Genomic DNA, 115,343 nt, shown 5'->3' with positions numbered 1-115,343 from the left:
TTGAACATACTTTATATCATCAATCTCATAAGTACTTTCAGATTCATTTGCATTATCTTCTTCACTATTTTTAGGTGCACTGAAATAAACCCTTTCCCCTTTAGGAAGAGTCATACAAATCATTTCTCCATTAGTAGCACTTTCGCTACTAAGTTCTTCTTTATCATTATTTTGATCAGAAGTATTTTCATCATCAGTCTTTTCTGAAAAATCAATTAATTCAAGTTCTTCTTTATTTTCATCCACATACATTTTTTCAATTGCATATGAATAATTATCGCTCCAACCTTCACTTAAATGATTCTTTATTGTTTTTGTATCATCATTTTCATCAAAAACAAATTTTTCATTCAAATTATCATTAGAATTATAATATCTTTCATAAGTTAAACTTTCCTTACCTAATAATTCTAAATCCTTATAATCATACGTAAAAGAACCTGTTAACAAATCAACTGGATCAGCTGCTTTAGGTTTAGGCAAACTGTCATAATCAATACCAGCATAATCACATGCAGATACAACATCTGATTTTGAAATTTCAACGTCAGCTGGAATATCACTTGAAAATCCATCATATATTGTAAATATTAAGCGTAACAATTCATATTTTAATTGTTCTTCAGTATATGCACTTTTAAATTTAGTTCTAAATGTTAATGATACAGAACCATATGAAGATAGACTTTTTACAAATACATCATCTTCACCTTTTTCTAATTCTGTAAGATAATCAGCTGATACCTGCATTCTTGAAGAATTATACAATGTGAAATTTCTCAATTTTCTTCCACTTTGATTTCTAACTCTTAATTCAACCTTGTATTCTTCATCAGAATAAGCATACTTATCACACTTAACTTCAAACTTAAAATCCTTAACATTAACAATATGAATATCCTTTTTAATATGAGCATAACTGCTAAATGGCTGTGGTTCATTTCCATCAGAGCAAAAATCACCATATGTCTCTACACCAATCTCAGCATCTCCTTCATTTTCTCCACGTAAATACCACGATGTAACGGCAACTTCACCTGGTTTTACATCATCAACTTTCTTAACATCAAAATTTTGATTTTCACTTTCTTCATCCATGGCCGCATATGTTACTTTGTCATTAAAATCTATTTTTGCATATGCATTCTTAATTGTATCTGTTTTGGAATTATTAATTGTTAATAGTTTAACTTCAAATATTTCTTTTTCCCACTTAAAACCACTATCATAAATCAATACATGATCCGGATCTAATTCAACAGCTTCTATTTCTTTTGCTTTTTTCCCATTTACTTCCCATTTTTGAGCTGAATGGTTGTAATAAACAATATACTCTAAATCTTCTCTTTTTCTATTATTCTTATCAGAATCATATTCATATTCAGTATCAAAATCCAATTCTATCTTAAAACCAGCAAAACTTACATTCCCGATATTATTTACATCTATTCCAGCTTCAACCATCTCATCGTATGTCAAATCATGTAATTCAATTTTACTTTCAGCTGCAGTCTTACTATTAATAGGCATAGAGATATCCGTACTGTCTGAAACAATAAAGTTTTTCATTCTTGTAGGATACATACTATTACTAGCCTTTAAACTATACTTTCCAGGCTTAAGAGCAATGTTCAATTTTCCATTTACATCTGTTTTCTGCGCTTTAGCATAAACCTGATTTCCATTTTCATCGTATATATATACATTTAAATCCTTTACGCCACCAAGTGATTGTGAATCATAAAAATATAAATTCACACTACTTTCACCATTTCTAACTCCAGATACTTTTAATTTTGTTGATGCAACACTTTTCTGTCCCTTACTATCTGTAATTATCAAATTAACGGTATATGTTCCAGCTTTTTGGTATCTATGATTAACAATTTTACCTGATTCCTGCTCACTTCCATCTCCAAAATCCCATGTGAATGAAACAATACCCTCATCATCAGAACTATCTCCAGCATTAAAGCAAATGTTTTCATTAATTTTTGATTCCTTACCATTCTTAGAATCTAATACATCTCCTTGCTGTTGCTCATCTTCTTGTGTTTCTGTTCCAGTATTTTGATTATTTTCCTCTTCATCATCATCTTCATCATCTGAATCTTCATTGTCATCATTAATAAAACCTCTGATTACAGCGGTAGGACTATAATCTCTATTAGCAATTATCACTTCTAGATTTTTATCATTATCTAATAAATCAAAAAATACATCTTTTGTATCACCACTACTGTATTCGCTTGGTGTTCCAACAGTTACCAATCTATATTTACCCGCACCAAAACCAGATAATAATACTTCACCATTATTATCTGTTGATTCTGTTCTATTTAATTTTGTACTTTTACACGATTTAACTTCGCCATTATCATCATATTCAATGGATTTTACCAAATATAATTCAAAACTAACGCCTTTTACTGCCTCTCCTTTTTTATTTTTAGCTTTAATTTTTATTTTTTTAACATCACTTGATAATTCAATTTTTCCATCTCTATATTCTAAATATGCACTATCTGGAATTCTTTCATCATCGACATATATAATTTTTTTTGATAAAACATCATATCCTAATTCTTCTTTATTTGAACCATCTATATATGCAACTGTTTTAGGTAGAGACATTCCTAAATTATTACTATACTTTACCCTAATAGGATTTATCTCATTATGATACTGAAGATTATCTTTGATTTTCAAAATTGAAGAATCTTTTTCAAGAACAATAGTATCATTAATCTCTGCATCTCTTCCAAGGATAAAATTACCATTATCCCTAATTTTTATTGTGCCAAATTCATTTCCTCTATCATTATGAATATATACATCATCGCATACAATAGTACCATTATTTCTTATTGTTTCATCATCTGCTTGATGTCCAATCTCATTTCTATCACACTCTACTGAACCAAAAACAGAATCATATCTTCCTTTGTTTCTAAAAGTCAAAGTTGCGTCTTTGTTTTCAAGATCAATTGCTCCAACAGAAAATTTTCCTAAATTATCAAAAAATTTTACTCCAAAGAGATCTACAGTTCCACTACCAAGAATTCTAAGTCCACCATAATAAGTATACGAATTATTATTTGCGATCCTTGTATTAATAAGTTCAGAATCATTTTTACTATCAATAGTAATTCCTCCACCTTCATTATAAGATGAATTACTATTTTTATATACTGTAACACCCTTTGTATACAAAGAATCTTTTGCATATATTCCACCAGCTTCTGATCCCTTATTACCAAACACATTTGTATCTTCTAAATAAATTGGTCCCTCTGCATATATACCGCCTGCTTTTCCACCATTGTTATTGTCAATACTTCCATCTTTAATTCTACTAGTACCCTCACCATGAATACATCCATATCCATCAAATACATTTCCACTAATACCACTTATTTTATCCATGTTAATGGAAGAATCCTTCATATTTATTATAGATTTATTACTCATAAAATCCATAATAGTTGAATTATAAAGATTTATATATGATTTATTAGCTTCAATCACATCTCCATACATCTTATTATTTTTATCTAAACCTTTTCCACATATAGATACACTATCAAATTCAACTTTTGATCCATCCATTTCAAAAATAGGATAATCCTTTTTTTCATCTTCATTTGTAATATTATATTTTATTTTTGTATGTCCACCTTCACCGTCTTCATCTAATGCACTTTCCACACCTTTTATAATATACTCTTTATTTTTTAACTTAATACAATCAGAAACTTCTACATCTCCATATAAACAAATAGTAACAGAGGTTAATGCTGAATCATTAGCCTCTGTTACCGCTTCTTCAAATGTATCAAAAAAATTACCATTAAAAGATACTAAACCTTCTGGTTTTTCACTAGCAGCAGCAACATCAATATTTGTTGATATAAGCGATGCTACTAATGTTAAGGATATAGCTCTTTTTAATGCTTTTTTTACATACTTATTCATTTTTACAATTCTTCCTTTTCTATTTCTCATTTTCTCCACTTTCTTAAATAATATCTATATCGTATCAATAATAATATCATCAAATGTATGCTTTTGAGCAACCTTAATTTTACCACTCTTTATAAGTTCTAAAACAGCGAGAAAAGTAACGATAATCTCCTGCTTACTTTCACTCTTTTCAAGAAGCTGTCTAAAACTAAATTTCTTTTTAGTACCTGCATACTTTCTTACGTAAGAAATCTTATCTGGAAGAGAAATCTCTTCCTTTTCGATTTTACCAAACTTACTTCTAACTGGGTCAATCTTATCTTCTCTTCTCTTGATTACACTATCAAATACTTCCTGAAGTTTTTGCATATCAATACCAGAAAGTAATTTATCCAAATCCACTGGTGCTTCGTACTTAGCAACTTCTTTTGGAATATGTGCTTCTCGATATATTGATTTACCAGCATAAAGCTGCATATCTTTAAGTTCTAAAGACATATATTTATAAGTCTTATATTCAATAAGTTTTTCAACAAGTTCGGCTCTTGGGTCAATTTCTTCATCATTCTCATCAACTTCTTTAGGAAGTAGCATCTTACATTTAATATCTAAAAGTGTTGCTGCCATAACAAGGAACTCACTTACTACATTTAAATCCTCATTCTGCATAGCATTTACATATTCTAGATATTGATCTGTAATTGTAACAATAGGAATATCATAAATATCCACTTTATTTTTTTCTATCAAATGAAGCAAGAGGTCTAACGGACCTTCAAATGCTTCAAGCTTAACTTCAATCGCCATTTTATAATCCTTATCTAATAAAATTTCTTTTTATAATAATCATTCTTTAAAACTACTATTAATTGTAAATACGACAATCTCTGGTCTGTTGTTAAACCTGAAATTTATAGTATGACTACCAAGCCCTGCCGATAGTATCATTTTAGTACTATCCTTAGTAAAAACTCCTCTATCATATCTATCAAATATCTTATACTGTGGACTTATAACTCCGCCTATAAACGGTAATCTAACTATTCCACCATGATTATGTCCAGATAAAACCAAGTCAGCGCCCCAGTTTTTATATGTTTCAAAATACTCTGGGCTATGCGCAATTAAAATATTATACTTGCTTCTATCTCTTTTCTTTATTCTTTTAATAATATACCTTCTTTTCATTTCAGGTAATTTAAACTTTGAAAAGAATCTATTATGAGCAACGAATCCTGTTACTCTAACTTTATCATTTATATCATAAGAATAATTATTTAAAATATGAATACTCTTATCAAAACTTCTTATAAATTTTCGATACTTAGTACCATATATATGTCTATTTTCGCGCATACGCTGTTCATGATTACCATTTGCATAGAATACTTCATATTTCTTTGCAATCGTATTTATAAAATGCAAAGCGATGTCTGTATCATATTTTGTACTTCCAACCACTAGATCACCAGCGACCATAATATAATCTGGATTAACTTCATCTATAGCCTTAAAAAGTTTTTCATTATTCTTACCATATTCGCAATTATGAAGATCAGAAATAAGCATAATCTTCTTTCCATCCAAATCGCCTATATCTTTATTAGTATCAATTTGATACTTAGTGATTTTAAAATTTCTTACTTCCCACATTCCTTTACCAATAACAATAAAAGGAAGGGCAGCCATTGCGCAAAACAATCTTTCCATATTTATTTTCCTATGTACAAATAAGCTTTTGTAGTAAATAAAACATGAGTATTGGAGTTTTGTTGTGAAACATAGAATTTATCAAGCATCTCAACATCTGGATCATATACCCTAAGTGTACTACTATCCACAAACTCTGTTTTCATAACTTCATCTTCTTTATAAACCTTACTATACTTAGTAAAGTTATGTCCATTAACTTCTAAATAACCATCTTCTATCTTATGTACACCGGTGATGTAAATATCCCTTATACCCATCTTCATATCGGTTCTTTCATAAGGATTCACACCATCATAACATAATTTATCACCATATAATATGTCATACTCAAGTGTTTTAAGACCATCAAGATAATCTTCATTATTTTTACATGTCTGATGATACTCATTAATGGCTCCATCAGAAATATGTAACTGTTCTAAAATTTTTGAAGACATCTGATATAACTCTAAATCTTCAGATTTATAATTTATATTTTTACTAAGAGCATTAAAATTTGTCCAAATAACATATTCTGTCTGCATCTTATTGCAACCTTCAAAATCATCATCATCAAAACCTAATGATGGTAAATGATCTCCATACATAACCAAGATAACATCTTCATCAAATGCTGATAATGCTTCTATAAGTTCACCAACAAATTCGTCATCCTCATGTATTTGCTGACTATAATATGCAAGTTCATTTGCATGTTCTTCACTTATTTCATGATCCTCATCTGCACCTGTAACTGTATAATCTGTTGGATATTCACCCGATGTAGGATATTTACCATGTGCCTGAACAGATATTGTATAAATGTAATCAGGATTATCAGGTGTAACCTTAAGTGTATTTATAATTTCTTCAGTTAAGAACTTATCCTTTGGCCAATCTATAGGTGTCCATTCATCAACATCCATAAATTCTACAGATGTAAATGTATCAAATCCCAAGTTAGGTAATACTTCATTACGACCATAGAATGTACCTGTATTATTATGAATAGTATGTGTCTTATATCCATAATCTTTTAATGAATAACATATACTATCACATGTAGTTTCTGTAAGTATAGTTTTATATGGATATTCACCTGGACCAAAATCATCAAGATTCATACCTGTGATAGATTCAAATTCAGTATTAACTGTACCAGCTCCGACTACTGGAACTGTAACATATCCAGATGTATATCTCTTTCTTAACGAATTATAAATAGGAATTGGATCCTTATTTAACTTTATATTTTTAGCCCTTGAAATATCAAAGAATGATTCAAGTTGAACAAATACAATATTAGGAGTAAATGCAGCTTTCTTAACATCTACTTTTTCATCCATGTTCTTTTTAATCTCAAGAACCTTTTTTTCTGAATAACCGCTTGGTTTTCTAATACCTCTGTTAACTACACTATTAGAAAAACAATAAACAAAACCATAATCCTTATAAGCATCAGCTAAATTACCAAAGTTAAGTGCTAAAACCTTAGCATCTATAGCCAGCTTAAGCGATGTTGATGTTACAAGAACTATTAATGCAACTAATAAACCGTTTCTAATATAATTAATTCTATGATTTAACTTTGGCATTTTAAACCAGCATATAATCAAGAATATAATTGCCACAATTACCAAAACAACAAGCAATACTTCACCTGCGAAATTCATATACTTGTTCATAATATCCATGGCACTATCAATTAATAATAAATCTGTATATGAAAACGGTGTTACTCTAAAATTAAGTAAAATACAATTAGATATACCAAATCCAAGCCATGCAACAAGCATCACCGCAATCAAAAAATATCTTCTTCTAAACATCAATGTAATCGAGAAAACCATAAGTAAAATCAACGTATTAACAAGGAATACATATGGCTGTCTAACCATGTGATATATTCCCTTAATAGGTGACTTTCTACCAAGCATCTCTATTATCAAATTTAAAACAATAGATAATGTAACATATGTAATCATAGTTTGCTTGTTATATCCGTTTTCAAGAAACATTGCAAATCTATCTATTTTGTTTTTCCCTTTTATAAATAATTCTTTTATTACTCTCACGTAGTACCTCTCAAATGTCTATATATAACTTACCTATGCGCCTACCATTTCTGATAAGCGCATAAATTTATCAATCTGAATTTTCATGTTCAACAAGATTAAGAATACTATATTTCTCTCTAAGTTTTGGTTTTTCAATCTTACCAGTTGGATTTCTTGGTACATCAGCAAATATAATCTTTCTTGGTCTCTTATATCTAGGAAGTCCAAGACAAAATTCATTAATCTCATCCTCTGTACATTCATAACCATCTTTAATTGAAATAATTGCTCCTGCAATTTCTCCAAGTCTTTTATCTGGAAGACCAATTACAGCAACATCCTTAATCTTATCATATCTTCTAAGAAAATCTTCAATCTGTACAGGATAAAGGTTTTCACCACCTGATACAATAACATCCTTAATTCTATCTACGAGGAAGTAGAAACCATCCTCATCTCTTTTCGCTACATCACCAGTATAAAGCCATCCATCCTTTAATACCGCTTCTGTTGCCTTTTTATCTTTGTAATAACACTCCATAACACCAGGACCTTTAACACATAATTCACCTGGTCTATCATCTGTTATTAATTCATCATTTTCATCAACAATCTTACATTCCCAACCATAACCCGGAATACCAATTGCACCAACTTTATGAACGTTTTCAACACCAAGATGTACACAACCTGGTCCAATTGACTCACTTAGTCCATAGTTAGTATCATAATCGTGATTAGGGAAGTATTCTTTCCATCTCTTGATTAATGATGGTGGTACAGGCTGTGCACCTATATGCATGAGTCTCCACTGTGATAGTTCATAGTCCTCAAGCTTTATTGCACCACTTTCAATACTATCAAGAATATCCTGTGCCCAAGGAACAAGAAGCCATACAATAGTACAATGTTCCTTTGAAACTGCATCAAATATATACTGTGATTTTGTTCCAGTTAAAAGCACTGCTTTTGAGCCAGAAATAAGACTTCCAAACCAATGCATCTTAGCACCTGTATGATAAAGAGGTGGGATACAAAGGAATGTATCCTCTCTGCTTGTACTATGATGATTCTGTTCAACTCTAGCTGAATGAATCAAACTTCTATGTTTATGCAAAATAGCCTTAGGAAATCCTGTTGTTCCAGATGAAAAATAAATAGCAGCATAATCATCTTCCGTAAGTTCAATATTTGGATCCTTACTCGAATAATTACTTGCTAAATCTCTATAACTTTCAGCAAATTCTGGACAATTATCACCAACATACATTAACGCTGTACTCTTTTCAAGCTGATCAACAATATCATCAATTCTAGTAATAAATGTTGGACCAAATAATAAAAGGTCAATATCAGCAAGTTGAGAACAATATAAAATTTCATCAGAAGAATATCTAAAATTAAGAGGAACTGCAATACAACCAGCCTTTAAAATACCAAAATAAATTGGTAACCACTCAAGACAGTTCATAAGAAGGATACCTACTTTATCCCCCTTCTTAGCTCCCTTACTTAAGAGCATATTTGCCATTCTGTTAGCTTTTTCATTAAAAACGTCCCATGTAAGACTTCTTCTGTATCCTATACTTTCAGTATTTTCAATTAATTCTGATTCTTTCCATGTAAATTTCTTACCATCTTCCTTTTCAGGATTGATTTCTACTAAAGCTTCTTCACTTCCGTATAAATCACTGTTCTTTTCCAATAAATCAATTATAGTCATCATGTTACTCCAATACTTATATTTTTTCCTATTCATGGGGCTTATAAAAAGCCCCACGTAAATATCTTATACTAACTCATCATCTGAGAAATATTTAAGATTAAGTGGTTCTAAAGCCTTAATTGTAGCATCAATATCAGATGTCTTAATGGCGATTGTTGCACCTTCATCTGTAATTGATAAACCATATAAATATGATACATTAATGTTATTCTTATCAATTGCATTAAGCACTTCTGCAAGACTACCTACAGCATTAGGTACAACAATTGCAATAACATCTGTAACCTTTGCAATGATATTATGAGCTTTTAATACTTCAATTGCTTTATCTGTATCACTAACAAGTAATCTTAAAATACCAAAATCACTTGAGTCAGCAAGTGAAGCTGATACTACATTAATACCATTGTCTTTTAAAATGTTAAGACATTCAAATAAACGTCCCGATCTATTCTCTAAAAAAATTGATATCTGTTTTACCTTCATACAGCTACCCCCTAGTATAGTTTTCTGTTATCAACAACGTGCTTTGTCTTTCCTTCACTATGAACAAGTGTATTAGGCTCTACAAGTTTAATCTTAGCATTAAGACCAATTGCCGTTCTTAATGTCTGTTTAATCTTAGCTGATAAAGCTTCAAGAGCACTCATTTCATCTGAGAAGAATCTTTCTTCTACTTCTACCTGTACTTCAAGTGTATCCTCATTATCAACTCTGTCTACAACCATGAAGTAATGTGGAGTTGTACCATCAATAGTAAGTAAAGCTGCTTCAACCTGTGATGGGAATACGTTAACACCTCTAATAATAAGCATATCATCAGTACGACCTTTAAATCTCTGAATTCTTGCCATTGTTCTACCACATTCACAAGTATCTTTTTCAATTGTTGTAAGATCCTTAGTTCTATATCTAATAAGTGGCATACCTTCCTTTGTAAGAGTTGTAATTACTAACTCTCCACATTCACCACTATTTAACGGATTACCTGTTGCTGGATCAATAATTTCTGGTAAGAAATGATCCTCCCATATATGAAGGCCCTTATGATGTTCACAGTCAGCTGCAACACCAGGACCACATATTTCTGTAAGACCATAAATATCGTGAGCTTTTATATTAAGCTTCTTTTCAATTTGATCTCTCATTTCATTTGTCCAAGGTTCTGCACCACAAATTGCATATTTTAGATTAATCTTATCAAGTAAGTTTTCTTTTTCTAATGTTTCACCAACATGTAATAAGTATGATGGTGTACATGCAATAGCTGTAGCCTGTAAATCAATCATCATTGTTACAAGTTTCTGTGTATTACCTGTTGACATTGGTACAACTAAAGCCCCAAGTTTTTCAGCACCATAATGCGCACCTAATCCACCAGTAAATAATCCGTAACCATATCCTACTTGTAATACATCATCTCTTGTAATGCCAATCATTGATAAACATCTTGCAACGCATTCTGCCCAAATATCAATATCTCTTCTAGTATAAGCAGCAACCTTTGGTTTTCCTGTTGTACCAGATGAAGCATGAACTCTTACTAGTTCTGACTTTGGAACCGCAGCCAGACCAAATGGATATGTTTTATTTAAATCTTCATAAGTTGTAAATGGTAACTTACTAATATCCTCTATGCCTTTAATATCGCCAGGTTCTATTCCAACTTCCTGCATTTTTTCTCTATAATAAGGCACATTATGATATACCCTACTAACCTGTTTAACTAATCTTGCACTCTGAAGATTTTCAATTTCATCTCTAGACATGCACTCTTTTGGTTTGTTCCAAATCATTTCAACCACCAACATTATCCTTTTCTTTTTTTATATAATTTGATTTACGTATCAAAAACTTTTGTGCTTTATTCAGCTTCCTCATATCCGCGTAAGAAAGCTTTCTGATTAATTTCAATTGTCTTAGGTGGAACTTTTTCCTCAATTGTCTTAAGCCATTCTTCCTTCTTAAAGTTCATGTGCTTAGCAGCCATACCAAGTACAACATTATTAAATACTCTTGAATTACCAAGTTCAAGTGCTACAGCACTTGCATCGATAGAATAAACTTTATAATCCTTCTTTAAATTCTCAATAATGTTATCAGGATATGTAGCTGCACCAATAACAACTGGCATTGGATCAATTCTTGTATCATTTACAATTAAAACACCATCTTTCTTTAAGAAATTAGCATATCTTAATGCTTCCAATTTTTCAAAAGCGATTAAAACATCTGCCTGTCCTTCTTCAACAATTGGTTCATAAACCTTTTCACCATATCTAACAAAAGTAACAACGCTACCACCACGCTGTGCCATACCGTGTACTTCTGATAATTTTACTTCATATCCTGCAGATGTCATAATACCACCTAAAATTCTACTTGTAAGGAGAGTACCCTGACCACCTACGCCTACAATCATAATATTCTTTGTATCCATAATGTCCTCCTTACTTTTCAACTCTTTCAAGTGCATCGAACTTACATACACTACTACATAAGCCACATCCGTTACACATTGATGCATCAATCTTAACTGTTCCATCTTCATTCTTTGTAATTGCAGGACAACCTGGTTTTAAGCACATACCACACTTCTTACACTTATCAGACTTAACCTCAATTCTATATGGGAATGTCTGACCCTTAAGTAAAGCACATGGAGCATATGCAATAATTACAGATAATTCATCTCTTGCTGTTTCTTCTTTAACTACTCTTTCAAGTTCAGCAATATCAAATGCATTTACTTCAACTATATTCTTTACATTCATAGCTTCTACTACTTTGTAAATTGAGATTGCTGGAACTTCCTCACCCATTAATGTCTTACCTGTAGCTGCATGATCCTGATGACCTGTCATACCTGTTGTAGAGTTATCCATAATGATAACCGTACCTGTTGAGCCATTATAAGCCATATTTTCAAGTGAATTAATACCTGTATGTAAAAATGTTGAATCACCAATAACTGCTACCCAGTCCTTGATAAATTCCTTACCTTTAGCTTTTTCCATACCATGAAGCATTGCAAGTGAAGCACCCATACATACTGTTGTATCAATAACACTAAGTGGTGCAACAGCTCCAAGTGTATAACATCCAATATCACCTGTAGCATGCTTCTTTAACTTGTTAAGTACGAAGAATGTTGATCTATGTGGACAACCTGGACATAAAATAGGTGGTCTACCTACAACCTGAGCAGCATCCTTAACATCTAATTCATTCTTAACTGCTTTTCTTAAAAGATTTGCACTGTATTCACCCTGTATTGTAAAGATTTCTTTACCAATACATTCGATACCCATTGCACGTACCTGTTCTTCAATTACAGGCTCTAATTCTTCAAAGATATATAATTTATCAACCTTGCTTGCAAAATCCTTAATTAAATCCTTTGGAAGTGGATTTACAAGACCAAGTTTTAATACGCTTGCATTAGGGAATACTTCCTTAACATACTGATATTCAATACCCTGTGTAATGAAACCAATACTTGTATCACCCATTTCAATCTTGTTAAGTTTTGATGTGCTACCAAACTTAGCAATGTCTTTATTTCTCTGTTCTACAACTAAGTGTCTAGCCTTTGCATTACCAGGCATCATAACATTCTTAGTTGCATTTCTAGTATATTCTTTATCTTCAACTTCCACTCTGTCATTAAGTACAACTTCTGTCTGTGAGTGTGCAAGTCTTGTTGTAGTTCTATAAATAACTGGTGTATCAAATTCTTCACTAAGTTCATAAGCAAGCTTAATGAAATCCTTAGCTTCCTGTGAATCTGATGGAATAACAACAGGTACATTAGCAGCACGTGCAATCATTCTTGTATCCTGTTCGTTCTGTGAACTATAAAGTCCTGGATCGTCAGCAACAACAATAACAAGACCACCGTTAACTCCTATATATGAAATTGAGTATAATGGATCTGATGCAACATTAAGACCAACATGCTTCATTGAAGCAAGAGCTCTAACACCACTGATTGATGCACCAATTGCTGTCTCAAGTGCAACTGCTTCATTAGGTGCCCATTCAGAATAAATCTCCTTATACTTTACAATATTTTCACTAATCTCTGTACTTGGTGTACCAGGGTAAGCAGAACTTACCTTAACGCCTGCCTCATACGCTCCTCTTGCAATGGCAGCATTACCAAGCATAATTTCCTTATCGCTCATCTTCTGTTCCTTCCTTTATTAAATTTTGGGCATACTTTCCCAATATCCGTAACTATTATAATACCATATTTTACCACTTAAAAACAACCCTTAATCTATGTCGTAAATAAACACAAAAGGAATCTCACTAATAATATGAGATTCCACAAAACGTATTTTATAAATCATTTATTAAACATATATATACCCATCTTTTATTAATAAGCTTTATTTATAACTACAGTTTAAATCCAACGCCTATAAACTGTAAAACATCTCTTCCTGTATCATCAACCACATCCACATTAACAATTGTCGATGTTCTTCCATTCTTTTTCAATTTCGCTGTTGCTATTAATTTTTTCCCTTTAGGTGCACTTAGATAATTAACACTTACCTGCTGAGCAACTGTTGGTTTATGTATGTTGTTAACAAGTGCAGCAAATGCAAAGTCAGCTAAAGTAAAAAGTGCACCACCCATAACACCTCCATTGGCATTTGCTAATTTATCTGTAACATCAACACTACATACACTATATTCTTCCGTTAAATCATCGATAACCATTCCACTTCCAGTAGCGAATTTATCACCTTTAAAATATTCTCTTGCTTCATCTAAACTATTAAATACTGCCATACGTCCTCCTAAAAAATTTAATTCAAATATTATTATATACTACAATCACCGAAACCGCTACGCTTGTTTCGGGATTGTATGCAGTCGTCAAATACATTCAAGCAAGCTTGATGTACTTGACTCGTTGCTAACCAAATAAAAGAGATGCAACCACCGAAGTGATTACATCTCTTAAATATTTATATAATTGAATTATTTATATAATTCAACAAGTTTTTCTAAGTGTTCGTAACGAGCCTTAGCAGCTTCTTCTGAAGCCTTGAAGAGTTTTTCAGCTCTTTCTGGGAATGGCTTAATAAGTCTTGTATAACGAGCTTCGTTATTTAAGAAGTCCTGATATGAACCATCACCAGCTTTTGAAGTAAGAGTAAATGGATTCTTACCTTCAGCCTTAAGCTGTGGATTAAATGAGAAGAGGTTCCAGTAACCTGCCTTAACAGCTGCTTTCATTTCATCCTGACAGTGGTTCATGCCACCCTTAGCAATACCGTGAAGTTCACATGGAGCGTAACCGATGATAAGTGATGGTCCGTTGTATGCTTCAGCTTCAGCGATAGCCTTAACAGCCTGTGCTGGGTTTGCACCAAGTGCGATCTGAGCAACATATACATAACCATAGCTCATAGCGATTTCAGCAAGTGACTTCTTGCCAACTTCCTTACCAGCTGCAGCGAACTGACAAACTTCACCGATGTTTGAAGCCTTTGATGCCTGTCCACCTGTATTTGAGTACATTTCTGTATCGAATACCATAACGTTTACGTTTTCACCTGATGCTAATACATGGTCAAGACCTCCGAATCCGATGTCGTATGCCCATCCATCACCACCTAAGATCCAAACTGACTTCTTAGCAAGGTAATCTTTCTTAGCTAATACTTCTTTTGACTTTTCACAACCAGCTGCAGCTGCTTTTTCAAGTTCAGCAACTAAAGCTTCTGTTGCAGGTGTGTTAGCCTTTGTATCATCCTTTGTTTCAAGGAATTTATCTGTAGCTGCCTTAAACTCAGCTGTAGCCTTGTCTGATGCAGCGATTTCTTTAACAAGTTCAATAGCCTGATCACGGAGATACTTCTGACCTAAGTACATACCTAAACCATGTTCAGCGTTATCTTCGAATAATGAGTTTGACCAAGCTGGACCCTTCTTAGAATCCTTGTTAACTGTGTATGGACTTGTTGCAGCTGGGTTACCCCAAATTGATGAACATCCTGTAGCATTTGAAATGTACATCTGTTCACCGAAGAGCTGTGTAATAAGTCTTGCATAAGATGTTTCAGCACATCCTGCACAGCTTCCTGAGAATTCGAGAAGTGGCTGATTATACTGTGAACCAATTGGTGTATTATCAGCAAATTTTGTTTCTTTCTTTGATACGTTAGCAACAACATAATCAAATACTGGCTGCTGAGCAGCTTCTTCTTCCTGTGGTACCATAACAAGAGCACCCTTAGCAGCTGCTGGACAAACTGTAACACATTCTCCACATCCCATACAGTCAAGTGGTGAAAGTGACATTGTATACTTCATACCAGCTGCATGCTTAGAATCAGCAAGTCTGATTTCTGATGGAGCTGCACTAACTTCAGCATCATCTAAGATGAATGGACGAAGTGTAGCATGTGAACATACAAATGCACAGCTGTTACACTGTAAACAAGCTTCTGGATTCCACTTAGGAACCATAACTGCTGTACCACGTTTTTCGTATGCAGATGCACCTGTTTCAAACTGTCCGTCTGGGTTATTAATGAAAGCAGAAACTGGAAGTGAATCACCATCCATTAATGAAACTGGCTCTAAGATGTCAGTAACAAGTTTAACAACTTCTGGACGTCCTTCTAAGTCTTTAGCTTTCTTTTCAACTACTGCGTTAGCCCAATCAGCAGGAACTTCTACTTTATGGATAGCATCAACGCCGGCATCAATTGCCTTGTAGTTCATTTCTACTACAGCATCACCCTTCTTGCTGTATGATTTCTTAGCAGCTTCTTTCATGAACTTAACAGCGTCATCGATTGGCATAACGTCTGCAAGTTTGAAGAATGCTGACTGAAGAATTGTATTTGTACGCTTACCCATACCAATTTCAATAGCTTTATCAATAGCATTGATTGTGTATAACTGAATATTGTTTTCAGCGATATATTTCTTTGATTCAGCAGGAATATGTGTATTTAATTCCTCATCTGTCCACTGGCAGTTAATCATAAATACTCCGCCTGGCTTAACATCCTGAACCATCTTGAATCCCTTAATGATGTATGATGGATTATGACAAGCAACGAAGTCTGCCTGGTTGATGTAATATGGACTCTTGATTGGGTTATCACCAAATCTTAAGTGAGAAATAGTTACACCACCTGTTTTCTTTGAGTCATACTGGAAATAAGCCTGAACGAATTTGTCAGTATGATCACCGATAATCTTGATTGAGTTCTTGTTAGCACCTACAGTACCATCACCACCGAGACCCCAGAACTTACATTCCTTAGTACCCTTAGCTGATGTGATAGGAGCTGGCTTAACCTCTGGTAATGAAAGGTTAGTAACGTCATCAACGATACCGATTGTAAATCTAGCCTTTGGAGCATCCTTTTCAAGTTCTTTATATACAGCAAATACTGATGAAGGTGGAGTATCCTTTGAACCTAAACCATATCTACCGCCTGTAAGAACGATATCATTAAGTCCTGCTTCACGAAGTGTTGCAGCAACATCTAAGTATAATGGATCACCAAGTGAACCTGGCTCTTTTGTTCTGTCAAGAACAGCAATCTTCTTAGCTGTCTTAGGAATAACCTTAAGTAAAGCTTCTGAAGACCAAGGACGATATAAACGAACCTTGATAAGACCAACTTTTTCACCTGCAGCTGTTAAGTAATCAACTACTTCTTCAGCTACGTCATTGATTGAACCCATAGCAACGATAACTCTTTCAGCATCTTCTGCACCATAGTAATTAAATAATGCATAATCTGTACCGATCTTTTCGTTAACTTTGTTCATGTATTTTTCAACTACAGCTGGAAGATTATTGTAAACTGTGTTACAAGCTTCTCTATGCTGGAAGAAAATATCTCCGTTTTCGTGTGAACCACGAGCTGTTGGATGCTCTGGATTTAAAGCATGCTTTCTGAATTCTTCAACAGCATCCATTGGACACATATCTTTAAGATCTTCATAATCCCATTTTTCAATTTTCTGAATTTCGTGAGATGTTCTGAAACCATCAAAGAAGTTAATGAATGGAACTTTACCTTCTAATGCTGCAAGATGAGCAACTGGTGATAAGTCCATAACTTCCTGTGGGTTAGTTTCTGCAAGCATTGCGAAACCTGTCTGACGACATGCATATACATCACTGTGATCACCAAAGATGTTAAGTGCATGTGTAGAAACTGTACGAGCAGATACGTGGAATACTGATGGAAGCATTTCACCTGCGATTTTATACATATTAGGGATCATAAGTAAAAGACCCTGTGATGCTGTAAATGTAGTAGTAAGTGCACCTGTTGCAAGAGAACCGTGAACTGTACCAGCGGCACCAGCTTCTGATTCCATTTCTACAACTTTTACAGTACTACCAAAAATGTTTTTAAGTCCTGCAGCTGACCACTGATCAACAGAGTCTGCCATTGGGCTTGATGGTGTAATTGGATAAATACCAGCTACTTCTGTAAAGGCATATGCCACGTGTGCTGCAGCTGTATTACCATCCATTGACTGTTTAGCTCTAGCCATTAAAATTTCCTCCTATTTTCGAATTGATTAATTTTAAGAAAAATCTTATTGATAAAATTATAACATTAAGACTTTTTTTATTCAAGCAAGTTTTTATATTAATTAATATAAAATACCTATAACTACAAGGTTCTATAGTATTATGTATTATCATTCCAAGAAATGCTTGTAAATATAATAAAAATCACACAATTCATATAAGACAAATATATTATATAAATCATCAATATCTCAACATAAAAATAAATACACAAATAATAATTGACATTATTTATGCATTTATTTTTTTATCTATCTGACTTTTTTTATCATATTTTTCAAGCAAAAAACAACACTCACATATTATTAGTTTTCAAAATATTAATTGTTTAACTTAAATCATCTTTTCAAATGCCTTAATTGCTGTTCTTATTGCCACATCCGTATCTAAATTATCTTCTTCATATAAACCAGCCGCTTTTCTCTCCTGATTCCAGATAACCGCAAGAATACAACCACACTTAACACCTATTGATGCCGCAACTGTATAAAGTGCTGCTGTTTCCATCTCACTTGAAAGAACACCTAATCTCTTCCATGATTCCCATTTATTTAATAATTCATACGAAACTGGACTTTTCTCAGGAGAATGTTGACCATAAAATGAATCTTTACTTTGTACTACACCAAAGTGAGCATTTGCTCCTATATCTTTAACTGCTTCCTTTATAGCAAATACAATATCCATGTTTGCACTTGCTGGATATTCAAGCGGAGCATACTCTCTACTCGTCCCTTCTTGCCTTATACAACTTGTCGCAACAACTAAATCTCCTGATTTAACATCCATGTTAATACCACCACAAGTTCCAACACGAATAAAATACTTAACACCAACTTTCGCTAATTCTTCAATTGCAATTGCAGCTGAAGGTCCACCAATTCCTGTAGATGTAACGCATACATCTACTCCTTTAATTTTTCCTTTATAAGTTGTAAACTCTCGATTACTTGTAACAAATGCCGCTTCATCGAAATATGATGCTACTTTTTCACATCTACCAGGATCACCAACAAGTATACAATACTCTCCCACATCTCCTTCTTTTAAATTGATATGATACATTACTTCTCCCATATTTACCTCCAAATCAATATAAATCTTATTATTCAGCTCAACATAATCTTATAATAAAATATCGATATTTTATTATTGTTTCCATTCTTTTATAGTATACATCACTACTAATTTTCAATCAATTTATAATTAAAAATAATTTAGCACTTTAAAGTATTGATTTTTTTTAGAACTTATATTATAATAACTGACATTGTACGATTTATGTGGATTATTATATTCTTATCAAGTATAATAATTTACAATATGTTTTATGATAAAAAAGAATTATTATGGAGGTTTAAAAATGAGTTTCGAATTCAAGAAAAAATTACCAATTCCTATGGAAGTTAAAGATTTATATCCACTTTCTCAGAAGCTTGTTGATAACAAAGAAGCTAAAGACATGGAAATAAAGAAAATCTTTACAGGTGAATCAGATAAATTTTTATTAATCATCGGACCTTGCTCAGCTGATAATGAAGAAGCTGTATGTGATTACACACAAAGACTTGCAAGAGTTCAGGAGAAAGTTGCAGATAAGATTTTTATCATTCCTAGAGTTTATACAAACAAACCACGAACAACTGGTAAGGGATACAAGGGTATGCTTCATCAGCCAGACCCAGAAAAAGCTCCTGACTTATATCAGGGTCTTATCGCAATAAGAAAAATGTTTACAAGAATTATAGAAGAAACTGGCTTTCCTATTGCAGATGAGATGCTTTATCCTGAAAATGACAGATATTTTTCAGATATTTTATCTTACGTTGCAGTTGGTGCTCGTTCAGTCGAAGATCAGCAGCATAGATTAACTGTTTCAGGTATGGATATTCCTGCAGGTCTTAAGAATCCTACAGGTGGCGATATTTCAATTATGTTAAATTCAATCGAAGCTGCTCAAAGTGGACACGACTTTATATACAGAGGTTGGGATGTTTCTACAACAGGTAATCCTCTTGCTCATGCTATTTTAAGAGGTGCAGTCAACCAGTACGGACAGTGCATTCCAAACTACCATTATGAAGATATCATTGGTTTATACGAAGCATATATGGCTAAGGGATTTGCTAATCCTGCTTGTATCATTGATACAAACCATTCAAATTCAAATAAGAAATATAAAGAACAGATTAGAATTGCCAAAGAAATAATTCATAACCGAAATCATAATGATGACATTAAGAACTTTGTTAAAGGTCTTATGATTGAGAGTTATATTGAAGAAGGATGCCAGAAGATTTCAGAGCATGTTTATGGTAAATCTATTACTGATCCATGTCTTGGATGGGAAGATACTGAACAACTTATTTACGATATTGCAGAAAGATTAAAATAAATAAAAAGCGAATCGATTTATTTCGATTCGCTTTTTATACTAAAACAAGCAAGCCAAATTGGCTTGCTTGTTTTGCGTTACATTTAATTTTTTTCGTTTAGAATCTAGGATGTGCTTTTTCATACACATCATGAATTTTTCTATTTGCTAAATTCAAATAAATCTGTGTTGTAGAAATATCTGAATGTCCTAACATATCCTTAACTGATGAGATATCTGCACCATTTTCGACTAGATGTGCAGCAAATGAATGTCTTAATGTATGAGGAGTAATTTCCTTTTCAATTCCTGCTCTCTGTCCATAATACTTAATGAGCTTCCAGAATCCCTGACGACTCATCTGCTTTCCTGAACAATTAGTAAAGAGGTAATCACTATCCTCTATATCAGCTATTAAAACTGGTCTTCCATTCTTTAAATAACTAAGAATAGCCTTCTTAGCTTCATTGCCAAATGGAACGCTTCTTTCAGTTTTTCTTGTAATACATCTTATTTCACAAAGCTGTAAATCAAGATTTTCCATCTTTAACCCAATAAGTTCCGAAACTCTTAAACCTGTTGCATACATAAGTTCAAGCATTGCTTTATCTCTAAGTTCCTTAGGGGTCTTCTTAGATGGCTGTCTAAGAAGATTATCAACTTCCTCAATAGAAAGAATATCTGGAATCTTCTTTTCAATCTTTGGAGCCTTAAGTTTTGCGGCTACATTATTTGAAATAATTCCTCTTCCAACCAGATATTCAAAGAATGCTTTCATTGAAGCAATACTTCTTGAGATTGTTGTTGCTGCTCTATTCATATCATGTAAACTCTTAATAAAGTTTTCACATGCAAGTTCGCCTACATCTTCTATGTTGTATATACCTTTACTATTCAAGTATTCAACCATATGCATAAGATCACTTCTATATGACATCTCAGTATTTTTAGATGATCCTTTAACCTCATGCATGTTCATTATAAATTCTTCAATTAGTTTTTCCATATAATGTCCATACCTTCTCAAATTATCATTTTGCCAAACCTTAATAGATTTATCATCATCTACCATATTTAATTTTCAATTTACGTAAATACTCACATCAATTTATGTTTGACCTCTATAAAAAAATTGACATACTTATGTAATCTAATCCGGTTGACCAGACCGCATTTTTTAACATAAAAAATATTTACATAAAACAATTGTTTTTTGACCTCTATACCCTACTTACTATGAGTGGGCAAGATAAATTATATCTTGAAATTAACATAAAATCAAACACTTTTTTCACTCTAAAAGTACACTATTTTAGGTTACATAAAAAAATGCACAACATCTCGTCATCATTTGTTGATAGACACAAGATATTGTGCAATTTCTCTTAAAATTTTTTTAATAATTTTTTAAAGTTTTTTTAATTATTTTCACATTTTTCCGCTAAAATATTATAAAAAATCATTACGTATATGACTTTATTTAAACTTATCATAACAAGCATCACTAGCCTTAATTACTGCATTTCTAAATCCATATTCTTCTAAAGCTGCAACACCACAAATTGTTGCACCACCAGGTGAGCAAACCATATCCTTAAGTTCACCTGGATGCTTTCCTGTTTCAAGAACCATTTTAGCGCTACCCATAACAGTCTGAGCTGCAAACTTATATGCATCAGTTCTACTCATGCCAAGTTTAACTGCACCATCAGCCATGCTTTCAATAAACATATATACAAAAGCTGGTGAACAGCCACTCACACTTGTAACTGCTCCGATTAATTTTTCATCAACCTTTGCCATAACACCAAATGATTTAAAAAATGTGTTAATAGTGTTAACCTCATCAACATATAATTCTTTTTCATCATAACATACGCCAGTCATGCCTTCGCCAATTAGCGCTGGTGTATTAGGCATTGCTCTAACAACCTTAGGCTTAAACATAAGTTTTTCCTTAATGAAATCAATTGTCTTACCTGGAGCAATTGAAATAATAACTTTTTCTTCTGTTACAACATTCTCTATATTCTTTAAAACACCATCAAAGAACTGTGGTTTAATAGCAAGAACAATGTATTTTGCTTTATTAGCACATTCAGCGTTAGATGTAGCAACATCAACACCTGTTTCCTTACTAACTTCTTCCACTCTTTCCTTGTTAACATCTGCAATAATAATATCATCACTAGAAACCTGGTTAAGTAAGCCTTTTAAAATAGCATATCCCATGTTTCCCATACCTATAAATCCAAACTGATACATATTATCCTCCATATTGTATATTAATTTATTATGTAAAATGTACACATTCATCTATCACTTTAACTTTTACATAACACATATAATTCTAGCACTTTTTTACATATTTTCAAGCATAAGAAAACCCCTTGGGATAATCCCAAGGGGTAGATGTCTCTATTTTGCATAATCTGTAACTCGTGATTCCCTGATAACATTAACTTTAATCTGTCCAGGGTACTCAAGTTCTGATTCAATCTGCTTAGATATATCTCTGGCTAGTAATACCATATCTGAATCTGAAATCTTTTCTGGTACTACCATAACTCGAATTTCTCTACCTGCCTGAATAGCAAATGATTTCTCAACTCCCTCAAATGAGTCTGAAATATCTTCTAACTGTTTTAATCTGTTTGTATAAGTCTCTAATGCTTCTCTTCTTGCACCAGGTCTTGAAGCTGAAATAGCATCAGCAGCCTGAACAATGCAAGCAACTAAAGACTGAGGTTCCACATCGCCATGGTGTGCTTCTACAGCGTTAATTACTGTAGCTGACTCCTTATACTTCTTACAAAGCATCACACCGAGCTGAACGTGTGTACCTTCCATATCATGGTCTACTGCTTTACCAATATCATGTAATAAACCTGCTCTCTTAGCAACTCTTGTATCAAGTCCTAATTCTGCAGCAAGTAATCCTGAAATCTGTGCGACTTCAATAGAATGCTTAAGTACATTCTGTCCGAAACTTGATCTATATTTTAACTTACCAAGAAGTCTAATAAGTTCTGGATGAATACCATGTACACCAATTTCAAGTGCGGCTGTTTCACCTTCTTCTTTGATAATTGTTTCAACTTCTTTTTTGGCTTTTTCAACCATTTCTTCTATACGAGCCGGATGAATACGTCCGTCTACAATAAGTTTTTCAAGAGCGATTCTAGCAATTTCTCTCTTCATCTGATCAAAACCAGATAAGATAACTGCTTCCGGTGTATCGTCAATAATAAGATCGATACCTGTCATAGTTTCTAATGTTCTGATATTTCTACCTTCACGACCAATGATACGACCCTTCATTTCATCATTAGGTAACTGAACTACTGAAATAGTAGCCTCAGCAACATGATCAACTGCGCATCTTTGGATTGCGTTAACAACTAATTCCTTAGCCTTTTTATCAGATTCTTCTTTAGCTCTTGCTTCTGCTTCTTTAATTAATTTAGCAGTTTCAATTTTAACTTCATCTTCAACAGTTTTTAATAACAGTTCTTTTGCTTGTTCAGAGGTTAATCCGGAAATTCTTTCCAGTTCCTGTAATCTTTGCTCATTTAATTTAGCAACTTCAGCTTTTTGCTTTTTGAGTTCTTCTTCTCTAACAACAAGATTAGCTTCTTTCTTATCATACTGAGCAATCTTCTTGTCAGCAGCTTCTTCTTTAGAGAGAACTCTTTTTTCATACTTTTGAAGTTCACTTCTTCGTTCTCTGGTTTCTTTTTCAAGTTCATTCTTAGTTTTTAGAGACTCTTCTTTAACTTCAAGTAAAGCCTCACGCTTCTTATTCTCAGCCGTCTTTACAGCCTCGTCGATTATCTCACGAGCCTTAACTTCGGCGCTACCAATTTTCTTTTCGGCAACATTTTTTCTATAACCTGTACAAATTAACCAGGTGATCGGAGCGACTACAATTAAAGTAATAATTACGGCGATAACAACCATTACTGGTGATACCGAACCCGTTGCTAATACAACATTAGTCACAGGAGCACCTCCTTATTTAATTTTCATTGTACACAATACAACAGATTTATTTTACAGAAAATTCCATGTTATGTCAAGTAATAATTGTGGTTTTAACAAATATTAACCACAATATATATTGAAAATCATATAATCTAGCAAGGTTATATCTGGATATCCTTTACCTGTTTCACTTAGTTAATAATATGGATAACTGAAATAGATACTTTAATCAATTTTACCGATAAAACGGTAATAGATTTCCACTTCCTGCTCCCTTGTCCCGTCCTCATGCTTTACTGCCTCATGGACAGCGATTTTCTCAATCAGGGCATTCAGAAGTGGTGCTGTGAGTTCTGTCGGCTCTGCGTATTCCTTGATTAGTGCAATCCATTTCTCGGCATCGCTCTCATTCTGTCTGACCGCATCCATTTTCTTTTTTAATTCTGCAATCTTATCCTCAAGCTCTGCCTGTTCATTCTGATACTTGACCGACATCATCTGAAAGTTGTACTCCGTGATACGCTCCGAAACAAAATCCTCATACATTCTCGTGAATAATGAATCAATTTCTGCCTTTCGTTTTTCTGCTTTCTTCAATTCGTTTGTCTGTTTCTTCTTGATTGTTCCGGTTTCCTTATCACTCGCACTCAGTAATCTTTTTAATAGTTTTTCTTCATTTGTCTGAGCCTCTTTCGACCAATACTGTATCCTTGACAATACATAGGCATAGAGTACATCATAGCGGATATAGTGCATGGAACACTGTTCCTTCCCAAGCTGTCCGTATCTACTGCAATGATAGTGGCTGTATGGTGTTTTATTCTGCCTGTTTGTTCCAAAACCAAGCGACCACCCGCAATCTGCACATTTGACCAATCCTGCAAAAATCTGTGTCGTGGCTGTTTTGGACATTCTTCGTCTGGATGCAATCTGATCCTGCACCTTTTCAAAATCTTCCTTTGAGATGATCGGCTCATGGGTATTCTCTACTCTAAGCCATTCGCTCCTGTCCTTGCGTATACGGTGCTTGTTCTTATAGGATACATTCGTTTCCCTGTAATGGACAGAATTTCCTATATATGTTTCATCCTTTAAGATACTTTTTACCTGTGCAATCGTCCAGGCATAAGACTTTTCTTCCGGTGCGTCAGCGTAGATATTGGCAAAAGTACCATACCGCTTATAATTCAGATAGCCGGGTGTCGGAATCTTCTCTGCAATCAGAAGTTTTGTGACCTTTGCCGCCCCGTTCCCAAGAAGTGCAAGGGCATAAATCTTCTCCACTATCCACTTTGTTTCTTCATCCACTGCCAGCTTGTTCTTGATGTCCGGGTGCTTTTTGTAACCGATCGGGGCATAGGCACAAGTCCTTTCCCCTGCACGAAACTTCGCATTCATGGAAGTCTTGATCTTCCGGCTCGTATCCTTTGCGAACCACTCATTAAAGAGGTTCTTGAACGGAACGAAGTCACTTAATCCCTTATCCGTATCCTCTCCATCCGAAACAGCGATATAACGGACTTTCTTATCCACGAAATAGAACTCCAGATAATAGTCCATCATCACATGCTCCCTGCCGAATCTCGACAAGTCTTTCGTGATCACGCAATTCACTTTGCCGGATTCTATGTCAGCGATCATCCTCTGAAATGCCGGTCTTTCAAAATTCGTCCCAGACCATCCGTCATCCACATATTCATCCACCACATGGAATCCATTTTCCTTCACGAACTGCCTTAAAATGGTACGCTGTGTTTCAATGCTGATGCTGTCCCCGTAATTTTCATCATCCCGACTCAGTCTCAAATATAAAGCTGTATTGTTAATCTGTTGTTTCACCATAGTTAAAATCTCCCTTCTGTATTTGTGAAACAACCCACGCTTACAATACATTGCTTGATTTCAGTATAACATAAAACGGGCTGTTTCGGTAGACAAACTTCAAATTTTCCGGCATAGATTTTCGTCAGATATGCCAGAAATCCGGCTTTTCAGATTTTGCCGAATATCCTACTGTACATTCTCTGTACGGAATCTTCCATCACGCAGGACAGCATCCTCCACGATTTTCTGCATGGTATTTCCATTCTCTGAAAAATGCTCCGATATGATGATTTTTACATTCCCATATTCAAAATAATCCTTCTTCTTTTGGCATCCATTTTCTAATGCAATAACTTGATTTTCCCCCAAAACAAAAGTCCTCCTGCCTCAAAGTCTACATATACCAAATGCTCCAAAGATACATCTCTTATCGTTTCTGCCCCTGTTCCCTTGCTTCATTGCTCCTTGTTCGGATTTCTCGCTCCATTTCTATCTCAAACCGTTTTTTCGTTGCCTCTGCCAGATCCTTAAAATCATCTTCGGTCAGCTTTCCTATCTTCTCTGCTGTATTTTTCACGATTTCCCTCGTCTGCCTGTCCTTTATGACCGGGAGTATATCTGTCAGCATAGAGAGTGTCCCTTTTCTTCCCCCATATTTGAATTGGTGCAGCATCTTGATTTCCTCCGGTGTGAATTCCACATGTTCCTTTCCATGCTCCGACCGTCTGATTGCACTTAAAAGCTGTATGTCTGTCCCGTCTGCCAAGTAATCATCCCATGCTTTTACCCTGCCATCCTTATCTGTCAAACGTACCTGCACTCTGTCTTTACTTTTCCAATCAACCACGAGCCAGCCGGATTGATCTGCTGCGATATACACGAACTGGTCGCTCCTGCTGTACTTTTCGCTCCACTGAAAATCGTTTAATCTGCTGTAATATCCTGCTATGATCTCTGTTCTGTGTCTGATGTCCATGTTGACCTCCTTTACTTGTGCTATTAAATCACCTGTAAAAATACCCCTTCAAGGGATAGACGCTGAGAATGGCATTTTGTCAACCCTTCAAGAATTTTTTTGAAAATACCCCCTCAAGGGATAGACGCCGGGAAAGGCATTTAGGCAACCACATTGAAAAAAATTTTTTTCTGCTTTACGAAAAAGAACCTCTTTCCATTGCATAGACGCTGGGAGAAGGCAAAAGTCAACCCCCATGAAGAAATTTTGCAAATAATCCTCTCCCATGTACAGATGCCGGGAAAGGGCAAAAGTCAGCATTGTAAAATTTTTCTTTATCTTCTCATTTCTGCCTCTATTTACTAGACAGTGGGAACACAAAAAAACAACCCCTTGAAGAATTTTTCAAAAAATACAGGGAAAAAGAAACGGAAAGATTATTTCATACCGAATGAACCCTACCGCAATAGGACACTTTATCATGGAACGACAAAAAGACCGGCTGATGTACCGGTCACATTCTTCCTGATGCTGAAAAGTGATGATGCAAATGGTATCAAACCGAACAGTCTGTCGGCAGTTTCAAGCAAATCTGATACTATTTTTTCTATGGGTAAAGTGATACCAATATAGATGAAATTTGGTAGCACTTTGCCTTTTATGACACCAAAAATAATCCGGCATGAAGAATGCCGGGCAGATTTTGGACTATATTGTATGTGGGGTTCAAGGGCAAGTCTCCGCTCCACTTCGGTCGGTGCTGAGCAGAGGTCCCCCGGATAATGTCATTAAGTTAAGTTGAATAAATGATAATATTTGTAAAATCAAATCGGGGAGAGGATAAATATTTTATAATAATGAATTTTTTACACAACAAAAAGACAGATTTGTATCCGCCTGAAAAAGATGTATTATGATTGTGTTGGGTTAACGGTATAGGAAAGTCGTTTTTTCTCGGATTTTAACTTTGCGAGGGTTAGTTCTTCCGAGACGAATTGGCAACATGTATTTCTGTATTATATTCTCAACATCAGGTGGATCGATACCACTTTTACAGGAAAAGAAGTATTTGCACTCCTTAATTGCTCTGGAGAAATTTATCTGGTAAGAATGCTTTTTCTTTTGTACTTTGTGAGCTACATGCATAGTTATTGTTGAACAGAAGTTATACATTATTACTTTTGCAAATATCTCCTGATGGATATGATCCACCTTTTTTGAATGAAATTTGTTAAGAGCCAAAGTATGTTTAAGTTCACGAAAGGATGTTTCTATGCCCCAGCGCATACTATATAATTGTTTTATTTCATCAGGTGGAAATATATCTCTGTCAAGATTAGTTATAATGGCTTCGTATTTGTCATCAGATATAGGGAATCGAACTACCCGGAAGGTCAAGGGGAATACACCCTCTTCGCCTTGTTTTATATAATCAAATGTTACATTTGTTGCCATTACACGATATGATTTAGGATTAGACTTGTCTATACACCGTTTTTGTCTTGTGAGATTGATGTTTATATCACAATCCATATCGCCAATGTCGTTGTCAAAATGAAAGGTGTGCAGTATACCGTTGCTGGTAATATCCTTTGCACGGATCAGAAATTTCAAATCCTGTTTTTGAGCTGTGGCAAAAATGTTCCAACATTCATAGTTGCGATCAGCGATAAAGATTATATTATCATGATCAGAATAGTGCCTCATAAAGTTAATTAATGCACGTTGTTCATTCTGGTCATGACGCCCGTCAATATTTATCATTTGATAGGTGCGGTTACACAGATCATAAAGTGCATCAATGTGTAATTCGTTAAAACCTTTTTCGGAGCCGGGGTTTCGATAATAAGTACTTTTATCATTGGGATTATGAAAAATATTTGCATCCGAACCATCGCATGCAAGCAGTTTATACCCTTTATAGGTTTTATTTCCAGGGAAATGAGAGTTGAAATCATTCAATAATCGTGGGAAGAGATTTTCTCTCAACTTATCACGCTGTTGAATAAGTGCTGACAAAGAAGGTGTATGTTCATGGTGGTCAAAAAAAGATAATAATTCATCTTGAGTTGACAGATTTGATAAAGAGAGAAGAAAACAAATGGTCTTTTCAAACCCAAGTTTTCGATTTCTGGAAAAGTCGATACCAGGGTGTTTCACAAATGAATCGATATCGGTTGAGAGATTATGGATAATCTCAAACAATGTGGATTTTACATGTGTAGAAAATTTCATAAAAACAACCTCCTGAAAAATATATAATCAAGAGGCTGCGCCACATATTTTCGGCGATTTGTCAAGTGTTTTTTGAAATTTTTTTATTTAATTTTTATATTATTGCCAGAAAAAAAGATAGTTTTGCTTAACTTAATGACATTATCCCCCGGACCTCTTGCACCCCTTGACAGATGTAAAACGCAATGCGTTTTACGAATCTGGCAAAAAGTGTACGCAACGTTTCGGGAAGTGTGCCGGAAATATGTCCTCAATGTCAAAGATATGGATATAGAAATCTAATCCTAATGACGAATAAGAAAAAAATTGTAAAGTAGTGCATTTCCTATGATATTCCTATAACACACCTATTATATGCACAAAGAGATGAGTATAATACACCTATACTATTCCTATAACATCCTCATATGTTCAAAAATCCTATAACATTCCTATGACATTCCTATACAGGAACAATAAAATTCCTATAACAGTCCTATATCATTCCTATAACACTTTCAGATAACGAACCCAAAATCCTATAACATTCCTATGACGCTCCTATGCAGGAATTGCAATTTCCTATAGCATTCCTATATCACTCCTATGCAGGAATCGCAATCTCCTATAACACTCCTATGACACTCCTATATAGGAATGCTATTTTCTGACAAAATCTCTCATTTCCAGCCCGAATCTGTACCCTAAGAGGCTCCAAAATAAGATTTTTGACTTTGCCAGATACGCATTTTGTGTCACAAAATGCTATCCGGTCAGGGGAAAATCTCCCCTGAAACCCCTTTCTTCCCAAGCCTATATAGGCTGACATAGGCTTCTGCTGTTTCCTATATAGGCTGATATAGGCTTCGCCATTTCCTATATAGGCTTGATATAGGCTTTTCTGCCATCCTATATAGGCTGATATAGGCTTGATATAGGCTTGATGTAGGCTTCCTGCCATTTCCTATACAGGCTGATATAGGCTTGATATAGGCTTGCCACCATTTCCTATATAGGCTGATATAGGCTTATCATCATTTCTTTTATAGGCTTGATAATTTTATTTGTTTTGAACATTAAGAGAAATATCTTGTAAACATATTGACATTTTTCTATATGTGTGTTATCATCAGACACATAGAAAAAAATCTATGTAAGGAGGCTTGCTACATGGAACCGATTTATAAGGAAACGTCTAAGATACTAAAAGCAATATCTGATGCAAAAAGGCTACGCATAGTTGATATGCTTTCTTGCGGAGAATTATGTGCCTGTAAGATTTTGGAGAGTTTTGACATCACTCAGCCTACCCTTTCCCATGATATGAAGGTTTTGGTTGAGGCTGGCATTGTAAATGATCGCAGAGACGGGAAGAATATCTATTATTCCTTAAATATGGAAAAGTTAGAAGGACTTCTTTCAAAGCTGAATGTCATGTTTTATGAGAAAGAAGATTGTATTTGTAACATAAAAAAAGGATCATCATAGAATGTAGGAAATAGCTTTTTTCTTCTTTTATTTTTTGAACAATACATAGACATATTTCTATATTTATATGAATGGAGGGCTAAGATCATGAAAAAACAGGTAACAGGAATCAGTTTTTTTCAAAAGTATCTTTCCGTTTGGGTACTTTTGTGTATGATAGTTGGAGTTGGTATCGGATATTATTTTCCGGAAATACCTAAGTTTATGGATGGAATGAATCTTTCGGGAATATCAATTCCTATAGCAGTATTGATATGGGTAATGATTTATCCGATGATGATGAAAGTTGATTTCCAGAGTGTAAAAGAAATCGGGAAAAATCCAAAGGGCTTATTTGTCACATGGATCATAAACTGGCTCATAAAACCATTTACTATGTATGCATTTGCTTATTTGTTTTTCTTTATTGTTTTCAAAACATGGATTGTTCCGGAACTTGCAACGGAGTACCTTGCCGGCGCTGTTTTATTGGGAGCTGCACCATGTACGGCAATGGTTTTTGTCTGGAGTACACTGACAAAGGGGAATCCGGCATATACTGTTGTTCAAGTAGCCACCAATGACCTAATTATTTTAGTAGCTTTTGTACCGATTGTGAAATTTCTTCTTGGTGTTGGAAAAGTAAGTGTTCCATACAGTACGCTCTTTATAAGCATTATGCTTTTTGTCGTTATTCCATTAGTCGGAGGTGTACTGACAAGAATGATTGTAATACGGTCTAAGGGAAAGGCATATTTTGAGAATTTCTTTCTCCATAAATTCGATCATGCGACCACCATTGGATTACTTCTTACTCTGGTACTTATATTTGCATCACAGACAAAGGTGATACTTGCCAATCCGTTACACATTATACTGATTGCCATACCATTGACGATACAAACATTTTTAATTTTCTTTCTTGCTTTTGGAATTTGCAGATTACTCAAACTTCCTTTTGATATAGCAGCTCCTGCAGGAATGATTGGTGCATCTAATTTTTTTGAACTTGCAGTAGCTGTTGCGATTGCCCTTTTCGGAACAACAAGCCCGGCAGCCCTTGCAACAACGGTTGGAGTACTGACGGAAGTACCGGTTATGCTGACATTGGTTAAATTGGCAAACAGTAAGAAGGATAAGTTTGTCAACCGCTGAAAAATATTTATGGAAATCTTTTATATGCTGATAAGGGAGGACTTAGCTATGTGGGATTTTATTCAGAATGAAGTATTGGGGATGAAATGGTTGAACCGTTTGATTGACAGCATCCTAAATACTTTGGGACTTGATATTACTTCAAAGATTGGTGGAAGTATCAGTTTTTTCCTGTATGATGTAATCAAGATTACAGTTCTTCTCTGTATTCTGATTTTTGGTATATCTTATATACAGAGTTTTTTTCCACCGGAACGAAGTAGAAGGATCATGGGGAGATTTCATGGCATTGTTGCCAATGTGATCGGTGCTTTGCTTGGTACAGTGACACCATTCTGTTCCTGTTCCTCTATTCCGATTTTCATGGGATTTACAAGTGCAGGACTTCCATTAGGCGTAACTTTTTCCTTTTTGATTTCTTCGCCTATGGTTGACCTTGGAAGTCTTGTTCTTCTTATCAGTATTTTCGGAATGAAGATTGCTACCTGTTATGTTCTTCTCGGATTAGTGATTGCAGTAGCTGGTGGAACATTGATCGAAAAAATGCACATGGAAGATCAGGTCGCAGATTTTATACGGAACCATAAAGACAGTATAGATATTGATTCTCCAGAACTGACAAGACACGATCGTATTATCTTTGCAAGGGAACAGGTCATAGAAACATTCAAAAAAGTGTTTCCATACATTCTTTTGGGTGTTGGGATTGGTGCAGTGATACACAACTGGATACCGGAAGATTTCATTCAAACGGTTCTCGGCAGTAAAAATCCTTTTGGTGTCATTGTGGCAACATTGATAGGAGTTCCCATGTATGCGGATATTTTTGGCACGATTCCGGTAGCGGAAGCATTGCTTGGAAAGGGTGCAATGCTTGGAAAGGGTGCAATGCTTGGAACGATTCTGAGCTTTATGATGGCGGTCACTACATTAAGCCTTCCATCACTTATCATGTTAAAACAGGCAATCAAGCCAAAATTGATGGGAGCTTTTGTAATCGTCTGTATTGTCGGAATTATTCTGGTGGGATATGGATTTAATATATTTCAGTATTTGTTTATTTAGTAATTGGTTTTCGGGCATTGATATGCCATAAAACAAATAAAAGAATGGAGGATTTTATAATGAACATTAAAATTTTAGGATCGGGCTGTAAAAGCTGTAAAGCACTTTATGAAGAAACAAAAAAGGCTGTTTCAGAAAGAAACATTTCAGCAGAGGTAGAGTACATTACAGATATGGAAAAGGTAATGTCCTATGGTGTAATGAGTATGCCTGCATTAGTGGTAGACGAAAAGGTTGTTTCCACAGGGAAAGTACTTAAAAGTAAAGATATACAGAATTTGTTGGAATAAACTCCCCTTTTTATTTTTATAAGGCAGATGATTTCTGAATGAAAAAATCATCTGCCTTTGTTTTTACAATTTATTCGCAATCCATCCAGCTCTGCATACTTCCCTCTAAGTACATTGTCGCATATTCCAAAGGATTATCTATCGCCAAAGCATCCAATATTCCTTCATGCCCTGGTGTGATCTTTAGTCCTTCCTCTGCTTTGTTGCAATCAATGCGGATTATGTAACCCTCGTAATGGTTGATGTCTATGCTATTGTATTTTGGATTGTATTCTGCGTGTACCATGTTCATAATACCATGCCTTCTTTCTTATTCGCAGTTTAAGCATGTTTATGTAAGCGTGGGCTGTGAGTAATATCATTAACTATGTGAAACTCCCGTCTCCAATTTAGATACTGTTTTATCACTCACACCTAACTTAGTAACAAATTGCATCTGTGTTAAATCATTCTTCTCACACAGCTTTTTAATTACTGCTCCTGTTACATATTGGTCCATATCTTTCACCTCCATGAACAGATTATAATTTAATCTATTTATTTATGGTACCTACTTAACGTAGAGTTCTTTTTACTCTATTTCCAAGGCCTTTCTTTACCAATCCATCCATTTGCCTTCCAATACTTAAAATCAGTATATTCTGGATTATCTTTACCTAAGCTTGTTTGCAACATACGAACTATATAAAACTTCATTTTTGTACTTAGATTTGTATTTGCTGGTTTTAAATAATTGATTGAATTCATCTTCTTAGCAAATGCTTTCAATTTCTTTGTAAATTCTTCACGTTTCTTTTCAGGAATTTTATCCCAATGAATTTCACTCATTAATTTAAATGAACATATCTTTATATATGATATGCCCCACCATGAAAGACTATCCTTTATATCCTTAGCAGTAGATTTTCCACCAGAGCCAAGACACTGTGTAATAATCACCGCACGTTTCCCAAACATTTCTTTAGCTGGACGATGCGGCATCCAGCGATATCCAAAGTGATCAAGCATGGATTTCATTGCTCCAGTTGTATGGAAAACATAGGCTGGTGAAGTAAACACTAATAAATCTGCTTCAAGAAGAGATTTTTCAATCTTTTGAACATATTGAGCATCCTTGCATTCATCTTCTCTACACATAAAACACTTCGTACATCCAACACAAAAACCTGGACAATCCTTAGGAAGATAATACTCTGTGATTTCTGCACTATCTTTAAACTCCTCAAGAAATATCTCCTTCATTTTGTATGTTACACCATGTTTTTCTGTTCCATTAATTACTGTAATTTTCATAATCTCCCTCCATTATCTCTTTTTACTTATTATTCTTCACTTTTCTTGAATACAACTTGTTAAACTGTCTTATATGTTCTTTAAGTATTTTTAATGACTCCTCTTCTCTACTTGGCTCCCTATCACAAATTGTGAGCAACATATAAATTGGAGCATAAAAATGTAATGTCATAATTTCTACATTATCTGTCTGTAACACACCTGATGATACAATCATACCAAGAAGCATCCCTTGATATGATAACGGCTCATCCACATACTGCTTCATATATACATCTGCTAACTGTTTATCATGAAACTGTTCAATAGTAAGCATCTTACGAAAACGTCTCGTATAATCATCATGTAAGAAATACAAAAACAACTTAGTACCAAGTTCAATCAATTGTTCTTCAGATATATTTTTATATATTTCAGCATCTATTGAAGCATCCTCTCCATTAATCTGAAGTGAACCCGCCTGCTCTAAAAATCTTTTTTTCATACCATCAATAATCGCATCAAAAATTGCTTGCTTATTTTTATAATGCTTATAAAGCGACGGAGCCTTAATTCCTACTCTCTCTGCAATATCTGCAACATAAACATTTGCATATCCCTTTTCAGAAAACAAAGTCAAAGCTTCATCTATTATTCTTTCTTTTGTATTCATAATTTGTCCTCTTTCTATTTAGCTAATTCTGATTAGCTTAATTATAGGCTAATTTAAATTAGCTGTCAAGCACAAAAAAAATAAATGCTATCCTACTAAGAAAACTTCCAAGTAAGATAGCATTTTATTATTCTGCATAAAAATCAACTATATTATCAAGTTTACTGCTCATATTTACAAACATAGCATCAAGGATTGTAATTGCTGCCATACATTCCACAACAACCACAGCTCTTGGAACTATGATTGGATCATGACGACCTGCAATTTCTATGTCGATGTTTTCACCATTCTTATTAACAGTAGACTGTTTTGAATAAATAGATGGTGTTGGTTTAAATGAAGCCTTAATAATTATATCACTACCATCACTGATACCACCTAAGATACCACCTGCGTTGTTTCTTGTCTTTTTAATAGTTCCATCTTCATTTATAAAACCATCATTAGAATCAACGCCTGTCATCTTTGAAGCATCTACACCAGCGCCAATCTCAACAGCCTTAACAGCTCCAACTGACATAATACCCTTAGCAAGATTTGCATCAAGTTTATCAAAAACCGGATCACCAATTCCTGCCGGAACGCCACTAATTACACACTCTACAGTTCCACCTGAAGAATTACCATTATTCATAAGTTCTTCAAGGTATTTAGATGCTTTATCAGCAGCCTTAGCATCAGGCATATAAAGTTTATTATTATTTATTTCTTCCTTAGCAAATGTTTCTATTTCAATATCTCCAATTGACTTAGTGTATGCTAAGATTTCTATTCCCATCTGTTTTAATATCTTACTAGCAATGGCACCTGCACATACTCTTCCAATAGTTTCTCTACCTGACGATCTTCCACCACCACGATAATCTCTAAATCCATATTTAGCATCGAAGGTAAAATCAGCATGCCCAGGTCTGTACACTTGCGCAATATTACTATAATCTTTTGAAATTTGACTTTCATTTCTAACGATTAAAGAAATAGGAGTTCCTGTAGTCTTTCCTTCAAATACACCTGAAAGAATTTCTACTTTATCTCCTTCACTTCTCTTTGTTGTAAATTTAGACTGACCTGGTTTTCTTCTATCAAGAAAGACTTGAATATCTTCCTCACATAGTTCTAAACCACTTGGGCATCCATCAACTACAACTCCAAGTGCTTTGCCATGGGACTCACCCCATGTAGATATTTTAAATATAGTTCCAATACTTGAACCTGCCATATTAACCTCCGTATAATTACACTTCAAGGTGTATGTAACTACATACACCTTGAACAATATTCATTATAAAATATTCAAATATAAAATATAAAATCTAAAATACTAATACTATATAAAACTAGTATTATAAAACTCTTAGTATCAATTTACTACTATCTTAGTATAATGGATACTTATCTGTAAGAGTCTTAACAATTTCCATAGCCTTAGCTTTATTAGCATCAACATCTTTAACAAGAAGTGAAATAGCTTCAGCGATAGCATCCATATCTTCTGTCTTCATACCACGTGTTGTGATTGCAGGAGTACCAATTCTGATACCACTTGTAACAAATGGACTCTTAGGATCGTTAGGAATTGCATTCTTGTTACATGTGATATTTGCTGCATCAAGAAGTTTTTCACAATCCTTACCAGTAACACCCATGTTCTGAAGGTCAACTAACATAAGGTGATTATCTGTACCACCTGATACTAAGTTAAATCCTCTATCCATAAGTCCCTTAGCAAGTGCCTGAGCATTATCAACAACGTTCTTACCATATTCTTTGAATGAATCATCTAATGCTTCTTTTAAACATACAGCCTTAGCTGCGATAACATGCATAAGTGGACCACCCTGCATACCTGGAAATACTGCCTTATTGAAGTTAAACTGTTCAGCAGCTTCCTGGTTACAAAGAATCATACCACCTCTTGGTCCTCTAAGTGTCTTATGTGTTGTTGTTGTAACAACATCAGCATAAGGAATTGGGCTCATATGAACACCTGCAGCAACTAAACCTGCAATGTGAGCCATATCTACGAAAAGATATGCATCTACTTCATCTGCAATCTTTCTGAATTTCTTAAAGTCAATTGCTCTTGGATAAGCTGAAGCACCAGCAATGATAAGCTTTGGCTTGCACTTCTTAGCAATCTTTAATACTTCATCGTAATCAATGTATCCATTATCGTCCGTACCATATGGAACAACATTGAAATACTTACCTGACATATTAACAGGTGAACCATGTGTTAAATGTCCACCATGTGCAAGACTCATACCCATAATAGTATCGCCTGGCTCAATCATAGCAAATAAAACTGCCATGTTAGCCTGTGCACCTGAATGTGGCTGAATATTTACATAGTCACAATTGAATAACTTCTTAGCTCTTTCAATTGCAAGTGTTTCAACAACGTCAACATACTCACATCCACCATAATATCTCTTACCTGGGTAACCTTCTGCATACTTGTTTGTAAGATGACTACCCATAGCAGCCATAACTGCTTCACTTACAATGTTCTCTGATGCAATAAGTTCGATGTGATCTCTCTGTCTCTGAAGTTCATCATCCATTGCAGCAGCAAGTTCTGGATCAAAGTTTTTAACATAATCAAATGAAAACATAAATTCCTCGTATGATTAAATAATCATACTCTCCTTTCTTAGTTTATCTATAAGTACATTTTTAAATTCAATTTTACAATACGCATAAACAACTTATGCACTAGCCTTCTTTTCATTTACAAGTTTTTCATCTCCACCTTCAAAGAACACTTTATGCCATACAAGGAAAGATAAAACAACCCAAATCTTTGAAACTTTAAATCTCTTTCCAGCTCTATGATCTTCAAGTAGTTCAACAAGCTTATCAGTATTAAAGTATTTATTAGCTGTTTCACTTGTAAAATATTCCTTAACTAAATTATAATACTTTTCTTCCTTAAGCCAATCAGGAATAGGTGTTGGGAATGCTAGCTTCTTTCTATTAGCTGAAATCTCATTCATTTCCCTATTAGCAGCACTTCTTAGTGCAAGCTTTGTATTCTTTAAACTAACTTTATAATTAGCTGGAAGTGTATTAGAAAGAGCAAATATCTCCTTATCAAGGAATGGTACTCTAAGTTCAAGCGAATTAGCCATACTCATCTTATCAGCCTTAAGTAAAATTTCCTGAACCATCCATCCATGAATATCTAAATACTGCATCTTTGTAATATCATCATAATCTTTAGCTTCATCATAAAACTTCTTTGTAAACCATGTAGGTGGCTGTGATTTGTATTTCTTCTTTAAATACTTATCTCTCTCACCAACTTTAAATACATTAGAGTTACCAATGTATCTTTCTTCTACAGTCTTACTTCCTCTTATAAAGAAGTTTCTACCCTTAAAATCAGGCATTGGCTTAACAACACCTGCAATCATCTTTCTAACAAATTTAGGAACTTTCTTCTGATATGATTCAAGTGATAATGGTTCTTTATAAACGTTATATCCACCGAACATTTCATCAGCTCCCTCACCAGATAGAACAACCTTTACATCTCTTGACGCAAATTCAGATAAATAATAAAGGTTATTAGCACTTGTATTACCAAGTGGTTCATCTAAGTGATACTGCACTGCCTGAATACTATTAAAGTAATCATCAGCATCTATTAAAATTCTATTATTTTCAACATGAATTTCATCAGCTAAAAACTTAGCATCATCAGCTTCGCTATATTTTAAATTAGCAAATCCAATTGTATAAGTTCTAACTTTCTGAAGTTTTGATACTTCACAAGCCACATAACTTGAATCAACACCTGATGATAAGAAACTTCCAACTTCTACATCAGCAATCATATGAGTTTTAACTGATTCCTTAAATGTTTCTGAAATTTCATCAACAAACTGATCATATGATTTTTCATAATCAAAGTTAAATGTAGGCTGCCAATATCTTGTAATTGTCATCTTACCATCCTGCCATTCATAATAATGAGCTGGTGGTAATTTATGTACATTCTTAAACATAGTGTCATATCCTGGGATACAACCAAATGTTAAATAATCAGGTAATAATTCCTCATTAACTTCTCTCTTAAAGTTTGGATGAGGTAAAAATCCTTTTATTTCACTACCAAAGAAAAATGTGCCATTCATATTTGCATAATAATATGGTTTAATTCCAAAGAAGTCTCTAGCTCCAAAAAGCTTTTTCTTCTTCTTATCCCAAATAGTAAATGCAAACATACCCCTAAGTTTATTTAAAAGTTCAGGACCATATTCTTCATAACCATGAAGCAAAACTTCTGAATCACTTCTTGTTTTGAAAACATGCCCTTTTTCTATTAATTCTTCCCTAATCCCTTGGAAGTTATAGATTTCGCCATTGAAAACAAGAACCATTGAACCATCCTCATTCTCCATAGGCTGTCTACCACCTTCAAGGTCGATGATACTTAGTCTAGCAAATCCTAAAACAACGTCATCATCAATGTAACTATCCTGCCAGTCTGGTCCTCTATGATGAATACGATTTAACATCTCATCAATCACACTCTGTTTATCAGCGAGAGGCCCAGTAAAACCTACAAAACCGCACATGATATATCCTCCATCTTGTAGTCTTTTATGATAGAGTTTTCATTATATCCTAGAAAAAACTATCACTATAAATAATACCACAACAAATTGTGCTTAGCAATTCATTTTACAAGGTTTTTATCTAAATATTGATTTTTTTTTGAGATATTATATAATATGTTATGTAATTCAATAAAAATAAGAAATAATTAAAGACATAATATCTTTCTATGTTTCTTCGGAAAGGATTCTATTATGAAATTTGAAAGTAAGGATTTTATTCCTGTTCTTTTTGGTGGCGATATAAATACATATAGTGTTGCCAGAGCATTTTACGAAAAATATAAGGTTAAATCTTACGTATTTGGTAAGTATAATAACGGTCCAAGTTGCAACAGTAAGATTACAATTTACAGTGCTAATCCTCGTATTGAAGAGGATGATTTTTTTATGAAGACCGTTAAATCCATGGCAACAGCATTTGCTAATAAGAAGATTATCCTTGTAGGTTGTGGAGATAGCTACGTTGCTCTTATAAGTAGACACTTATCAGAACTTCCTGAAAACTGCATTGCTCCATACATTAGTTATGATTTAATGTATCAGCTTCAGAAGAAGGATTTATTCTATGAACTTTGCGATAAGCATGGACTTGATTATCCAAAGACATTTGTTCATAAGGAAGACATGGGATTTGATTTCGAACTCGATTTCCACTTCCCTGTTATCTTAAAGCCATCTAATGGTATTCTTTATTGGGAATGTCCTTTTAAAACTCAGAACAAGGTATATAAGATAGATACAAAGGAAGAATTAATTAAGACCATGAAGGAGATTTATGCTTCAGGTTATACTGATTCTTTGATTATTCAGGATATGATTCCTGGCAATGATGAAAACATGCATGTTATGACTTGCTACAGTGATCAAAATAGTGAAGTTAAACTTGTATGTTTAGGTCACGTTTTATTAGAGGAACACACACCTCACGGTCAGGGTAATCATGCTGTTATTATTACAGAATATAACGAAGAATTAACTTCAAAAGTTACTGCTCTTTTAAAGGATTTAAATTATGTCGGTTTTTCAAACTTCGACATTAAGTACGATTCAAGAGATGGCAAGTACAAATTCTTCGAAATCAATACAAGACAGGGACGTAGTAATTTCTATGTTACTGGTTCAGGCTTTAACATTGCTGAATGCATCGTTGAAGAATATGTAAATCACAACATTTTACAGTTAAAAGTTGCTAAGCAGCCTCACTTATGGTTGGTTGTTCCAAAGAAGGTAGCATATACATATGTAAAAGATCCTAAGAATATTGAAATGCTTAATACTCTCTTCCAGAAAAAGGAAGTTGTTAATCCAGTATTCCTTAAGGGTGATTTCATTTTCAAGAGATGGATTCGTATGGTAAAACAGCACTTCTCTCACTATGGAAAGTACAAAAAGTATTACCATCCAGAAGAATATAACGAAGTTAAATTACCTGAAGAGAATATTGAAATAAACTAAAATATAAAGAATACTTTAATGCAAATTATGCATTGAATTAATATAAGGTTAAATATGAAAAAATATACATTAAAAGATTTTTATAATTTATTAAATGAAAAAGAACAGGTTGTTGAATCTGCATTTGTTGAAGAAGCGGTTGTTGATTTTACAACTTATAATTCAAAGGAAGTTGTTGCTAATACTCTTTTCATCTGTAAGGGCGCTACTTTTAAGGAAGATTACCTTAAAGATGCCATAAGCAAAGGCGCAACTTGCTATGTTAGTGAGAAAAAATACGATGTTGATTGTTCATACATTATTGTTAAAAACATTAGAGAGTGCATGCCTTTAATAGCAAATCTCTATTATGATGCACCTTTTAAAAAGTTACATATGACGGGGATAACTGGTACAAAGGGTAAGTCAACTACTGCTTATTACATTAAATCAATTATTGATGAATATATGAAAAACTCAGGTGGTAAAGAAAGTGCTGTTATTTCATCTATTGATGTTTATGATGGCGTAATTAATAAAGAATCACATATCACTACTCCTGAGTCAATGGAATTATTTATGCATTTTAATAATGCAGTTAATTCAGGTATTACTTATCTTGAAATGGAAGTTTCATCACAAGCTCTTAAATATAACAGAGTTGATGAGATTGTATTTGATTGTGGTATCTTTTTAAATATTTCAGAAGATCACATAAGCGATATTGAACACAAGGATTTTAATGATTACTTCCACAGCAAGTTAAGAATCTTCAAGCAGACTAAAACAGCTTTTATTTGTGCTAATTCTGATAATTTTGATGAAATAAAAACTGCCGCTTCTGCTTCTGAAAATGTAATTATTTTTGGTCATGAAGATAATTTAAAAATTGATATAAATGAATGTGATATTTATGGATATAACATTAAAAAGACTTCTGATGGAATTAGTTTTAATGTTAAAACCAAAGCCTTTGATGAAGAATTTCTTCTAACTATGCCAGGTCTTTTCAATGTTGAAAATGCACTTGCTGCTATTGCAGTTGCACTTGAATATAACATTCCAATTAAATATATTAAAAAAGGTATTTCACTTGCTCGTTCAAGCGGAAGAATGGAACTTTATGAAAATAGCGACAAGAGTATAATTGCTGTTGTTGATTATGCTCACAACAAGTTAAGTTTTGATACTCTCTACTCTTCTACTAAAAAGGAATATCCTGAATATGATATCTATGCAATCTTTGGTTGTCCTGGATACAAGGCTCAGATCAGGCGTAGAGATTTAGGTCTTATAGCTGGTGAATATTCAAAGAAAGTTTATATTTGTGCAGAGGATCCTGGTGATGAACCAGTTATTGAAATATCAAATGAAATTGCTTCTTATGTTTCAAAAGGAAACTGTCCATACGAACTTATCGAGGATCGTGGTGAAGCAATCAAAAAAGCTATCGAAGATGCCAAAGCATCTAATCATAAAACAATTATTCTAATCACAGGCAAAGGCAACGAAACGCGCCAAAAGTACGGTCACGAATACCTCGATTGCCCATCAGATGTAGAATACGTAAAAAGATACTTACAATAGTAAGTATCTTTTTTCTTTAAAGTTAATTACCACGTGAATTTATATTATCTATCCCGGACTCAGCTCGCGCACGGTGCGGGCTGCCCCTAGCCACATTAAGTTCGAAAGTTATTGTTTTTTATATGATTTATTCATTTCATCCGTATAATACAAGTATTACATAATGAGCAAGTAAAGTAATGCATTTAAGTGCAAGCACTTATGCACCACTTCACTTACTCATCACATAACACTTCACGTTATGCAGCTAAATAAACTTCTTAACAAAATACATCTTTCTCACTAAGTGTAGAGACCCGCAACGGTCCGTTCTAGAGAATATAGAATTCACTTTGGTTATTAACTTAAAATATTAAGTGTAACTATAAAGTTCTTTGTATATTCCGTTTTTAGCTAATAATTCTTCATGAGTTCCAGTTTCTTCAATTCCATTTTCTGTTAAGACTATGATTTTATCAGCATTTTTAATTGTTGATAAGCGGTGAGCTATTACAAGTGTTGTTCTATTCTTTGCAAGTTTTTCGAGTGATTCTTTTACAATGCTTTCACTTTCATTATCAAGTGCACTTGTTGCTTCATCAAATATTAAGATAGGTGGGTTCTTTAAGAATACTCTGGCTATTGATAATCTTTGTTTCTGTCCACCTGATAATTTAACACCTCGCTGACCTATATCTGTATTATATCCATCTGGTAAACTCATAATAAAATCGTGAGCATTTGCATTTTTAGCTGCTTCTACTACTTCTTCATAAGTTGCATCTGGCTTACCATACTTAATATTATCAAATATTGTTCCACTAAATAGATATACATCCTGCTGAACAAGACCAATATTATCTCTAAGACTTTGTAGAGTCACATCTCTTACATCTTTACCATCTATTTTTATATTGCCTTTAGTCACTTCGTAAAATCTTGGTATTAAGCTACAAAGAGTAGTTTTACCACCACCTGATGAACCTACAATTGCAAGGTATTGACCCTGTGGTATTTTTAAATCAATATGTCTTAATACTCTATGTGCATTATCATTATATTTAAACGAAACATCATTAAACTCAATATCACCTTTTACATTTTCAAGTTCAACGGCACCTTCCTTATCCTGAATATCAGGTTCAATGTTAAGAATTTCCATAAATCTTTCAAATCCTGAATAACCATTTTGGAACTGTTCTGTAAAATCAATAAGTGTTTTTATAGGATCAGTAAATACATTAATATATAATAAAAATGCAACAAAATCTGCAACTGCAAGTTTATGATTACTCATAAGCACTCCACCTACAACAATAACACAAATATTTATAAGCATTGTAAATGCTGTAAGTCCTGAGTGATACAAGCCCATATATTTATAGCTTTCTTTTTTAGCTCTTAAAAATCCGTCATTACCAATCTTAAACTTTTCATTTTCAATATCTTCATTTGCATAGGATTTAACCACACGAATTCCAGATAAATTGTCTTCTATTCTAGCATTTACTTCCGCAATTTCAACTCTGTTCTTTTTAAATGCTCTCTTCATTTTCTTATTTAAAATAAATGCATAAATAAACATAATTGGAACAAGAACAAATGCTGCTATAGTTAGTTTCAAACTGATACTTGTAAGTATTATAAATGCACCAATTATCTTAATAAATGATATTGCTATATTCTCTGGTCCATGATGCAAAAGTTCCGTAATATCAAATAAATCATTTGTTATTCTACTCATAAGCTGACCAATCTTTTGATCATCATAAAATGAAAAGGATAATTTCTGATAATGATTAAATATTTCTGCTCTCATATCATATTCAATCTTTGCACCCATTACATGTCCAAAATTTGAAATATAATAATTAGCAAATAACTGAATAAAAACGAGCACTACTAAAATAGCACCGATCATATAAATCTTCTCTGCATTCATGCTCTTATTGCCCTTAGATAAATCACTTGTAATACTTCTAACTGTAAGAGGAATCACAAGTGCAATTCCTGATGCAACAAAAGCAAAAAACATATCAAGCATGAACGTTCCCATATATGGCTTATAAAAGGAAGCCATTTTCTTCAAATTTTCTTTCATAACTAATCTCCAAAATTTAAACCTTTAACTATATATAAAAGACGACCGTAAATATTCACGGTCATCTTTATATTTTTAATAACTATATATTATTCTTTTTCTTCAACATATGTACTAGCCAAGCATAACTCTTCCATCTGCTTTTCATCAACAACATTAGGAGCATCTGTCATAAGACAACTTGCATCCTTAACCTTAGGGAATGCAATTACTTCTCTAATGTTATCTCTCTTAGCCATAAGCATTATAAGTCTATCAAGACCAAATGCAAGTCCTGCATGAGGTGGTACTCCATACTTAAATGCATCAAGTAAGAAACCAAATCTCTCATGAGCATCTTCCTTTGTAAATCCAAGTTTTTCAAACATCTTCTCCTGAATATCACCCTGGTGAATTCTTACTGAACCACCACCAAGTTCATATCCATTAAGAACGATATCATAAGCCTTTGAACGAACTGCGCCAAGATCACTATCAAGTAAATCAAGGTCTTCTTCCATAGGCATTGTAAATGGATGATGCATTGAAACAAATCTTTCCTGCTCTTCTGAGTATTCAAAAAGTGGGAATTCTGTAACCCAAAGGAAATTAAATTTATCTTCATCAATAATTCCCATCTGGTCTGCAAGTTCAAGACGAAGTGCACCAAGACAATCAAATACTAACTTAGTCTTATCAGCTGCGAATAATAATAAATCACCATTCTTACCATCCATAGCCTTAATAAGTGCATCCATCTCTTCATCCTTCATAAACTTAGCAAATGAAGACTTTATGCTGCCATCATCAGCAATCTGTATGTAAGCAAGTCCCTTAAGACCAATACCCTTAACGAACTCAACTAATTTATCAATTTTCTTTCTTGGCATATTACCCTGGCCAGTAGCGTTAATACCTCTAACAGTACCACCATCCTTAATAGCATTAGCAAATACACCAAATTCACAATCCTTAACCACATCACTTACATTAACAAGTTCCATGCCAAATCTAGTATCAGGCTTATCTGAACCATATCTTTCCATAGCTTCTTTGTAAGTCATACGCTTAATTGGAAGTTCAATATCAACATCTAAAACTTCTTTAAATAAACTCTTAAGTAATCTTTCATTAACATCAATAACATCATCAATATCAACAAATGACAATTCCATATCCACCTGTGTAAATTCAGGCTGTCTATCAGCTCTTAAGTCTTCATCTCTAAAGCACTTAACAATCTGTAAATATCTATCATATCCTGAGCACATAAGTAACTGCTTAAATAACTGCGGTGACTGTGGAAGTGCGTAGAAGTTACCTGGATGAACTCTACTTGGAACAAGATAATCTCTAGCACCTTCCGGTGTAGACTTTGTAAGCATTGGAGTTTCAATTTCTATGAAACCTTCGTTCTCTAAGAACTTACGCATAAAAGTTGTTACCTTACTTCTAAGTATCAAGTTTCTCTGCATATCAGGTCTTCTTAAATCAAGATATCTATATTTAAGTCTTAATTCTTCCTTTGTATTGCTATTTTCCTCAATTGGGAACGGTGGAGTTTCTGACTCTGATAAAATTCTTAATGTCTTAACATCAATTTCAATATCACCAGTCTTTAAATCATTATTAACTGCTCCATCTCTTTTTCTAACAATACCTGTGGCAGCAATAACATATTCGCTTCTAAGTTCATTCGCCTTTTTAAGAACCTCTGCATCACTTGTACTATCATCAAATACCAACTGTAAAATACCGCTACGATCTCGTAAATCGATAAAGATTAAGCTACCAAGATTTCTTCTCTTTTGAACCCAACCCATAACGGTTACTTCTTGTCCAATATTTTCATTAGATACTTCTGTACATCTGTGACTTCTGTGAAGTCCTTTCATTGATTCTGCCATTGTTTCACCTCATTAATCAAATTTATTTCTCAAAATAATATAATTACAATATATTAAACTTATCTTTTTTATTTGTCAATAACTAATTAATATCAAACAACAAAACTAATTAATCAACAAATACACATATTTTTATATTCTTATTTTAGTAAACTTCCAATTTCATCAATTGCTACTTCTGTATTTTCACCAGTTTCCATGTTTTTAACATTAACTTTACCAGCTTCTAATTCATTATCACCGATAATAACTGTATACTTACAAGGAAGTTTATTAGCATACTTCATCTGAGCCTTAACTGAACGATCCATATAATCTGTTTCAATAATAAATCCTTCCTCACGAAGTTTTTTTACAATTTCATACGACTTACTTCTAGCGCTATCACCCATAACACCAACATATAAGTCTACAATATCTTCTTTTTCAAGCTCCACGCCTTCTTTTTCCATGAAGTATAGAATTCTTTCAATACCCATACCAAATCCAGCTGAAGGTATATCCTGTTTTTCATCTATTTCACTAATAAGGCCATCATATCTTCCGCCACCTGAAAGAGTAAATCCTTCACTATCAACGAATTCAAATACAGTCTTTGTATAGTAATCAAGTCCACGTACAATTCCTGTATCAATTGTATATTCAATATTTAAGCTATCAAGCATGCTCTTTAATGTTTCAAAGTGTTCCTTACACTCATCATCAAGATAATCAATTGTTCTTGGAGCATCCTTAACAATTTCCTTACAACTTGGAACCTTACAGTCTATAACTCTAAGAGGATTCTTTTGCATACGCTCTCTACAAGTTTCGCATAATTCACCCTCATGTTCCTTTAAGTATTTCAGTAATGCATCATTATATGTCTTTCTACAATTAGCACAACCTATACTATTGATGTGTAAGTGTGCATCCTTAAGGCCTAATCTCTTTATAAGCTCAGATATGAATGTAATAATTTCAACTTCAACCATTGGACTTTTTGAACCTACAATTTCAACACCAAACTGATGATGCTGACGAAGACGACCACTCTGTGGTTTTTCATATCTAAATGCAGGTGTTACATAAAAAAGCTTCTTTGGAGCTGGCTCAGCATATAAATTATGCTCAAGATAAGCTCTAATAGCTCCGGCTGTTCCTTCTGGTTTTAATGTAATGCTTCTATCACCCTTATCTGTAAATGTATACATTTCCTTTTGAACAACATCAGTAGTTTCTCCAACACCTCTTTGAAATAATACAGTATGTTCAAATACTGGTGTTATAATTTCTTTCATGTTGTAAACCTTTGCAAGATCACGACAGATTTTTTCAATCTGAGTTCTCTTGTGCATGTTTTCTCCATACCAATCCTGTGTTCCTCTAGGTGCTTGTGTTATCATATCTAACCTCTTTCTATATTATTATATTCTTCACATTTTAATTGTTAGTATCAAAATACAACTAACTCTTAATCCATATCATCTGCCTGATACTGTAGCAAATGCCTTACTTTTTCCCTTACTTCTTCTCTATTAATCATACGCTGAAATGCAAGGAATATATGCATATCAAAATGCTTAACCTCATTTATTAAAAGATTTAAAGCACTATCAATATCAAATGCATCTCTATAAGATCTTCTTGAAACAAGTGCAGCAAATACATCACATACTCTAATGATTCTTGCTCCAAGTGGAATATCTTCACCCTCTAAATTCCTAGGAAATCCTGTTCCATCATAGTTTTCATGATGATATAAAACTGATTCCTTTACAAGGGCTGAAAAATCCATATCCTTGATTATATCATAACTTAAACTTGAATGCATCCTGATGTGTCGCATTTTTTCAATGGATAATGAATCTCTATCCTTACCATACAAGTATTCTGCAAGTCTTAGTTTCCCTATATCATGCAAAACACCTGCAACAGCTAAATCATAACATTTATCGTCAGCAAGTCCTATTTCCTTACCAAGCATTCTTGCTAGATTACTTACTAAAATACCATGATGAATGTTATCAATCATGTCTGATTCTAGCTTATCCTTATCAATACTATAAGTATTATAATTTTCTTTTATAAACTCTCTCTTACGTTCAATCATTTCTTCAATTCTATCGATATAATTATCTAAATCCTTTACATCACAAACTCTAAACACTTCAGGATTATGCTCACCTTCATAATCTTCTTCATCATGATAAATAACAAATTTACTATCAGAGCCTGCACCAGCAGCAATGATATTATGTTTTTCTTCCATGATTAAAATATTATAAAGACACTCATATCCATATTTAGAGTAACCTACATTTTCAAGATTTCCCGCAATATTCTTCTGTCTATATAAATAATAAGGATTCATACCAAGTTCACGAGCGTATTTGCTCGCAAGATTCATCATCTCTTCATTATTCTTAAAAGTTAAATCCTTATATTCTTCGCTATCAGTCTGAAGTTTAGCACCTCTCTTTATGGCAAGTGAATGTATTGTAATACTTTCCGGTTTAAGTGTCAAAACCTGTTCCATCGTATTTCTAACATCCTCTATTGTTTCTTCTGGAAGTCCTAATATAAAATCCATATTTATATTATTAAATCCATATTCCCTTGCTAGAGCAAATGCTTCATAAACATCCTTAACTGTATGATTTCTTCCAATAAGTTTTAATGTCTTATCATTCATAGTCTGCGGATTAATTGAAATCCTGCTTACTCCATACTTTTTCATAACATTAAGTTTATCTTCGTCAATCGTATCAGGTCTTCCGGCTTCAACCGTAAACTCTCTTAAGTACGTTAAATTAAATGTTCTTGTTATAAATTTAAGCAACTCATCTAACTGTAATGCATTAAGAGCTGTTGGTGTACCACCACCAACATATATTGTATAAAGTTTAAGTTCATTACATGCATTTGCTATATAGGATAATTCCTTTTTCAATGCTTCTAAATAATCCTCAACTTTATCACCCTTTTCTTCTATGTCATTTGAAGCAAATGAACAATATATACATCTTTTTGGACAAAATGGAATTCCAACGTAAAGACTGTATCCATCCTTATATTCAAATTCAGATAAAACTTCAGCTTCTCTTTTAGCAATCTTAAGAGCAAGTTTTGATTTTTCCTCAGATGCTAAATACTCTTCTTCCATAAAATCAAGCACATCTTCTTCATCCATGCCATCTTCTAATTTTGAAAGCGCAAGTTTAATTGGTCTAATGCCTGTAAGCGTTCCCCAAGGAAGAACTTTTTCCGTTTCATCTACTAACATAGAATACAGAAGCCTCTTTAGACGATTCTTTGTATCTGCTCTATCATCAAAATCTGCTTCTGTGCTTCTCTCACTATCATTTAATTTTATGTTTATTTTATTTTCAGCAAATGTAACATCAATTATCACCTTTTTATCTTCATCAATATCAACTTCCTTGTTAACAAAGAATCTCTCTCCCGGATAAAAAGCTCTACTTAATGTTTCAATATCATATTTAAAATCCAAAGGATTAATGTTTATAATTACCATTGATAATAAAACCTTTCAATCCCAATAACTGTCTGATCGCCATGTCCAGGAAAGACAACAACTTCATCAGATAGTTTTAATAATTTTTCAATTGATTTAGCCATTCTTACAGGATCACCAGTCGGCAAATCACATCTACCACACGTACCTGCAAACATAGTATCTCCGCTAAACATAATTTTTTCACTTTCCATGTAATAGCAACAACTTCCAGCAGTATGACCTGGAGTATAAAAAACTTTAAATGTCATACCTCCAACTTCCACTTCTTCTTTATCCTTAACAAATATATCCGGATAAACTTTAGTTGAGCAATCATTCTCTGCTGACAAATTTAAATTACTATTCTTAAGCAAAGTCTTCTCTCTGTTATGTGCTACAATTGGAATATGATAATAATTTTTCAAAAAATTTGCTGCCAAAATATGATCATAATGACCATGTGTTAAAAAGATTGCAACCGGTTTAACATCCAGTTTTTTTATAGCATTCATTATTCTTCCTGGTTCATCAGCAGGATCAATTATTACAGCTTCTTTTTTCTCATTATCATAAACAATATATAGATTTGTATCAATTACACCAAGAATCATCTTCTTGATTTTAATTTCGCTCATACGCACACCCTTTAACTGTAATTTACATTCCCGTTGTTCTTTCTATATCTATAACACCATCTATCATTCTTATTTTACCTGTAATCTTCTCAAGTTCAGCTACATTTTTAATATTAAAACTAACATTAATTGTGGCTATACCTTGTTTATTAGGTCTAACATTAAGAGAAATAATATTCTTATCACTTTCTGCAAGAACTTTAGTTACGCTATTAAGCATACCCGTTCTATCATTTGCATAAACAGTAATTTCTGTTGCATATTCCTCATTTTTAATAATATCCTGTCCTTGCCAAGTCGCTTCAATAAGTCTGTTTCTTTCAAAATCAGGTAGATTAAGAATATTAATACAATCCGTTCTATGGATTGAAACGCCCCTTCCTCTAGTAACAAAACCTATAATTTCATCACCTGGAACAGGACTACAACATCGTGAAAATCTAACAGCAACGTCATGAATTCCTTCAACAACAATGCCGCCTTTAGATACTCTCTCCTTAGTTTTAGTAGCTGCTTCACTATTATTAATGCTATCGATAATGTCCTGATCACTTAGTACTTTATCTTTAGCTTTTATCTTTTCATATTCTTCAAGTAATCGGTTTGCAACCTGTCCTTCCTTAAGTCCACCATGACCAATAGCCGCAACAATTGCATCCCACTCTTTATATCCATACTTACGTACACAAACATCTGTATACTCTGGTTTTAATACATCGGATGGATTATATCCCTTACTCTTTAAATACTTTTCAAGAAGATCCTTACCACGTAGAAAATTATCTTCTTTATTTACACTCTTAAACCATTGATTAATCTTACTTTTAGCCTGTGGGCTTTTAACAATCTTAAGCCAATCAAGACTTGGTCCCTGAGAATTTTGAGATGTAACAATCTCAATTCTATCACCATTCTGTAATTTATAATCAACATTTACCATTCTTCCATTAACTCTTGCACCAATCATTCTATTACCAACGGCACTATGAATCATATATGCAAAATCAACAGGTGTTGAACCTGCAGGAAGTGTTTTAACATCACCATTAGGTGTAAAACAATATACGTGTTCTGAGAAAAGATTAAGATTATCCTTAAGAAGAGACATAAATTCCTTATTATCTTCAAAGTCTCTCTGCCACTCAAGAATCTGTCTTAACCAGCTAAGTTTCTCTTCTTCGTTATCTCCACCACCTGATATGTTCTCTTTATATTTCCAATGAGCAGCGATACCATACTCAGCAACTCTATGCATCTCATGAGTTCTAATCTGAATCTCAAAAGGCTGACCAACCTTACTAATTAAAGTTGTATGCAACGACTGATACATATTAGGTTTTGGCATTGCAATATAATCTTTAAATCTACCAGGAACTGGCGTATACTTCTCATGGATAATACCAAGAGCTGCATAACAGTCTCTAAGATTATCAACTATAATACGAACAGCAAATATATCATAAATCTGATCTAATGTCTTATCCTGAGTAATCATCTTTTTATAAATACTAAAATAATGTTTAACTCTACCATTAATTTCAGCCTTAATACCTGCTTCTTCAATATATGTTCTAACTTCATTCATAAGTTCATTAATGAAGTCTTCTTTATATTCAACTCTTCTACTTACATCTTCTGTTAAAGTATTATAAATATCTGGTTCTAAATACTTAAGTGATAAGTCATCAAGTTCTGTTTTAATTTTTGAAATACCGAGACGATTAGCAATAGGAGAATAAATATCCATAGTCTCCCTTGCTTTTTCTTTCTGCTTCTCCGGTTTCATGAACTGTAAAGTTCTCATGTTATGAAGTCTATCAGCAAGTTTAATTAATATAACTCTGATATCCTTTGCCATAGCAAGAAACATCTTACGTAAGTTTTCAGCCTGTTCCTCAACCTTATCAGTATCATATGATAACTGAGTAAGTTTTGTAACACCATCAACTAGCTGAGCAACGTCATCACCAAATATCTCTGTAACCTCTTCTTTTGTCATTGTTGTATCTTCGATGACATCATGAAGAAGGCCAGCCACAATTGTTTCCTTATCAAGTTCTAATTCTGCAAGAATAATAGCTGTTGATAATGGATGAATAATATATGGTTCGCCAGATTTTCTTTTTTGTTCACCATGACATTCTTTTGCAACATTATATGCTTTTTCAATCATAGAAATATCATCAGATGGATGATACATTTTTATAATCTTAATAAGGTTATCATATAATTGTTCAGGTGATAGATTAGAAGAAATATCATTACTATCACTAAACTCCTTATGCTCTATAATGTTTTGCATAATGTTTTCATTATCCATAAAGTTCTCCGTTAATTTATATTGTGTTACCCCAACATTATTTTCCTTCATAAGCAATTGAAGATGTTACATTATATCCCTTAAGCTTATCCCTACCATTAAGCCCTTTTAGTTCCATAACGAATGAGATTCCTACAACCTCACCACCAAGTTCTTCAACCATTTTTATAATTGCCTCGATTGTTCCACCTGTAGCAATCAAGTCATCTATAATAACAACCTTATCACCAGGTTTTATGGCATCCTTATGCATCTCAATAATAGCACTACCATATTCAAGGTCATACTCTCTACTAATAACTTCTCTAGGAAGTTTTCCCTGCTTTCTTACTGGAACAAATGCTTTACCTAAATTATAAGCAACAGGCATACCAAATATAAAACCTCTTGATTCAGGTCCAATTACTATATCAAAATCCAAATCTTTAACATTATCTACCAAACTATCAATTGCAAGTTTAAGACCATCCTTATCACTTATAATTGATGTTACATCTCTAAATATAATTCCTGCTTTTGGAAAATCAGGAATACTTACTACATAATCTTCAAGTTTTTTCATATCTAACCTCTCACTATATATTTCATAAAAGTAAACAATTAAAATGCACCATTTAAAAAACTAGATTCGTTATATTTACCTGTATGCTCTTTACATCCCTAAATTCATTAATCATCGGATAATACAATATGTTAATTCTAACATTATTATCCTTACCAGCAAGTGCCTTATTAACTTCATTCTTACCATATTTTTCTTCTAATAAGGCAACTTTAGCAAATGCATCTGTAAACATAACTGCACTTACTATTTTACCACTATCTGTGATTAAATCAAACCTTAAAACGTTATTATTTGCACCAAAAATCTGAATTTTTTTGACTTTTATGTTACTAAGACCAAATATTGCCTTATTATTGTCTTTACCGAAAGGTTCAAGTACTGATAAATCATCAATAAGCTTATAAGAAATATAGTCAAGTGGCATCTTACAATCAATGTAAATTGTCTCAATCAAATCCTCTTCACTTAATATATTCTCACTATTAATTCTAGTCCTAAATTCTTTTAAATCATCGTATTTAATCGAAAGACCAGCAGCCATCTTATGACCACCAAACTTAACTGTTAAATCTTTTACCTTTGTAATACCATCAAATATATTAAAAGAATCAATTGAACGAGCTGATCCTTTTATTATGCCATCACTAGCCTTACCTGCAAATACTATTACTGGCTTATAATAAACTTCTTTAACTCTTCCTGCTACAATACCAGCTATGCTTTCATGACAATCCTCTAAATACAAAACTAAAATGTTGTTAGTATCATTTGCTGCCATATCAACTGCAATTTTTGTATTCTTTTCAGTCATGTCTTTGCGTTCATTATTAAGTTCAGCAAGTTCACTAGCTATCTTTTTCGCTCTTTGTTCATCACTTGTTTTAAATAATTCAAGAGACAGATTAGCAGTATCTAATCGTCCAGATGAATTCACACACGGACCTAGAATAAACCCTAAGTGATATGAACTAATACTATCCTTCTTAATCCCCGTAGCTTCAATAAGACTTTTAAGACCAAGATTTTTAGTATTTTTCATAAGTTTTAGGCCAGCGCTTACCATATCTCTATTTTCATCTGTAAGACTAACAATATCACATACCGTAGCAAGCGCAACAAACTGAATATATTCATCAAACTTAGAATCAAAACTTGTATCAAGAGATAACTTAATATATTCATTAATTGCAAGAATTAATTTATAAGCCACTCCAGTTCCGCACATATCTTTAAATGGATATTTACAATCTGGAACTTTATGATTAATTATATAATCAGCTTCTGGATATATGTACTTACTATCACCATTTTCATCAATTACTTTTGGTACCTCATGATGATCAGTAACAATAACATCTAAACCCTTTTCCTTAGCATAAGAAACCGCCTCAATTGCAGCTATCCCATTATCAGTTGTGATAATTAAAGAAGCCCCATCATTAAAAGCAATATCTATATGATTTTTATTAATTCCATATCCATCCTTAATTCTATCTGGAATAATATTAACTACTTCTCCACCAATCAAACATAAATAATCTGATAATATAAAACCTGAACATACACCATCAACATCATAATCAGATACAACATATATTTTCTTTTTTGAAAGAACATGTTTTATTATAAGTTCAACAGTTTCCTTCATGTTTTCAAACAAATATGGATCATGTATATTATCAAGCGATGGTTTTATATAGTTCTCTATCTTATCTTCAGTAACACCTCTGTTAGTTAACACCTTTATAACAACAGGATCTATATTGTATTTATCTCCAAGTCCTCTAAAATCTGCTTTCTTAGCATATACTTTATAACGCTTTTCTCCCATGTGCTTCCTCACATATGTTTTCTAAAAACAACAAGCTCCGTATTTGCGGAGCTTGTTATTTATTTAAATCTTATATTAGCAATATTATGCTTCCTTAACTACTTCCTTAGTTGTTTCTTTTTTTGTAGTAACTTTTTTTGGATCATCTTTCTTGCCACCAGTTTTCATCATATACCATAATGAACCTGTAATACAAACAGATGAATAAGCACCACAGATAATACCAACCATCATTGGAAGAGCAAATTCTCTAATTGAATTTACACCCATTACATAAATCATAGCGATTGTAACAAATGTTGTGAGTGAAGTATAAATACTTCTTGTAAGAGTCTGTGTAATACTCTTATTAACAATTGCTTTATAATCGATATTCTTTTCAGTATTAAGAGTAAGATTTTCTCTAATTCTATCGAAAATAACGATTGTAGCATTAATTGAATAACCTACGATTGTAAGTATACATGCTATAAATGTTGTACCAACAATTGTTCTTGAAATTGCATAGAATGCAATAACAACTAAAACGTCGTGTACTAAAGCTGTAACAGCTGATAAAGCAAACTTTAAATCCTTAAATCTGAACCAGATATAGATAAGCATACAAATTGTTGCAAGAACTGTTGCAACAACAGCATCCTTTCTCATTTCATCACCAACTGTAGCTGAAATAAATGTATCATCGAAATTATCATCTGAATCAATTGCACCAAACTCATCTTTAAGAGTCTTTTTCATAGCATCAAACTTTTCGTCTGTTAATTCTGATGTTTTAATAACATAACTATTTGAATTTACTTCTTTCTGTCCCTGAACATCATCGCTACCTATTGCTTTTGCAACTGCAGGTTTAATCTTATCATTAAATTCATCTACTGTATAATCTTTATTAAATTCAACAGTAGTAGACTGACCACCCTTAAACTCAATACTGAAGTAGAATGGACCTTCACCTTTGTTTGCATTAATAGCCATAAATGCAACACCAACACCAACAACAATCACTGAAAGAGCAATACAAATTCCTCTCTTACTTACAAAATCAAATACTTTTCTTGTTTTTTCCTTACCATATAAACCTGGAGCCTTTAATCCCAAGTTATATAATGCCTTAACTAAAATTCTAGCAACAACAAGTGATGTAAACATTGAAAGAGCAATACCAATTGCAAGAGTCTGAGCGAATCCTTTAATTGTACCTGAACCCTTCCACATAAGAACAAATGCAGCAATAATTGTTGTAATATTACCATCTAAAATAGCTGAAGCAGCTTTCTTGAAACCTAACTCAATTGAAGCTCCAACATCTCTACCCGCAGCAATTTCTTCTCTTATTCGGGCATATATAATAACATTAGCATCAACCGCCATACCAATTGATAAGATAATACCAGCAATACCTGAAAGTGATAATGTTAAGTTATATGCATTAAGTACTAATAAAATTAATGCAGTATAAGCTGTTAAACAAAGGCCTGCAACTAAACCAGGTAATCTATATACAAAAAGCATGAATATAATTACAATTGCAATACCAATTGCACCAGCTTTCATTGACTTAGCTAATGCATCACTACCAAGTTTAGCACTTACTACTCTATGTGACATTTCTTTAAGTTCAAGTGAAAGTGAACCAATTCTAATTGTTGAAGCAAGATGTTCTGCTTCATCAAGTGATTCCTGTCCTTCGATAACAGCGCTTCCTTCTGTAATAACACTGTTAACAGTTGGATTACTAACTAATTCATCATCATATAAAATACCAATAGGTTTATTTAAATTTTCTCTTGTAGCATCAGCGAATTTCTTTGTACCTTCTTTTGTCATTTCAAGGTTAACTACATATTCTTTTTTCTGAGTATCCTTGTCTGCCTGAACATTACCTTTCGCATCCGCAATATCATTACCATCAAGCCAAATTCTATAAATAGTTTCCTTACCATCACTACCTTTAACTTTATGAACCTCATAATCTGATTCACCTTCTTTGTACTCAGATGTAACATCAGTTACAAAATATAAAGAACCCGGCTTACCTAAATCATCAAGGACTGTTTTAGCATCTGTTTGACCTGGAACATCAACACAAATTCTATTATCGCCTTCTTTATATACTAAAGATTCTGTACTAAATGCATCTACACGCATTTGAAGTTTTCTAATAGTATCATTAAATTCTTTCTTTGTAAACTCATCATTCTTAATCTCAAATGTGATACTAACACCACCCTTAAGATCAAGACCCTGCTGAATATTCTTAGCGCTACCTGAATGTCTCTTACCAATACCAATTGCAGCAACTACACAACTTCCTGCAATGATACATAAAGTAAGAAGCAACACTAAAGCGCTTTTTAACTTACTGTTTTTCATTTTACTAACCTTCCTTTAGTTCTTTATAACTTAATTTTTATAAATTTATTCACTAAATGCTTCATCTGCCTTAAGCATAATTGAGCATTCTACTCTTTTTCTTTGCATTTTACAACCTATCTCATAGGTACTATTGATATCCCCTGTAAAATTAAAGGAATTCGCAGCACATCCACCCGAACAATAGAATTTAGCAAAACAATCCTTACATTCACTTCTTGAATATACATTGCACTTCTTAAACTTAGAAACTAAATCAGTACGCTTAATACCTTCATCAACGTTCCCAAGTAAAAAGTCAGTATTACCAACAAATTGATGGCAAGGATATAAATCACCCCAAGGAGTAACAGCTAAATATTCACTACCGGCTCCACATCCTGACATTCTCTTATATATACAAGGACCTTGATCTAAATCAATCATAAAGTGGAAGAAATTAAAACCTTTACCCTCTTTTCTTCTCTTTATGAATTCTTTAGCAAGATTATCATATTCATCTAAAATCTTATTTACATCTTCTTCCCTAATGGCATAATCAGCTTCCTTAGGAGCAACAACTGGCTCTATTGAAATCTGTTTAAAACCAAGGTCTGCAAAATGTTTAACGTCTTCTGAAAAATCAAGATTATATCTAGTAAAAGTACCTCTAATATAATAATCTGTCTGATTACGACTTTCTGCAAGTTTCTGGAATTTTGGAACTATAACATCGTAACTTCCCTGACCACCTCTTCTAGGTCTCATTCTGTCATTGACTTCTTTTCTACCATCAAGACTAATTACGACGTTAGACATCTCCTTATTAAGGAATTCCATAACTTCATCATTAAGTAGCATACCATTAGTAGTTAGAGTAAATCTAAAATTCTTATTAGCTTCTTTTTCTCTTTGTCTACCATATTTTACAAGTTCTTTTACAACTTCCCAGTTCATTAAAGGTTCACCACCGAAAAAGTCAACTTCAAGATTCTTTCTACTACCTGAATTCTCAATAATAAAGTCTAAAGCCTTTTTACCTACTTCAAGACTCATAAGTCCTCTTTCGCCATGATATTCACCCTCTTCTGCGAAACAATATTTACATGCTAAATTGCAATCATGTGTTACATGTAAACATAAAGCCTTAACTACTGTCTGCATACTTGGAAGATTCTCAACAATACCTTCGTAAAGGTCTTTTGAAAAAAGTGTCTCATCATCAATAAGATTATATATTTCTCCAATCGCTTCACAAAGATCATCATGAGAGTATTTATCTTTTAGATTATTCTTGATTTCATCGGAAAACTTTTCTTTATACGAATCAGTAAAATCCCCCTTGATTATTTCTTTGAATTCTTCATTCTCATCAAGCACCTTCACCGCATCATATAATATATCATCAACGACATGTACAGCACCACTATTTATGTCCATAATGATGTCATACCCGTTATTTTTATACTGATGAATCAAAACATATCTCCTTATAATCTACTATATTCTTTTTTTATAATAAAACGCACTATAACAGAGTCAACCAAAAAGTCGGCTCTGTTATAGAATAATAATCTTTATTAATGACTATTTATTATTCTCACACTTCTGATTGCCAACTGTGCAAGATGTCTTGCATGCTGACTGGCATGATGTCTGGCATTCACCACATCCGCCTTTTTTCATAGTATCTTTAAATGTTTTTTCGTTTAATGTTTTAACGTGTTTCATGACGTTCCTCCTAATTTTTCGCATATTTATGCAATCTTTGAACATTATACCATATATATTAAATATTTCAAAGTATTTTTTATTCTAATTATATTAGCAAATAACTCATTTATTATGTATTTGCTACCTTTTAGCTTCACTAATTGCTTTATTTAAAAAATTTAAAACTCTCTTTTTATCCATACTCCATAATGGTGCAATTAAATCCTTTTTAGCTCCATCACCTGTCATTCTATGTATCACCATATCTTCAGGTAGTACTTTTAATGCTGAACAAATTATATCAATATATTCATCCATTTCAAGGCATTTAAATTTTCCCTCTTCATAATCACCCGCTAAATCCGTACCCTTGAGCACGTGAAGTAATTGAAGTTTTATTCCCTTAGCACCACTCTCACCAACATACTTAACAGTTTCAAGCATATCTTCTTTAGTTTCACCTGGTAGACCTAATATAACATGAGTAATTACTTCTATGCCCTCATTACAAAGAAGTTTTACTGCTTCATCATAAACAGATAAATCATATCCTCGTCTAATGTAGTTTGCACTTTTCTCATGAATGGTCTGAAGTCCAAGCTCTACCCATACTGGTTTAATCTTATTAATTTCTGATAATAGACTTACCACCTCTTCATTAATACAATCCGGTCTGGTTGCAATTGAGAGAATTGCAATATCAAGATTTTCATATGCTTCCCTGTATTTATCCCTTAATACTTCAACGCTTGCATATGTATTGGTATATGCCTGAAAATAAGCAATGAAATTCGCTTCATTCTCATTTATGTTCTTTGGCATTTTACCAATAATCCTTTGTTTGCCCGATTGTATTTGCTGAGTGATTGAACATATCCTATCTTCAGCAAAATCTCCTGATCCCTTTCCAGAGCAAAATATGCATCCTTTTGTATCAATTAAACCATCCCTATTAGGGCAGGTAAATCCAGCATCAATGCTAATCTTATACAATTTTCTACCGTATGTATCTTTAAGATACTTATTAAGTGAATAATATTCCATAATTACAAATTAAGTTTAAATTTCTTATATCCAAATGAATTAATTACAAAGTAAGCTACAATAACATATAAAATTGTAAATCCAATCATAATCGGACAGAACAATAATGAACTAATCTTTTTATCATAAATAAGATAACATGCCATATATGTCAAACTTGTACATAAGGTATATGTCACGCTTTTATTTTCCATTTTTTCATTATAAGGCTGCAATACATAATATAAAAATATATAATGCACTGAGAAAAAAATACCCATAGCCAATATTGAAATTGGAGTAATGATATAGAATAAAGTTTTCTCTCCCGATGCAATAAAATACAACACATCTACTCCAATTGCAATAATAATTGTAGGAATCATATTATATTTTATTATGGATTTAAGCCTAATCATAAATAAGTTAATAACTGTCTCCTTCTTTCTGTAAAAATTATATGTAAGCATCGAACAATCGCAGTTATAAAAATATGCCTTGGTATATGCTTCACCTCTATTTACAATATATAAAACAAACAAAAATCCACATACATGTTCTTCAACAAGTAATCGCATTAAACGAAACAGACGATCTTGTTGAATGATAATTCCAACAACGGAAAATATCGCAAATATCGCAAATATAATTAAAGAACATATTAAACAATGCTTATAATATATACTTCTATGTCTCCTAATAAAGATATCATTAAAATAATCATATCCTTTTTTATTGCTTATTGATGCACCATTTTTTATATCATCACCAATATTTGCATCAAGCATTTTACTATAGTTTTGAATTTCTGTTTTATTTGCTACACTTTTCTCATCACTAAATTCACTATCAAATAATAACTTTTTATATAGATATTTATAATCGTTAAATTCAAACAGTTTTTTCCATGAAACAACCATAAAAGGAGTCGCAAGAATAGTTACAAGAATCAAAATATATGCCGGTGGATTTAAAAATAACCCCCCAACAAATGCAATCAAAATACAAACCGCAGTTACGCCAAATGTTATCAAACTAGAAAAACCGACAAGATTATCTCTATTAATATTTTTCCTTTGTATTCCTATAACTTCCGATGCAAAAATAACCTTAATCATGATTGTATATAATGGATAAACTATAACCATGTATAAAGGATAATACCCAACAGCGATATATACTATTACAGATGCAATTACAGAACCTATAAAATGACGAATCAAACAAGCTATGTAATTTGATAAAGCATATTTCTTTGCATCCATTCTAAGAATCATAATCGAAGAATATGTTTCACTCATAACTGATGTAATTTGATTATTTAAAAATCCTCCAGCGACAGTCAAGATTATAAGCACAAAAAAAATCTTTCCTGTAATTACTGACTTATTTATTTTTTTATCTATTATTTCTTTATATATTCCTGAACATAATCCAATAGTAACAAATAAATATAAAAGTTTTCCTACAAACAATCCAAATAATGATTTTATAAAATTAATAATCTTTAAAAATATTTTTATTCCCCTTGAAGAATAAAACTTACTTGTAATCAAATCACCTAATAAAGGAATTTTTGATATAAGAAATATAAGCTGATTCTTCTCATAAGCACTTCTTACTTTTCTATTTACTCTATATGTATTAATCATTTACAACTTCTTCCTTCTCCTCGTTTGAAACTTCTTCAGCACTGCCTTCACTACTATAATCAGACTTAAGTATGTCTATAATGAATTTTTCAAATTCTTCTTTTGTCATATCTCCCTTATCAAGTGGTAATAACTTTCCATCCTTAAGAAGAACAATTTCATCACAAAGACCTGTTGCTAGTTCCATAATGTGAGTTGAAAGAATCATAATATGATCACCTTTCATAGTTCTAAGTAACTGTTTCATCTCATCCGCAACAACAACATCAAGAGAAGTTAGTGGTTCATCAAGAAGCCATACATCTGGATTCGAAATAAAATTTAATAACATCATCATTTTATTCTTCATACCATGTGAATAATCTTTTGCGAGTCTATATCTATCAGCTTCATCAATTGAAACCATATCAAAATATTCATCAATTGTTTTTAAATCTTTTATTCTTTTTTGATTGATTTCAATAAAGAATTTAAGCATTTCTCTACCTGTTAAAAAGTTTGGAACAACTGGTGCTGAAATAACATAGCCGATGTCTTCAATATCTAATTTTCTTGTATTTCCCTCATCATCAGTTAAGTACACCTTACCATGTTCTGCCTTAATATCATCATTAATAATATTAAAGAGTGTTGTTTTACCTGCTCCATTTCTTCCTAGTAAACCATATATCTTACCACTCTCAAAAGTAAAACCCGTATCTGCAATAACCACTTTATCATCAAATTTTTTAAATATTTCTTCTAAAACTAGTTTCATATTCCCTCCATATGGTTATTATCAAATTGATACTAACCCCATTTTCTTTTACTTATACAAATAACGATGGCTAAAAGTCATCGTTATTCATATAAACATTATAATTCATAAATTAAAAACTTTTCAATATTATCAGCCTTCTCCGCCATCTCCAGAATCATCACTGTTTTCACCGTCTGAATTATCACCAGAATCACCTGAATCATTATTTTCATCATCTGAATTTCCATCATCTGAATTTCCATCATTTGAATCTGAATCATCACCTAAATCATCTAATGAATTTAAGAATTCATCTGAAACCTGACCTTTAGCGAAATTATATTTGTTTTTATCAATCTTGCCCTTAAGATTCTTTACAATATATTCAAACATTTCTTCTGCTTTTTCTTCATTACCACGCTTATGATAAATATTTCCAAGCTGATAATAAGCATTACCATAATTTGGTTCAGTTTTTATACATTCTTCAAAACACTTAATAGCTTCATCATTATCGCCATTCTCTCTAGCCTTCATACCATTTTCATAGAATTCATCAGCCATTTCCTTAGCCATTTTATCATGTAATGATTTGTAAATTGAATCAAACACATCTGAATTCATTGAAACTGTAGTATCAATCTTATTTAGGATTTCCATACTCTTTGGCTTATCATCAGCAAGATATGCCTGCATAGCCTTTAACAAATATTTATTATTCTTTTCAATCTTCTTATCAGTTGTTTCCTTATCTTCAGCTTCTTTTAACTGCTTTGATATATCCTCTACTCTTGCTTCAAGTTCTTGAATAGTAGATTTTTTGATTGCCATTTTCTGATCATATTCTGTTTTAACTTCATTAACATCCTGTGTCTGTTTCTTAACCTTCAAAGGAGTAACTATAAAGTAAACAGCTAACGCACCAATTACTATTCCAGTAAGAACCTGTAAAACACCAATTGCTCCACTTGCTAAATCCTTATAATTGTTTTGAGGAACAATTACATCATCTCCACTTATGTATGAGGCTCCAGGATCCTTACTATTCTCCTGTAATCTCTTCTTTCTGCTATATCCAGCAGGATCAATTCTTCTTTGTGTATCAAGAAAACTTTCTATTTCTTTCTTGTATTTTATACAAAGTGGATTACAAGTGTCTATTTTAAGTGCAAGCATAATACACTTTCTAGCCTTAACATATAAACCTCTCTTCATATACATAAGAGTTAAAAGTTCGTATGCCTTTATAAGGTTTGGATTCATATTCAAAACCTTATTTAACTGTAAGATGGCCATTTCTGTTTCTCCGTCTTTTGCATATTTAAGTGCTGTATTATACTTTTTAATCGACTGATTTAGATTATCTAACTTAGTCTGATTAGCTTTTATTGTTTTTAAATATCTTGTAGCAGCATTGTTCTCAGGCATAATATTTGCACTTAGTACCCATTCAGAGAAAGCCTGCACTGCTTCACCCATTTCAAAATAAACAAGACCTAAAAGGTTTCTTGCATCTACATTATTTTTATTAAGTCTAACTGCTCTACTAAGTATATCAACAGCCCCTGATAAATCTCTGTTATTAGCTCTTACCAAGCCCTGATTATAGTAAGTATTAGACATTATAACTATTTTTTTATAAACTGTAACATTAGCTCCGCAATTCATACAGTAATCACTGTTTGAAAGTACTTCGCCACAATTAAAACATCTCATAATTTTAGCTCCAATTAATTATTTCAAAACTATTTAGTCTTCTTAGTATTAGTGTTTTTTGCTTCCTCAAGCATTTCCAACATAATATCAGTAATGTCTGATACTTTTGTATTATAAATTGCATCCTCTGCATCTTCGATTTCAACACTTGGATGAAACTTTGAAAGTTCCTCTTCAAAATTAATCATTGTTTACCTCCTTTTTTAGCACATCGCCTATCATATACAAAGAACCAGCAAAAAATACTATATCATTCTCTTCCCTATATGGGATTACGTAATTAATAGCATCAGTTAATTCTTCAACTCCAACTATATTAGCTTCATGTAAATTAAACTGAGTAGCCTTTCCTTCATATATGAATGTTGTTTTACCTTCATGATTATACATATACTTACTTAAACTCAATATCAATTTTTGTATTTCTAGCGCCCTATTCGATTTAACATGTGTAACAATAATATCATCAAATAATGCACTATTTATAATCTCCTTAGCCATACTATCAAAATCTTTATCAGAAACAATTGCAAGAACCAAGGTTATTTTCCTATCCATTGATGGATTCGCTCTAATTATGTTTCTAGCACTTTTAATAAAAGCCTTCATTCCACTTACATTATGAGCTCCATCTAAATAAACATTTTTCTTAATCTGTTGCATTCTTCCAGGCCAGAAAGCTTCTAAAAGTCCTCTTTTAATTACTGCTTTTTCAACACCTAATTCTCTTGCAGCCATAACAGCAAGTCTAGCATTATCAGCCTGATAAAGAGCAACCGTATTTATTCTGAATTTTTCTCCATCAAAAAGAGTTTCATCAGAGAATTCTATATGGTTTTCATTAACTTCAACATTAAGTGTATTGCCCTTAGCAACAATAAATAAACAATTATTCATAACACAGGCTTTTCTAACCACTTTCCATGCTGAAATTCCACTATAATCGAATATTACAGGAACACCCTTCTTTATAATTCCAGCCTTTTCGGTCGCAATTTTCTCAATGGTATCTCCTAATATTTCGGTATGATCTAAATCAATTGTTGTTATAATGCAAAGTCTTGGCTTTTCAACAACATTAGTAGCATCAAGTCTTCCACCAAGCCCAGTTTCTAAAACAGCATAATCTACTCTCTGCTCTCTAAAATAGTAAAGTGCCATTGCACATAATACTTCAAAAAACGAAGGATGTTCATACCCCTCACTCATATGAGCTGTAATAGCAAGCATAACTGTTTTGAAAACTCTTAAGAAGTCTTCATCACTAATATCCTTACCATTAACTTTTATTCTTTCATTTATCTTAACCAAATGTGGAGATGTAAATAAACCACACTTCTTACCATCTTCAATTAAAATTGACGAAAGATATGCACACACTGATCCCTTTCCATTAGTTCCAGCTACATGAACTATTTCAAAACCTTCATCAGGATCTTGCATTATATTTAGCAAATGTCTTAAATTTTTTAAATCTGTTTTTTTCATAAAGCGTGGAATATCTAAAAGATATTCCACTGCTTCATCATATGTTATATTATTAAAATCCTTAATATTATCCATTGTATTTATCCATCTATAATTTCATTTAGTTAGTATCAAAATACAACTTATGATAGACGTTCAAGCTGTTTCTTAACCTGTTCCATCATATCTTCATATTTCTGCTTTTTAGCCTTTTCTTCATTAATCTTAGCTTCAGGAGCTTTACTTGTGAAGTTTGGATTTGAAAGCATGCCATTAACTCTCTTAAGTTCGCCTTCAAGTTTCTTCTCTTCCTTCTTAAGTCTTTCAATCTCCTTAGCCTTATCAACTAATTCATCAAATGGCATGTAAATTGTTGCCTTTGAGATAACGCATGATACAGCATCATCACTAATACCATCCTTATTATCCTGAATAACAACTTCATTAGCATAACCTAAAGTCTTAAAGATAACTGTACATTCATCAAAAATATCTCTAACACTTTCATCATCTGAAACAACAAATACCTTTGCTTTCTTTGAAGGTGGTACATTCATTTCAGCTCTTGTATTTCTAATACTTCTAACTGCGTCTTTAATTAAATCAATTGCATTCTCTTCGCTAGCGAAGTTTAATTCTTCTGTATAAACAGGCCAATTTGAAACCATAATTGTTTCTTCCTTATCCTGTAATGTACAGAATATTTCTTCTGTAACGAAAGGCATGTATGGGTGTAACATCTTAAGTGCAGATGTTAATACTGTGCTAAGTGTATAAAGTGCAGCTGTCTTTGATTCTGACTCTTCACCATATAATCTTGGCTTAACCATTTCAATATACCAATCACAGAATTCTTCCCAGATAAAGTTATAAATCTTATCTGCAGCAATACCCATTTCAAATTTATCAAGATTTTCAGATACATCTTTAGAAAGAGTATTAACCTTTGATAAAATCCACTTATCTTCAATAGTAAGACCAGCAGGAATTGTATCTGTATTAATACCACCTTCTGGCATGTTCATCATAATAAATCTTGATGCATTCCAAACCTTATTAGCGAAGTTTCTACTTGCTTCTACTCTTTCCCAGTAGAATCTCATATCATTACCAGGAGCATTACCAGTAATAAGAGTAAATCTAAGTGCATCAGCACCATACTTATCAATAACTTCAAGTGGATCAATACCATTACCAAGTGACTTACTCATCTTTCTACCCTGTGAATCTCTTACAAGTCCATGAATAAGTACTGTATTAAATGGAACTTTTCCTACATGATGAAGTCCTGAGAACATCATTCTAATTACCCAGAAAAGAATAATATCATATCCAGTAACTAATACGTTAGTTGGATAGAAATAATCCATCTCTTCTGTTTTTTCAGGCCAACCTAAAACAGAGAATGGCCAAAGTGCTGATGAGAACCATGTATCAAGTGTATCGTTATCCTGTCTCATAGGCTTTCCACACTTAGGACATACTGGATTCTTATCCTTTGTAACAACCATTTCACCACAGTCATCACAATAGAATGCTGGAATTCTATGTCCCCACCATAACTGTCTTGAAATACACCAGTCTCTAATGTTTTCAAGCCAATGGAAATATGTCTTATCAAAATGACTTGGAACGAACTTTGTATCACCATTCTTAACTGCTTCAATAGCTGGTTTTGCAAGTTCTTCCATCTTAACGAACCACTGAAGTGAAACTCTAGGTTCAATTGTGTCATGACATCTATAACATGTACCAACATTATGTGTATGATCTTCAATCTTAACTAAAGCGCCTTCTTCTTCAAGATCCTTAACGATTGCCTTTCTAGCTTCATATCTATCCATACCTGCATACTTTGGATAATCATCAGTAATCTTAGCATCATCAGTCATAACGTTAATAACTGGAAGGTTATGACGAAGACCAACTTCAAAGTCGTTAGGGTCATGAGCTGGAGTAATCTTAACTACACCAGTACCAAAATCAATACCAACATAATCATCAGCTACAATAGGAATCTCTCTATGAACTATAGGTAAGATAACTGTCTTACCAACCAAATCCTTATATCTGTCATCTTCTGGATTAACGGCAATAGCAGTATCACCAAGAAGTGTTTCAGGTCTTGTTGTAGCAAGCTGTACATAACCTGAACCATCTGTAAGTTTATATCTTAAGTGCCAGAACTTACCAGGCTGTTCCTCATATTCAACCTCAGCATCTGAAATAGATGTAAGACAATGTGGACACCAGTTAATAATTCTTTCACCACGATAAATATATTTTTTATTATAAAGATTAACAAATACTTCCTCTACTGCCTTTGAACAGCCTTCATCCATTGTAAATCTTTCTCTATCCCAATCACATGAAGAACCAAGTTTTTTAAGCTGAGAAACAATTCTACCTCCATATTGTTTCTTCCAATCCCATGCTCTTTCAAGAAATCCATCTCTTCCGATATCTTCCTTTGTAATACCTTCTTCTCTCATCTTTTCAACGATCTTTGCTTCTGTAGCAATAGATGCATGATCAGTTCCAGGAACCCAAAGAGCTTCAAATCCCTGCATTCTCTTATATCGAATTAATATATCCTGCATTGTATTATCAAGTGCATGCCCCATATGAAGCTGACCTGTAATATTTGGTGGTGGCATAACAATAGTAAATGGTTTTTTATCCCTATTTACCTCTGCATGAAAAAACTTCTTTGATAACCATTTTTCATACAGACGATTTTCTATGTCCGCCGGATTATAATTCTTTTCTAATTCTTTCATTGTGATTCTCCTTGTATTTTATTTAAGCATCTCCTGCTCGTACTCATATTTAAATATATCAATGCATCTAGAAATATCACTCTCTCCATCTAAGAAATTATACTCTTCATTTCTAATTGCATCAATTTCACGCTTACAATTTTCAATCATTTCACTAGAAATACTAAATCTCTCAAGTGTCTTTTCTAGATTTCCATCACACATAATATCTGAATAAATAAGATGTTTAAGTGTAACAATTGAATGATTAATTTTATAAGCCCTCTGGAATAAATCCCTTGCATCCTCAAAAGCAAACATATTTGCATAAATAACACCTATGTTATTATATACATTTCCATAAAATATAGATGTTTCTTCAGGATCTGGATGCATAACTATTTTATTATAAATATCAAGCGCCATTGAAAACTTTCTATGTCCCATCAAAATATCCGCTTTGGCCTTTTGTCTCTGAGTTATGGTACTTGTTCTCAACAAATCTAATTGTTTTTGGAATATCCTAATCTCTTCAGCATTATAGTATCCAGATGCCTTAATAACAAATGATACCAACTCACTAAGTGAAGCTCCATGCTCTATGGCTTGTTTTAAGCCATTAGCAACCATGGAATTATCAAGATATTCATCAATATATTCTATTAAATCATCACCAAAGAAATCCTCATCTACCAAGTATAAGTGATTATATAAATAATAACTTAACTCTTCTATCGAATAGACATTCTTACCGATTTCTTTAATGTAATAAGGCACATCAGACTGTGTCTGCGTTAACATTAAGCCACTCATAAGATACCTCTTGTTTTATAAGTAATCCCAAACTCTAATTTCTTTCTTAACTTCCATTCCACTTGCTTCAAAAAACTCTCCAAATCCCTTATCAGTAACGTTAAGAAGTAATGTTTCCTCATTCTTATACGATACTTCAATTTCAATTCTTGTTTGTTTATTACCTCTTTGAGGGAATTCATCAATATTCAAGAATACATAATTCGTAATTTTTGTAAGTGGATTAGTAATAGCAAATTTGCAAGCACTGACTCGGTCGACTATGCATTCAACTTTTTCAGACGCCTCGTACCAATTAGTTCCTGCTGGTGATAGAACAACCTGTCTTTCTCTTCCTTCATAAAGAACCATAAGACCTATGTCTAATCTTGTACGTCCCTTACACAATAAGACAGTATTAATAGTCTGTTCACCATATATTTCTCTAGCAGCATAACCTGCACCTTTTACTATCAGATTATGACCTTTAAATACTCTTTTATTAGCACATAAAAGATGCATGCTTCTCTTTAACTTATCGCCATCATTAAATGCTTCTCCAATTAAGAAACATGCAGAATAAACATTCCTTCTAAATATCAAATCCAATATTTGCGCAAGTGCTACGTCAGCATTTTCACTATCATCTTTTATCATTGATAATGTAACACTTGGATATGTTTCTTCAGTAACAGTAATAATATGCGGACCTCTTTTTGAATTTGTATAAAGAGTTCTGGCAACCAAAGTTCCATTTCTAAAATTAAGCATTAATACATTGTTAACCCAAATATCTGACTTCTGGCTACATACATAATATGCAAAACTTTCATTATGCGAAATTACTCTTATATTGCTTGATGGAAAATTCATCTTTTCAAAAGCATTATAAATAACTTCAATGTTACTTCTATCACTTTCCGCAATTGAAACTACTATATTTGAAACTTCCTTAACATCAGAATTAATTTCCACTGTTTCTAAAATCTTTGACATAAAGATTGAAACAATTGTTGCATTATCAAATATATTTTCAAATATTTCAAATCTGCTTTTAGTCATTACAAGTTTTGGAATATCCATAAGTAATTCACCAGGACTATTCTTACTTCTTGCAATGGCCTCATCACCGATATACCAATGACCAGTTTTCTCATCCACAAAACATGCCGTCGGAATTAAGTATCTCTGTTCATTCTTAATGACACTCATTGATACCGGTGTATATTCCTCATCAAATACACTTACCTGCGTATAATCACCTGAGAAATCAATACCAATTGTGGTAGATATAAATCTATCATCTAACATAATTGCCTCCGCTATAATACCTCAAAAAGATTTTGAGCAATAACTCGCTTAGTATAAAAATCATAAATTTGCTCAGCAAGATTATTATCCTCATTAATAACCATATCATTAATAAGTTCATATCTACTCTTGCCAATTGTAAGGCCCGACTTGACAGGACTAACTGTGATTGATTTACCTTCAATCGTAACTTCACTGTCTGAATATCTTTCATTGAAGTAGTAATCAATTCTGTCCCCAGCAAATAACGGGAATGCCTTAACATACACTCCTGGGAAATTTTGCGTCATCTCTGCAGATAAAAGTCCAGTTGTCTTACCCTGCTTTGTAAGTGTATAACTTATACTAACCTTATATTTTGGATTAGTATGATGTTCAATATATGTTTTATCTAGTACCTGATATGGCACTGAAAAATACTTTGTAAATTTCTTGTAAAACTCAAAAGCAACATTCTTTTCTGTAAGATCACCAATAAGCTTTCTAGCATATTCTTTCTGCTTATTAGTAAGATTATTAAGTGTACTTAAATACTTAAGAAGCGCTATCTTACAAATGATTGGCATTCTTGCACCTGCAGATAATTCAAGTTCAATATATGAGAACACTTCATTATTTATGATATTACGTTTTACAAAATAATTATGTGCGCAATATGTAAAGAATGCATTTTTAAGTTTTCTTGCAATACCACTTGGATAATAATACTTAAATACTTCATAAAGTTCATTACCCTTAAATGACTCAAACATCATTTGAACTAATAAACGTTCCATAATATCAGGTGAAAGTTCATTCCTATACTCTTCAGATTCATTAGCAAGTTCAACACCAATCTTAAAGAGTTTCATCATTTCAGGGATAGTACCATAATAGTACTTATACAAATACTTAATTATTATTTCATCAGTATTACCCTTTTTAAATATAAACTCGCATACTTTAAGTACTAAATCATCAAGTTCATATTCAATGTCTTCAATTATATAATCAACCCATGCCACAAGAAGCTTTACAGAAATCTTTTTATATCCCCATGTTTGTAACAATGAGTATGCTTCCTTATATAGACCTCTTGTAATCATCATTTCAATAGTCTTTATGCATGTATTAGGATACATATTTGAAACATCAAGTGAAGTTAAATAATCATCTAAGAATGTACCATCAAAATTATCATAATAATAATCTATGATGTCACCCATAACTTCTCTTCTATATCCGCTTCTTAAAGAATGTATCTCTAAAATATTCTTAAATATTTCAACATCCGGCAATGGATTATTTCGATATTTAATATAGTTTTCAGCATAATGAAGTTTAAGTTTTTCATCATCCTGACTAAGTTCAAAACATGTATCAAGATAATCATCTAACTTATTTAGCTTAGTTAATTTATAATCAATACTTTGTGAATATCTATTACCACTTGCATCAGCGAAAAGAATAATAGGTTCTTCAGTATATAACTCAACTATAGCACTACCATCATATACGTACTTTCTAACCTCACTAACCTTTTCCTTATGAACAACAATTACTTCATTAATGTTTTCATTATCAACTGTTACTTCGTATGAATTTATAACACTTGCAAGCTTCGTTGCACTTTCTTTATCCACATAATCTTTATTTAAAATATGATCATAAATTATTGCTAAGTGCTTATCTGTCTTTCCTTCTTTTAGCATATCAAGACCATACTTACTAATAATATCCTTATAATCTTCATATACTTCTGGAAATGCTTTTCTATTCTCGATTACATTTGCATACAAGAAACTCTTCTGATCAGGAATTGAATCAGCATTAAAGTGAAAATATCTATACACTGAAAGCGGTAACTGTTTATACTTTTTATCGTCTAAACTATACATATAATATTCGAACAACTTAGTAATTCTTGCGTTGTTCTCAACACCAATTTCAAACCACTTATTATACTTCTTATCATCAAATCTGCCAATGATTAACGCCTGACAAATAGCTTGTGCTACTTCTGGAAGAGGTGTCTCTTCATATATGTTCATTAATGTTCTGCAAATAATATCATTATATTCTTTTTCTTCAGATGCAAGTTCAGCATATCTTCTTGCAAGTTTTTCATTTATGAACTTCCATCTACTACCAAACATAAGAATTTTTATTTCAAAGTCATCTAATACTCTTAATAAACCTGGCTGTTCATTAAGAACAAGCAAAGCATCATAGTAAAGAACAGAACTATGTGAACCATTCTTACAATGATCTTTTATCATGGTATATTTAAGTGATGGATTCTGTTTATATCTTTCATTAAGATACATTAAAATCCAAAGTATTTGCCAATCATCATGACCACTTTCATAATAGGATTTTATTTCCTTATCTATGTCCTTTGTAAACTTTGCGCTCTTCTTAAACAATGCACGTACATACAAATAATAACAGTACTGAGTTACATTATTCTCTCTTTCAGGAATAACAATGGCCGATATTTCATCAAGAAGATCAGCAGCCTCATCCCACTTGTTAAGAGATAAAAAGGCCTGAGCCTTCATAACCTTTGCCATCTGATTACCAGGATTTATCTCTAATATGTCATCAACTACCATTACAACGCTATCAGCCCACTTTGTAATGTTAATTCTGTTCATTCTAAAATTAAGATAAAGCTTTGTTAATTTAGCCAAATCTCTTCTAGTCTGTGACTGTGAAATAATTTCAACTGGTTTTTCTGTTTCAAGTTCGATTTTAACAACGAACTCTAATCTTTGATTATTTGTTTTAAAGATAAGTTTTCCAAGGTTAATTCCCGGATGAAGCATGTTGTAACTAATAACATATTTATATTCAAATACATTACCATTAAAGTCATCCTTCCTAATTTTAGTTTTACAACTATGGAAGAAAGCACCTTCAATTTCCACATCAATATCTACATAACCCCAGGTATCTTTTTCAATCTTAAACTCACCCGAGCATGATGTATTAATATTTTTATATGAATGTGAGGTTTCAGACAAAGATAATACAACTGGCTTTTTCTTTCCAATTGCAATAAGGAATTCCTCTAACGCAAGTTCCTTATTAGCATTCTTCATAAGTGCATCATATAAAGTTTCACCCTTTAAATCTTCACTTAATAATACTTCCTTAAATCTTTCTGAAACAAATACTCTTACTGCTTCATCATAATTCATCTGAACAAGATTGGTAAAAGTAAAATAATTTTTCACTTCACCAATTGATGTTTCAAGGCTATCTTCAAGCACATTTACAACATATGCTATCTGGCCTTCACCACCGTTAGAAATAATATCTATATGACCTGTAATCTTTTCAAGTGGATTACAGTTTTTAGTTATGAATTTATATTTTATTGTACACTCTTTACCAGAAAACTGTGGATTAACAATCACAAATCTTTCATCCGATGAGTATACTACCCCCTTGATAGCATTACTATCGCTACTAACAACAAATTCGCCCTCATAAGTTTGCATTACGTGACTATCAATTGTAATGGCAGTCTCAGATAACTTAAGAGATGGTACATCATATTCAACTGTTCCTATAGCAAGTTTGTCAATTATCGCTTTCATTAAAACTTTCTCCTAGTTATAATTATTTATCGGAATTAATCCATTTAAAATAATCTTGTATATCCTTCTCATATCCATTATCACCTGGATTATAAAACTTTTCACCTAACACCTTATCAGGTAAATATTGTTGCTTTACGTAGTGCTTATCAAAATCATGAGCATATTTATAATCAAGTCCATGTCCAAGTTTTGCAGCTCCACCATAATGAGCGTCTCTTAAATGATTAGGTACTTCCCCAGTATCTTCACTCTTAACATATGAAAGTGCCTTATCTATTGCACAAATTGCTGAATTACTTTTAGGTGCGCAAGCAACATAAAGTGCGGCCTCCGCAAGTGGAATTCTTGCTTCTGGCATTCCAAGCTGATGCACTGCTTCAGCGCATGACACAGCTATTTCTAATGCTTTAGGATCTGCAAGTCCAACATCTTCAGCAGCACAAATCATAATTCTTCTTGCAATAAACTCTATGCTTTCTCCTGCATAAAGCATCTTCGCCAAATAGAATATAACAGCATCCGGGTCTGACCCTCTCATGCTTTTTATAAACGCAGAAATAATATCATAATGATTATCACCTGTTTTATCATATCTGACTATTCTCTTTTGAATGCACTCACTAATAACATCCTTCGTAATATGAATAATTTCATCATCACCACGAGTTGTAGTAAGTACTCCTAATTCAATTGCATTAAGAGCAGATCTTGCATCTCCCTGACAAAGGGTTGCCAAAAATTCTAATGCTTCATCATCAATTACAGCCTTAAAATTTCCAAGACCTCTTTCTTTATCAGTTATGGCTCTTTTTACAATTTCTTTAATGTTCTCTTTAGATAAAGGCTTTAATTCAAAAATTCTTGATCTAGAAATCAAAGCTCCATTAACTTCAAAAAACGGGTTCTCCGTTGTAGCGCCTATTAAGATAACAGTTCCATCTTCAACATATGGTAGCAAATAATCCTGCTGTCCTTTATTAAATCTATGAATCTCATCAATAAATAATATTGTTTTCTTACCATACATACCAAGCGTCTTTTTAGCTTCATCAATAACTTCCTGCATGTCCTTCTTTCCAGCAACAGTAGCATTAAGTTGAACAAAATTAGCGCTTGTAGTATTAGCAATAACCTTAGCAAGTGTTGTCTTACCAGTACCTGGTGGACCATAAAAAATTATAGAACCAAGTTTATCTGCCATAATTGCACGATATAATAATTTATCTTTACCTAGAATATGCTCCTGCCCTACAACTTCATCAAGTGTTTTCGGTCTAATTCTACCTGCTAAAGGAGCTTCACTTTCCAAGGTATCTTCCTTCATATAATCAAAAAGATCCATAATTTCCTCTCATTAGGGCGCACTAACCCATCTAATCAACATACATTCCGTTTCATTATATCATATATCATATAAAAATAAAACAAGAAATCCTAAGTATATGAGTATAATAAATTATCGTTTCCTATACGTATTTACAACCATTTAAGTATACGTTATGCCTTGTATTTATTTACAAAATATGGTATTATACGTGTTAAGTTTATATTTACTCATAATTTGTGTTATGGGTAGTAAGGAGGCACACTATGACAATGAATTCCTATACGGAAATTACGCCTGAAATACTTAGGCTATCAGAAATCTGTACCAACAACGGTGCAATTAATCCTAGTTTATACAGTAAATACGACGTAAAACGTGGTCTTCGTGATATCAATGGAAAGGGTGTTCTTGTTGGACTTACTGAGATTGGTGATGTTCAGTCTTATATTATGAAAGACGGAAAGCAAGTTCCTATAGATGGTAAATTATACTATCGCGGTATTGATGTCGAAGAGATTGTTAATGGATTCTTATCAGAAGACAGATTCGGCTTCGAAGAAGTTACTTATCTTCTTCTTTTCGGAAAGTTACCTGATAAAAACGAGTTAGATAACTTCTGTAATTTATTAGCCTACTATCGATCACTACCTCCAAGTTTTACAAGAGATGTAATTATGAAGGCTCCAAGCCACGACATGATGAACTCACTTGCTCGAAGTGTTTTGATGCTATATTCGTATGATGATAAGGCAGATGATATTTCTGTTCCTAATGTACTTAGACAGTCATTACAGTTAATATCTCAGTTCCCTCTTTTATCAGTTTATAGTTATCAGGCATATAGACATTATCATCTTGATAAGAGCTTGTATATTATATCTCCTGATAGAAAGTATTCAACATCAGAAAACATCTTAAGAATGCTTAGGAGAAACCATAAATTTACACCACTTGAAGCTAAAGTATTAGATCTTGCTTTAGTTCTTCATGCAGAACATGGTGGTGGTAACAACTCAACATTTACAAACCATGTTGTTACATCATCAGGAACTGATACATATTCAGCTGTTTCTGCTTCTCTTGGTTCACTTAAAGGGCCAAAACATGGCGGTGCAAACATCAAGGTTATTCAGATGTTCGATGATATTAAAAATAATATTTCTGACTGGCAAGATGAAGAAGCTATTAAAGAATATTTAAGAAAAATCTTAAACAAGGAAGTATTTGATAAAGCTGGTCTCATTTATGGTATGGGACATGCTGTTTATTCTATTTCCGATCCAAGAGCAAGAGTATTTAGAGGATTCGTTGAATCACTTGCAAAAGAAAAAGGAATGGATGAAGAATTTGCTCTTTATTCAAACGTTGAAAAGATTGCTCCTATTGTTATTGGTGAAGAAAGACACATCTACAAAGGTGTCAGCGCAAACATCGATTTTTATAGTGGTTTCGTATATAGAATGCTCAATCTTCCTGAAGAGCTTTATACTCCACTCTTTGCAATTGCAAGAATTTCTGGTTGGTCAGCTCATAGAATTGAAGAATTAATTAATAAAAATAGAATTTACAGACCAGCATTTAAAAATGTTATTGAACGTACAGATTATGTACCACTTAACGATAGAGATTAAATATATTAGATTTATTATGATAATAAAAAATCAGTTATGAATTGAATTTCATAACTGATTTTTTTAAACTATATATACACTAATCATCATATTTTTTTGCAAGTCTCTTCTTAGCAATCTTAGTTTTAATTCTTCTTCTAATACCACTAGTTGCTAGATAAGAGAATGCCAAAGCAAATGCTACAACACCACCGATTTGTACAAAGTGAATTCTGTAAGCCAATTTGTAAGAACCTTCTTTATAACGATTCTCATCAAATACTTTATTCATCTGAGTCATGTAATCAGAAAGTGTATAAATATCGCCATTTTTAATCTTGCATTTACCTGAAATTTCACTATATGGAACTACAAATAATCCATCATTATCATTCCAGTATACCAATGATGTTTTATATAATTTTGAATAATAAACGCCACAATCTGTAACGCCTCCATCTGAATTTCCCTGAACAATAGCTGCAACTTCATCTACATCTATTTCAAGTCTTGGTGATTCCTCATCAATAATCACTTCTTCAAGTTTGAAATCATATCCCTCTCTAACTAAAACAGCGTACCCCTTTTTACCTGATTCGTTTTCAATAGGAATAATCCACTCCATAGAGTCAGTTTTCATACTCTCGAAGTTTTTCCACTCACTATATGACTTGATCATCATCTCTTTTGTTAATATGTCTGTATATGCCTTTTTGATTGAATACTTAGCAATCTTAAGCTCTCTGTCGTTATTATCTTCAAGTCCTTTTTCCATAGCAGTAATGAGCTTCTGGCTATTATTCATTCTAAGGTTAGCCATATTAGTTCTATATTCAGTTACATAATCACCGCTAGTGCCATCTGCATAAGCAATTGTAGAAAAAACAAGCAAGCAAACAACTGAAGCTAATACGACAGCCAAGTGTTTAAAGTTATGTAATTTTACCATATATTCTCTCCTTATTTTTTTAATTGTATGGTTAATTTTTGTAATTATATTATTAACATAATTTTATAATTATATGCCAAAAAAGTCAATATTAAAGGTTATGTAAAACCCAAGGTAAACCATAACTTAAAGAACACATAATTGTTGTCGCCATTAAGAGTCCTATAACTATGGCTGGGAATGCCTTTTTAAACTTTATGTCTAGTAATGCAGCAATAAGTGAACCAGTCCAAGCTCCAGTTCCTGGAAGAGGAATTCCAACAAATAATACCAATCCTATAAACTCATATTTCTGAATTGTATCACTCTTACTCATAGCTTTTTCTTCTAACTTTTCTATATGCTTTTTAACTAGTTTTGTACCTTTAAGCCAGTCAAATATAGGTGTAATCAACAATAATATGAATGGAATTGGAATCAAATTTCCAATAAAACAAATACCTATTGCCTTATACATTGGAATTTTTAAAGCTGAAGCAGCTACAAGTCCTCCTCTAAGTTCCAAAATAGGAATCATGGAAATTATAAAAATCACTAATTCCTCAGGCAATCCTGATAACATACTTAATAGTTTTGATACTAATTTCTTAACCATTATTTTTAGCTCCAATCTGATTTAAATGAACGTCTAACTGATTAAATGGAATAACCACTCCAACGCTATCCAATCTATTCTTAATATTTTCGTTTATGTCAAAATACGCATCCCAATAATCATCAATTTTCGTCATTGCTCTGACTTCAAGTAATATGTGGCTATCACATAATTCAGCCACAACAACCTTGTTTTTCTCATCATCAATAACCAACTTATGAGAGTTGATTAAATCAGTAAGCGCTTCCCTTGCAAGTTTAATATCACTGTCGTAAGCTATTGATACTCTTATTCTAATAAGACGTTTATCGTTACCAGTAACATTTGTTATTGAAACATCTGCTAACTTTCCGTTAGGAATTTTAACCTTAAGATTTTCAAGTGTAACAAGTGTTGTATAAAAGATATCAATATTAATAACTTCACCTTCACCTAGATCAGTTCTAATATAGTCTCCTAGAACAAATGGTTTCATAATCAAAATCAACACACCACCTGCAAAATTTGCTAAACTTCCCTGAAGTGCTAAACCAATTGCAAGTCCTGCAGATGTAAGTAATGCAATAAATGATGTTGTTTGAATTCCAACTTTATCACATATAATTATGATTAAAACACCATATAAAATTACCCTTAATAAAGAATTTATAAAGTTTCCCACAGCATCATCTATAGATGATCTGTCAAATAATCTTTTTGTAAATTTTAAAATGAATTTGATAACATACTTACCAATCACAAAAATTGCTAAAGCAATAAGTATGTTAATACCAAAATCAATTGTTTTATCCATGTATTTTTCAACCATGGCCTCTGAGAATGTAGCATCAGCTAACATCATGTTCTGATTCATATTATCCTCACTCTTCTATTTTTATTTATCATTTATACTCTATTTTTTAGGCGGAACATATCTAAAGATAGAAATACCTAGTGCTGGAACCTTAATTCTAATTGAATCTCTTCTTCCATCACATTCATCCACTTTGGATTTCTTTATTCTACCATTAACAAAACCTTCACCACCATAAACCTTTGCATCACTATTAAAGATTTCCTTATATCCACCATCATACGGAACACCAATCTTATAATTTTCACGAGCAATTGTATCAAAATTACAAACAACAAGTAATCTATCATATGGATCAACGCCATTTCTAGTAAATACGATAATACTTTCATCCGCCGAAATATTATTAATCCATTCAAAGCCCTCACTATATTCATCAAGTTCATATAATGATTTTTCATTTGTGTATAAGCTATTTAAATCCTTAACGTATTTCTGAATCTGCTTATTATAATCAATGTCTAAACTAAACCAGTCAAGTTCTCTTCCTTCCCACCATTCATTACTCTGAGCAAATTCCTGTCCCATAAACAAAAGTTTCTTACCTGGATGTGTATAATAAAATCCAAGCATTGCTTTCAAATTCTTTAGTTTATCCTCGAAACTACCAGGCATCTTTTCAACAAGAGACTTTTTACCATGAACTACTTCATCATGAGATAATACCAACATGAATTTTTCACTATATGCATAAACCATGCTAAATAACAACTCACCATAATGCTCATGTCTAAAATATGGATCAGTCTGCATGTATCTAAGTGTATCATTCATCCATCCCATGTTCCACTTAAAATCAAATCCCATACCATCTTCTTCAAGATCAGTAGTTATATTTGACCAAGCTGTGGATTCTTCAGCAATCATAAATACACCTTTATTTCTCTTATGCATAATGGAATTCAAATGTTTAATAAACTCAATTGCATCAAGGTTTTCATTACCTCCATACATGTTAGCAACCCACTGTCCATCACTCTTACCATAATCAAGGTAAAGCATTGATGCTACAGCATCCATTCTGATTCCATCAGCATGATATACTTCAGCCCAGAATAAAGCATTCGCAATAAGGAAATTACTAACTTCTGGTCTTCCGTAATTATATATCAATGTTCCCCAATCAGGATGCGTACCCTGTCTTGGATCTTCATGTTCATAAAGGCATGAGCCATCAAATTCTGACATACCATAAGAATCTCTTGGGAAGTGTGCTGGTACCCAGTCTAAGATAACGCCTATACCCTCATTATGCATGTAATTCATAAAATACATAAAATCTTCAGGCGTACCATATCTCTTAGTTGGAGCATAATATCCTGTAACCTGATATCCCCATGACTGATCAAGAGGATGTTCCATAATAGGCATAAGTTCTATATGAGTATATCCCATATCCTTAACATAATCAGCAAGTAATGGTGCTATATCCCTATAGTTTAAGAATTCATCATCTTCAGTCTTTCTCCATGACCCTAAATGAACTTCATAAATACTAATAGGCTTAGCAAGTGCATCTTCCTTATATTTATCATATGCTTTTTCCCTTGACTTAATCCATTTGGAATCTGTCCATTTAAACTTATCAATATCACTTACAATTGAAGCATTATCCGGACGAAGTTCAGATTCAAATCCATAAGGATCACTCTTAAGAATAGGATTATTCCCCTTTTTTAGAACTTCAAATTTATAAATATCACCAGGTTTAACTCCAGGAATAAAAAGATAGAATATACCAGAATCATAGTGTTTTTGCATCATATGACTTCTTCCATCCCAGTTATTAAAATCACCAACAACTGATACTCTCATGGCAAATGGTGCCCATACTGCAAAACGCGTTCCCTTAACACCATCAACCTCATCTGGATGAGCACCTAATAGATTATATACTTCATAGTTAATTCCATTATTAAAAGAACTAACTTCTCTTTCATCAAGTTCTATCTTAAACTCATATGGATCATAATCTAAATACTCAGATTTATCCTCATATACTGATAAAACCTTATATTTTTGCATCTTGGTCTTTGGAATCAAACAAGCAAAATAACCTGCATCATCCATAAGTTCCATCTCAACCTTTACCTTGTCTTCTTCAAGGATTACATAGGAATTAACTGCATCCGGTCTAAAAACCTGAATAAGCAACCCCTTTTTTGTTTCTCTAGGTCCTAATACATTATACGGATAATCAATATCCGAATATAGAATCCCTTCAATTTCCCTCCAATTCATATAGTCATAAGCTTTTGATTTAGCTTTCATTACGTCACACCTCACTTAAATATTTTTTCGCATATAACTAGCAAACAAAACAATACCCCATAACCAGATTACTCTGATTAAAATCTATGAATGAATAAACCACTTCTAAGTTTTGGTTCAAACCATGTACTCTTAGGTGGCATAAGCATTCCAGCATCAGCTACTGCGAACAATTCCTGTATAGATGTTGGATACATAGCAAATGCTACTCTCATATCGTTTTTACATCTTCTTTCAAGTTCGCAAAGACCTCTAATTCCGCCAACAAAATCAATTCTAGGATCATTCTTTAAATCAGTAATATTAAAAATTGGTCCTAATATGTAATCACTTACAATTGCAACATCAAGACCCTTAACTGGATCATCTGACTTTATGTTTTCATGAGCAATCAACTTATACCAAGCATTGCCTAAAAACATTGCAACTTCACCTTTATTAGCTGGTTTAATTGAAGCAAATTTAAGAGAATTTTTATCATCTTCAATTTTAACTTTACCATCTTCGCAAAATTCATAACTAGTCTTTTTAACATCAAAGTTTTCTTTTAACTTTTCAATCAATTCTCTTTCAGATAATCCATTTAAGTCCTTTACAACTCTGTTATAATCCATAATCATAAGTTCACTTTCAGGGAAAATAACAGAAAGGAAATAATTAAACTCTTCATCACCTGTAAACTCTGGATTAGCCTCTCTACGTTTAAGTGCAACCTTAACAGCTGATGCTGCTCTATGATGCCCATCAGCAATATATAATCCATCACTTTCAGCAAATCCTTCAGTTATAACACCTAAGTCTTCTTTATCACTTATCTTCCATGCTCTATGAATAATCCCATCATCTGATGTGAAATTATAAATAGGCTCTTCCTTCTTTACTTTTTCAACTACCTTATTAACCGTTTCTATATCTCTATACGCAAGGAAAATAGGACCTGTCTGAGCTGACATAGTATCAACATGATTAATTCTATCCTGCTCCTTCTTTGCAAGTGTATTCTCATGTTTCTTGATTGTTCCATCAAGATAATCATCAACTGATGCAACTGCAACTATACCACTCTGACTTCTTCCATCCATTGTAAGTTCATAAATATAGTATGCATCATCCTCATCTTCCAAATAAACACCCTTTTCAACGTGTTCATTAAAAAGATCCCTTGCTTTTTCATAAACCTTCTTATCATATATATTTACACTCTTATCAAACTGTGTTTCAGCTCTGTCAATATTAAGGAATGAATATGGTTTTCCAAACACTTCATCCCTTGCTTCCTCGCTGTTATAAACATCATAAGGAAGAGCTGCCACATCTCTTGCAAGATCCTTTCTAGGTCTTACGCATTTAAATGGTTTAATCTTTGCCATAATTTACCCCACGATAATATAAAAATTTAGTGGTGCGAACCGGACAAAAAGCCCTTTTCGCACCACTTTATTATACTAAATATATATCCATAATGCAAATAAACATCTGTCAATTATGAAGCGCTTTCAAACTGGCTATTATAAAGGTCTGCATAGAATCCTTTAGCTTCAAGTAATTCTTTATGAGTACCTTTTTCTATAATATCTCCCTCCTTCATAACTAGTATAAGATCTGCGTCTTTAATTGTAGAAAGTCTATGCGCAATAACGAAACTTGTTCTACCCTTTGTAAGATTATGCATACCTCTTTGAATTCTAGCTTCTGTTCTAGTGTCAACACTTGATGTAGCTTCATCTAAAATCATAATAGGGCTATTTGCTAATATTGCTCTTGCTATTGTAAGAAGCTGTCGCTGACCTTGTGATATATTAGTTGCATCTTCACTAAGTTTAAAATCATATCCTTCAGGTAATCTAGAAACAAAGTGATGAGCATGTGCTGATTTAGCAGCTGCTATAACTTCTTCATCTGTAGCATCAAGTCTTCCGAATCTAATGTTTTCCATTATGCTTCCTTTAAACAACCATGTATCCTGTAATACCATACCAAATGCACTTCTAAGATCACGTCTGTTAAAATCTCTTACATCAATTCCATCAAGCTTTATGCTACCGCCATTTACATCATAAAATCTCATTAACAATTTAACCATAGTAGTCTTACCAGCACCCGTAGGTCCTACTATGGCAACTGTTTGACCATCTTTTACTTCGCATGAGAAATCATTAATTATAATCTTTTCTTCATCATATCCAAATTTAACATTTTCAAATGAAACATTACCTTTTACATTCTTGATTTCTCTGGCATTTTCTACAACCTGAACTTCCTCGTCTTCATCAAGGAATTCAAATACACGTTCTGAAGCTGCAGCCATAGACTGTAACTGGTTCATAACCTGAGCCATTTGCTGAATAGGCTGTGTAAACTGCTTAACATATACAATAAATGCCTGAATATCACCAATTGTAATAACATTCTTAATAGCTAACATACCACCGGAAAATGCTACACCTGCATATCCAAGATTTCCAACAAATGCCATAATAGGCATCATTAAACCTGAATAAAACTGTGATTTAACTGCTGATGTATATAATACTTCATTAGTCTCTCTAAATGTGTTAATAGTCTCTTCTTCCTTGTTAAATGTCTTAATGATATTATGACCACTAAAAACTTCCTCAACCTGCCCATTTATATGACCAAGATATTCCTGTTGCTGTGTAAAATATTTCTGTGAATGCTTCATAATAAATCCAAGAAGCATACCTGAAATAGGAAGTATAACAAGTGCAATAAGTGTCATCAATGGCGAAATGCTAAGCATCATAATCAATATACCAATTATTGAAGCAACCGATGTGATCAAAGTAGTAATACTCTGATTTAATGACATTCCAAGAGTATCAATATCATTAGTTACTCTTGATAAAACTTCACCATAAGTTCTGCTTTCAAAATACTTCATAGGCATACGGTCTATCTTTTCAGAAAGTTCTTTACGCATTCTATAACATAATCTCTGTGTTACACCAGACATTATATATCCCTGAATAAATGTAAAGATTGAACTACACACATATAACCCAAGGGTAATTAATAATATTTTTGCTATATAATCAAAATCAATTTCACCAGTCTGTGAAATCTTTTTCATAAGACCTCTAGCAAGTTCAGTAGTAGCCTTACCCATAATCTTAGGTCCTACTACAACAAATACAGTGGAAATTGCAGCACAAATCATTACGATTATAACCTTAATTTTATCATTTCCCATGTATTTAATGAGATTCTTAATTGAACCTTTAAAATCTTTTGCCTTTTCACCTGGCATCATACCCGGAGATCCCATGTGTCTTCTTTTTTGAGTGACTTTCTTTAAATCTTCTTTTGTTTCAGCCATTACTTGTTACCTCCTTCCTTAATTGAATCTTCTATTTCCTTTTCGGAAAGCTGTGATTTTGCAATTTCCATATACTCTTCACAATTAGTTAAAAGTTCACTATGTGTACCTTTACCAACTATCTTTCCATCATCTAATACCAATATCTGATCTGCTTTCATAATTGTACTAATTCTTTGTGCAACTATAATTACAGTACTATCTTTTGATTTCTTAGCAAGTTCTCTTCTAAGTACAACATCTGTCTTCATATCAAGAGCTGAGAAACTATCGTCAAATACATAAATCTTTGGATTCTTTGCAATAGCTCTAGCTATTGATAATCTCTGTTTCTGACCACCAGAAACATTGCTACCACCCTGAGCAATACTGCTTTCATATTTATCTTCCTTAGCATCTATAAATTCAGTAGCCTGTGCAATTTCAGCAGCATTAGTTATTTCCTCAATTGTTGCATCCCTCTTACCAAATCTTAAGTTACTAGCAATTGTTCCCGAAAATAGAACAGCTTTTTGTGGAACAAATCCAATCTCATCTCTTAGTTTTTTAAGATTCATATCTTTAACATCTATTCCATCAATTGTAATGGCACCGCTTGTTACATCGTATAATCTTGGAATCAAGTTAACCATTGTAGACTTACCACATCCTGTACTACCAATTATGGCTGTAGTCTGACCAGGATTTGCTACAAAACTAATACCATCTAATACATCCTCATTTGCATGTGGATAATGGAAGTGAACATCCTTAAATTCAAGTACACCTTTAACTTCATCAACCACCTTAGCATTCTCCGGATTAAGAATAGATGAATCAGTCTTTAATACTTCATCAATTCTTCCTGCAGCAACACCTGCTCGTGGAAGCATAATAGACATAATTGAAATCATTAAGAATGACATAATAATCTGAATTGCATAAGTCATAAATGCTGTCATAGTACCAACTTGTAATATACCATCATCAATTTTATGTGAAGCCACCCAGATTATTAATATATTTATGCCATACATTGTAAACATCATGGCAGGCATCATAATACTCATTGCTCTATTAACAAACAACTGAGTTTTAGTGAGATTAACATTAGCTATATCAAACTTCTCCTCACTCTTTTTTTCCCTACCAAATGCTCTAATAACACTAATACCTGTAAGATTCTCTCTAGCAGCAAGGTTAACATCATCAACTCTAGTCTGTAAAATTTTAAACTTAGGTAATGTCGTAATCATTAATGTACCAACAATAATAAGAACAACGATTACTGCAAGACCAATTGTCCACCCCATGCCTGAACTTGTCTTATATACTTTTATAACACCACCAATACCAAGAATTGGAGCGTATAATAACATTCTTAAGAACAGAGTACTAACCATCTGAACCTGTTGAATGTCATTTGTATTTCTAGTAATAAGAGAAGCCGTTGAAAACTTATCCATCTCACAACCTGAAAATGACAATACCTTAGCAAATACCTGTTCTCTTAGATCTCTACCAATTCTACCACCAACAATTGCGGCAAAATAAGATACAAGAATAACAATTACCGCAATCATAAGAGCCATCGCTATCATCTTAAAACATGAACTTAACAGATAATCTTTCTGCTTTTTATCAATATCAATTCCTGCTTCTTTCTCTCTTTCAATTGCCCAAGAAATACCCATGGATTTAAGTGTCGAATCACCAATAGTATCAGACATTTTCTTAAATGTATTTCTAGTCTCATTATTCATTTCATCTGTAACATTACCACTACTAATCATAGCAGCAAGGATAGGTCTCATATCTATACATTCTTTTTTACTCTTATTACCATCTGCATCTTCAACCTCTTTTTCAAAAGACTTAAGATCCATCTGTAAAGCCTTATTAATATCATCTAAAGATAAAGCCATAAAAGTCTTCTCATCAATATTATTTGCAGCAAATGCAGCCTGCGTCTGCTCATTGCTCCACAAAATCTTTTTAAACGTATCTATATCCATAGCTTCCATCTGTAAGTCAATAATAATAGGCATAACTAAATCCTTATCTAGCTTATCTAACTCACTCTTACTATTCTCTGTACGTTTATATAAATCTCCATCTTTTTCATATGCTTTTTCAAAAGATTCTACTTCATCTTTATTCATAAATAATTTAGCATATTCATATTCTTCAGATTCGATTTTCTCTGGCAAGATATGTGTTACACCTTTATTCTGTATACCTGAATCAATAATATCAGATGTATACTGTGGTAATGCTAAATCACCATATGCCTGAGCAATCAGAAGAATAAATATAATTATTACAAAGGGCCAATACTTTGCAATTTGTTTAAAAATTTTTAACATTACTTTTCTCCTTAATAATTCTTATTTTTCAGTATATTTCCTTAATTCTTCTTCTATTACATCTACAAGTTCATCCATTCTTAAACCTAATTCAATAAGTTTATCTTGACCAATATGTTGAGTAACAGATTTAAATAGTTTTAAATACTTATCATGAATCTCATCACTTAATTCTTTTCCCTTTGCTGTAAAACAAACATAAGTATTTCTTCTATCTTCCTCATCTACCTCTCTTCTTAAATATCCCTTTTCTTCCAAACCTTTTACCATTCTTGATAAAGATTGTGTAGAAATACCTATTTTATTAGCAAGTTCTGACATTTTGATTTTTATATTATCTTTATCTTTAGAATTATCACAAATACCATCTTCCTTCTCTAACATACAATGAAAAATAACTGTTTCAGTTTTTGAAAGTTCTGGTACCAATTCCTGATAGTTCAAATGTCCCAACCTATATAATGCCATATAAAATCGGTTATTCTGATTATTTTTATCTATCATTTTCAACCTCTTTTCTAAAAAATAATTAACGCAAGTTATTCGTTAACATATGTTAACAATTAACTTGTGTTTTGTCAAGTTTTTATTACGAAAGTCAGCAAACGACTTTAAAACTAGCATTTTACATTTTCTCATCATATAAACAAAAAAAGCAATCTCAAAAGAGATTGCTTTTTTATGTAAAATTATATTATTTAATAACTCTAACTTTGATAACGCCTTCAATAGCTTCAAGTTTTGATACGATATCAGCATCAGCTGGTGAATCAAGATCAAGAATAGCATATGCAAATTCTCCTCTTGATTTATCAATCATATCAGAAATATTAGCATTAACTGAAGCGAATACGTTAGTAAACTGGCTAAGCATGTTAGGTACGTTCTTATGAGCGATTGTTACACGGCCTGCAGCTGTGCACTTACCCATATCACACGCTGGATAGTTAACTGAATTTTTGATATTACCATTTTCAAGGAAATCTCTAATTTCATTAACTGCCATAACAGCACAGTTATCTTCTGATTCTTCTGTTGAAGCGCCAAGATGTGGGAATGCAATAACACCATCCATGTTAGCTGTCTTAAAGTTAGGGAAGTCTGTTACATACTTTCTAACTTTACCACTCTTTAAAGCTTCTTCCATAGCATCATCATCTACAAGAAGGTCTCTAGCGAAGTTAAGGATAATAACTCCATCCTTCATCATAGCAATTGTATCTTTATTAATCATCTTCTTTGTATCATCAAGAAGAGGTACATGTACTGAAATAAAATCACATGTCTTGAAAATATCTTCATTGCTACTTACATGATTAACCGATCTTGAAAGAGCCCAAGCATTTTCAACTGAAATATATGGATCGCAACCATAAACTTCCATACCCATTGCAACAGCAGCATTAGCTAACTTTGCACCGATTGCGCCAAGACCAATAATACCAAGCTTTTTGCCTTCGATTTCTGTACCAGCAAATGCTTTCTTAGCCTTTTCCATTGATTTATTAATGTTTTCATCAGCTTTATTTTCTTTAACCCATGCATTACCACCAATTGCATCACGGCTAGCAAGAAGCATACCTGCAACTACTAATTCTTTAACACCGTTAGCATTAGCGCCAGGTGTATTAAATACTACTACACCCTTCTTAGCACAGTCTTCAAGTGGAATGTTGTTAACACCAGCACCTGCTCTAGCAACTGCCTTAACGTTATCTGATAATTCCATCTCATGCATTGATGCAGATCTAACTAAGATTGCATCAGCAGCATTAACATCATCTGTCTTTTCATAAGCATCTGTAAAAATATCAAGTCCAACATTAGCAATTGGATTTAAGCAATTATATTTAAACATTTCTATATCTCCTATTTGTTTTCTTCTTCAAATTTCTTCATAAATTCAACGAGTTTTTCAACACCTTCGATTGGCATAGCATTGTAGATACTAGCTCTCATACCACCAACTGTTCTATGACCCTTAAGGTTTTCAAAACCAGCAGCCTTAGCTTCTGCTACGAACTTAGCATCAAGATCAGCATCACCTGTAACGAATGGTACGTTCATAAGTGATCTATCCTTAGCTTCTACTGTACCCTTGAATAATTCTGAAGAATCAAGGAAATCATAAAGAATCTTAGCTTTCTTTTCGTTATGTTCTTTCATAGCTTCAAGACCGCCCATCTTTTTAATCCACTTGAATACCTTACCACAAATATAAATTCCGTAACATGGTGGAGTATTGTAAAGTGAACCAGCATCAGCCTGTGTCTTGTACTGAAGCATAGTTGGAACATTATCCATAGCTTCTTCTGGAATTAAATCTTCACGAATAATAACAATTACAACACCTGCAGGACCAACGTTCTTCTGAACACCACCGTAGATTACACCATATTTTGAAACATCAACTGGTTCTGATAAGAAACATGATGAAACGTCAGCAACAAGTGTCTTACCCTTTGTATTAGGAAGTTCCTTAAACTTTGTACCGTAAATTGTGTTGTTTTCACAGATATATACATAATCTGCATCTTCACTAATTGGAAGATCTGAACAGTCAGGAATATATGAAAATGTCTTATCTTCTGATGAAGCAATCTTATTAGCTTTTCCAAATTTCTGAGCTTCCTGATAAGCTTTCTTAGCCCACTGACCTGTTACAATATAATCTGCAACACCATTCTTCATTAAGTTAAGAGGAATAGCTGCAAACTGCTGTGAAGCGCCACCCTGTAAGAATAATACTTTGTAATTATCAGGGATATTCATAAGTTCACGAAGATCTGCTTCAGCATCATCAATAATCTGCTGGAAAGCTTTTGATCTGTGGCTCATTTCCATAACTGACATGCCAGTTCCCTTGTAATCAAGCATTTCTTCTGCTGCTTCTTTGAGTACTTCTTCCGGTAATACAGCCGGACCTGCTGAAAAATTATAAACTCTCATTTTTACCTCCTAATACCTCTTGGTATATATTTCCACCCTTGATTTTTATCATGGGAGCCCCGTATTTCGAACGGAGAAAACGACTCTCTTTTTGAGAATCCTTATAAAATTCATTTCTAATCACAATAAAGACTGCGACTTTTTTATTATATAACTATATATTCTGTTCGTCAATAATTTAACAGATAAATATGTCTTATCATAAATCATTTTCGAATTAAAAACTATACTTCAAACCCTTTTGAAGCTAAATCTTCTTCTGAAAAAGCTTCACTAATAGGTGCTGCTGGAGCAACCATTGGGAATACCTTATCATCATTATCGATAACACATTCAATTACACATGGGCAACCTGCCTTAAGTGCTTCTTTAATAGCCTTATCAAGTTCTGATTTCTTTGTAACCTTAAATGCTTTAGCACCAAGTCCTTCTGAAGTTTTGCAAAAATCAACTTTATCTTCAAGAACTGTAGCTGAATATCTCTTTCCATAGAATAAAGTCTGCCACTGTCTAACCATACCTAAAACATGGTTATTAATAACAACCTGAATAATAGGAATATTATATCTACTTGCTGTAGCAAGTTCATTTAAGTTCATTCTAAAGCAACCATCACCAGCAATATTAAATACAGGAGTATCTCCTACACCAACCTTAGCACCGATACAAGCTCCAAGACCATATCCCATAGTACCAAGACCACCTGATGTGATGAACTGTCCTTCTCTAGTATATTTGTAGAACTGTGCAGCCCACATCTGATGCTGACCAACGTCAGTTGTAATAACCGCATCACCCTTAGTTGCATTATAAATAGCCTCAATTACTGCAGGACCAGTAAGCTTCGACTTATCATATGTGAGTGGATACTGCTCTTTCATCTCTTTAATGTGCTTCATCCAATCCTCATGCTTCATGTTTTCAAGTTGTTCATTAATTCTTGAAAGAACAATCTTAACGTCACCAATAACTGATGCATCCGTCTTAATATTCTTATTAATTTCAGCTGGATCTACATCAATGTGTACAATCTTAGCATGCTTAGCGAACTTCTTAGCATTACCAATAACACGGTCAGAGAATCTACAACCGATTGCAATCAAAAGATCACACTCTGTTACACCAAAGTTAGATGTCTTTGTACCATGCATACCAATCATACCTGTATATCTATCATCAGTACCAGCAAATGCTCCCTTACCCATAAGAGAATCACAAACTGGAGCGTCGATATAATCAACAAATTCCTTTAATTCTTCTGAAGCCTTTGAAATATTACAACCACCACCAACGAAAACAAATGGTTTCTTAGATGCTTTAATTAAAGAAACTACCTTTTCGATGTCTTTCTTAGCAATATTCTCTGTTGATCTTTCAACAGCCTTTGGTTCTTCATATTTATATTCAGCCTTATTAGCAGTAGCATCCTTTGTAATATCTACAAGTACAGGACCCGGACGGCCTGACTTAGCAATATAAAATGCTCTTCTAATTGTCTTAGCTAAATCCTTTACATCCTTAACGATGAAATTATGCTTTGTAATAGGCATTGTTACACCAACAATATCAATCTCCTGGAATGAATCCTTACCAAGAGCGCTTGTAGCAACATTTGCTGTAATTGCAACAAGTGGAATTGAATCCATATAAGCTGTTGCAATACCAGTTACAAGGTTAGTTGCACCAGGACCTGATGTTGCAAAACAAACACCAACTTTACCTGTTGCTCTAGCATAACCGTCAGCTGCGTGAGCTGCCCCCTGCTCATGTGATGTAAGGATGTGTGTAATTTCATCCTGATGCTTATATAATTCATCATAAACATTAAGTATTGTACCACCTGGATAACCAAAGATTGTATCAACACCCTGTTCTTTTAAACATTCAATTAAAATTCTAGAACCTGTATATGTTTTCATATTTCCTCCAAATTATAACTCTAATTATTTATCATTCTTGATTTCAAGAATAGCGCCACGGTTTCCGCTTGTTACCATCTGTGCATATCTAGCAAGGTAACCAGTTGTGACCTTAGGCTCTCTTGGTGTCCAGTTCTTACGACGTTCTGCTAAAACTTCGTCTGAGACATCAAGTTCGAGTTTCATTTCTGGAATATTTATCTTAATAATATCGCCTTCTTCAACAAGTGCAATTGGACCACCAACTGCTGCTTCTGGTGATACATGACCGATTGAAGCACCACGGCTTGCACCTGAGAATCTACCATCTGTAATAAGAGCAACTGTGCTACCAAGCCCCATACCTGCGATTGCAGATGTTGGATTAAGCATTTCTCTCATACCAGGACCACCCTTAGGACCTTCATATCTGATAACTACAACATCACCATCAACAATCTTGCCACCTAAAATAGCTTCGATTGCATCTTCTTCTGAATCAAATACTCTTGCTGGACCTTCATGTTCCATCATTTCAGGAACAACTGCAGATCTCTTAACTACAGAACCATCTGGAGCAAGGTTACCCTTAAGAACTGCAAGACCACCTGTCTTTGAGTATGCATTATCAACTGTTCTAATAACTTCAGGATCTTTATTATATGAATTAGCAACAGCTTCACCAATAGTCTTACCTGTTACAGTCATACAATCACCATTGATAAGTCCTATATCAAGTAATTCCTTAATAACTGCATAAACACCACCTGCTTCATTAAGGTCTTCCATGTATGTAGGACCAGCTGGAGCTAAGTGACAAAGGTTAGGTGTCTTTTCACTAATTGGATTAGCAAATGCTATATCAAAGTCAAAACCAACTTCATGAGCGATAGCTGGTAAATGAAGCATACTATTAGTTGAACAACCAAGTGCCATATCAACTGTTAAAGCATTTAAAATAGCTTCTTTTGTCATGATATCTCTTGGTCTAATATTTTTCTTAAGCATATCCATTACAGCATAACCTGCTCTCTTAGCAAGTTTAAGTCTCTCTGAATAAACTGCTGGAATTGTTCCATTACCAGGAAGACCCATACCAAGAGCTTCTGTAAGACAGTTCATAGAGTTAGCTGTGTACATACCTGAACATGATCCACATGTTGGACATACTTTATTTTCAAATTCACAAAATTCTTCTTCGTTAATTTTACCTGCGTTGAATTCTCCAACAGCTTCAAACATTGATGAAAGACTTCTCTTTCTACCCTTTACATGACCAGCTAACATTGGACCACCTGATACAAATACAGTTGGAACATTAACTCTTGCTGCTGCCATTAAAAGACCAGGTACGTTCTTATCACAGTTTGGAATCATAACCAATGCATCAAACTGATGAGCAATTGCCATAGCTTCAGTTGAATCTGCGATTAAGTCTCTTGTTACAAGAGAATACTTCATACCTACATGTCCCATAGCAATACCATCACATACAGCGATAGCTGGGAACATAATTGGAACACCACCTGCTTCAGCTACACCAAGCTTAACAGCCTGTGTAATCTTATCAAGGTTCATGTGTCCTGGAACTATTTCATTATATGAACTAACAATACCAACGATTGGTTTCTTTATTTCTTCACTTGTTAAACCTAAGGCATTAAGTAAGGACCTTGCAGGTGCCTGCTGCATGCCTGATTTCATATTATCACTCTGCATAATAATTACTCCTTCTTTCAATCTACTCATATTACTATATATTTAAAACTATATAAACAAATTTAAAATATTCTATTAAACACGCTCAGCAATAAGACTACCCATCTTACTACATGAAACAAAGTCTTCACCCTGTTTTGCAATGTCAATTGTTCTAAAGCCTTCTTCAAGTACCTGTTCAACTGCCTTTTCAATTGCATCAGCTTCCTTATCAAGGTCAAATGAATATCTAAGCATCATTGCAGCTGAAAGAATTGTTGCAATTGGGTTAGCCTTATCCTGTCCTGCAATATCAGGAGCAGCACCGTGACTTGGTTCATATAAACCAAACTTATCTTCACGAAGTGATGCTGAAGATAACATACCAATTGAACCTGTTACCATACTAGCTTCATCTGAAAGAATATCACCAAACATGTTTTCAGTAACAACTACGTCAAACTGAGCTGGATCTTTAACTAACTGCATTGCACAGTTATCAACTAACATGTGTGTAAGTGTAACTTCTGGATAATCCTTTGCAACTTCATTTACAATCTTATCCCAGAGTCTTGATGAATCAAGAACGTTTGACTTATCAACACTAATAACATTCTTTCTTCTCTTCATTGCAATATCGAATGCTTTCTTTGCAATTCTTCTGATTTCATTTTCATTATATGTAAGTGTATCTGTAGCAGTAAGTACTCCATCCACTTCCTTTGTTTCTCTCTTACCGAAGTAAAGACCACCTGTAAGTTCTCTTACAATAATCATATCGAAACCTTTTTCAGCAACTTCTTCCTTAAGTGGACATGCACCCTTAAGTTCCTTATAAAGGTATGCTGGACGAAGATTAGCAAATAATCCGAGTCCCTTTCTAATTGCAAGAAGACCAGCTTCAGGTCTTAAGTTTGTAGGAAGTTCGTACCAGCTATCCTTACCGACGACACCACCGACGGCACCTAGAAGTACAGCATCACTTGCTTTAGCTGTTTCTAATGCTTCATCTGTAAGTGGCACACCAGTCTTATCAATCGAGACGCCTCCCATAAGGACTTCAGTATAATCAAATTCATGTCCATATTTAGCTCCGACTGCATTCAAGACTTTTTTTGCCTCGTCAACGATTTCCGGACCTATACCGTCACCCGGTATAACTGCTACTTTGTAATTCATATCAAATCCTCTTTTCTATTAATAAGTATCGCGTATCAGTTATTTTTCCATTATGCACATATATTTATAGCATATATTTGGATATACTCCGACACGTATCTATAAATATAACTCAAATTAAAAGATTTTTCAACATTTAACACTTATTTAGTTATATGCTTATTGAATTTTTTTATATTTGCTGATATTATTCTATTGATGCTCACGATGCAAAATCGTAAAAGCTATTTTTATTTAAATTAAGGGGGCTGTCATGGCACTAAAATCTGAACTGAAAGAATTATTTAGAACACTTTCTAATGATCATAAAGAAAACCTTAATAGTTCTGTCTTTAAAACATTTAATGTGATTTCAAATACAACTAAAATAGATGATACATCTAACCTCGAAGTAATTACCTACTCTTTAGCAAATGACAACTTTACATTAAACATTACATATTCTTGCGGTGACGGTCGACTTATCTACGAACAATCCGTATTAGATAGTTACATTTATTTCACAAAAAACAATAGTGAATTAATGTTTTCAATCTATGATGTATTAAGATTCATAGATAAAGAAAACTTTAAGTGTTATACAATCTACAATGTTAATACAGAAGATAGACTTAAGGATTCATTTAAGTATATTGTTAATGAAATTGTGGCATACGCTAAAAGAATAGACGATTTTACGCAGAATGGTAATGAACTTAACACACTATTTAAAGATAAATGTATAGAACTACAAAATTTCTTTGGACCACACATTTTCAGTGCACCTGAAATCAGAAAGCTTCCTAATTACTCAATCGAGCATTACTACTATACACGATTTAGTAAGTTTAATGATAAAGCCTATAATTGTTATTTAGATGGTAACTATAATAAAGCATTAGCATTATTTAAAAAGCGAACCAGACTTAACGAGTATGAATATGGTCTTCTTAATCACTTAAGGCAGTATTCAAACATGCAATCATATAAAACCGGAAAGCAAAGTTATGAAGCTATACCATCCAATTTAAGATATAAAAACGAGCACATAAAACCACAGTGTAAAAACAAACCACTTTACTCATTGGTTTTTCCTGCTTCATTTTTATTCTTTACATTTATGTATGCATTATTGTTTAGATTTTTTAGATATATATCATATAGAGGATCATATTTCTTAATCAGCGATTCCTTATCAAACCGATTAACTATGTTAATTCCTGCTTTTTTCACAGCTGTTTCTATTAGCACGTACATAAAGCAAAACATGTTAATTAAAGATGATGCAATTCCATTAGAACTAAGAACAAAGCTTGGAAATCTAATTGACGCTGAAACAATAAAAAAACACAGACGCAGATCTGTGACTTCAATGTTTATTGTATCAATTATATGTATTGCACTTGGTGCGAATAATTCAGTTGCATTTTATGATATCGGAATTAAGGATAGTACCAATCACTTATTATTAAAAAATGATTTTTATCTATATTCAGAAATTGAGACTGTGTACATATTAAACACTGATAATACTTCTTCTGCCGATGAATTACTTGGTAAACTATCTGGAATAGATAATAATAAAATGTTGAATGAATCAAAGTACGTTGTAATAAAACTAAAAAAAGATGAAAAACTAGATTACACACAGTACGATAAATTATCAATTAAAGATTCAGGCAAGTTACAAGATATTTGTAAAGATAATAATATTGAATGTAAAATTGTATCAAAAATGTCAGAAATCAAATAACATTATATAAATAACACCTCCACAAGATTTACTTATGGAGGTGTTTTATTATGCTATTAACTATTTAACTGTTGCTTTGCAACCAGCCTTCTTTAATTTCTTAACAAGCTTTTTCTTAAGTTTCTTATTAACACTAATCTTACAAGATTTCTTTACGCCCTTAAATGCGCCCTTAGCAATCTTATTAAGTTTAGTTGATAATTTGAAATTAACTGAAGTAAGCTTTGTATCCTTAGCAAATGCTCCCTTATCGATTCTAGAAAGAACCTTAGATTTACTAACAACTGTTGTTAATGCGCTACATCCAGCAAATGCATTAGATTTAATTCTTTTAACATTCTTACCAATAGTAACCTTAGTAAGTTTCTTATTACCCTTAAATGCCTTAGCACCAATTGATGTTACTTTATACTTTACACCATTAATTTTAACTGCTCCCTTAATAACAACTTTCTTTACATTCTTCTTATTAGCTTTCTTTACCTCAACTTCGCCAACTTTCTTATCTGAGCCCTGTGTAATTACTTTATATGAACAGTTTTTATCTTTTATAGTTGAACCAACTTTTGGTCCCATTTTTTCAGGTGCAGGTTTAACTTTACCAGCATCAGGTTCCTTCATGCTAAACTTAAATGTAGCTGTTAACTTCTGTGATCTAGAAGCATATGGATAATATTGAGGTATCAATGGTAATCTCATAGTCTCTCTATATCTACCATAATAAAATTTGCCGTCAATTTCGTAATCTCTAGCACCTTTATCGCCTGTCAATGATGAGTTAATTACGAGTACATCATCATCAGATGATAATTTAAATCCATCGCCATTTTTAGTTAATTCAGCATATGTTGTATTAGCATTCTTAACAATTCCATCTACATAATTAACTATACCATCATTTACATCCTTTTTATATTTTTCCTCAAGGATTGGAGCAACAATGTCTTTTAAACCAGCTTTAATTTTTTCTCCACTATTACCTAAATTACTATACCAATTCATAAGGATATTTTTAAAATTAGTTTTATCCATCTTAAATGAATTTTTACCACTATTTGATGTAGAAGCACTTGCATATGTTGAATCAGCAACACCACTAACTAATGAAACAAGTTTTTCTACAGCATCTATTGCTGCTTTACCAATAGGCTCTGATCCTTCAGCTTTAGCATCTTTCTCAATCTTTTCAAAAATAGAATTAATCATTTCAAATCGAGCATATTCTTCACTAGTTTCTGACATATGTGTCATGTATGTAGCAAGCAAAGTTCTAATAAACTCAATAATATCTGTCTCTTTCTGCATAGCAATCTGAGTCATAGGATTACTCATGCTATCCTCATTAAAACGAGCTTTAACTACTCTTGGCTTTTCATCAAGATAATAACCTAATGCTTTATAATAATCGTCAATACTTAATATTATTTTTCCATCTACTACCGATACATAAGCAACTTTTTGTTTTTCAGATTCAAATAGTTTTAAATATAGATTCAAATTAAAATTATATTTATTTTTAAATTCGCCATCAAATGAAATAACTGCCTTCATCTGTTCAGGTCCATAATAATCATGTAACTTATTGTTTTCCTTATTTGTGACAACTTTACCAATTCCAATTTTAGCTAGATAATTTAAGTAAGCAGATGAACCCTCTACAAACTCTTTTTCACTATCATACTGACCAAGCGTACCAAATTTTGCGTCCATAAATTGATTAATAATAGCACCAGCCTGTTCTATCAATTCGTCTTCCTCTGTAGCTTCTAGAGAAGAATAAATTGGTCCAACGACTTCTTCAACAGGATGATCAAAACTTGTCCATTCATATGGCTTTTCTTTAGCAAAATCCAAATTTACTTCACCATTAAATTTTGCATTCTGCATATCAAAAATAGTTGTAACTCTACTTGATAATTTTGAAGTATCTGCTGCCTTTACACTCGTAGGTGTAGCTACGTTGAATGAAAATGCCATTGCCGCAGATAAAGCTATGGCTGTAGCTTTTCTTCTTACTTGTTTAAACCTCATACATTACCCCTTTCTCTTAAAAAGAAAAACATTTATTTCAGATTAATCTTTATATTTCTCCCATTAATAAGCCTCAAACTCCTTCGTGATATAAAAATCAACCCATGGTGAAATTTTAACATACATCCATAAAAAATACCATACTCTTTGTATAATTTATACAATAAATTTTTCAAAAAATTATAACAAAAAAAACCTTCTATCACATGCATTGCATATCATAAAAGGTTTTATATCTTCATCCAAATATCAACAAACAAATTTTATTAAATATTTATACTATTCTTCTTCGTTTTCAACTGAAACAATATGAGTTTTTTTCATAGGAATTCTACAATTCTTATTATTACCAAATTCAACAATTGCAACTTCATCTTCAAGACCAATAACCTGTCCATAAAAGCCTGCTGAAGTACAAATATATGAACCAACCTTTAATTCATCTAAAAGAGCTTTTCTCTTAGCTTCTTCTTTCTTCTGTGGTTTAATTGCAAATAGATAAAGCATACCACCTAAGATAACAACATAAAATACAATCATTAATATAACATTGCCACCTGCAGCATCTGATGCTTTCTCTGCTAAAAATAAATTATTAAACATTCTGTCCTCCTACTATTTAGACTTTAAATCATTCTCCTTAAAGCCTTCAAGTTTTGATTTTTTATATGCAGAAAAACTCTTATTTCTTATAGCTTCTCTGATTTCCTCCATCATTGTATTATAAAAATACAAATTATGCAATACGCAAAGTCTCATTCCAAGCATTTCTTTTGCTTTAAGTAGATGTCTTATATATGCCCTACTATAATTTTGACAAGCTGGACATCCACAACCCTCTTCTATTGGTTTACTATCAAGTTCATACTTTGCGTTAAATAAATTTAATTTACCCTTATTGGTATACACATGACCATGACGACCATTTCTACTTGGATAAACACAGTCAAAGAAATCAACACCTCTTTCAACTGCTTCTAATATATTAGCTGGTGTTCCTACACCCATAAGATAAGTTGGTTTATCCTTTGGCAAGAATGGAACAACATGTTCTAATACATCATACATTTCTTCATGACTTTCACCTACAGCAAGTCCACCAATTGCATATCCATCAAGATTCATTTCACTAATAACTTTAGCATGTTCAACTCTAATATCATTAAACACACCACCTTGATTAATTGCAAAAAGCATTTGCTGCTTATTAATTGTATCTGGAAGGCTATTAAGTCTAGCCATTTCATCTTTACATCTTTGAAGCCATCTAGTTGTTCTATCAACCGAATCCCTTATGTATTTTTCATCAGCTCTACTAGATGGGCACTCATCAAATGCCATTGCTATTGTTGATGCGAGATTACTCTGAATCTGCATACTTTCTTCAGGACCCATAAAAATCTTTCTACCATCAACATGAGAATTAAAATAAACACCTTCTTCTTTAATCTTACGTAGACCTGCAAGTGAGAATACCTGAAATCCACCAGAATCAGTAAGAATAGGTTTATCCCAATTCATAAACTTATGAAGACCGCCAAGCTGTTTTACAATCTTATCACCAGGTCTTACATGTAAATGATATGTATTTGATAATTCTATCTGTGTTTTTATATTTTGTAAATCAGTTGTAGCAACTGCACCCTTAATTGCAGCTGCAGTACCAACATTCATAAACACTGGTGTTTGAACAACACCATGAACTGTAGTAAATTCAGCTGATTTAGCATTACCATCTGTTTCAATAATTTTATACATTAATAATTTATCCTTTCTCTACTCCCACATATACACTAGTAGAGTTTTACTAATTTTCTATTTATCATCATCGACAAATTTGCCTTCTCCGTCTATTGTACTATTTCTAATAGTATCACTCATTTTTTTAGACATTGAATTAACTGTATTTTTAAATTGCATAGCAATAATAATATCACTAACACCACTATATAATACACCAATTCCAAGAAGTCTATATGCGATACTAACAGCGCCAAGAGGAAATACAACTAATAAAACACCAATAACAATATTAATCACTGCTGCTATTAATATCTTCTTCCATGTTTCATTCTGAAATCCCTTACTATTACTTCTTGCAAAATCTACAGCATTCTGAAGTTTTAATACACCATTAAAAATAATAATGATACCAATCACTGTTGGAATAAATGACATAATAGATTCTGATTTAGCTATGAAAAATATAGCAAATATTAAAAGTGTAATTCCAAACACCAAATCATATCTAAAGAAGTCTTGAACAAGATCCTTTTTCATATAATTAACAATAAATCTTGCGCCGAATAATCCTAATATAAGTGCAATACCAAAACATACAAAATCAGCAACTTTAAGTGGCCAAATTACCATAATAAGACCAGCAATAATAAATATAACAGCTCTATAAATAACTGATTTTTGTGCTTCCTTCACTCTTTCTTTAGCTTCTTTTAAAAACTCATCCATTAATTCTTTCCCACCTTTCTTTAAGTGATGCCTTTGTTTTCTTTCTTGTAAACTCGCATAAACCAAGTCTGGTAAATCCAACATAGGTAATATCACTCTTCATGTTTTCAATTAGTTTTAATATATCAAATTCTAACTTTTCATATAAATCTTTATTAGTCATATTAATGTAATCAACAATAATAATACCAGAAATCTCTCTAAGCTTAACTTGTTTTATAATTTCTTCTGTTGCTTCTAGATTAACTTTATAAAAAGTCTCATCACTATTATTACCTCTTTCAAATTTCGCAGAATTAATATCAATACTAGTTAGTGCTTCTGTCTGTTCTACCATAATGTTAGCACCAGATTTTAACCATACTTTTCTTTCTAAAAGTCTGTTAATATCTCGTTCTACATTATATAACTTAATTAAAGAATAATCATCATCATAAAATCTAATATTACATTTATCTTTTAAATCTTCAAAGATATCTTCCTGATCTGTTACAATCACGCAATCAAAGTTTTCATATCTTTTCGTATTATCATAAATTCTTGTTCCAGCTTTTAAATGTAGACATTTGTTCTTATATCCAGTGTATGTATTAATTAAATCATCAATAGTTTCATTTAAGAATTCAAAACTTAAAGATTCTAAATACTTTTCATATACACACGTTCTAATTATCAACTGGAATTCTGATAAATCAATATTCTTATCCATCAAATACGAATTAATATATGCTTTAACCTTTATAATAAAATCTTCATCATTAATCTTCTTTGAAACTCCAATTCCAGTAGCTGATGTTTCTAAAACAATATAATTAAAGTTTAAATTAATTGAATCTGTAACAACACAAGCTTTATTATATGTTTTCTCCTTCTTAACCTGTACTAAAATCTTCTGTCCACATTTAATGCTTGATTTAGTTCTTAAGAAAGCCTTTTCTTTATCATTAATCTTAACAAAATAAGCATCTATGTTCTTTGCATATTCAACCACTTCTCCTATGTAAATGTCTCCGGCATTTGCATAATAGTCGTCTATGTCAACAGATTCTAATTTATCATTTTCATAACCAAGTATCAGTTTTCCATTCAAGTACTTAGTAATTACAACCTTATCCAAATCACCCTCCACATAAACTTTCGACAAACCATATATATTACATATATTTTTGCATATCTATTTATCATATAAGTATTTATTGTATATCAATTAATTACTCAACATCATCAAGACTTCTAAATCCATTCTTGGTCTCATCAAACCATAATGTATCTTCTCTTGTATATTGAAAAGCATATTCATTATACTCAACGCCCGAGAACTTACATAATTGTTCAATTACAAGTTCAGGTTTAAGATTATTCTCACTACCCTGACTAACCCTCATATAAATAACAGGATTACCATCCTCATTCGTAAAACCAAAATCATGAATCAAAGGTTTAATATCAATTTCTCTTTCACTCTTCTTGGTTTTCTTTAATACAACAATTTCAGAAAGTTCATAAAACTTCTCTATGTTTTCGCACAAAGTTAAAGGATTAATCTTTGTATACTTAGTAGCATTTTCACTACTAACTAATTCATTATAATCATCCTTAACTACGGCGGTATAATCAGCGCCACCAACTAGACTCATAGCCTTTTTAGCACCATCTGGAAGCAATACAACAGATAAAACCTCTATTTCATCATTCATTGTATCATTAAGTCTTTTTAATATATCATCTGTACTAGTAAGTGAATTTACTTCAACATCAAAGTATTCACCATTACTATAAAGTCCTACACCTAAAGGCGCAGCAAATGACATCTTCTGATGAGGTGAAAACCCTTCAGAATATGCTACATCTATTTCACTTCTTCTTATTGCTTTTTGAAAATATCTCATAATATCAAGATGGCCGATAAATTTCATACTGCCATGCTTTGAAAATTTAATTCTAAGTTTCATATCAAAATCTTTCTAAACATATTACTCTAAACTTAAACTCATACTAACATATATAACTACTTATCAAGACTACCTGGACAATAAACGCCACTCTTAAATACTGTAATTCCACAGCCCTGACACTTATCTCTACAGTTATTAGTAATTTCCTCGCTCTTTGCTTTTAGCCATTCTCTCTTATAAAATTCCTTACTAACACCAACATCAAGCATATCCCATGGAAGAACCTCTTCTACATCCCTTTCTCTTGAAATATAGAAATCCATGTCAATTCCAGCTTCTTCAATAGCCTCATCCCAACGAGTGTTATCATAAAAATCACTCCATGCATCAAAAATACATCCTTTTTCATATGCTTTTAAAATACATTTAGCAACTTTTCTATCTCCTCTGGCTAGTAGTCCTTCTAAAACTGATACATCTGCTTCATGCCAGTTATAGCGAAGGCTCTTTTTATTAAGCATTGCTTTCATTTCATCATTAACTATCTTAGCTTTGCCTAAGAACTCTTCTTTTCTATTCATAGAAGCCCACTGGAAAGGAGTAAATGGCTTAGGTACAAAGAATGATGTACTTGCAGTAACCTGAACCTTACCAATACGCTGATCCTTTGGAATCTCATAATATCTTTCAGCAATCTTTTCTGAAAGATGAGCAATTCCTTTCATATCATCAACAGTCTCTGTTGGGAGTCCAAGCATAAAGTATAACTTAACCTTATTCCATCCACTTTCAAATGCCATACCAGCACCCTTAAGTATAACTTCCTCAGTAAGCCCTTTATTAATTACATCTCTAATTCTTTGAGATCCACCTTCAGGAGCAAATGTCAATGAGCTCTTTTTAACATCCTGAACCTTACTCATAACATCAAGTGAAAATGCATCTATACGAAGTGAAGGAAGTGAAACATTAACTCCTTTACCCTTAAACTCATCAACAAGGAATGTAACTAGACCTTCTAAATCTCTATAATCACTTGAACTTAATGAACTTAGTGATATTTCCTCATGTCCTGTTGACTTAAGCATTTCATAAGCTGTCTTTTTAAGATGTTCAAGGCTTCTTTCTCTAACTGGTCTATAAACCATACCAGCCTGACAGAATCTACATCCTCTAATACAGCCTCTCATAATTTCTAAAACAACTCTATCCTGTGTAACTTTAATATATGGAACTAAAGGTTTTGTAGGATAGAATGTATCATCCATATTTGTTTCAATTACTTTTCTAACCTTGTCAGGAATCTTATCAAAATCTTCCTTAGTTAAATTTGGATAATCCTTTATATCTAAAGAAAATCCATCAAATTCTTCCGCACTTAGTTTTAAATTGCTACTAACTTCATTCTTATTTTCTTTTAAACTATTGACATCATCACTAGTCGTTCCTGCGTTTGCATCATTGTGATATATCATATATTTATTAATATTATTTATACTTCTAACTGTACCATCCTCATTATATGATATATTATATAACGCAGGTGCGTATATACCTGGAATAGAACTTGCCTTAACTAAAAATTCTTTTCTTGATAATCCCTTAGCCTTACACTCTTTATATAAATCAAGTAATGCATAATGACTAACTTCACCTTCACCTATGTAAAACAAGTCAAAGAAAGGTGCAATAGGTTCACCATTATATGTACATGGTCCACCACCTATTACTATAGGATCATCTTCTTCTCTATCTTTCGCCAAAAGAGCTATCTTAGATAGATCAAGTACCTGTAAAATATTTGTATAACACATCTCGTACTGAATTGTAATTCCAAGAAAATCAAAATCTTTAACCGGATCTTGTGATTCTAACGCAAAAAGAGGTATATCTTCTTCTCTCATAATCTTATCAAGATCTGGCCAAGGAGAATATACTCTTTCACAATATACATCGTCTCTTCTGTTAAACATCTCATAAAGAATCTGGATTCCAAGATGAGACATACCTATCTCATATACATCCGGAAAACACATTGCAAATCTAACCTCCACATTCTCCGGATTCTTTTTAACCATATTTATTTCATTACCGATATATCTTGCAGGCTTTTCAACCTTAAGAAGTATCTCGTCACTAAGTGCTAATTTTCTCATATACTTTCTAACCTTTATTTAATCATATTATTAAAAAAGCATGTTTCAGCTCCAGTATGGCAAGGAACACCAATCTGTTCGACCTTTGCAAGAATTGTATCCTTATCGCAATCTAAGAATAATTCTTTTACATACTGAAAATGTCCAGAAGTAAGTCCCTTTTCCCATAGTTCATCCCTACTTCTACTATAATATGTCATTCTTCCAACTTCTAATGTATGTTCATAAGCTTCCTTATTCATGTAAGCAAGCATTAAAACCTTATCTGTTTTATAATCTTGTACAATAACAGGAACCATACCATTACTATCAAGTTTCAAATCTTCCCATTTGAAAACTGCATCTATTTTCACATCCGCTCTTTTTACAAGAATTTCATTTGGATTATTCATATTTAATCTCCTAAATTATATATTATTATTCATTTATTTGTTATTTCTAATATAAGCGTAATCACATATATTCTACCATTTTTTTATATGATTTAAAAGTTATATTTGCTCAAAATAATACCGATTTTTAATTTAGAAAACCCAAATCAAAAATCGGTAAGTTTCATTTATAAACTACCTTTAGTAGATAAAACATCTTTAATTCTATCATCTTTTTTTGTAGCATTATCAAGTGCCTTAGCAAATGACTTAAATATTATTTCTATCATATGGTGATTATTACCGCTCTCTAACATCTTGATGTGTAAATTCATACCAGCTGTGTAAGTAATTGCATAGAAGAATTCACGTGTCATCTCTGTATCGAAATAACCAACTCTGTCAGTAGTAAAATCAGCGTTAAACACTAAATAAGGTCTTCCCGATAAATCAAGAGCACATAAACATAGGCTTTCATCCATAGGTAAGATTACTGAACCATATCTATTAATACCCTTTTTATCTCCAACTGCTCTTCTGATAGCATTACCAATTGCAATACCTGTATCTTCTATGGTGTGGTGACAATCCACATAAAGATCACCTGTAACTTTAACCTTTAAATCAAATAAGCCGTGTCTAGCAAAGTTCTTAAGCATGTGATCAAAAAAACCTATACCAGTATCAACTTCAGCCTTTCCACTACCATCAAGATTTATCTTAACACTTATATCTGTTTCATCTGTTTTTCTTTTATATTCTGCTACTCTTGCTTCCATAACTTCTCCTTATATTAACAATATCCAGGAATCTTTCATCCCTGGATATCATTATATCAAAAATTCTATTTATCTTCAAATCTAACTTTGATTGAATTAGCATGTGCAGTTAAACCTTCAGCATTAGCGAATTTAATAACATCGCTGCTTACTGGTTCAAGCGCTTCCTTAGAATAATAAATGATACTTGATTTCTTCATAAAGTCATCAACATTAAGTGGTGAGAAGAATTTAGCTGTACCATTTGTTGGTAATACGTGGTTAGGACCAGCAAAATAATCTCCAAGTGGTTCTGAACTGTATTCTCCAAGGAATATTGCACCTGCATTTCTAATCTTTGTCATAGTTAAAAACGGATCTTTTGTTACAATTTCTAAGTGCTCTGAAGCAATTTCGTTCGCTACATCAACAGCTTCATCCATTGTATCAACAAGTAAAATGTATCCAAAGTTTTCAAGTGATTTTTCAATTATTTCTTTTCTGCTTAAAATTTCAACAAATCCATCAACTTCCTTTGATACTGCTTCTGCAAGTTCCTTAGATGTTGTAACTAAAATACATGAAGCAAGTTCATCATGTTCTGCCTGTGATAAAAGATCTGCAGCAACATATCTTGGATTAGCTGTTTCATCAGCAATAACCATAACTTCGCTAGGACCTGCAATTGAGTCAATACCAACATGTCCATATACGGCCTTTTTAGCAAGGGCTACAAAAATATTACCAGGGCCTACAATCTTATCAACCTTTTTAATGCTTTCTGTACCATATGCAAGTGCTGCAACTGCCTGAGCACCACCAACCTTAAGGATAGTGTCAACACCTGCTTCTTTAGCAGCAACTAAAGTTGTTGGATTAATCTTTCCATCTTTTCCAGGTGGTGTAACCATAACAATTTCATCAACGCCTGCAACCTTAGCAGGTACAACATTCATAAGAAGTGATGAAGGATATGCAGCCTTTCCACCAGGAACATAAACACCAACTCTTTCAAGAGGTGTAATCTTCTGACCTAACATTACACCATCCTCTCTTGAAGAGAACCAGCTTTGCTTAAGCTGTTTTTCATGGTGATCTTTTATATTTGCAATTGCTTTTCTTATGATAGTAACAAGTTCTTTATCCTCGATTTCATCATAAGCTTTTGCAATTTCTTCCTCTGTAACTCTAAGTGTATCTGCTGTAAGTGTAGCGCCATCAAATTTAGCTGTATATTCAAAAACAGCCTTGTCTCCATTAGCTTTAACATTTGCTAAGATTTCATCTACTGATGCCTGATAACTATCATAGTTATTAGGACTACGCTTAAGTAAATCACTAAGAATATTCTTTTTGCTCTGTTCATCAAGTTTAATAATTCTCATCTCTTACCTCCAATATATTATTCAATTACAGATTTTAAATCTTTAATTAACTTACTAATTCTTTCATTTTCCATTTTAAGACTAACTTCATTAACAACCATTCTTGCAGATAATGGGCAAATTTCTTCTAATACTTCAAGACCATTTTCCTTAAGTGTTGTACCAGTCTCAACAATATCAACAATAACTTCTGATAAACCTACAATTGGTGCAAGTTCAACAGAACCATTAAGTTTAATAATTTCAACAGTCTGATGCTTTTTATTATAAAAATAATCCTTCGCAATCTTTGGATATTTTGAAGCAACTCTAATCATCTCATGTGTTTCAAGTAACTTCTTAGCTGAAGCAGGACCACATACACACATGCGACACTTACCCATATTTAGGTCAACTACTTCATATAACTTTCTATTTTCTTCTAAAATCGTATCCTTACCTACGATACCTATATCAGCTGCGCCATATTCAACATATGTTGGAACATCACTAGCCTTAGCTAAGAAGAACTTAAGACAAAGATCTTCATTTACAAATAAAAGTTTTCTTGTATCCTTATCCTTCATTTCCTCGCAAGTAATACCTATCTTTTCAAATATACCAAGACTTGTTTTTGCAAGTCTACCTTTCGCTAATGCAATTGTTAAATATCTCATTATTATTTCCTTTAACTTTCAAATATTTTATCAATACAGACTTTTCATCTAATTCTATTTCATATATGTATCAATCTTAACTTCTTCTTTTTTATCATTTGCTAAATCATAAATGTACATATCAGTATTATTTAAAATATAATATGCTTTAGTATTACCATCCTCTTTAGCACCATTTAAATATACTTCATCATCAATGCTACTGCTCTTTCTTGTAAGACTTACATTTACACCTTTACTTCTAAGAGACTTAGCAAGATCAATTGCAACTTTTCTATTGAAATGTTTAAATAATACACAAACATTTTCATCATCATTCTTAATCTCAATGTTCTGTCTCATAAGAGCTGTCATTAATGTATCAACATTAATAGCGAATCCAATCGCTGGTGCATTCTTACCAAACTGAGCAAGAAGATTATCATATCTACCACCTGTTGCAATTGCATCACCTGTCTTATATGTATATGCATTAAAAATAATACCTGTATAGTATTTATAATAACTAATCATACCAAGATCAAATGAAACATATTCTTCAAGGCCATAAATCTTTAAGATATCATATACCTTACGAAGTCTTTCAAGTGATTTTTCTGACTTCTTAACATCTGTAATGTCATCAGCTTTTTCTAATACTTCAATACCACCAAATAATTCTGGAAGTTTCATAAACATATCCTTGTATTTCTGTTCAATTCCTTTACCATCAAGAATATCTTCCATACCAAAATTATTTTTATTAACTATCATCTGTGTAAGTTGATCTTCTGTTTCCTCATCTATATTACACTCTTCAATAAGTCCTTTATAAAATCCTGCTTCACCAATTGAAATCTTAAAATCACGAAGACCAGCTTCTAATAAACTTTCAACTAAAACAGCAATCATGTCTGCATCAGCATCAGATGAGTTATCTGAAATAAGTTCACATCCCATCTGAGTAAACTCTTTAAGTTTACCTTGATGTTCAGCATTATTAATAAATGTATTTCCATTATAGCAAAATCTAATTGGTGACTTAGTATCTGTATAATACTTAGCAGCACATCTTGCTATTGAAGGAGTCATATCAGGTCTAAGCACTAATGTATATCCTTCTCTATCAAAGAACTTATACATATTCTTAGAAGCAACTGAACCTCTCTCCTTATTGAATATATCAAAGTATTCAAACATAGGAGTCTGAATATCTCTAAATCCATTTCTTCTAAAAACTTTATGGATATTATCAGTTATAGTAACTTTCTTTTCCATTTCACTAGCGTATATGTCTCTAACGCCTTCAGGGGTATGTAATAATACTTTATCCATATCTAACCTCATTCCTTACTTCGCTCTTTCGCTTTACCGTAGTAAAGTAGTAATGCGATAACACGATAAATTTAATAGCGCAATGATAACATATTAACAATGTCTTTGTCAAGCATTTTAAACAATTAATTTATATAATAGTAAAAACTATCTCTATTTTGAAGAAAATTGTATTATTTCTTATACAATGTTATAATATTCTCGGGTATAAATTTATAAGGAGGTATTAATATGATTATCTTACTTAATATTATTTCAGCATTGTTTTCCCTATTATTAGGTGGATTATTTTTCTTATGTGCTGCAACACTATTATTAGAAGATCTTTTTTCTAGTTCAGGAAGCAATGGTTTTCTTTTTATTATTGTTATATTCTTTATAGGAATCGAATTTATTTTGCTATCAAAATTCCACAAACAAATTTTGGAAAATATCGACCCAGTATATAGTTTTAGATTCTTTCTTACCTTGGATATGATTGTATTTTTCTTTGGTAGCTCATTTTATAATCCATTATTACGAATAACATTAAATACATATATTTACATTGTTTTATCAATCATACTATATTTTAGTGGACTATTAATTATTAAAAGATATAAAAAAATAAATGAAGAAAAAAATAGAGAAAACACATCGGAATAATCCGATGTGTTTTCTCTATTTTATATACTTCATTATTTTCTGCAAATCATGATCAGATACTTCATAATAATAATCTCTAAACGAAACCATACCTGTTTGTGATGATACATATGCTATATTATCATTTTGAAAATCTATGATAACATCATAATCAACATTTTCAACTTTTTCTATTTCTTTTCCAACATGAATAATCCACTTCATATATAATATAAAAGCATCTTTATCTTTATCAGCTAATTCTATCTCTTTATCATTATATGATATTTCTACTTTTTCACATTCAACAGACCAAGGTGAATTAGCCCACCAGCCACCTTTTACATCATTAACAGGTGACGTACATAATCCATAAAACAAACCAGTAGCTATAACACTTCCAAATGATAAAACAACAAATAAAATCGCTGTCTTTCTATCCATTTCCAAACTAATTCTCCTTATGCTCAAATATTTCTTTAATTTTATCCATATTTTCTTTAGATATATCAACAACTCCATATCCTAAATCTAACATTCTTTCTTTTGATGATATTTTGGCATTATTTCCATTTTTGAAATCTAATAAAATATCATACTCTGTATTATCATTTTTTTCAGTACAATCCACTTCCTCTTCCTGACATATATTTACTAATATATCGACAAATTTCTCTCTTTCTCTCCCTGTTAAAATATATTCTTTCTTATTATAGGTTATCTTTATTTCATCAGAAGCAACATTAAAAGAATTAACTCCTATTTTTGGTTTACTTCTAAAATGATTCAAATTGGTACACACGAATATAATTAAAAATAATATCCCCAAAAACACCAGTACTCCATATTTTTTTTTCATATATTTATTCTCCTCGTATAATATCTTTTAGATACAATAAATGTACCTTGATAACTTAATTAAATTTGTTCAATAGGCTTAGTAAAGCCCATGATATAATTGTTCCTTAGTGTCAATCAGGTAATAATTCTGTTTTCCCCTGTCGGATCAGAGAATGATCACTTCATAAATAGTCTGTTCCCCTGACATTGAAGTTAGCTTCAGACCAGCTGGCTGTTTGCTTAAGTTCATGGACTGCCTCTTAGCAGTGGGGTTCGCATTAGTCCATCTTAAGCTGGATTCTTATATGCGAGGGTGTCGATGCTCCATGATCATGGGTTTTACCAAGCCGATTGAACACTCAAATCCAACATATAAAGAAGGTGAAAAAATGAACCCACTTTACGTCGGTATTGATGTTAGTAGTAAATCCAATGTCGTTTACCTGATGCTTCCTGATGGTAAGAAACATAGTAACTTCTCTGTTCCAAACTCTCAGGATGGATCAACTCAGATGATAAAGAGAATTCTTTCTGTACTTACATCTCATTCCTTTGACACTGTCATCATCGGGCTTGAAGCCACTTCAGTGTATGGTGACAATCTGGTCTATTTCTTAAGGGAAGATGCCATTCTGGCACCTTATAACAGAAAGATTCATGTTCTCAATCCCAAGCAGGTAAAGAAGTTTAAGGACTCCTACAATGACCTGCCCAAGAATGATTATATTGATTCCTTCATCATCGCTGATTGCCTGCGCTTTGGTAGAATCAACAATGAGGTTTATGTTTCTGATTATCGCTATAAAGCTCTTCAGAACCTCACAAGGGCACGTTTTTACGCTGTCCAAAACCTCACCAAGGAAAAGCGGCGTTTTATAAACGTCCTATTCAAGAAGTATTCTACTATGACGCAGGAGAAGGTATTCTCTAATACCTTCAGCACTACTGCCTTTGCTGTCTATCAGGAAATCGAATCTGCAGAAGCATTGGCAAATATGGACTTACAAGAGCTTACGGACTTTATTATAGAAAAAGGAAAGAACCGCTTTCCTGATCCTGATGCCGTAGCCAAAGCCATTCAGAAAGCTGCCAGAAGTTCCTACCGCTTACCCAAGACGGTGAATGACTCCGTTAATCAGGTGCTTTCTATATCCATAACCTCTATGAAGGCATTGGAATCTCAAATCAAGGAGTTTGATAAAGCTATTGAAGCTGAAATGCAACTCCTACCCAATGTATTGACATCCATTCACGGTATTGGTCCGGTAATCTCAGCTGGAATAATAGCTGAAATAGGTGATATCAATCGTTTCCCTAACCAAGCAAAACTCGGCAAATATGCAGGTCTTGCTTGGAAGCAACATCAGTCTGGAAATTTTGATTCTGAACATACCCGACTCATCCAGTCAGGTAACAGATTTCTAAAATACTATCTGTACAAAGGTGCCTTTTCTCTTGTGAGGTGCGACACAGAGTATTCCAACTTCTATCACTCCAAATATAAGGAAGTGAACAGATTCCAGCACAAACGTGCACTCGCATTAACTGCCCGTAAATTTACGCGGTTAGTCTTTCGACTGCTGAAAGACAATCGTTTATATCGTGCAGCAGAATAGATAATTCTTTCTGCTGATTCATACCCTGCTTTAAAAAAGCAGAAATAGCAGGGTTTATTAAGGTCACCCAATTTTCGACAAATGATATGCAAATGTATTCAAAAATGTATTAATTCATACTTGACATATCACCGCTGGACTATTTTAAATAAATAACTCCATCTACATATTTATCATTAACATATACTATTGCATTCTCTCTTGAAAAACTTTGCCCATTATTCACCTTAATGAAATACTTCATTTCATTATTATGTGCATCGATAATAGAAAAATATCTTGCATATCCTCCTCCAACGACCCAATGATCATGATATGTTGGTTCATTCTTCAATCCTACGATACATGGTCTTTTATTATCTATAATATCTTCAATTTTCTCTTGTATATAATTTTTATTCAATAATTCTTCAACAGCATTTTTTTCTTTATATACACAATTCTGATTTTTTCCGATTTCCGAAAGATATTTATTTATTCCTTTTTTTACCTCTTTATAATCTGTCCCTTTCCCCGAATCACCTAGCAGTTTTTTAAAATGATTAACAAATGCCATCTGTTCAATATCTGTTTTTGCATCATAATACTTATTATTTATATACGAACTACTAATATGATCATAATAATAATAGAAAAAAATAGCTGATGCTGATGAACCACACGTATTATCATTATTATAATTTATATATCTTGTTCTATGTGGAATACTTCCATATTTTTGTAGAGTCATGTTATTATACGTAGTGTTGGTGTATGTACTCTTACCCTTTGGATCTTTTATACCTTTAGGATAAGTTATTGTAACGCTTTTCTTTTTATTACTTATATTTATTCCTTTATAATTATCTATATTTTTGTACACCTCATCAGTTTCTATTTCAATATTATTCACATCTTTCTTTTTAACTTTTTCACCTGTAGCAATATTTTCAATCTCATTATCATGATTGGTTTCCGAATAATAAGAGCCTACTCCTGCGTAATATGATTTTTCATCATCACAGGCATTAAATTCATCAATTTTAAAATTTTCCGAGAATTCAATCAATTCTCCATCAACTCCAATTATTGCATAACCTTTTTCACCTTGCATATAATACGCAACTATACTATCCTCAACGTTATATAATGGTTCCGTAGTATTACAATCTACCACTAAGCTATCCGTTATATATAACTCATTTTTTTGTTCAGTAGCCACGCTAATGTGCGTTGTAAAAACAATTGCAATAGACAATGTTGTAACTAATACTTTTCTTTTAAACAACTTCATAATTTCATTCTCCATTCTACTACAATGGTTTTATAGTTAATATTCTTAACATCTAGTTAAGATGTTATCTATCTTATTGCTTAAGCTGTATAATGATGGGAGCAATAGGTATATCGGCTTCCTTTCTTGGACCTCGCGTCCGTAAACTAGACTGATAACCAGCTCCTCATTAGCAGCGTTCGTTTTATGCAGGTTGTTTCACCATAGGGTGCATTCGTGTCACACCACAGTAGATTGAATAGGCAATGAGTAAAACTGGTGTATATCCATTGCACTATATTTTTAAGGAGTGACAAATATATGAACGCAGTAGGTATTGATGTTTCAAAAGGTAA

87 protein-coding genes (1 of these 87 running past the window's edge) are annotated in these 115,343 nt (G+C 32.8%); 11 read left to right on the top strand and 76 right to left on the bottom strand.

Annotated elements, in window-relative coordinates:
• From B5D16_RS00450 to udp, 12 genes are all read right to left on the bottom strand, one after another.
• Positions 1–4,005 carry the start of a PKD domain-containing protein gene (locus B5D16_RS00450; RefSeq protein ID WP_078764985.1) on the bottom strand. It extends 6,237 nt beyond the left edge of the window, so only the first 4,005 of its 10,242 coding nucleotides appear in the window; it begins with the start codon at positions 4,003–4,005; its stop codon lies beyond the left edge, outside the window.
• A 24-nt stretch (positions 4,006–4,029) separates the two neighbouring features.
• A complete protein-coding gene (locus B5D16_RS00445) occupies positions 4,030–4,770 on the bottom strand; it encodes a segregation and condensation protein A (protein WP_078764984.1) in 741 nt (246 codons plus the stop codon).
• A 39-nt stretch (positions 4,771–4,809) separates the two neighbouring features.
• Positions 4,810–5,673 (bottom strand): metallophosphoesterase, encoded by an 864-nt coding sequence (locus B5D16_RS00440; RefSeq protein ID WP_078764983.1) that lies wholly within the window; start codon positions 5,671–5,673, stop codon positions 4,810–4,812.
• Positions 5,674–5,675: 2 nt separating this feature from the next.
• A complete protein-coding gene (locus B5D16_RS00435) occupies positions 5,676–7,730 on the bottom strand; it encodes an LTA synthase family protein (RefSeq protein ID WP_078764982.1) in 2,055 nt (684 codons plus the stop codon).
• Positions 7,731–7,800: 70 nt separating this feature from the next.
• Complete coding sequence (locus B5D16_RS00430; protein ID WP_078764981.1) at positions 7,801–9,435, bottom strand: class I adenylate-forming enzyme family protein; 1,635 nt, start codon at positions 9,433–9,435, stop codon at positions 7,801–7,803.
• Between the two features lie 66 nt (positions 9,436–9,501).
• The gene (locus B5D16_RS00425) at positions 9,502–9,924 is read right to left on the bottom strand and encodes an ACT domain-containing protein (RefSeq protein WP_078764980.1); all 423 of its coding nucleotides are present in this window, start codon (positions 9,922–9,924) and stop codon (positions 9,502–9,504) included.
• Positions 9,925–9,935: 11 nt separating this feature from the next.
• Complete coding sequence (locus B5D16_RS00420) at positions 9,936–11,234, bottom strand: phenylacetate--CoA ligase family protein (protein ID WP_078764979.1); 1,299 nt, start codon at positions 11,232–11,234, stop codon at positions 9,936–9,938.
• Positions 11,235–11,302: 68 nt separating this feature from the next.
• Positions 11,303–11,878 carry an indolepyruvate oxidoreductase subunit beta gene (locus B5D16_RS00415; RefSeq protein WP_078764978.1) on the bottom strand — a complete coding sequence of 192 codons (576 nt, stop codon included), beginning with the start codon at positions 11,876–11,878 and terminating at the stop codon, positions 11,303–11,305.
• Positions 11,879–11,888: 10 nt separating this feature from the next.
• Complete coding sequence (gene iorA / locus B5D16_RS00410) at positions 11,889–13,625, bottom strand: indolepyruvate ferredoxin oxidoreductase subunit alpha (RefSeq protein WP_078764977.1); 1,737 nt, start codon at positions 13,623–13,625, stop codon at positions 11,889–11,891.
• A gap of 217 nt (positions 13,626–13,842) precedes the next feature.
• Entirely contained in the window at positions 13,843–14,241 is a 399-nt protein-coding gene (locus B5D16_RS00405; protein WP_078764976.1) for a PaaI family thioesterase, read from the bottom strand.
• 192 nt (positions 14,242–14,433) lie between these two features.
• Positions 14,434–17,988, bottom strand: a complete 3,555-nt coding sequence (gene nifJ / locus B5D16_RS00400) for a pyruvate:ferredoxin (flavodoxin) oxidoreductase (RefSeq protein ID WP_078764975.1) — start codon at positions 17,986–17,988, stop codon at positions 14,434–14,436.
• A 373-nt stretch (positions 17,989–18,361) separates the two neighbouring features.
• Positions 18,362–19,105, bottom strand: coding sequence for a uridine phosphorylase (udp, locus tag B5D16_RS00395; protein WP_078764974.1), 744 nt, complete (start codon positions 19,103–19,105; stop codon positions 18,362–18,364).
• Positions 19,106–19,391: 286 nt separating this feature from the next.
• On the opposite strand from udp, the gene B5D16_RS00390 reads away from it, so the two are divergent.
• Positions 19,392–20,423: a 3-deoxy-7-phosphoheptulonate synthase gene (locus tag B5D16_RS00390; protein WP_078764973.1), complete on the top strand. Its 1,032-nt coding sequence runs from the start codon at positions 19,392–19,394 to the stop codon at positions 20,421–20,423.
• 97 nt (positions 20,424–20,520) lie between these two features.
• Here B5D16_RS00390 and xerD read toward each other — a convergent pair whose 3' ends face one another.
• The 7 genes from xerD to B5D16_RS00350 form a co-directional block, all read right to left on the bottom strand.
• Positions 20,521–21,474, bottom strand: a complete 954-nt coding sequence (xerD, locus tag B5D16_RS00385; RefSeq protein ID WP_341465168.1) for a site-specific tyrosine recombinase XerD — start codon at positions 21,472–21,474, stop codon at positions 20,521–20,523.
• 404 nt (positions 21,475–21,878) lie between these two features.
• The gene (proC, locus tag B5D16_RS00380; RefSeq protein WP_078764972.1) at positions 21,879–22,667 is read right to left on the bottom strand and encodes a pyrroline-5-carboxylate reductase; all 789 of its coding nucleotides are present in this window, start codon (positions 22,665–22,667) and stop codon (positions 21,879–21,881) included.
• Positions 22,668–22,820: 153 nt separating this feature from the next.
• The gene (gene rny / locus B5D16_RS00375; RefSeq protein ID WP_078765183.1) at positions 22,821–24,362 is read right to left on the bottom strand and encodes a ribonuclease Y; all 1,542 of its coding nucleotides are present in this window, start codon (positions 24,360–24,362) and stop codon (positions 22,821–22,823) included.
• Between the two features lie 249 nt (positions 24,363–24,611).
• On the bottom strand, positions 24,612–26,228 hold the full coding sequence (locus B5D16_RS00370) for a recombinase family protein (protein ID WP_143405002.1): 1,617 nt from the start codon (positions 26,226–26,228) through the stop codon (positions 24,612–24,614).
• 168 nt (positions 26,229–26,396) lie between these two features.
• The gene (locus B5D16_RS00365) at positions 26,397–26,579 is read right to left on the bottom strand and encodes a hypothetical protein (protein ID WP_078764971.1); all 183 of its coding nucleotides are present in this window, start codon (positions 26,577–26,579) and stop codon (positions 26,397–26,399) included.
• A 58-nt stretch (positions 26,580–26,637) separates the two neighbouring features.
• On the bottom strand, positions 26,638–27,186 hold the full coding sequence (locus B5D16_RS00360; protein ID WP_078764970.1) for a transposon-transfer assisting family protein: 549 nt from the start codon (positions 27,184–27,186) through the stop codon (positions 26,638–26,640).
• Positions 27,187–28,092: 906 nt separating this feature from the next.
• On the bottom strand, positions 28,093–29,400 hold the full coding sequence (locus tag B5D16_RS00350) for an IS4 family transposase (RefSeq protein ID WP_078764968.1): 1,308 nt from the start codon (positions 29,398–29,400) through the stop codon (positions 28,093–28,095).
• 1,149 nt (positions 29,401–30,549) lie between these two features.
• Here B5D16_RS00350 and B5D16_RS00340 point away from each other — a divergent pair.
• From B5D16_RS00340 to B5D16_RS00325, 4 genes are all read left to right on the top strand, one after another.
• Positions 30,550–30,867, top strand: coding sequence for an ArsR/SmtB family transcription factor (locus B5D16_RS00340; RefSeq protein WP_078764966.1), 318 nt, complete (start codon positions 30,550–30,552; stop codon positions 30,865–30,867).
• 87 nt (positions 30,868–30,954) lie between these two features.
• The gene (arsB, locus tag B5D16_RS00335) at positions 30,955–32,001 is read left to right on the top strand and encodes an ACR3 family arsenite efflux transporter (protein ID WP_078764965.1); all 1,047 of its coding nucleotides are present in this window, start codon (positions 30,955–30,957) and stop codon (positions 31,999–32,001) included.
• A gap of 48 nt (positions 32,002–32,049) precedes the next feature.
• Positions 32,050–33,066, top strand: a complete 1,017-nt coding sequence (locus tag B5D16_RS00330) for a permease (protein ID WP_242942953.1) — start codon at positions 32,050–32,052, stop codon at positions 33,064–33,066.
• Between the two features lie 59 nt (positions 33,067–33,125).
• Complete coding sequence (locus B5D16_RS00325) at positions 33,126–33,356, top strand: thioredoxin family protein (RefSeq protein ID WP_200803899.1); 231 nt, start codon at positions 33,126–33,128, stop codon at positions 33,354–33,356.
• A 70-nt stretch (positions 33,357–33,426) separates the two neighbouring features.
• Here B5D16_RS00325 and B5D16_RS00320 read toward each other — a convergent pair whose 3' ends face one another.
• The 7 genes from B5D16_RS00320 to asnB all read right to left on the bottom strand — a co-directional run bounded on the left by B5D16_RS00320 (position 33,427) and on the right by asnB (position 39,887).
• Positions 33,427–33,642: a DUF6061 family protein gene (locus tag B5D16_RS00320; protein ID WP_479723667.1), complete on the bottom strand. Its 216-nt coding sequence runs from the start codon at positions 33,640–33,642 to the stop codon at positions 33,427–33,429.
• A 75-nt stretch (positions 33,643–33,717) separates the two neighbouring features.
• Complete coding sequence (locus B5D16_RS00315) at positions 33,718–33,855, bottom strand: helix-turn-helix domain-containing protein (protein ID WP_078764961.1); 138 nt, start codon at positions 33,853–33,855, stop codon at positions 33,718–33,720.
• A gap of 77 nt (positions 33,856–33,932) precedes the next feature.
• Entirely contained in the window at positions 33,933–34,649 is a 717-nt protein-coding gene (locus B5D16_RS00310) for a flavodoxin family protein (RefSeq protein WP_078764960.1), read from the bottom strand.
• Between the two features lie 22 nt (positions 34,650–34,671).
• Positions 34,672–35,301, bottom strand: a complete 630-nt coding sequence (locus B5D16_RS00305) for a TetR/AcrR family transcriptional regulator (protein ID WP_078764959.1) — start codon at positions 35,299–35,301, stop codon at positions 34,672–34,674.
• Between the two features lie 127 nt (positions 35,302–35,428).
• Entirely contained in the window at positions 35,429–36,523 is a 1,095-nt protein-coding gene (gene aroC / locus B5D16_RS00300) for a chorismate synthase (protein ID WP_078764958.1), read from the bottom strand.
• A 157-nt stretch (positions 36,524–36,680) separates the two neighbouring features.
• A complete protein-coding gene (locus B5D16_RS00295; protein WP_078764957.1) occupies positions 36,681–37,919 on the bottom strand; it encodes a serine hydroxymethyltransferase in 1,239 nt (412 codons plus the stop codon).
• A 93-nt stretch (positions 37,920–38,012) separates the two neighbouring features.
• Positions 38,013–39,887, bottom strand: a complete 1,875-nt coding sequence (gene asnB / locus B5D16_RS00290; RefSeq protein WP_078764956.1) for an asparagine synthase (glutamine-hydrolyzing) — start codon at positions 39,885–39,887, stop codon at positions 38,013–38,015.
• Positions 39,888–40,121: 234 nt separating this feature from the next.
• Between asnB and B5D16_RS00285 the strand changes: the two genes are divergently transcribed.
• Both B5D16_RS00285 and B5D16_RS00280 read left to right on the top strand, forming a co-directional pair.
• Positions 40,122–41,384, top strand: a complete 1,263-nt coding sequence (locus B5D16_RS00285) for a carboxylate--amine ligase (protein ID WP_078764955.1) — start codon at positions 40,122–40,124, stop codon at positions 41,382–41,384.
• Between the two features lie 54 nt (positions 41,385–41,438).
• Positions 41,439–42,950, top strand: a complete 1,512-nt coding sequence (locus B5D16_RS00280; RefSeq protein WP_078764954.1) for a Mur ligase family protein — start codon at positions 41,439–41,441, stop codon at positions 42,948–42,950.
• Positions 42,951–43,302: 352 nt separating this feature from the next.
• Here the strand turns inward: B5D16_RS00280 and B5D16_RS00275 are convergent, their stop codons facing one another.
• The 22 genes from B5D16_RS00275 to B5D16_RS00175 form a co-directional block, all read right to left on the bottom strand.
• Positions 43,303–45,030, bottom strand: a complete 1,728-nt coding sequence (locus B5D16_RS00275; protein ID WP_078764953.1) for an ABC transporter ATP-binding protein — start codon at positions 45,028–45,030, stop codon at positions 43,303–43,305.
• An 89-nt stretch (positions 45,031–45,119) separates the two neighbouring features.
• Positions 45,120–46,916 (bottom strand): aspartate--tRNA ligase, encoded by a 1,797-nt coding sequence (gene aspS, locus B5D16_RS00270; RefSeq protein ID WP_078764952.1) that lies wholly within the window; start codon positions 46,914–46,916, stop codon positions 45,120–45,122.
• Positions 46,917–47,056: 140 nt separating this feature from the next.
• Entirely contained in the window at positions 47,057–48,301 is a 1,245-nt protein-coding gene (gene hisS / locus B5D16_RS00265) for a histidine--tRNA ligase (protein ID WP_078764951.1), read from the bottom strand.
• A gap of 68 nt (positions 48,302–48,369) precedes the next feature.
• Positions 48,370–50,433, bottom strand: coding sequence for a coproporphyrinogen dehydrogenase HemZ (gene hemZ, locus B5D16_RS00260; protein WP_159444238.1), 2,064 nt, complete (start codon positions 50,431–50,433; stop codon positions 48,370–48,372).
• A complete protein-coding gene (locus tag B5D16_RS00255) occupies positions 50,427–51,050 on the bottom strand; it encodes an MBL fold metallo-hydrolase (protein ID WP_078764950.1) in 624 nt (207 codons plus the stop codon). Before B5D16_RS00255 ends, hemZ begins: the two co-directional genes overlap by 7 nt.
• A 22-nt stretch (positions 51,051–51,072) precedes the next feature.
• Positions 51,073–53,352: a RelA/SpoT family protein gene (locus B5D16_RS00250; protein ID WP_242942962.1), complete on the bottom strand. Its 2,280-nt coding sequence runs from the start codon at positions 53,350–53,352 to the stop codon at positions 51,073–51,075.
• Between the two features lie 55 nt (positions 53,353–53,407).
• Positions 53,408–53,932, bottom strand: coding sequence for an adenine phosphoribosyltransferase (locus B5D16_RS00245; protein ID WP_078764948.1), 525 nt, complete (start codon positions 53,930–53,932; stop codon positions 53,408–53,410).
• A 52-nt stretch (positions 53,933–53,984) separates the two neighbouring features.
• Positions 53,985–55,766, bottom strand: coding sequence for a single-stranded-DNA-specific exonuclease RecJ (recJ, locus tag B5D16_RS00240; RefSeq protein WP_078764947.1), 1,782 nt, complete (start codon positions 55,764–55,766; stop codon positions 53,985–53,987).
• 84 nt (positions 55,767–55,850) lie between these two features.
• Positions 55,851–58,139 (bottom strand): protein translocase subunit SecD, encoded by a 2,289-nt coding sequence (gene secD, locus B5D16_RS00235; RefSeq protein ID WP_078764946.1) that lies wholly within the window; start codon positions 58,137–58,139, stop codon positions 55,851–55,853.
• A 45-nt stretch (positions 58,140–58,184) separates the two neighbouring features.
• The gene (gene scfB, locus B5D16_RS00230) at positions 58,185–59,597 is read right to left on the bottom strand and encodes a thioether cross-link-forming SCIFF peptide maturase (protein ID WP_078764945.1); all 1,413 of its coding nucleotides are present in this window, start codon (positions 59,595–59,597) and stop codon (positions 58,185–58,187) included.
• A gap of 108 nt (positions 59,598–59,705) precedes the next feature.
• Positions 59,706–59,849, bottom strand: a complete 144-nt coding sequence (scfA, locus tag B5D16_RS00225; protein WP_078764944.1) for a six-cysteine ranthipeptide SCIFF — start codon at positions 59,847–59,849, stop codon at positions 59,706–59,708.
• 123 nt (positions 59,850–59,972) lie between these two features.
• On the bottom strand, positions 59,973–60,875 hold the full coding sequence (gene mnmL / locus B5D16_RS00220; protein WP_078764943.1) for a tRNA modification radical SAM protein MnmL/YtqA: 903 nt from the start codon (positions 60,873–60,875) through the stop codon (positions 59,973–59,975).
• A 2-nt stretch (positions 60,876–60,877) separates the two neighbouring features.
• The gene (locus B5D16_RS00215; protein WP_078764942.1) at positions 60,878–62,506 is read right to left on the bottom strand and encodes a hypothetical protein; all 1,629 of its coding nucleotides are present in this window, start codon (positions 62,504–62,506) and stop codon (positions 60,878–60,880) included.
• The gene (locus B5D16_RS00210) at positions 62,499–63,263 is read right to left on the bottom strand and encodes an ATP-binding cassette domain-containing protein (RefSeq protein ID WP_078764941.1); all 765 of its coding nucleotides are present in this window, start codon (positions 63,261–63,263) and stop codon (positions 62,499–62,501) included. The genes B5D16_RS00215 and B5D16_RS00210 overlap by 8 nt, the downstream gene beginning before the upstream one ends.
• Before the next feature lie 132 nt (positions 63,264–63,395).
• Positions 63,396–64,961, bottom strand: a complete 1,566-nt coding sequence (locus tag B5D16_RS00205; RefSeq protein WP_078764940.1) for a tetratricopeptide repeat protein — start codon at positions 64,959–64,961, stop codon at positions 63,396–63,398.
• Positions 64,962–64,990: 29 nt separating this feature from the next.
• Positions 64,991–65,149, bottom strand: coding sequence for a hypothetical protein (locus tag B5D16_RS12540; protein ID WP_200803898.1), 159 nt, complete (start codon positions 65,147–65,149; stop codon positions 64,991–64,993).
• Positions 65,142–66,524: a bifunctional folylpolyglutamate synthase/dihydrofolate synthase gene (locus B5D16_RS00200; RefSeq protein ID WP_078764939.1), complete on the bottom strand. Its 1,383-nt coding sequence runs from the start codon at positions 66,522–66,524 to the stop codon at positions 65,142–65,144. The genes B5D16_RS12540 and B5D16_RS00200 overlap by 8 nt, the downstream gene beginning before the upstream one ends.
• Before the next feature lie 47 nt (positions 66,525–66,571).
• Positions 66,572–69,208, bottom strand: coding sequence for a valine--tRNA ligase (locus B5D16_RS00195; protein WP_078764938.1), 2,637 nt, complete (start codon positions 69,206–69,208; stop codon positions 66,572–66,574).
• Positions 69,209–69,226: 18 nt separating this feature from the next.
• The gene (locus B5D16_RS00190; protein ID WP_078764937.1) at positions 69,227–70,000 is read right to left on the bottom strand and encodes a hypothetical protein; all 774 of its coding nucleotides are present in this window, start codon (positions 69,998–70,000) and stop codon (positions 69,227–69,229) included.
• A gap of 15 nt (positions 70,001–70,015) precedes the next feature.
• A complete protein-coding gene (locus B5D16_RS00185; RefSeq protein WP_078764936.1) occupies positions 70,016–71,290 on the bottom strand; it encodes a DUF5716 family protein in 1,275 nt (424 codons plus the stop codon).
• A gap of 11 nt (positions 71,291–71,301) precedes the next feature.
• Positions 71,302–74,874, bottom strand: a complete 3,573-nt coding sequence (locus B5D16_RS00180) for a DUF5717 family protein (RefSeq protein ID WP_078764935.1) — start codon at positions 74,872–74,874, stop codon at positions 71,302–71,304.
• Positions 74,875–74,896: 22 nt separating this feature from the next.
• On the bottom strand, positions 74,897–76,219 hold the full coding sequence (locus B5D16_RS00175) for a replication-associated recombination protein A (protein ID WP_078764934.1): 1,323 nt from the start codon (positions 76,217–76,219) through the stop codon (positions 74,897–74,899).
• 248 nt (positions 76,220–76,467) lie between these two features.
• Here B5D16_RS00175 and B5D16_RS00170 point away from each other — a divergent pair, with 248 nt between their 5' ends.
• Positions 76,468–77,835 (top strand): citrate/2-methylcitrate synthase, encoded by a 1,368-nt coding sequence (locus tag B5D16_RS00170; RefSeq protein WP_078764933.1) that lies wholly within the window; start codon positions 76,468–76,470, stop codon positions 77,833–77,835.
• A gap of 79 nt (positions 77,836–77,914) precedes the next feature.
• Here the strand turns inward: B5D16_RS00170 and B5D16_RS00165 are convergent, their stop codons facing one another.
• The 13 genes from B5D16_RS00165 to leuB form a co-directional block, all read right to left on the bottom strand.
• Positions 77,915–78,763 carry a hypothetical protein gene (locus B5D16_RS00165; protein WP_078764932.1) on the bottom strand — a complete coding sequence of 283 codons (849 nt, stop codon included), beginning with the start codon at positions 78,761–78,763 and terminating at the stop codon, positions 77,915–77,917.
• 91 nt (positions 78,764–78,854) lie between these two features.
• Entirely contained in the window at positions 78,855–79,358 is a 504-nt protein-coding gene (locus B5D16_RS00160; protein ID WP_078764931.1) for a COG2426 family protein, read from the bottom strand.
• A complete protein-coding gene (locus B5D16_RS00155; protein WP_078764930.1) occupies positions 79,351–80,211 on the bottom strand; it encodes a mechanosensitive ion channel family protein in 861 nt (286 codons plus the stop codon). Before B5D16_RS00155 ends, B5D16_RS00160 begins: the two co-directional genes overlap by 8 nt.
• Before the next feature lie 39 nt (positions 80,212–80,250).
• The gene (gene glgB / locus B5D16_RS00150) at positions 80,251–82,482 is read right to left on the bottom strand and encodes a 1,4-alpha-glucan branching protein GlgB (protein ID WP_078764929.1); all 2,232 of its coding nucleotides are present in this window, start codon (positions 82,480–82,482) and stop codon (positions 80,251–80,253) included.
• 77 nt (positions 82,483–82,559) lie between these two features.
• Entirely contained in the window at positions 82,560–83,852 is a 1,293-nt protein-coding gene (locus B5D16_RS00145; RefSeq protein WP_078764928.1) for a DUF1015 domain-containing protein, read from the bottom strand.
• A 113-nt stretch (positions 83,853–83,965) separates the two neighbouring features.
• Entirely contained in the window at positions 83,966–85,819 is a 1,854-nt protein-coding gene (locus B5D16_RS00140) for an ABC transporter ATP-binding protein (protein ID WP_078764927.1), read from the bottom strand.
• Positions 85,819–88,164, bottom strand: coding sequence for an ABC transporter ATP-binding protein (locus tag B5D16_RS00135; protein ID WP_078764926.1), 2,346 nt, complete (start codon positions 88,162–88,164; stop codon positions 85,819–85,821). Before B5D16_RS00135 ends, B5D16_RS00140 begins: the two co-directional genes overlap by 1 nt.
• A gap of 21 nt (positions 88,165–88,185) precedes the next feature.
• Positions 88,186–88,668, bottom strand: coding sequence for a MarR family winged helix-turn-helix transcriptional regulator (locus tag B5D16_RS00130; protein WP_078764925.1), 483 nt, complete (start codon positions 88,666–88,668; stop codon positions 88,186–88,188).
• Positions 88,669–88,858: 190 nt separating this feature from the next.
• On the bottom strand, positions 88,859–90,022 hold the full coding sequence (locus B5D16_RS00125) for a phosphoglycerate dehydrogenase (RefSeq protein WP_078764924.1): 1,164 nt from the start codon (positions 90,020–90,022) through the stop codon (positions 88,859–88,861).
• 11 nt (positions 90,023–90,033) lie between these two features.
• The gene (serC, locus tag B5D16_RS00120; RefSeq protein WP_078764923.1) at positions 90,034–91,113 is read right to left on the bottom strand and encodes a 3-phosphoserine/phosphohydroxythreonine transaminase; all 1,080 of its coding nucleotides are present in this window, start codon (positions 91,111–91,113) and stop codon (positions 90,034–90,036) included.
• 224 nt (positions 91,114–91,337) lie between these two features.
• Positions 91,338–93,032 carry a biosynthetic-type acetolactate synthase large subunit gene (gene ilvB, locus B5D16_RS00115; RefSeq protein WP_078764922.1) on the bottom strand — a complete coding sequence of 565 codons (1,695 nt, stop codon included), beginning with the start codon at positions 93,030–93,032 and terminating at the stop codon, positions 91,338–91,340.
• 24 nt (positions 93,033–93,056) lie between these two features.
• Positions 93,057–94,730: a dihydroxy-acid dehydratase gene (ilvD, locus tag B5D16_RS00110; protein WP_078764921.1), complete on the bottom strand. Its 1,674-nt coding sequence runs from the start codon at positions 94,728–94,730 to the stop codon at positions 93,057–93,059.
• Between the two features lie 75 nt (positions 94,731–94,805).
• Positions 94,806–95,888, bottom strand: a complete 1,083-nt coding sequence (gene leuB / locus B5D16_RS00105; protein ID WP_078764920.1) for a 3-isopropylmalate dehydrogenase — start codon at positions 95,886–95,888, stop codon at positions 94,806–94,808.
• Between the two features lie 253 nt (positions 95,889–96,141).
• Between leuB and B5D16_RS00100 the strand changes: the two genes are divergently transcribed.
• Positions 96,142–97,620 (top strand): hypothetical protein, encoded by a 1,479-nt coding sequence (locus B5D16_RS00100; protein WP_078764919.1) that lies wholly within the window; start codon positions 96,142–96,144, stop codon positions 97,618–97,620.
• 60 nt (positions 97,621–97,680) lie between these two features.
• Here B5D16_RS00100 and B5D16_RS00095 read toward each other — a convergent pair whose 3' ends face one another.
• From B5D16_RS00095 to hisZ, 12 genes are all read right to left on the bottom strand, one after another.
• Positions 97,681–99,651 (bottom strand): leucine-rich repeat domain-containing protein, encoded by a 1,971-nt coding sequence (locus B5D16_RS00095; RefSeq protein ID WP_078764918.1) that lies wholly within the window; start codon positions 99,649–99,651, stop codon positions 97,681–97,683.
• Between the two features lie 279 nt (positions 99,652–99,930).
• A complete protein-coding gene (gene yajC, locus B5D16_RS00090; RefSeq protein ID WP_423240938.1) occupies positions 99,931–100,254 on the bottom strand; it encodes a preprotein translocase subunit YajC in 324 nt (107 codons plus the stop codon).
• Positions 100,255–100,266: 12 nt separating this feature from the next.
• Entirely contained in the window at positions 100,267–101,409 is a 1,143-nt protein-coding gene (gene tgt / locus B5D16_RS00085; protein ID WP_078764917.1) for a tRNA guanosine(34) transglycosylase Tgt, read from the bottom strand.
• A gap of 57 nt (positions 101,410–101,466) precedes the next feature.
• Positions 101,467–102,120, bottom strand: a complete 654-nt coding sequence (locus B5D16_RS00080; protein ID WP_159444237.1) for an HdeD family acid-resistance protein — start codon at positions 102,118–102,120, stop codon at positions 101,467–101,469.
• Positions 102,113–103,237: a ribonuclease E/G gene (locus B5D16_RS00075; RefSeq protein ID WP_159444236.1), complete on the bottom strand. Its 1,125-nt coding sequence runs from the start codon at positions 103,235–103,237 to the stop codon at positions 102,113–102,115. Before B5D16_RS00075 ends, B5D16_RS00080 begins: the two co-directional genes overlap by 8 nt.
• Positions 103,238–103,331: 94 nt before the next feature.
• Positions 103,332–104,072 (bottom strand): TIGR03936 family radical SAM-associated protein, encoded by a 741-nt coding sequence (locus B5D16_RS00070; RefSeq protein WP_078764914.1) that lies wholly within the window; start codon positions 104,070–104,072, stop codon positions 103,332–103,334.
• Between the two features lie 56 nt (positions 104,073–104,128).
• Positions 104,129–106,171 carry a TIGR03960 family B12-binding radical SAM protein gene (locus B5D16_RS00065; RefSeq protein WP_242942952.1) on the bottom strand — a complete coding sequence of 681 codons (2,043 nt, stop codon included), beginning with the start codon at positions 106,169–106,171 and terminating at the stop codon, positions 104,129–104,131.
• A gap of 14 nt (positions 106,172–106,185) precedes the next feature.
• Positions 106,186–106,563, bottom strand: a complete 378-nt coding sequence (gene hisI, locus B5D16_RS00055; protein ID WP_078764913.1) for a phosphoribosyl-AMP cyclohydrolase — start codon at positions 106,561–106,563, stop codon at positions 106,186–106,188.
• Positions 106,564–106,730: 167 nt separating this feature from the next.
• Positions 106,731–107,321 carry an imidazoleglycerol-phosphate dehydratase HisB gene (hisB, locus tag B5D16_RS00050; protein WP_078764912.1) on the bottom strand — a complete coding sequence of 197 codons (591 nt, stop codon included), beginning with the start codon at positions 107,319–107,321 and terminating at the stop codon, positions 106,731–106,733.
• Between the two features lie 65 nt (positions 107,322–107,386).
• Positions 107,387–108,685, bottom strand: a complete 1,299-nt coding sequence (gene hisD / locus B5D16_RS00045) for a histidinol dehydrogenase (protein ID WP_078764911.1) — start codon at positions 108,683–108,685, stop codon at positions 107,387–107,389.
• 17 nt (positions 108,686–108,702) lie between these two features.
• On the bottom strand, positions 108,703–109,341 hold the full coding sequence (gene hisG, locus B5D16_RS00040; RefSeq protein ID WP_078764910.1) for an ATP phosphoribosyltransferase: 639 nt from the start codon (positions 109,339–109,341) through the stop codon (positions 108,703–108,705).
• Between the two features lie 54 nt (positions 109,342–109,395).
• Entirely contained in the window at positions 109,396–110,655 is a 1,260-nt protein-coding gene (gene hisZ, locus B5D16_RS00035) for an ATP phosphoribosyltransferase regulatory subunit (RefSeq protein WP_242942951.1), read from the bottom strand.
• Positions 110,656–110,886: 231 nt separating this feature from the next.
• Between hisZ and B5D16_RS00030 the strand changes: the two genes are divergently transcribed.
• Positions 110,887–111,300 carry a hypothetical protein gene (locus tag B5D16_RS00030; protein ID WP_078764908.1) on the top strand — a complete coding sequence of 138 codons (414 nt, stop codon included), beginning with the start codon at positions 110,887–110,889 and terminating at the stop codon, positions 111,298–111,300.
• 15 nt (positions 111,301–111,315) lie between these two features.
• Here the strand turns inward: B5D16_RS00030 and B5D16_RS00025 are convergent, their stop codons facing one another.
• Together B5D16_RS00025 and B5D16_RS00020 are read right to left on the bottom strand one after the other, a co-directional pair.
• Complete coding sequence (locus B5D16_RS00025) at positions 111,316–111,723, bottom strand: hypothetical protein (RefSeq protein WP_159444235.1); 408 nt, start codon at positions 111,721–111,723, stop codon at positions 111,316–111,318.
• A 7-nt stretch (positions 111,724–111,730) separates the two neighbouring features.
• Complete coding sequence (locus B5D16_RS00020; protein ID WP_078764906.1) at positions 111,731–112,138, bottom strand: hypothetical protein; 408 nt, start codon at positions 112,136–112,138, stop codon at positions 111,731–111,733.
• Positions 112,139–112,451: 313 nt separating this feature from the next.
• On the opposite strand from B5D16_RS00020, the gene B5D16_RS00015 reads away from it, so the two are divergent.
• Positions 112,452–113,735 carry an IS110 family RNA-guided transposase gene (locus B5D16_RS00015; protein WP_242942950.1) on the top strand — a complete coding sequence of 428 codons (1,284 nt, stop codon included), beginning with the start codon at positions 112,452–112,454 and terminating at the stop codon, positions 113,733–113,735.
• Positions 113,736–113,874: 139 nt separating this feature from the next.
• On the opposite strand, the gene B5D16_RS00010 is transcribed toward B5D16_RS00015, so the two are convergent.
• The gene (locus B5D16_RS00010; protein ID WP_078764905.1) at positions 113,875–115,008 is read right to left on the bottom strand and encodes a hypothetical protein; all 1,134 of its coding nucleotides are present in this window, start codon (positions 115,006–115,008) and stop codon (positions 113,875–113,877) included.
• Between the last annotated feature and the right edge of the window lie 335 nt (positions 115,009–115,343).

The organism is Eubacterium uniforme, from assembly GCF_900167115.1.
GTDB classification, from domain to species: Bacteria; Bacillota; Clostridia; order Lachnospirales; family Lachnospiraceae; genus Eubacterium_S; species Eubacterium_S uniforme.
The sequence above is the reverse complement of the archived record's forward strand: the minus strand, read 5'-3'. Positions and strand labels throughout refer to the sequence as shown.

Excerpts from the sequence above, each read along its gene's own strand:
- B5D16_RS00170 (WP_078764933.1), top strand. The coding sequence starts at position 76,468 with ATGACAATGAATTCCTATACGGAAATTACGCCTGAAATACTTAGGCTA.
- B5D16_RS00420 (WP_078764979.1), bottom strand. The coding sequence starts at position 11,234 with ATGATTTGGAACAAACCAAAAGAGTGCATGTCTAGAGATGAAATTGAA.
- xerD (WP_341465168.1), bottom strand. The coding sequence starts at position 21,474 with ATGGTAGATGATGATAAATCTATTAAGGTTTGGCAAAATGATAATTTG.
- B5D16_RS00310 (WP_078764960.1), bottom strand. The coding sequence starts at position 34,649 with ATGAAAATTACAGTAATTAATGGAACAGAAAAACATGGTGTAACATAC.
- B5D16_RS00445 (WP_078764984.1), bottom strand. The coding sequence starts at position 4,770 with ATGGCGATTGAAGTTAAGCTTGAAGCATTTGAAGGTCCGTTAGACCTC.
- B5D16_RS00320 (WP_479723667.1), bottom strand. The coding sequence starts at position 33,642 with ATGGTACACGCAGAATACAATCCAAAATACAATAGCATAGACATCAAC.
- B5D16_RS00080 (WP_159444237.1), bottom strand. The coding sequence starts at position 102,120 with ATGGATGAGTTTTTAAAAGAAGCTAAAGAAAGAGTGAAGGAAGCACAA.
- B5D16_RS00165 (WP_078764932.1), bottom strand. The coding sequence starts at position 78,763 with ATGGTAAAATTACATAACTTTAAACACTTGGCTGTCGTATTAGCTTCA.
- B5D16_RS00405 (WP_078764976.1), bottom strand. The coding sequence starts at position 14,241 with ATGGCAGTATTTAATAGTTTAGATGAAGCAAGAGAATATTTTAAAGGT.
- glgB (WP_078764929.1), bottom strand. The coding sequence starts at position 82,482 with ATGAAAGCTAAATCAAAAGCTTATGACTATATGAATTGGAGGGAAATT.
- B5D16_RS12540 (WP_200803898.1), bottom strand. The coding sequence starts at position 65,149 with ATGATTAATTTTGAAGAGGAACTTTCAAAGTTTCATCCAAGTGTTGAA.
- aroC (WP_078764958.1), bottom strand. The coding sequence starts at position 36,523 with ATGGCAGGTTCAAGTATTGGAACTATATTTAAAATATCTACATGGGGT.
- hisG (WP_078764910.1), bottom strand. The coding sequence starts at position 109,341 with ATGAGATATTTAACAATTGCATTAGCGAAAGGTAGACTTGCAAAAACA.
- B5D16_RS00280 (WP_078764954.1), top strand. The coding sequence starts at position 41,439 with ATGAAAAAATATACATTAAAAGATTTTTATAATTTATTAAATGAAAAA.
- B5D16_RS00390 (WP_078764973.1), top strand. The coding sequence starts at position 19,392 with ATGAGTTTCGAATTCAAGAAAAAATTACCAATTCCTATGGAAGTTAAA.
- B5D16_RS00430 (WP_078764981.1), bottom strand. The coding sequence starts at position 9,435 with ATGACTATAATTGATTTATTGGAAAAGAACAGTGATTTATACGGAAGT.
- serC (WP_078764923.1), bottom strand. The coding sequence starts at position 91,113 with ATGAGAGTTTATAATTTTTCAGCAGGTCCGGCTGTATTACCGGAAGAA.
- asnB (WP_078764956.1), bottom strand. The coding sequence starts at position 39,887 with ATGTGCGGTTTTGTAGGTTTTACTGGGCCTCTCGCTGATAAACAGAGT.
- scfA (WP_078764944.1), bottom strand. The coding sequence starts at position 59,849 with ATGAAACACGTTAAAACATTAAACGAAAAAACATTTAAAGATACTATG.
- arsB (WP_078764965.1), top strand. The coding sequence starts at position 30,955 with ATGAAAAAACAGGTAACAGGAATCAGTTTTTTTCAAAAGTATCTTTCC.
- B5D16_RS00195 (WP_078764938.1), bottom strand. The coding sequence starts at position 69,208 with ATGAAAGAATTAGAAAAGAATTATAATCCGGCGGACATAGAAAATCGT.
- B5D16_RS00325 (WP_200803899.1), top strand. The coding sequence starts at position 33,126 with ATGAACATTAAAATTTTAGGATCGGGCTGTAAAAGCTGTAAAGCACTT.
- B5D16_RS00440 (WP_078764983.1), bottom strand. The coding sequence starts at position 5,673 with ATGGAAAGATTGTTTTGCGCAATGGCTGCCCTTCCTTTTATTGTTATT.
- B5D16_RS00250 (WP_242942962.1), bottom strand. The coding sequence starts at position 53,352 with ATGCAAAACATTATAGAGCATAAGGAGTTTAGTGATAGTAATGATATT.
- B5D16_RS00175 (WP_078764934.1), bottom strand. The coding sequence starts at position 76,219 with ATGGATCTTTTTGATTATATGAAGGAAGATACCTTGGAAAGTGAAGCT.
- B5D16_RS00370 (WP_143405002.1), bottom strand. The coding sequence starts at position 26,228 with ATGGTGAAACAACAGATTAACAATACAGCTTTATATTTGAGACTGAGT.
- ilvB (WP_078764922.1), bottom strand. The coding sequence starts at position 93,032 with ATGAAAACATATACAGGTTCTAGAATTTTAATTGAATGTTTAAAAGAA.
- hisS (WP_078764951.1), bottom strand. The coding sequence starts at position 48,301 with ATGATAACACAAGCACCTAGAGGAACACAGGATTGGTATGGAGAAAAC.
- B5D16_RS00350 (WP_078764968.1), bottom strand. The coding sequence starts at position 29,400 with ATGAAATTTTCTACACATGTAAAATCCACATTGTTTGAGATTATCCAT.
- B5D16_RS00095 (WP_078764918.1), bottom strand. The coding sequence starts at position 99,651 with ATGAGGTTTAAACAAGTAAGAAGAAAAGCTACAGCCATAGCTTTATCT.
- B5D16_RS00425 (WP_078764980.1), bottom strand. The coding sequence starts at position 9,924 with ATGAAGGTAAAACAGATATCAATTTTTTTAGAGAATAGATCGGGACGT.
- B5D16_RS00140 (WP_078764927.1), bottom strand. The coding sequence starts at position 85,819 with ATGGCTGAAACAAAAGAAGATTTAAAGAAAGTCACTCAAAAAAGAAGA.
- B5D16_RS00180 (WP_078764935.1), bottom strand. The coding sequence starts at position 74,874 with ATGAAAGCGATAATTGACAAACTTGCTATAGGAACAGTTGAATATGAT.
- B5D16_RS00295 (WP_078764957.1), bottom strand. The coding sequence starts at position 37,919 with ATGTTTTCATTTGATTATGTTAAAAACTTTGATCCAGAACTTGCTGCT.
- B5D16_RS00125 (WP_078764924.1), bottom strand. The coding sequence starts at position 90,022 with ATGTTTAAATATAATTGCTTAAATCCAATTGCTAATGTTGGACTTGAT.
- hisD (WP_078764911.1), bottom strand. The coding sequence starts at position 108,685 with ATGAGAATTATTAAACTTGATGAACAGAGCAAAAAGAATATTCTTAGT.
- B5D16_RS00215 (WP_078764942.1), bottom strand. The coding sequence starts at position 62,506 with ATGATTAATACATATAGAGTAAATAGAAAAGTAAGAAGTGCTTATGAG.
- B5D16_RS00210 (WP_078764941.1), bottom strand. The coding sequence starts at position 63,263 with ATGAAACTAGTTTTAGAAGAAATATTTAAAAAATTTGATGATAAAGTG.
- secD (WP_078764946.1), bottom strand. The coding sequence starts at position 58,139 with ATGAAAAACAGTAAGTTAAAAAGCGCTTTAGTGTTGCTTCTTACTTTA.
- B5D16_RS00135 (WP_078764926.1), bottom strand. The coding sequence starts at position 88,164 with ATGTTAAAAATTTTTAAACAAATTGCAAAGTATTGGCCCTTTGTAATA.
- B5D16_RS00340 (WP_078764966.1), top strand. The coding sequence starts at position 30,550 with ATGGAACCGATTTATAAGGAAACGTCTAAGATACTAAAAGCAATATCT.
- B5D16_RS00255 (WP_078764950.1), bottom strand. The coding sequence starts at position 51,050 with ATGAGCGAAATTAAAATCAAGAAGATGATTCTTGGTGTAATTGATACA.
- mnmL (WP_078764943.1), bottom strand. The coding sequence starts at position 60,875 with ATGGAATATTATTCACTTAATAAGTATCTTAAAGATACATACGGTAGA.
- B5D16_RS00330 (WP_242942953.1), top strand. The coding sequence starts at position 32,050 with ATGTGGGATTTTATTCAGAATGAAGTATTGGGGATGAAATGGTTGAAC.
- hisB (WP_078764912.1), bottom strand. The coding sequence starts at position 107,321 with ATGGAAGCAAGAGTAGCAGAATATAAAAGAAAAACAGATGAAACAGAT.
- B5D16_RS00145 (WP_078764928.1), bottom strand. The coding sequence starts at position 83,852 with ATGGCAAAGATTAAACCATTTAAATGCGTAAGACCTAGAAAGGATCTT.
- B5D16_RS00190 (WP_078764937.1), bottom strand. The coding sequence starts at position 70,000 with ATGAGTGGCTTAATGTTAACGCAGACACAGTCTGATGTGCCTTATTAC.
- B5D16_RS00305 (WP_078764959.1), bottom strand. The coding sequence starts at position 35,301 with ATGAATACAAAAGAAAGAATAATAGATGAAGCTTTGACTTTGTTTTCT.
- iorA (WP_078764977.1), bottom strand. The coding sequence starts at position 13,625 with ATGAGCGATAAGGAAATTATGCTTGGTAATGCTGCCATTGCAAGAGGA.
- B5D16_RS00415 (WP_078764978.1), bottom strand. The coding sequence starts at position 11,878 with ATGGATACAAAGAATATTATGATTGTAGGCGTAGGTGGTCAGGGTACT.
- B5D16_RS00200 (WP_078764939.1), bottom strand. The coding sequence starts at position 66,524 with ATGGATAATATTAAGGATTTTAATAATATAACATATGATGAAGCAGTG.
- B5D16_RS00100 (WP_078764919.1), top strand. The coding sequence starts at position 96,142 with ATGGCACTAAAATCTGAACTGAAAGAATTATTTAGAACACTTTCTAAT.
- B5D16_RS00245 (WP_078764948.1), bottom strand. The coding sequence starts at position 53,932 with ATGAAAAAACTTGAAGATTATGTAGTAAGTATTCCTGATTTTCCAAAA.
- B5D16_RS00205 (WP_078764940.1), bottom strand. The coding sequence starts at position 64,961 with ATGAGATGTTTTAATTGTGGCGAAGTACTTTCAAACAGTGATTACTGT.
- B5D16_RS00030 (WP_078764908.1), top strand. The coding sequence starts at position 110,887 with ATGATTATCTTACTTAATATTATTTCAGCATTGTTTTCCCTATTATTA.
- tgt (WP_078764917.1), bottom strand. The coding sequence starts at position 101,409 with ATGTATAAAATTATTGAAACAGATGGTAATGCTAAATCAGCTGAATTT.
- B5D16_RS00010 (WP_078764905.1), bottom strand. The coding sequence starts at position 115,008 with ATGAAGTTGTTTAAAAGAAAAGTATTAGTTACAACATTGTCTATTGCA.
- B5D16_RS00070 (WP_078764914.1), bottom strand. The coding sequence starts at position 104,072 with ATGAAACTTAGAATTAAATTTTCAAAGCATGGCAGTATGAAATTTATC.
- hemZ (WP_159444238.1), bottom strand. The coding sequence starts at position 50,433 with ATGGTAATTATAAACATTAATCCTTTGGATTTTAAATATGATATTGAA.
- B5D16_RS00285 (WP_078764955.1), top strand. The coding sequence starts at position 40,122 with ATGAAATTTGAAAGTAAGGATTTTATTCCTGTTCTTTTTGGTGGCGAT.
- nifJ (WP_078764975.1), bottom strand. The coding sequence starts at position 17,988 with ATGGCTAGAGCTAAACAGTCAATGGATGGTAATACAGCTGCAGCACAC.
- proC (WP_078764972.1), bottom strand. The coding sequence starts at position 22,667 with ATGTATCAGTTTGGATTTATAGGTATGGGAAACATGGGATATGCTATT.
- B5D16_RS00160 (WP_078764931.1), bottom strand. The coding sequence starts at position 79,358 with ATGGTTAAGAAATTAGTATCAAAACTATTAAGTATGTTATCAGGATTG.
- recJ (WP_078764947.1), bottom strand. The coding sequence starts at position 55,766 with ATGGGAGAAAAGCGTTATAAAGTATATGCTAAGAAAGCAGATTTTAGA.
- B5D16_RS00360 (WP_078764970.1), bottom strand. The coding sequence starts at position 27,186 with ATGGACATCAGACACAGAACAGAGATCATAGCAGGATATTACAGCAGA.
- B5D16_RS00275 (WP_078764953.1), bottom strand. The coding sequence starts at position 45,030 with ATGAAAGAAAATTTGAAGAAAATGGCTTCCTTTTATAAGCCATATATG.
- hisI (WP_078764913.1), bottom strand. The coding sequence starts at position 106,563 with ATGAATAATCCAAATGAAATTCTTGTAAAAAGAGCGGATGTGAAAATA.
- ilvD (WP_078764921.1), bottom strand. The coding sequence starts at position 94,730 with ATGCAGAGTGATAATATGAAATCAGGCATGCAGCAGGCACCTGCAAGG.
- B5D16_RS00155 (WP_078764930.1), bottom strand. The coding sequence starts at position 80,211 with ATGAATCAGAACATGATGTTAGCTGATGCTACATTCTCAGAGGCCATG.
- rny (WP_078765183.1), bottom strand. The coding sequence starts at position 24,362 with ATGGTTGTTATCGCCGTAATTATTACTTTAATTGTAGTCGCTCCGATC.
- yajC (WP_423240938.1), bottom strand. The coding sequence starts at position 100,254 with ATGTTTAATAATTTATTTTTAGCAGAGAAAGCATCAGATGCTGCAGGT.
- leuB (WP_078764920.1), bottom strand. The coding sequence starts at position 95,888 with ATGAATTACAAAGTAGCAGTTATACCGGGTGACGGTATAGGTCCGGAA.
- B5D16_RS00065 (WP_242942952.1), bottom strand. The coding sequence starts at position 106,171 with ATGAGAAAATTAGCACTTAGTGACGAGATACTTCTTAAGGTTGAAAAG.
- B5D16_RS00130 (WP_078764925.1), bottom strand. The coding sequence starts at position 88,668 with ATGATAGATAAAAATAATCAGAATAACCGATTTTATATGGCATTATAT.
- B5D16_RS00020 (WP_078764906.1), bottom strand. The coding sequence starts at position 112,138 with ATGAAAAAAAAATATGGAGTACTGGTGTTTTTGGGGATATTATTTTTA.
- B5D16_RS00315 (WP_078764961.1), bottom strand. The coding sequence starts at position 33,855 with ATGGACCAATATGTAACAGGAGCAGTAATTAAAAAGCTGTGTGAGAAG.
- B5D16_RS00025 (WP_159444235.1), bottom strand. The coding sequence starts at position 111,723 with ATGGATAGAAAGACAGCGATTTTATTTGTTGTTTTATCATTTGGAAGT.
- hisZ (WP_242942951.1), bottom strand. The coding sequence starts at position 110,655 with ATGGATAAAGTATTATTACATACCCCTGAAGGCGTTAGAGACATATAC.
- aspS (WP_078764952.1), bottom strand. The coding sequence starts at position 46,916 with ATGGCAGAATCAATGAAAGGACTTCACAGAAGTCACAGATGTACAGAA.
- B5D16_RS00185 (WP_078764936.1), bottom strand. The coding sequence starts at position 71,290 with ATGTTAGATGATAGATTTATATCTACCACAATTGGTATTGATTTCTCA.
- B5D16_RS00015 (WP_242942950.1), top strand. The coding sequence starts at position 112,452 with ATGGGTTTTACCAAGCCGATTGAACACTCAAATCCAACATATAAAGAA.
- udp (WP_078764974.1), bottom strand. The coding sequence starts at position 19,105 with ATGGGAGAAGTAATGTATCATATCAATTTAAAAGAAGGAGATGTGGGA.